Annotated in this window: 93 protein-coding genes, 2 pseudogenes and 2 riboswitches (2 of these 97 running past the window's edge); of the genes and pseudogenes, 44 read left to right on the top strand and 51 right to left on the bottom strand. The window is 67.7% G+C overall.

Annotated features, from left to right (window positions below; all coding sequences use genetic code 11):
- On the top strand, positions 1-412 hold the end of the coding sequence (locus C1926_RS01455) for a M2 family metallopeptidase (RefSeq protein ID WP_108758039.1). Its footprint begins 1553 nt before the window's first position; the window shows 412 of its 1965 coding nt (coding positions 1554-1965); its start codon lies beyond the left edge, outside the window; the stop codon is at positions 410-412.
- A 119-nt stretch (positions 413-531) separates the two neighbouring features.
- Here C1926_RS01455 and C1926_RS01450 read toward each other — a convergent pair whose 3' ends face one another.
- The 3 genes from C1926_RS01450 to C1926_RS01440 all read right to left on the bottom strand — a co-directional run bounded on the left by C1926_RS01450 (position 532) and on the right by C1926_RS01440 (position 3264).
- Positions 532-924, bottom strand: a complete 393-nt coding sequence (locus C1926_RS01450) for a hypothetical protein (protein ID WP_108758038.1) — start codon at positions 922-924, stop codon at positions 532-534.
- A gap of 80 nt (positions 925-1004) precedes the next feature.
- Positions 1005-1898, bottom strand: coding sequence for a siderophore-interacting protein (locus C1926_RS01445; RefSeq protein WP_108758037.1), 894 nt, complete (start codon positions 1896-1898; stop codon positions 1005-1007).
- Between the two features lie 139 nt (positions 1899-2037).
- Positions 2038-3264 carry a multidrug effflux MFS transporter gene (locus C1926_RS01440; RefSeq protein ID WP_108760604.1) on the bottom strand — a complete coding sequence of 409 codons (1227 nt, stop codon included), beginning with the start codon at positions 3262-3264 and terminating at the stop codon, positions 2038-2040.
- Between the two features lie 320 nt (positions 3265-3584).
- A riboswitch (glycine riboswitch) is annotated at positions 3585-3687 on the top strand.
- Between the two features lie 62 nt (positions 3688-3749).
- Between C1926_RS01440 and gcvP the strand changes: the two genes are divergently transcribed.
- A complete protein-coding gene (gcvP, locus tag C1926_RS01435; RefSeq protein ID WP_108758036.1) occupies positions 3750-6617 on the top strand; it encodes an aminomethyl-transferring glycine dehydrogenase in 2868 nt (955 codons plus the stop codon).
- Between the two features lie 58 nt (positions 6618-6675).
- Here the strand turns inward: gcvP and C1926_RS01430 are convergent, their stop codons facing one another.
- From C1926_RS01430 to C1926_RS01420, 3 genes are all read right to left on the bottom strand, one after another.
- Entirely contained in the window at positions 6676-7086 is a 411-nt protein-coding gene (locus tag C1926_RS01430) for a VOC family protein (protein WP_108758035.1), read from the bottom strand.
- A 140-nt stretch (positions 7087-7226) separates the two neighbouring features.
- Positions 7227-8588: an amino acid permease gene (locus tag C1926_RS01425; protein ID WP_108758034.1), complete on the bottom strand. Its 1362-nt coding sequence runs from the start codon at positions 8586-8588 to the stop codon at positions 7227-7229.
- Between the two features lie 81 nt (positions 8589-8669).
- The gene (locus tag C1926_RS01420; protein WP_079222773.1) at positions 8670-9392 is read right to left on the bottom strand and encodes an AraC family transcriptional regulator; all 723 of its coding nucleotides are present in this window, start codon (positions 9390-9392) and stop codon (positions 8670-8672) included.
- Between the two features lie 182 nt (positions 9393-9574).
- Between C1926_RS01420 and C1926_RS01415 the strand changes: the two are divergent.
- Both C1926_RS01415 and C1926_RS01410 read left to right on the top strand, forming a co-directional pair.
- Positions 9575-11608 (top strand): annotated as a pseudogene (locus C1926_RS01415) (catalase); the annotation flags it as partial.
- Between the two features lie 23 nt (positions 11609-11631).
- Positions 11632-11817 (top strand): annotated as a pseudogene (locus C1926_RS01410) (hypothetical protein); the annotation flags it as partial.
- Positions 11818-11832: 15 nt separating this feature from the next.
- Here the strand turns inward: C1926_RS01410 and C1926_RS01405 are convergent.
- The 4 genes from C1926_RS01405 to C1926_RS01390 form a co-directional block, all read right to left on the bottom strand.
- Complete coding sequence (locus tag C1926_RS01405; protein WP_108758032.1) at positions 11833-12537, bottom strand: alpha/beta hydrolase; 705 nt, start codon at positions 12535-12537, stop codon at positions 11833-11835.
- On the bottom strand, positions 12534-13328 hold the full coding sequence (locus C1926_RS01400) for a hypothetical protein (RefSeq protein WP_108758031.1): 795 nt from the start codon (positions 13326-13328) through the stop codon (positions 12534-12536). The genes C1926_RS01405 and C1926_RS01400 overlap by 4 nt, the downstream gene beginning before the upstream one ends.
- A gap of 98 nt (positions 13329-13426) precedes the next feature.
- Complete coding sequence (locus tag C1926_RS01395) at positions 13427-15553, bottom strand: methyl-accepting chemotaxis protein (RefSeq protein ID WP_108758030.1); 2127 nt, start codon at positions 15551-15553, stop codon at positions 13427-13429.
- A gap of 100 nt (positions 15554-15653) precedes the next feature.
- A complete protein-coding gene (locus C1926_RS01390; protein WP_108758029.1) occupies positions 15654-16019 on the bottom strand; it encodes a MerR family transcriptional regulator in 366 nt (121 codons plus the stop codon).
- A 79-nt stretch (positions 16020-16098) separates the two neighbouring features.
- Between C1926_RS01390 and C1926_RS01385 the strand changes: the two genes are divergently transcribed.
- The 3 genes from C1926_RS01385 (at position 16099) to C1926_RS01375 (ending at position 18203) form a co-directional block, all read left to right on the top strand.
- Complete coding sequence (locus C1926_RS01385; protein WP_108758028.1) at positions 16099-16503, top strand: hypothetical protein; 405 nt, start codon at positions 16099-16101, stop codon at positions 16501-16503.
- Between the two features lie 94 nt (positions 16504-16597).
- Positions 16598-17554 carry a L,D-transpeptidase gene (locus C1926_RS01380; protein ID WP_079222781.1) on the top strand — a complete coding sequence of 319 codons (957 nt, stop codon included), beginning with the start codon at positions 16598-16600 and terminating at the stop codon, positions 17552-17554.
- A gap of 4 nt (positions 17555-17558) precedes the next feature.
- Positions 17559-18203, top strand: coding sequence for a M23 family metallopeptidase (locus tag C1926_RS01375; RefSeq protein WP_108758027.1), 645 nt, complete (start codon positions 17559-17561; stop codon positions 18201-18203).
- A gap of 20 nt (positions 18204-18223) precedes the next feature.
- Here the strand turns inward: C1926_RS01375 and C1926_RS01370 are convergent, their stop codons facing one another.
- The 4 genes from C1926_RS01370 to C1926_RS01355 all read right to left on the bottom strand — a co-directional run bounded on the left by C1926_RS01370 (position 18224) and on the right by C1926_RS01355 (position 20467).
- Entirely contained in the window at positions 18224-18631 is a 408-nt protein-coding gene (locus tag C1926_RS01370) for a hypothetical protein (RefSeq protein ID WP_108758026.1), read from the bottom strand.
- Positions 18594-19238 carry a MarR family transcriptional regulator gene (locus C1926_RS01365; RefSeq protein WP_108758025.1) on the bottom strand — a complete coding sequence of 215 codons (645 nt, stop codon included), beginning with the start codon at positions 19236-19238 and terminating at the stop codon, positions 18594-18596. Before C1926_RS01365 ends, C1926_RS01370 begins: the two co-directional genes overlap by 38 nt.
- A 71-nt stretch (positions 19239-19309) precedes the next feature.
- On the bottom strand, positions 19310-19954 hold the full coding sequence (locus C1926_RS01360; protein WP_108760603.1) for a hypothetical protein: 645 nt from the start codon (positions 19952-19954) through the stop codon (positions 19310-19312).
- Positions 19955-20110: 156 nt separating this feature from the next.
- Entirely contained in the window at positions 20111-20467 is a 357-nt protein-coding gene (locus C1926_RS01355; RefSeq protein WP_108758024.1) for a hypothetical protein, read from the bottom strand.
- Positions 20468-21191: 724 nt separating this feature from the next.
- On the opposite strand from C1926_RS01355, the gene C1926_RS01350 reads away from it, so the two are divergent.
- Positions 21192-21629 (top strand): hypothetical protein, encoded by a 438-nt coding sequence (locus tag C1926_RS01350; protein WP_108758023.1) that lies wholly within the window; start codon positions 21192-21194, stop codon positions 21627-21629.
- A gap of 193 nt (positions 21630-21822) precedes the next feature.
- Here the strand turns inward: C1926_RS01350 and C1926_RS01345 are convergent, their stop codons facing one another.
- The 4 genes from C1926_RS01345 to hflK form a co-directional block, all read right to left on the bottom strand.
- The gene (locus C1926_RS01345; protein WP_108758022.1) at positions 21823-23115 is read right to left on the bottom strand and encodes an adenylosuccinate synthase; all 1293 of its coding nucleotides are present in this window, start codon (positions 23113-23115) and stop codon (positions 21823-21825) included.
- 288 nt (positions 23116-23403) lie between these two features.
- Entirely contained in the window at positions 23404-23589 is a 186-nt protein-coding gene (locus C1926_RS01340) for a DUF2065 family protein (protein ID WP_079222788.1), read from the bottom strand.
- 68 nt (positions 23590-23657) lie between these two features.
- A complete protein-coding gene (locus C1926_RS01335; RefSeq protein ID WP_108758021.1) occupies positions 23658-24521 on the bottom strand; it encodes a protease modulator HflC in 864 nt (287 codons plus the stop codon).
- On the bottom strand, positions 24518-25651 hold the full coding sequence (hflK, locus tag C1926_RS01330) for an FtsH protease activity modulator HflK (protein WP_108758020.1): 1134 nt from the start codon (positions 25649-25651) through the stop codon (positions 24518-24520). The genes C1926_RS01335 and hflK overlap by 4 nt, the downstream gene beginning before the upstream one ends.
- 152 nt (positions 25652-25803) lie before the next feature.
- Between hflK and C1926_RS01325 the strand changes: the two genes are divergently transcribed.
- Together C1926_RS01325 and pilH are read left to right on the top strand one after the other, a co-directional pair.
- A complete protein-coding gene (locus C1926_RS01325; RefSeq protein ID WP_108758019.1) occupies positions 25804-26799 on the top strand; it encodes a YhdH/YhfP family quinone oxidoreductase in 996 nt (331 codons plus the stop codon).
- A gap of 88 nt (positions 26800-26887) precedes the next feature.
- Positions 26888-27259, top strand: a complete 372-nt coding sequence (gene pilH / locus C1926_RS01320) for a twitching motility response regulator PilH (protein WP_005410644.1) — start codon at positions 26888-26890, stop codon at positions 27257-27259.
- A gap of 99 nt (positions 27260-27358) precedes the next feature.
- Here pilH and C1926_RS01315 read toward each other — a convergent pair whose 3' ends face one another.
- Entirely contained in the window at positions 27359-28252 is an 894-nt protein-coding gene (locus C1926_RS01315; RefSeq protein WP_108758018.1) for a DnaJ C-terminal domain-containing protein, read from the bottom strand.
- A gap of 228 nt (positions 28253-28480) precedes the next feature.
- Between C1926_RS01315 and C1926_RS01310 the strand changes: the two genes are divergently transcribed.
- Together C1926_RS01310 and C1926_RS01305 are read left to right on the top strand one after the other, a co-directional pair.
- Positions 28481-28963: a peroxiredoxin gene (locus C1926_RS01310; RefSeq protein WP_079222793.1), complete on the top strand. Its 483-nt coding sequence runs from the start codon at positions 28481-28483 to the stop codon at positions 28961-28963.
- Positions 28964-28992: 29 nt separating this feature from the next.
- A complete protein-coding gene (locus tag C1926_RS01305) occupies positions 28993-29592 on the top strand; it encodes a ferritin-like domain-containing protein (RefSeq protein ID WP_108758017.1) in 600 nt (199 codons plus the stop codon).
- A gap of 117 nt (positions 29593-29709) precedes the next feature.
- On the opposite strand, the gene pbpC is transcribed toward C1926_RS01305, so the two are convergent.
- The 8 genes from pbpC to prpB form a co-directional block, all read right to left on the bottom strand.
- On the bottom strand, positions 29710-32091 hold the full coding sequence (pbpC, locus tag C1926_RS01300) for a penicillin-binding protein 1C (protein WP_108758016.1): 2382 nt from the start codon (positions 32089-32091) through the stop codon (positions 29710-29712).
- A gap of 64 nt (positions 32092-32155) precedes the next feature.
- Complete coding sequence (locus C1926_RS01295) at positions 32156-37078, bottom strand: alpha-2-macroglobulin (RefSeq protein ID WP_108758015.1); 4923 nt, start codon at positions 37076-37078, stop codon at positions 32156-32158.
- Between the two features lie 157 nt (positions 37079-37235).
- Positions 37236-38696, bottom strand: coding sequence for a bifunctional 2-methylcitrate dehydratase/aconitate hydratase (locus C1926_RS01290; RefSeq protein WP_108760602.1), 1461 nt, complete (start codon positions 38694-38696; stop codon positions 37236-37238).
- A 71-nt stretch (positions 38697-38767) separates the two neighbouring features.
- Positions 38768-39946, bottom strand: a complete 1179-nt coding sequence (gene prpF, locus C1926_RS01285) for a 2-methylaconitate cis-trans isomerase PrpF (RefSeq protein WP_108758014.1) — start codon at positions 39944-39946, stop codon at positions 38768-38770.
- A gap of 31 nt (positions 39947-39977) precedes the next feature.
- On the bottom strand, positions 39978-40682 hold the full coding sequence (locus C1926_RS01280) for a hypothetical protein (protein ID WP_108758013.1): 705 nt from the start codon (positions 40680-40682) through the stop codon (positions 39978-39980).
- A 94-nt stretch (positions 40683-40776) separates the two neighbouring features.
- Complete coding sequence (gene acnD / locus C1926_RS01275; protein WP_108758012.1) at positions 40777-43395, bottom strand: Fe/S-dependent 2-methylisocitrate dehydratase AcnD; 2619 nt, start codon at positions 43393-43395, stop codon at positions 40777-40779.
- 97 nt (positions 43396-43492) lie between these two features.
- Positions 43493-44650: a 2-methylcitrate synthase gene (gene prpC, locus C1926_RS01270; RefSeq protein ID WP_108758011.1), complete on the bottom strand. Its 1158-nt coding sequence runs from the start codon at positions 44648-44650 to the stop codon at positions 43493-43495.
- Between the two features lie 36 nt (positions 44651-44686).
- On the bottom strand, positions 44687-45580 hold the full coding sequence (prpB, locus tag C1926_RS01265) for a methylisocitrate lyase (protein WP_079222803.1): 894 nt from the start codon (positions 45578-45580) through the stop codon (positions 44687-44689).
- 153 nt (positions 45581-45733) lie between these two features.
- Between prpB and prpR the strand changes: the two genes are divergently transcribed.
- On the top strand, positions 45734-47317 hold the full coding sequence (gene prpR / locus C1926_RS01260) for a propionate catabolism operon regulatory protein PrpR (protein ID WP_108758010.1): 1584 nt from the start codon (positions 45734-45736) through the stop codon (positions 47315-47317).
- Between the two features lie 47 nt (positions 47318-47364).
- Here the strand turns inward: prpR and C1926_RS01255 are convergent, their stop codons facing one another.
- The 3 genes from C1926_RS01255 to pdxH form a co-directional block, all read right to left on the bottom strand.
- The gene (locus C1926_RS01255; RefSeq protein WP_108758009.1) at positions 47365-47838 is read right to left on the bottom strand and encodes a DoxX family protein; all 474 of its coding nucleotides are present in this window, start codon (positions 47836-47838) and stop codon (positions 47365-47367) included.
- A 151-nt stretch (positions 47839-47989) separates the two neighbouring features.
- Positions 47990-48457, bottom strand: a complete 468-nt coding sequence (gene aacA / locus C1926_RS01250; protein WP_108758008.1) for an aminoglycoside 6'-N-acetyltransferase — start codon at positions 48455-48457, stop codon at positions 47990-47992.
- Entirely contained in the window at positions 48454-49053 is a 600-nt protein-coding gene (gene pdxH, locus C1926_RS01245) for a pyridoxamine 5'-phosphate oxidase (protein WP_079222807.1), read from the bottom strand. Before pdxH ends, aacA begins: the two co-directional genes overlap by 4 nt.
- A gap of 40 nt (positions 49054-49093) precedes the next feature.
- On the opposite strand from pdxH, the gene C1926_RS01240 reads away from it, so the two are divergent.
- The 6 genes from C1926_RS01240 (at position 49094) to mdtD (ending at position 54646) form a co-directional block, all read left to right on the top strand.
- Positions 49094-49921 carry a kinase gene (locus tag C1926_RS01240; protein ID WP_079222808.1) on the top strand — a complete coding sequence of 276 codons (828 nt, stop codon included), beginning with the start codon at positions 49094-49096 and terminating at the stop codon, positions 49919-49921.
- 84 nt (positions 49922-50005) lie between these two features.
- Positions 50006-50548: a shikimate kinase gene (locus C1926_RS01235; protein ID WP_108758007.1), complete on the top strand. Its 543-nt coding sequence runs from the start codon at positions 50006-50008 to the stop codon at positions 50546-50548.
- A complete protein-coding gene (gene aroB, locus C1926_RS01230) occupies positions 50545-51657 on the top strand; it encodes a 3-dehydroquinate synthase (protein ID WP_108758006.1) in 1113 nt (370 codons plus the stop codon). The genes C1926_RS01235 and aroB overlap by 4 nt, the downstream gene beginning before the upstream one ends.
- A 101-nt stretch (positions 51658-51758) precedes the next feature.
- A complete protein-coding gene (locus tag C1926_RS01225; protein ID WP_019336384.1) occupies positions 51759-51998 on the top strand; it encodes a WGR domain-containing protein in 240 nt (79 codons plus the stop codon).
- Between the two features lie 26 nt (positions 51999-52024).
- A complete protein-coding gene (gene hemE, locus C1926_RS01220) occupies positions 52025-53107 on the top strand; it encodes a uroporphyrinogen decarboxylase (RefSeq protein ID WP_108758005.1) in 1083 nt (360 codons plus the stop codon).
- Between the two features lie 90 nt (positions 53108-53197).
- A complete protein-coding gene (gene mdtD / locus C1926_RS01215; protein ID WP_108760601.1) occupies positions 53198-54646 on the top strand; it encodes a multidrug transporter subunit MdtD in 1449 nt (482 codons plus the stop codon).
- A gap of 832 nt (positions 54647-55478) precedes the next feature.
- Here mdtD and C1926_RS01210 read toward each other — a convergent pair.
- Positions 55479-59009, bottom strand: coding sequence for a hybrid sensor histidine kinase/response regulator (locus C1926_RS01210; protein ID WP_108758004.1), 3531 nt, complete (start codon positions 59007-59009; stop codon positions 55479-55481).
- Positions 59010-59107: 98 nt separating this feature from the next.
- The gene (locus C1926_RS01205; RefSeq protein WP_108758003.1) at positions 59108-62647 is read right to left on the bottom strand and encodes an ATP-binding protein; all 3540 of its coding nucleotides are present in this window, start codon (positions 62645-62647) and stop codon (positions 59108-59110) included.
- Between the two features lie 162 nt (positions 62648-62809).
- On the opposite strand from C1926_RS01205, the gene C1926_RS01200 reads away from it, so the two are divergent.
- The 3 genes from C1926_RS01200 to C1926_RS01190 are packed head-to-tail and all read left to right on the top strand — an operon-like array spanning position 62810 to position 64599.
- The gene (locus tag C1926_RS01200; RefSeq protein WP_079225342.1) at positions 62810-63454 is read left to right on the top strand and encodes a YceI family protein; all 645 of its coding nucleotides are present in this window, start codon (positions 62810-62812) and stop codon (positions 63452-63454) included.
- Positions 63451-64023 carry a cytochrome b gene (locus C1926_RS01195; protein ID WP_079222815.1) on the top strand — a complete coding sequence of 191 codons (573 nt, stop codon included), beginning with the start codon at positions 63451-63453 and terminating at the stop codon, positions 64021-64023. The genes C1926_RS01200 and C1926_RS01195 overlap by 4 nt, the downstream gene beginning before the upstream one ends.
- Before the next feature lie 3 nt (positions 64024-64026).
- Positions 64027-64599, top strand: coding sequence for a YceI family protein (locus C1926_RS01190; RefSeq protein ID WP_108758002.1), 573 nt, complete (start codon positions 64027-64029; stop codon positions 64597-64599).
- A 79-nt stretch (positions 64600-64678) separates the two neighbouring features.
- On the opposite strand, the gene C1926_RS01185 is transcribed toward C1926_RS01190, so the two are convergent.
- On the bottom strand, positions 64679-64906 hold the full coding sequence (locus tag C1926_RS01185; RefSeq protein ID WP_108758001.1) for a glutaredoxin family protein: 228 nt from the start codon (positions 64904-64906) through the stop codon (positions 64679-64681).
- A 99-nt stretch (positions 64907-65005) separates the two neighbouring features.
- Between C1926_RS01185 and C1926_RS01180 the strand changes: the two genes are divergently transcribed.
- Positions 65006-66388, top strand: a complete 1383-nt coding sequence (locus C1926_RS01180) for an L-serine ammonia-lyase (protein ID WP_010482751.1) — start codon at positions 65006-65008, stop codon at positions 66386-66388.
- Positions 66389-66521: 133 nt separating this feature from the next.
- A complete protein-coding gene (locus C1926_RS01175) occupies positions 66522-67517 on the top strand; it encodes an alpha/beta hydrolase (RefSeq protein WP_108758000.1) in 996 nt (331 codons plus the stop codon).
- Positions 67518-67596: 79 nt separating this feature from the next.
- On the opposite strand, the gene C1926_RS01170 is transcribed toward C1926_RS01175, so the two are convergent.
- The 3 genes from C1926_RS01170 to C1926_RS01160 are packed head-to-tail and all read right to left on the bottom strand — an operon-like array spanning position 67597 to position 70924.
- A complete protein-coding gene (locus tag C1926_RS01170; protein ID WP_108757999.1) occupies positions 67597-68664 on the bottom strand; it encodes a homoserine dehydrogenase in 1068 nt (355 codons plus the stop codon).
- Positions 68661-69896 carry an O-succinylhomoserine (thiol)-lyase gene (locus C1926_RS01165; RefSeq protein WP_108757998.1) on the bottom strand — a complete coding sequence of 412 codons (1236 nt, stop codon included), beginning with the start codon at positions 69894-69896 and terminating at the stop codon, positions 68661-68663. Before C1926_RS01165 ends, C1926_RS01170 begins: the two co-directional genes overlap by 4 nt.
- Positions 69893-70924: a homoserine O-succinyltransferase gene (locus C1926_RS01160; protein ID WP_108757997.1), complete on the bottom strand. Its 1032-nt coding sequence runs from the start codon at positions 70922-70924 to the stop codon at positions 69893-69895. Before C1926_RS01160 ends, C1926_RS01165 begins: the two co-directional genes overlap by 4 nt.
- Positions 70925-71001: 77 nt before the next feature.
- A riboswitch (SAM riboswitch) is annotated at positions 71002-71120 on the bottom strand.
- A gap of 148 nt (positions 71121-71268) precedes the next feature.
- Between C1926_RS01160 and C1926_RS01155 the strand changes: the two genes are divergently transcribed.
- The 4 genes from C1926_RS01155 to C1926_RS01135 all read left to right on the top strand — a co-directional run bounded on the left by C1926_RS01155 (position 71269) and on the right by C1926_RS01135 (position 76736).
- Positions 71269-72153, top strand: a complete 885-nt coding sequence (locus C1926_RS01155) for a M23 family metallopeptidase (protein ID WP_108757996.1) — start codon at positions 71269-71271, stop codon at positions 72151-72153.
- Positions 72154-72219: 66 nt separating this feature from the next.
- Positions 72220-73824, top strand: a complete 1605-nt coding sequence (locus C1926_RS01150) for a peptide chain release factor 3 (protein ID WP_108757995.1) — start codon at positions 72220-72222, stop codon at positions 73822-73824.
- A 218-nt stretch (positions 73825-74042) separates the two neighbouring features.
- The gene (locus tag C1926_RS01140; RefSeq protein ID WP_079222824.1) at positions 74043-74681 is read left to right on the top strand and encodes a hemolysin III family protein; all 639 of its coding nucleotides are present in this window, start codon (positions 74043-74045) and stop codon (positions 74679-74681) included.
- Positions 74682-74795: 114 nt separating this feature from the next.
- Positions 74796-76736: an AsmA family protein gene (locus tag C1926_RS01135; RefSeq protein WP_174214113.1), complete on the top strand. Its 1941-nt coding sequence runs from the start codon at positions 74796-74798 to the stop codon at positions 76734-76736.
- A 488-nt stretch (positions 76737-77224) separates the two neighbouring features.
- Here the strand turns inward: C1926_RS01135 and C1926_RS01130 are convergent, their stop codons facing one another.
- The 3 genes from C1926_RS01130 to mtgA form a co-directional block, all read right to left on the bottom strand.
- Entirely contained in the window at positions 77225-77656 is a 432-nt protein-coding gene (locus C1926_RS01130; RefSeq protein WP_079222826.1) for a CBS domain-containing protein, read from the bottom strand.
- Positions 77616-78635, bottom strand: coding sequence for a glycosyltransferase family 2 protein (locus C1926_RS01125; RefSeq protein WP_108757992.1), 1020 nt, complete (start codon positions 78633-78635; stop codon positions 77616-77618). The genes C1926_RS01130 and C1926_RS01125 overlap by 41 nt, the downstream gene beginning before the upstream one ends.
- A 489-nt stretch (positions 78636-79124) precedes the next feature.
- On the bottom strand, positions 79125-79880 hold the full coding sequence (mtgA, locus tag C1926_RS01120) for a monofunctional biosynthetic peptidoglycan transglycosylase (protein WP_108757991.1): 756 nt from the start codon (positions 79878-79880) through the stop codon (positions 79125-79127).
- A gap of 77 nt (positions 79881-79957) precedes the next feature.
- On the opposite strand from mtgA, the gene C1926_RS01115 reads away from it, so the two are divergent.
- The 3 genes from C1926_RS01115 to C1926_RS01105 all read left to right on the top strand — a co-directional run bounded on the left by C1926_RS01115 (position 79958) and on the right by C1926_RS01105 (position 85077).
- Entirely contained in the window at positions 79958-80851 is an 894-nt protein-coding gene (locus tag C1926_RS01115; RefSeq protein ID WP_108757990.1) for an Hsp33 family molecular chaperone HslO, read from the top strand.
- Between the two features lie 119 nt (positions 80852-80970).
- On the top strand, positions 80971-81828 hold the full coding sequence (locus C1926_RS01110; RefSeq protein ID WP_079222830.1) for a hypothetical protein: 858 nt from the start codon (positions 80971-80973) through the stop codon (positions 81826-81828).
- 378 nt (positions 81829-82206) lie between these two features.
- Entirely contained in the window at positions 82207-85077 is a 2871-nt protein-coding gene (locus C1926_RS01105) for a TonB-dependent receptor (RefSeq protein ID WP_108757989.1), read from the top strand.
- Between the two features lie 159 nt (positions 85078-85236).
- Here the strand turns inward: C1926_RS01105 and C1926_RS01100 are convergent, their stop codons facing one another.
- Positions 85237-85839 carry a TetR/AcrR family transcriptional regulator gene (locus C1926_RS01100; RefSeq protein ID WP_079222832.1) on the bottom strand — a complete coding sequence of 201 codons (603 nt, stop codon included), beginning with the start codon at positions 85837-85839 and terminating at the stop codon, positions 85237-85239.
- Positions 85840-85980: 141 nt separating this feature from the next.
- Here C1926_RS01100 and C1926_RS01095 point away from each other — a divergent pair, with 141 nt between their 5' ends.
- Both C1926_RS01095 and C1926_RS01090 read left to right on the top strand, forming a co-directional pair.
- A complete protein-coding gene (locus C1926_RS01095) occupies positions 85981-86898 on the top strand; it encodes an alpha/beta hydrolase (RefSeq protein ID WP_108757988.1) in 918 nt (305 codons plus the stop codon).
- Complete coding sequence (locus C1926_RS01090) at positions 86895-89372, top strand: acyl-CoA dehydrogenase (RefSeq protein ID WP_108757987.1); 2478 nt, start codon at positions 86895-86897, stop codon at positions 89370-89372. Before C1926_RS01095 ends, C1926_RS01090 begins: the two co-directional genes overlap by 4 nt.
- Positions 89373-89506: 134 nt before the next feature.
- Here C1926_RS01090 and C1926_RS01085 read toward each other — a convergent pair whose 3' ends face one another.
- On the bottom strand, positions 89507-89863 hold the full coding sequence (locus C1926_RS01085) for a DUF1304 domain-containing protein (protein ID WP_079222835.1): 357 nt from the start codon (positions 89861-89863) through the stop codon (positions 89507-89509).
- 71 nt (positions 89864-89934) lie between these two features.
- Positions 89935-91263 carry an MFS transporter gene (locus C1926_RS01080; protein ID WP_079222836.1) on the bottom strand — a complete coding sequence of 443 codons (1329 nt, stop codon included), beginning with the start codon at positions 91261-91263 and terminating at the stop codon, positions 89935-89937.
- A gap of 284 nt (positions 91264-91547) precedes the next feature.
- Between C1926_RS01080 and C1926_RS01075 the strand changes: the two genes are divergently transcribed.
- Positions 91548-92948: a serine hydrolase domain-containing protein gene (locus C1926_RS01075; RefSeq protein WP_108757986.1), complete on the top strand. Its 1401-nt coding sequence runs from the start codon at positions 91548-91550 to the stop codon at positions 92946-92948.
- Between the two features lie 155 nt (positions 92949-93103).
- On the opposite strand, the gene C1926_RS01070 is transcribed toward C1926_RS01075, so the two are convergent.
- Positions 93104-93862: an SDR family oxidoreductase gene (locus tag C1926_RS01070; protein ID WP_108757985.1), complete on the bottom strand. Its 759-nt coding sequence runs from the start codon at positions 93860-93862 to the stop codon at positions 93104-93106.
- 114 nt (positions 93863-93976) lie between these two features.
- On the opposite strand from C1926_RS01070, the gene C1926_RS01065 reads away from it, so the two are divergent.
- A complete protein-coding gene (locus tag C1926_RS01065) occupies positions 93977-94870 on the top strand; it encodes a LysR substrate-binding domain-containing protein (RefSeq protein ID WP_108757984.1) in 894 nt (297 codons plus the stop codon).
- 117 nt (positions 94871-94987) lie between these two features.
- On the opposite strand, the gene C1926_RS01060 is transcribed toward C1926_RS01065, so the two are convergent.
- Positions 94988-95515, bottom strand: a complete 528-nt coding sequence (locus C1926_RS01060; protein ID WP_079222840.1) for a histone — start codon at positions 95513-95515, stop codon at positions 94988-94990.
- A gap of 493 nt (positions 95516-96008) precedes the next feature.
- Between C1926_RS01060 and C1926_RS21400 the strand changes: the two genes are divergently transcribed.
- Positions 96009-96182 carry a hypothetical protein gene (locus C1926_RS21400; protein ID WP_159095021.1) on the top strand — a complete coding sequence of 58 codons (174 nt, stop codon included), beginning with the start codon at positions 96009-96011 and terminating at the stop codon, positions 96180-96182.
- A gap of 107 nt (positions 96183-96289) precedes the next feature.
- Here C1926_RS21400 and gcvH read toward each other — a convergent pair whose 3' ends face one another.
- From gcvH to C1926_RS01030, 6 genes are all read right to left on the bottom strand, one after another.
- Positions 96290-96685 carry a glycine cleavage system protein GcvH gene (gcvH, locus tag C1926_RS01055; protein ID WP_079222841.1) on the bottom strand — a complete coding sequence of 132 codons (396 nt, stop codon included), beginning with the start codon at positions 96683-96685 and terminating at the stop codon, positions 96290-96292.
- Between the two features lie 94 nt (positions 96686-96779).
- Positions 96780-97892, bottom strand: a complete 1113-nt coding sequence (gene gcvT, locus C1926_RS01050; protein ID WP_108757983.1) for a glycine cleavage system aminomethyltransferase GcvT — start codon at positions 97890-97892, stop codon at positions 96780-96782.
- Positions 97893-98516: 624 nt separating this feature from the next.
- On the bottom strand, positions 98517-98951 hold the full coding sequence (locus C1926_RS01045; protein WP_108757982.1) for an NfeD family protein: 435 nt from the start codon (positions 98949-98951) through the stop codon (positions 98517-98519).
- Position 98952: 1 nt separating this feature from the next.
- Positions 98953-99912 (bottom strand): SPFH domain-containing protein, encoded by a 960-nt coding sequence (locus C1926_RS01040; protein WP_079222844.1) that lies wholly within the window; start codon positions 99910-99912, stop codon positions 98953-98955.
- A gap of 85 nt (positions 99913-99997) precedes the next feature.
- The gene (locus C1926_RS01035) at positions 99998-100741 is read right to left on the bottom strand and encodes a FadR/GntR family transcriptional regulator (RefSeq protein ID WP_079222845.1); all 744 of its coding nucleotides are present in this window, start codon (positions 100739-100741) and stop codon (positions 99998-100000) included.
- A 102-nt stretch (positions 100742-100843) separates the two neighbouring features.
- Positions 100844-103735: a TonB-dependent receptor gene (locus tag C1926_RS01030; protein WP_108757981.1), complete on the bottom strand. Its 2892-nt coding sequence runs from the start codon at positions 103733-103735 to the stop codon at positions 100844-100846.
- A 241-nt stretch (positions 103736-103976) separates the two neighbouring features.
- Here C1926_RS01030 and C1926_RS01025 point away from each other — a divergent pair, with 241 nt between their 5' ends.
- The 6 genes from C1926_RS01025 (at position 103977) to C1926_RS01000 (ending at position 111380) form a co-directional block, all read left to right on the top strand.
- Entirely contained in the window at positions 103977-105416 is a 1440-nt protein-coding gene (locus C1926_RS01025; RefSeq protein ID WP_108757980.1) for a polysaccharide lyase 6 family protein, read from the top strand.
- Positions 105413-107641, top strand: coding sequence for an oligoalginate lyase (locus C1926_RS01020; protein WP_108757979.1), 2229 nt, complete (start codon positions 105413-105415; stop codon positions 107639-107641). The genes C1926_RS01025 and C1926_RS01020 overlap by 4 nt, the downstream gene beginning before the upstream one ends.
- Positions 107638-108942 (top strand): MFS transporter, encoded by a 1305-nt coding sequence (locus tag C1926_RS01015; protein ID WP_108747209.1) that lies wholly within the window; start codon positions 107638-107640, stop codon positions 108940-108942. Before C1926_RS01020 ends, C1926_RS01015 begins: the two co-directional genes overlap by 4 nt.
- Positions 108943-108988: 46 nt before the next feature.
- Positions 108989-109741, top strand: a complete 753-nt coding sequence (locus C1926_RS01010) for a glucose 1-dehydrogenase (protein ID WP_079222850.1) — start codon at positions 108989-108991, stop codon at positions 109739-109741.
- Positions 109742-109760: 19 nt separating this feature from the next.
- Complete coding sequence (locus tag C1926_RS01005; RefSeq protein ID WP_108757978.1) at positions 109761-110948, top strand: GDSL-type esterase/lipase family protein; 1188 nt, start codon at positions 109761-109763, stop codon at positions 110946-110948.
- 129 nt (positions 110949-111077) lie between these two features.
- The gene (locus tag C1926_RS01000) at positions 111078-111380 is read left to right on the top strand and encodes a DUF962 domain-containing protein (RefSeq protein WP_108757977.1); all 303 of its coding nucleotides are present in this window, start codon (positions 111078-111080) and stop codon (positions 111378-111380) included.
- Between the two features lie 373 nt (positions 111381-111753).
- Here C1926_RS01000 and C1926_RS00995 read toward each other — a convergent pair whose 3' ends face one another.
- Complete coding sequence (locus C1926_RS00995) at positions 111754-112917, bottom strand: acyl-CoA dehydrogenase family protein (protein ID WP_108757976.1); 1164 nt, start codon at positions 112915-112917, stop codon at positions 111754-111756.
- Positions 112918-113253: 336 nt separating this feature from the next.
- Here C1926_RS00995 and C1926_RS00990 point away from each other — a divergent pair, with 336 nt between their 5' ends.
- On the top strand, positions 113254-114930 hold the full coding sequence (locus C1926_RS00990; RefSeq protein WP_108757975.1) for an electron transfer flavoprotein-ubiquinone oxidoreductase: 1677 nt from the start codon (positions 113254-113256) through the stop codon (positions 114928-114930).
- A 65-nt stretch (positions 114931-114995) separates the two neighbouring features.
- On the top strand, positions 114996-115343 hold the 5' portion of the coding sequence (locus tag C1926_RS00985) for a c-type cytochrome (protein WP_108757974.1). The gene runs 66 nt beyond the window's last position; 348 of the gene's 414 nt are visible here — the first part of the coding sequence; the start codon lies at positions 114996-114998; its stop codon lies off the right edge, out of view.

Here is a 115343-nt window from a genome sequence, read left to right as displayed (position 1 = left end):
TCTGAAGGCCAAGTACCAGGGCGTGGCCCCGGCCAGCACCCGCGGCGAGGAATTCTTCGATCCGGGCGCGAAGTACCACGTGCCGGGCAACACGCCGTACACCCGCTACTTCCTGGCGCGCATCCTGCAGTTCCAGTTCTACAAGGGCCTGTGCGATGCGGCCGGCTACAAGGGCCCGCTGCATGAGTGCACCTTCTACGGCAACAAGGAAGCCGGGCAGAAGTACTGGGCGATGCTGAGCAAGGGCGCCAGCCAGCCGTGGCAGGCCACGCTGAAGGAGCTGACCGGCAGCGACAAGCTCGATGCCGGCCCGATGATCGAGTACTTCAGCCCGGTCAACGACTGGCTGAAGCAGCAGAACCAGGGCCAGATGTGCGGCTGGCAGGCCAGCGCGGCACCGGCGGCGAAATGAAAGAAGGGGCGGGTCCGCAAGGATCCGCCCCTTTTGTTCCGGTAGCGCCGGGCCGCGCCCGGCGGCTTTTCATCGCACCGCTGCGCTCGCCGGGCATGGCCCGGCGCTACCTGCTTCGGTCAGTTGTTCTTTTTCGCCGCCATTGCTGCGGCCAGTTCGGCCTTGTATTCCTCGAAGGTCTGGCCCTTCTCCCTGGCCTCGGCCTGCGCGGCGTCGCGCAGCGCATCGGAATACACCAGGCGCACCGGCGTGCCCTTGCGCTCGTGCAGTTCACCGGCCTGCATGATCAGCGCGAGCACCTGCGCGGCACTCTCGCTGTGGCCGGCGATGCGGCCATCCATGCCCAGCACCCATTCGCCATCGCGGCGCACGACGCCAGCCAGCAGCGTGCGCTGCGCATCGCGCAGTTCGGCATGCGGCTCGACAGGCGAGGCCTGGGCAGCGGCCTTGTTGGCAGCCTTTTCTTCCTGGCGGCGGCGCTGGTCGCGACGGGTCTTGGAGGTGGTGGACATGGGGCGGTACCGCGACGAGGGGGCGCAAGGATAACGCACCCCGGCCATGACGCCGCTTCACGGGCGCCTGTCGTGCAGGTTCAGTCCAGCACCCTGCCCTGCCGCCAGTAACCCATGAACGTCAGCGCACGGCGGTCCAGCCCGCAGTCGCGGACCAGGTGGCGGCGGATCGCCATCACGGCCCCGGCCTCGCCGGCCACCCAGGCGTAGAACGGCCCGGCCACGCCCGCGTCGGACTGCTCCCACAGGATCTGTGCGTCCACGTCGATCTCGTCCAGCGCGTCGCCCGCGACCGCTGGCGAGGCCGCCAACCGTGCCTGCACGGCCTGCACAAGCGCCTGGCCGTAAGCGGCCTGGCCGCGCGGCAGCCACACCAGTTCGGCGTTGGCCGGCGCCTTCAAAACGATGGCACCGCCCTCGCCCGCCACTTCCAGCAGGGCCAGCACGCGGGGTGGATCTACTTGGGCGGCCAGTTCCTCGAGGATGCCGGCCACCGCCGGCAGCGCCGTCTCGTCAGCCACCAGCAGCACCTGGCCGACCCCGGCCGGCGGCTTCCATTCCCAACCTTCGCTGCTCTCGGCGCACTCGGCATCCGGGGCCAGCAGCACCACACGGTCACCGGGCCGGGCATGCGTGGCCCAGCGCGAGGCCGGCCCGGTTTCACCATGCAGGACGAAATCCACGTCGACCTCGCCCTGCGCAGCGCGCAGCTGGCGAAGGGTGTAGGTGCGCATCGGCGGGCGCTGCTCGTCGGCCAGGGCGCGGTAGCGGGCGTACCAGTCCTCGCCGCTGGGTACGTCCGGGGCGTCCTGGCCGGGCAAGGGGAAAAACACCTTGATCCGCTGGTCCGGGCCCTCGGTCTTCATCCGCGCCACGTCGGCGCCGGTGAACACCAGGCGGTGCAGGGAGGGGGAAAGGACGCGGCGCTCCTTCAGCGCCACCTCGAACAGGCGGTAGGTCTGCTGCGCAGCCATGGGGTACCTCGCGACGGCTTCGGATCGGCTGGCCGTCATGCACCCGTGCAGTGGCTGGCTGGAACACCCAGCCTAGCCCGCCGCTGCAGCGGCGCAAGGGGCCGGGGGACGCTTGCGCCGCCCTGCCCCTGCGCGCTGCTCAAAGGCCGGTGGCCACTGCCTGCACTGAGCGCTCGCGGCGGTGTTCCCAGTACCAGAACACGAAGCCGCCCGCGAAGAAGGCGGCCTGGCCCAGGGCCAGATGCAGCGGGCTGGCGCTCAGCAGCGGCGACACCACGCCGGCCACCACGGTGCTGATCATCAGCTGGATGAACGCCTGCAGCGAGGAGGCCAGGCCGCGCTGGTGCGGGTACATGTCCAGCACCGCCAGCGCCAGGATCGGGAAAATCAGCGCCATGCCCATGCCGCCCAGGAAGATCGGCAGCACCGCCCACGGCAGTACGAACTCCGGCGCCAGGGACACATAGCCGACGTTGAGCAGCACCGACACCGCGCACAGGGTGAAACCGATGGCGACCTGGCGGGTGGGCGTGGTGCGCCCAGCCATGCGCCCGGACAGGAACGAGCCGGTGGTCATGCCGCCGATGGTCGGGATGAACAACCAGGCGAAGCCACCTTCGCCCAGGTGCAGGTGCTGCATGACGAACACCGGCGCCGAGGCGATGTACAGGAAGATGCCACCGAAACCGACGCTGCCGGCCAGGGCCAGGCGCAGGAAGCGCGGGTTGAAGCCGATGCGTACGTAGTCGCGCATCAGCACGCGCGGCGACAACGGCACGCGCGCCTCCACCGGGTGGGTCTCCGGCATGAAGCGGGCGGTGCACACCAGCAGCAGCAGCGAGAACGCCACCAGGAACCAGAAGATCAGCGGCCATCCGGCGCCACTGAGCAGGATCCAGCCGCCGATGATCGGCGCGATGGCCGGGGCGATGCCGAACAGCATCGATACCTGGCTCATCAGCCGCTGCGCATCGTGGCCGTGGTACAGATCGCGGATGACCGCGCGGCCGACGATCATGCCCACGCCGGCCGACAGGCCCTGCAGCGCGCGGAACACCAGCAGGGTGCTCAGGTCGGTGGACAGCGCGCAGCCGACCGAGGCGCCGATGAACACCACCAGGCCGCCGAGGATCACCCGCTTGCGGCCCCACGCATCGGACAGCGGTCCGTGCGCCAGGCTCATCAACGCGTAGAACAGCAGGTAGACGCTGATGGTCTGCTGCACCGCCACCTCATCCACAGCCAGGCGCTGGGCCAGCTGCGGGAAGGCCGGGAAGATGGTGTCGATCGAGAACGGGCCGAACATGGCCAGGCCGGCAAGCAGCAGGGCCATGCGTCGGGTGGAAGGGGCAACAGCGGGGGTCATCGGCAAAGCGTCCGGCAGGGCCATGCGCGGCACGCACGGCGGGCGCCGATCCCCTGCAGCAGGGACGGCGCCAGATGAATACGAGAGTTCGGCCATGATAGGCCCGGATTGCGGCCGATGCCATCGACCACTGCACGAAACGCATGGCCGGGCCATCGGCCATTCAGGCGCGCAGGCGCCCTGCCCCGGTTCCGGGCCCGTGTTCAGCGGCGGCAACCCGCTATGGCAACCCGTATAATGGGCGGGCAACATGGTGGGAGAAGCGGAACACCGCTGCCGAAGGCGCAACGCCCGTAATCGCTCAGGCCCGATACCACCCGTAACAGAACTCTGGAGAGACCGGTTCGATCCGGCGCCGAAGGGGCACGAAGCAGCGGCCAGCCGCGCTTTTAAACTCTCAGGCAAAAGGACAGAGGGGCGCCCCGCAGACCGCCAACCGGCGGCTTGTGCCCGTGCGTGTGCCCTTTCCTGACGGATCCTTCGCCATGTCCCAGAACACCCCCTCCCTGCGTGAGCTTGAGCATCATTCCGCGTTCGTCGAGCGCCACATCGGCCCCAACGATGCCGAGGTCGCGCAGATGCTCGATGTCCTCGGCCACGCCACGCTGGATGCGATGACCGATGCCATCGTGCCGGCCAGGATCAAGTCGCCCGCACCGCTGGCGCTGCCGGAATCGATGACCGAAGTGCAGGCGCTGGCGAAGATCCGTGCCATTGCCGACAAGAACACCGTGCTGCGCAGCTTCATCGGCCAGGGCTACTACGGTACCCACACGCCGAACGTGATCCTGCGCAACATCCTGGAAAACCCGGCCTGGTACACCGCCTACACCCCGTACCAGGCGGAAATCTCGCAGGGCCGCATGGAAGCGCTGATCAACTTCCAGACCCTGTGTGCCGACCTGACCGGCATGGAGATCGCCAACGCCTCGCTGCTGGACGAAGCCACCGCCGCCGCTGAAGCGATGACCCTGGCCAAGCGTTCGGCCAAGTCGAAGTCGGACACCTTCTTCGTACACGACGCCGTGCACCCGCAGACGCTGGAACTGCTGCGCACCCGCGCCGAGCCCATGGGCATCGTGCTGCGCGTGGGCACCCCGGCCGAAGCGCTGGAAGCGGAGGCCTTCGGCCTGCTGCTGCAGTACCCGGACACCTTCGGCCAGGTGGGCGACTACAAGGCACTGGTCGATGCCGTGCACGCGCGCGGCGGCCTGGTGGCCGTGGCCACCGACCTGCTGGCCCTGACCCTGCTGGCCGCCCCCGGCGAATGGGGCGCGGACATCGTGGTCGGCAACAGCCAGCGTTTCGGCGTGCCGTTCGGTTTCGGCGGCCCGCACGCCGCGTTCATGGCCTGCCGTGACGCCTACAAGCGCTCGATGCCGGGCCGCCTGATCGGTGTCTCCATCGATGCCGAAGGCAAGCCGGCCTACCGCCTGACCCTGCAGACCCGCGAGCAGCACATCCGCCGCGAGAAGGCCACCTCCAACATCTGCACCGCGCAGGTGCTGCTGGCGGTGATGGCCTCGATGTACGCGGTCTACCACGGCCCGGAAGGCCTGGCCCGCATCGCCCGTCGTACCCACCGCCTGGCCTCGATCCTGGCTGCATCGCTGCGCAATGCCGGCGTGCAGGTGGGTGGCGATTTCTTCGACACCCTGCATGTCACCGGCGTGCACGCCGATGAGATCCACGCCAAGGCCCGCGCCGCCGGTTACAACCTGCGCGCGATCGACAGCGACTCGGTCGGCATCAGCCTGGACGAGACCGCGACCCGCGCCGACATCGTCGCCCTGGCCGCCGTGTTCGGTGCGCAGGCCGACGTGGACGCACTGGATGCCAGCACCGCCGACGCACTGCCGGCGGCCCTGCTGCGCCAGTCGGAGTTCCTGACCCACCCGGTGTTCAACACCCACCACAGCGAGCACGAACTGCTGCGCTACCTGCGTTCGCTGGCCGACAAGGACCTGGCGATGGACCGCACGATGATCCCGCTGGGCTCGTGCACCATGAAGCTCAACGCCACCGCCGAAATGATCCCGGTGACCTGGCCGGAGTTCTCGCAGATCCATCCGCTGGTGCCGGCCGACCAGGCACTGGGCTACAAGGAGCTGATCGAAACGCTGGAAGCGATGCTGGTCGAGTGCACCGGCTATGACGCGGTCAGCCTGCAGCCGAACTCCGGCGCGCAGGGCGAGTACGCCGGCCTGCTGGCGATCCGCGCCTACCACCGCTCGCGCGGCGAAGATCATCGCGACATCTGCCTGATTCCGGATTCGGCGCACGGCACCAACCCGGCCTCGGCACAGATGTGCGGCATGAAGGTCGTGGTGACCAAGACCGATGCCAACGGCAACGTCGATGTCGAAGACATCCGCATCAACGCCGAGAAGTACAGCAGCCGCCTGGCCGCGATCATGATCACCTACCCCTCCACGCACGGTGTGTTCGAGGAAGAAGTGGTCGAGATCTGCGAGATCATCCACCAGCACGGCGGCCAGGTGTACACCGACGGCGCCAACATGAACGCCCTGGTCGGCGTGGCCAAGCCGGGCAAGTGGGGTTCGGACGTTTCCCACCTGAACCTGCACAAGACCTTCTGCATCCCGCACGGCGGCGGCGGCCCGGGCGTTGGCCCGTGTGCGGTGAAGGAACACCTGGCCCCGTTCCTGCCGGGCAAGCTGGGTGACAACGGCCCGGTCGGCATGGTCAGCGCGGCCAGCTTCGGCAGCGCCTCGATCCTGCCGATCAGCTGGATGTACATCGCCATGATGGGCAGCGAAGGCCTGCGCAAGGCCACCCAGGTCGCCCAGCTCAACGCCAACTACATCGCCAAGCGCCTGGCTCCGCACTTCAAGACCCTGTACACCGGCCGCAACGGCCTGGTGGCGCACGAATGCATCCTCGACGTGCGCCCGCTGGAGAAGACCAGCGGCATCGGCGCCGAGGACGTGGCCAAGCGCCTGATCGACTTCGGCTTCCATGCCCCGACCCTGAGCTTCCCGGTGGCCGGCACGCTGATGGTCGAGCCGACCGAGAGCGAATCGCTGCACGAGCTGGACCGTTTCATCGACGCGATGATCCAGATCCGCGAGGAAATCCGCGCGATCGAAGACGGCCGCCTGGACCGCGAGGACAACCCGCTGAAGAACGCCCCGCATACCGCCACGGCGGTGACCGCCAGCGAGTGGACCCACGCCTACCCGCGTGAGCTGGCAGCCTTCCCGCTGCCCAGCCTGAAGCTGCAGAAGTACTGGCCGCCGGTGGCCCGCGTCGACAACGTGTACGGCGACAAGAACGTGATGTGCGCCTGCATCCCGGTCGATGCCTACAAGGACGACGAAGTCGAGGCGTAAATTCCCGATGGATCGGTAAACGGAACGGCCCGCGCAAGCGGGCCGTTTTCGTTGTGCCTCACGGGTCCGGCATCTGCCCCAGGCTCAACTGCCACGACACGCCATAACGGTCCTGCACCCAGCCGTAGCGGTTGCTGAAATCGTAGTCCCCCACCGGCATCAGCCAGTGCCCGCCCTCGCCCAGCACCCGCGCCGCGCGCTCGAACTGCTCGCTGCCCGCGCATTCGACGAACAGCGAGATCGACGGACTGAACGTGAAGTCGTGCACGTCCAGGCTGTCGAAGCACAGGTAGTGGGTGCCACCCAGCAGGAAGATGGCCTGGCGCACCTGGCCGGGCACGCCGGCACCGGCACCTTCGGAGTGGTGTTGCAGGGCCAGCAGGCGGAAATCGGCGAACGCCTCGGCGTACAGGGCCATGGCGGCCTCGGCCTGGCCGGTGAACATCAGGAACGGGCGACTGCGCAGCATGCGGTACTCCTGTTCGACGGGCCGGTGACGGCCCACGCGATCAGGATGGCACGGCGGATGTATGCCTTCTGTAGAGCCGAGCCCATGCTCGGCTGGCCGCCGCGCGAACAGCAGCCGACCGTAGGGTCGGCTCTACAGAATTACGCCTCGCGCATGCGCCGCGCAATGGCACTGCCCGCGGCGATGGCCGCAGTCAGCGCCACCATCGACAGGAACTGCAGGCGCGTATGCGCCTCGCTCAGCAGCAGGCCGAAGATCAGCGCCAGGATGCCCAGCGCGCACACCGTCAGCCACGGGAAGCCGGCCATACGGAACGGCAGGCGGGTGCCCAGGCGATCGGCACGACGGCGCAGCACCAGCTGCGAAACCAGCGACAGCGTCCACACCAGCAGGCAGGTGGAGCCGACGATGTTGAGCAGCACCGGCAGCACCTTGTCCGGGAACAACAGCTCCATGATGGTGGCGGCGAAGCCGAACAGCACGCTGGCCAGTACGGCGATGACCGGTACCTGGCGCGGGTCGGTCCAGCCCAGCACGGCGGGGGCTTCGCGGCGCTGCGCCAGCGAATACATCATGCGCGAGGCACCGTAGAGGTTGGCATTGAGCGCCGACAGCAGCGCGATCACCGCGATCAGGGTGATGGCCGTGGCCGCGCCCGGAATGTTGGCGACCGCAAGCACGGCGGCAAACGGCGACTTCAGCGACTCGCTGGTCCACGGCACCACGGCGATGATCACACTGAGCGAGCCGATGTAGAACACCAGGATGCGCCAGGCCACGGTGCGGATGGCACGGGCGATGCTGCGCTCGGGGTCTTCGGTTTCGGCGGCGGCCACCGCCACGATCTCGGTGCCGCCAAAGGCGAACACCACCACCAGCAGGGCCGCGCCGATGCCAGCCAGGCCCTTCGGCGCGAAGCCGCCGTGCTGGGTGAAATTGCTCAGCCCCGGCGAGGCGACCTGCGGCAGCCAGCCCATCAACAGGGCGATGCCGATGGCGATGAAGGCCAGGATGGCGGCCACCTTGAGGATGGCGAACCAGAATTCGAACTCGCCGAAGTTCTTCACCCCGAGCAGGTTGATCGCAGTGAAGAACAGCATGAAGGCCAGCGCCGCCATCGGGACCGGTATCACCGGCCAGACCGTGGCCAGCAGGCCGGCCGCACCCACCGCCTCGGCGGCGATGACGATGACCAGCTGCACCCACCACAACCAGCCCACGGTGGCACCGGCGGTGGCGCCCATGGCATCGGCCGCATACACCGAGAACGCACCACTGGTCGGCTTGGCCGCGGCCATTTCGCCCAGGGCATTCATCACGATGATCACCAGCGCGCCGGCCACCAGGTAGGACACCAGCACGGCCGGGCCGGCCGCCTGCACGCCCACGCCGGAACCGAGGAACAGGCCGGCGCCGATCGCGCTGCCCAGGCCCATCATGATCAACTGGCGCGGCTTGAGCGAATGGCCAAGGCGGGAAGGCGTAACGGGGCTGGCGGGCATCGGCGGGACTGGCGGCGGCTACAGGGGCGTCACCTTACATTGTCCCCCACCCACGGGGATAGGCACAGTGCAGCAGACCGCTCAGGACAGCAGGGCCTCGCCGACATTCCCCCCGATACGGGCCCGATAGGCACGCGGCGAGAAACCGGTTTCAGCCTTGAATTTGCGGGTGAACGCACTCTGGTCACTGAAACCGCAGGCCTGGCCGATGCAGGCGATGCTGTCGTCGCCGTGCAGCAGGTGCATGGCCATCTGGATGCGCAGCCGGGTCAGCACCTGCTGCGGGGTCATCTGGAACACCTTGCGGAAGCTGCGCTCCAGCTTGGACAGCGAGAAACCGGTGATGTCCAGCAGGGTCTGCATGCGCACGTTCTCGGCGTAGTGCGCGTTGAGATGGGCCAGGGCCAGGCGCAGCTGCTCGTACTGGGTGCCCAGGCTGTCCTTCTGGCCCAGGTCGCGGGAGATGCCGATCAGCCCCTCGATGCTGCCATCCACCAGCAGCGGCCGCTTGCAGGTCAGGCACCAGCCCGGTTCGCGGTTGGCGAACAGGTGCAGCTCCATCAGGTTCTCGATCACTTCACCGGACAGCACGCGTGCGTCCTGGTCCACGTAATCCGCACTCAGGCCGGTCGGGTAGATCTCGGCAGCGGTGCGGCCGATGACATCCTTGCGCGCACGCAGGCCCAGCCGCCGCAGCATGGTCTGGTTGACGTGGGTGTAGCGGCCCTGGCGGTCCTTCATGAAGAACAGCACGTCCGGAATGGCGTCGAACAGGGCTTCGATGTCGGTGGGCTCGACTCGCATGCGGCAAGCATACCCGAGCCCGCTTTTGCCTGTACGTTCACCCGCGGCGGACCGTGGGTTAACGGCCCGGGGGCGACTGTCATGGCCTGCCCCCTCGTATCCCGGAGAACCCCCCGATGGCCGCCAGCAAGCCGACCGGCAAGCGCGCACCCGCCCCGTCCCAGAAGTCCCAGACCCAGCAGCGCGGCGAGGGTGACGAACTGCACCTGCAGGCCGGCGGCACGCATCCGGCGATGACCACCGCACAGGGCATTCCGGTGGCCGACAACCAGAACTCGCTGCGCGAGGGCCCGCGCGGCCCCACCCTGCTGGAGGACTTCATCCTCCGCGAGAAGATCACCCACTTCGACCACGAGCGCATTCCCGAACGCATCGTGCATGCGCGCGGCAGCGCCGCCCATGGTTATTTCGAACTGACCCGTTCGCTGGCGAAGTACACCCGCGCCCGCGTGCTCACCGAAGTGGGCACGAAAACGCCGGTGTTCACCCGCTTCTCCACCGTGGCCGGCGGCGCCGGTTCGGTCGACACCCCGCGTGACGTGCGCGGCTTCGCGGTCAAGTTCTACACGCCGGAAGGCAACTGGGACCTGGTCGGCAACAACATCCCGGTGTTCTTCATCCAGGATGCGATGAAGTTTCCCGACCTCGTGCATGCGGTGAAGATGGAGCCGGACCGTGCGTTCCCGCAGGCCGCCAGCGCGCATGACACGTTCTGGGATTTCATCTCGCTGATGCCCGAATCGATGCACATGATCATGTGGGCGATGAGCGACCGTGGCATCCCGCGTTCGCTGCGCATGATCGAGGGCTTCGGCGTGCACAGCTTCCGCCTGTTGAACGAGGACGGCGATTCCACGTTCGTCAAATTCCACTGGCGGCCGAAGCTGGGCATCCAGTCCACCGTGTGGGACGAAGCGCTGAAACTGCAGGCCGCCGACAACGACTTCCATCGCCGCGACCTGTTCGAGGCGATCCAGCGCGGCGACTTCCCCGAGTGGGAACTGGCGGTGCAGCTGTTCACCGAAGAAGAGGCTGAGGCGTTCCCGTTCGACCACCTCGACCCGACCAAGATCATTCCCGAATCGCTGGTGCCGCTGAAGGTGATCGGGCGCATGGTGCTGGACCGCTGGCCGGACAATTTCTTCGCCGAAACCGAGCAGGTGGCGTTCTGCCCCGCCAACGTGCCGCCCGGCATCGATTTCAGCAACGATCCGCTGCTGCAGGGCCGCCTGTTCTCCTACCTGGACACGCAGCTGATCCGCCTGGGTGGGCCGAACTTCCACCAGATTCCGGTCAATGCCCCCAAATGCCCCTTCGCCAACCACCAGCGCGATGGACACATGCAGATGCAGGTGCCGAAGGGCCGCGTGGCCTACGACCCCAGCTCGCTGGAGGACGACAGCCCGCGCGAAACCGCTGCTGGGTTCCGCAGCCATGCGACCGCCGATGATGGCCGCAAGGGCCGCACGCGTGCGGCGAGCTTCGCCGACCACTACAGCCAGGCGCGCGCGTTCTTCCGCAGCCTGGAAAAGCCGGAGCAGGCGCATCTCGCCTCGGCGCTGGTGTTCGAGCTGTCCAAGGTGGAAACGCTGAAGGTGCGCGTGCGTACCGTCAGCCACCTGCGCAACATCGACGAGACGTTGGCCAAGCGCGTGGCCGATGGCCTGGCCCTGGCGGACCTGCCCGATGCCGCGCCGACCGCAACGCCGGCACAGGACATGCCCGCCGTTCCCGAAGTACGCATCATCGGCCGCACGAAAGACACGCTGCAGGGGCGCTGCATCGGCATCCTGTTCGATGAGGGCTCCGATGCGGGGCTGATCGCCAGCCTGCGCAAGGCCGCGCAGAAGGCCGGTGCCGAAGTGAAACTGGTGGCGCCGAAAGTGGGTGGCGCCACCCTCAGCGACGGCAAGCGCCAGGCCGCCGATGGCCAGCTGGCGGGCACGCCCTCGGCGGTGTTCGATGCCGTGGCCGTGGTGCTCAGTGCGGACGGGGCCAAGGCGCTGGCCAAGGAAGCCGCTGCCGTCGAATTCGTCAGCCATGCGTGGGCGCACCTGAAGGCCATTGCCAGCGATGCCGGCGGCCAGGCGCTGTTGAAGGCCGCCCGTGTGGGCAACGACGCCGGCACCGTGGAAGCCGAGGACGCCAAGGGTTTCCTCGCTGCCGCGGCCACCCGCCAGTGGGCGCGCGAACCCAAGCTGCGCCTGCTGGCCTGATCGTTCCCTACAGGAGAAGCGACATGCCCCGTGGTGAGAAATCTGCCTACACCGACAAGCAGAAGCGCCAGGCCGAGCACATCGAGGAAAGCGAACGCGCGCGCGGCGCCAGTGAGAGTACCGCCGAACGCATCGCCTGGGCCACCGTCAACAAGCAGGACGGCGGTGGCAAGCGCAGCGGCAGCGGGCGCAAGGCAACGAAGAAGGCCGCCGACAGCTGACCGTCAGCCAGGCAGCCCGTTCACCCAGCGCGCCACCACTTCGGCCGCCTGTTCGGGCCGTGCCTGCAGCAGCAGGTGCGGCCCCTGCAGCGCGACGTGGCGTGCCTCCGGCAGCAGGGCCTGCAGCTCGGACACGCTGGGCGGCCACAGCAGCCGGTCCTGCCGCGCCTGCAGGTACAGCGTCGGAACTGCGATACGCGGCAGCAACGCACGCACGTCCACCCGCAGGGTGCTGGCGGCGCGTTGCCGCAGCACGCGGCTGGGCACTTCGGCCAGGGCCAGGCGCAATGCCTGCACGTTCTGCGACGTTCGCCACTGCCCCAGCAGCACCCGCGCCATCACCGGCAGCGGCGGCAACGGCCATGCTGCGGACAGCGCCACTGCGCTCGCCGCCGGCACGGGCAGCGGCCGTCGCGCGAAGGTGGTGCTGAGCACCAGCCCACGCAGGCCGGCGGGCGCCTGCGCAGCAATCTGTACCGCCAACGGACCGGCAAACGATTCGGCCAGCAGCACCCATGGCTGCAGGGGAAGCTGCGGCTGCAACCACGCGGCCAGGGTCGGATAATCCTGTGCCCCATGCACGGGCAGCGACAGCGCCTCCGCCTCCAGCCCGTGTGCACGCACGGCCTCCAGGAACGCGCCCGACATGCCCACGCCGCCGTCCAGGCCGGGCAGCATCAGCACACGGGGGCGCAGCGGCGGGTTCAACTGCCGGGCCCTGGCGCGGCGGCCGGCGCAGGCGCCGCCACGGTAACGGCCTGCAGCGTTCGCACCGCCGCGATCGGAATCGCCTCGGCACGCCGCTGTTGCGGCCACCAGACAAACAGGAACGCGCTGCTGGAACCCAGCAGGCGCGCAGTGCCCGGCAATGGCGCGCGATCACCATTCAACTGCAGGCGGATCACTTCGCCGCTGCCCGCGTTGCGGATCTGCTCACCGCGCACGGTCACGTAGTTCGCCGCGCCAAGCGCCATGAAGGCGGCCACGGCCAGGGTCATCGCTGTCAGCGGACGCAGGCCGACGCCCTCCCAGCTGGTCAGTGCCGAGCGCGCCAGCACTGCCCGCCAGGCCCAGTTGCGCGCGCGCAGCTGTTCCAGCTTGGCGGCATTGCGCATGCGCAGTGTTTCCGGCCAGCTCACCACCAGTACCAGCAGCACGCCTGCGGCCAGCAGCAGCACATACGCCGGATCGCGGATGCCGGCCACCAGGAAATCGCTGGGCTGCAGGTAATCCAGGATCGACAGCTTGAAGCCGCGGTAGAACCAGAAACTGCACCACAGGCCCAGCAGCGAGACCAGCAGGTAGGCCACTGTCACCAGCAGCGCCGGTTCGCGGCGCAAGCGGCGCAGCGCCTGCATCACCGCCGAATCATCATCCCCACGGGCCAGCGGCAGCATCGACCAGTCGGTCGGCACCTCGGGTGAAGGCATGGCGGGCGCAGCCATGCCCTGCACCCGTGGCACGTCGCCGTAGGCGCCTTCAGTCTCGTTGCTGTCCATGCCTCCTCCCCCGGCTCCAAGCGAGCACCCCAGCGAGCATCGCCGAAAAAGGGGCCGCGCGGTAGAGTCGAGCAAGCACGACTCTACCGGCGCAGCGGTCAGGCCGCGCGCGCCACCACGGCGCGGGCCGGGCCGCCCTGCTCGATCTGGAACACCGACACCGAGGTGGTCAGCGCGTTGGCCTGCTCTTCCAGCGCGCGGCTGGCCGCGGTGGCTTCTTCCACCAGGGCCGCGTTCTGCTGGGTCACCTGGTCCATCTGCACCACCACCTGGTTGACCTGCTCGATGCCGGCCGCCTGTTCCTTGCTGGCCGCAGCGATGTCGCTCATCAGCTGGTTGGTGCGCGAACTGGCGTGGGCCAGGCGGGCGATCGCCGCTTCGGACTGCACGGTTACGGCCAGGCCGCTCTGCACCTTGGCGGCCGCATCCTCGATCAGCTCCTTGATCTCCTTGGCGGCGACGCCGGCGCGCTGCGCCAGGGTGCGCACTTCGCTGGCGACCACCGCGAAACCACGGCCCTGCTCACCGGCACGTGCCGCTTCGACGGCGGCGTTCAGCGCCAGGATGTTGGTCTGGAACGCGATGCCATCGATGACCGTGGAGATCTCGGAGATGCGCGCCGAGGACTGGTCGATCTCGCCCATCACCGTTGCCATCTGCGCCATGGCCTGTTCGGTTTCGCGCACGGCAGCACCGGCCGCATGGGCTTCGCTGTCCGCCTGGCGGGCCAGCTCGGCGTTCTGGCGCACGGTGGAGGTCAGTTCCTCCATCGATGCCGCGGCCTCTTCCAGGTTCGCCGCCTGCTGTTCGGTACGGCGCGAGAGATCGCTGTTGCCCGCGGCCAGTTCCTGCGCCGCATTGTTGATGCTGTCGGCTGCCACCTGGATGCCGCGGACGATGCCGGTCAGCTGCGTGGTGGTGGTGTTGGCATCGTCGCGCATGCGGGCGAAGACACCTTCGTACTCACCGTCCATGCGCGCGGTCAGGTTGCCGTGCGAAATCGCGCGCAGCACGTCGGACACGTCGGCGATGCTGGCCTGCGAGCTGGCCATCATGGCGTTGAGGTGTTCGACCATCGCGCGGTACTGGAACTGGAACGCCTCGGCATCGCCGCGCACGCTGAAATCGCCCGCACCGGCGGCCCGGGCCAGCGTGTCGATCTGCGCGCTGATCGCCATCAGGCTCTGCTTCACGGCGGCCAGGGTGCGGGTGAACGCGCCCTTCTCGCCCGGGTACTGCGGCAGGTCGCGGCTGAGGTCGCCGATCGCGTAGCGCTGCATGACTTCAGCCATCAGCAGTTCCACCTGCACATGCGATTCCACCAGGCTGTTGGTGGCCTGCACCATGCGGCCGAAATCGCCGGGGAAGGCGCGGGCATCCATGCGGTAGCCGATGGCACCGGCCTCGTGCTGTTCGGCCATCTGCAGCTGCGCGCCGATGGCGGCCTGCACGCTCTGCCGCACGCTGCCCATGGCCTCGCCCAGCTGGGTCAGTTCATCGCGGCCACCCAAGTGGAAGGACTGGTCCAGCTCGCCCTTCGAGAGCTGCTGTGCCAGCTGCACCGCGCGTGCCAGCGGGCCGGTCATGCTGCGCCCGATCATCACCGAAGCGGCGATGCCGACCAGCAGCGCCACGCCACCCAGCACCAGCAGCTGCAGCAGGCTGCGCTCGCCGAGGCGGATCGCTTCGGCCGCCGCTTCGCGGCTCTCCTTCTCCTCGAACGCCACGCCATCAGCCAGCGCCTTGTTCCAGCCGTTGGCCGCCTCCTGCACCGGGCCCAGGGTCAGCGCGACCGCGCCGGGGAAATCCCCCTGTTCCATCAGTTCGCTGGTCTGCTTGTTGAGCGGGCGCGCAATGGCACGCTTGGCCGCGATCGCCTCGCCCATCGCCTTGCCCTCGGCATCGCCGGGCAGCGCCTGGTAGGCGGTCCAGCTCGCCTCGTAGCGCGCGACCAGGTCGGCGATGCGCTTCTCGTCGGCGTCGCGTGCGTCGCCCTGGCGGATCAGCATCTCGCGGCGCACGACCATCATCTGGTTGTTGGCATCGAGCATCTCCGACAGCAGCCGCACCTTGGCCACGCTGACGTCGACCACCTGCTGCATCGCGCGCTTCTGCACGGCGGTGGCGGTGGCGCCGGTGGCGACCACGGCAGCCACCAGCAGCAGCAACAGGCCAAAGCCAAGGCCAAGGCGCCAGGCAACCCTGACGTTCCTCAAGTAGTTCATGGGGGTATCCAAACGGGGGGGATGTGCCCTTATCGGCGCGCCGCCCGCTGGCCTTGACCGTGCAACCGTGAACGCTTCGGTGGGCGTTCACGTTGGCCGTTCAGCCGGATGCCTGTTGCGGTTGCAGCGGACAGGCGCTGGCCAGGCGGGTGGCCAGGTCCTGGCGCAATGCGCTGAGCGCGGCGATGCGGGCGTCGATGTCGGCCAGTTTTTCCTGCAGTGCGGCCGCCAGCAGCGGGCCGGCATCGGCCTGCTCCCACAGCCTGGGCAGGCGCTGGCCGATCTCGGCCAGGGTGAAACCGAGCTGCTGGGCCGTGCGGATGTAGTGCACCAGCATCGCGGTTTCGTCCGGGTAATCGCGGTAGCCATTGGCCAGGCGCCGCGCGCCGATCAGGCCCTGCTTCTCGTAGAAACGCAGGGCTTCGCGCGAGAGGCCGCAGGCCTGGGCCAGTTCTCCAATCTGCATGGGGGCTCCAGAAAACGCTTGACCCTGAAGTTTACTTCAGCCCTGACAGTGCGCCCTCTTTCTCCTGTTGAAGGCGTCCATGCTCATCTCCCGCTATCTCCGCATCGTCCGCGCCAGCGCCTTCTACGACCTGCTGGTCACCCTGCCCTTCGCCCTGCCCTGGACCTTCGCCCCGCTGCACGCGGCGATGGCTGCGCTTGCCGATGCCTGGCAGCTGCCTGGCCAGGTACCGGCGCTGGACCCGCTGCACATGCTGCTGGCCAACCTGCTCGGCTCGGTGGTGGTGATGTGGTCGCTGGCCCGCGTGCTTGCCCCCAGCGTGCTGCTGGGCCGGCTTGATGCCGCCGCACGCGGGCTGTTCGCGCTGTGGCAGGTGTATGCGGTGCTGCACGGTGCCAGTGCGATCCTGCTGCTGTTCACCGTCGCCGAGATCGTCTTCGGCGTGCTGCAGAGCTGGCGCCTCCAGGATCAATCCGCACGTTGAGCGCTCATCTGCCGCTCAGCAACACGCCCGTGTTTTCACGCGGGCTGGTCGCAGGGTGCAGGCATGGTGGGGGCACGTTCTGCAGGAGCTTCCCATGCGTTCACCCCGTGTTGCCGTGCTTGCGCTGTCGCTGCTGGTGTCCCCTGCATTCGCGCAGGCCCCGCCGGCCAACCTGCCCGCGCCCATCGCCGAGCGTGCAGGCCCGGACATCGCCGCACGCTCGCCGCTGCACGCGCAGGTACTGCTGGACCGCGCCAATTTCTCGCCCGGCCAGATCGATGGCGAGGTGGGCAGCAACCAGCGCCGCGCGGTGTCCGGCTTCCAGGCCGCACACGGGCTGACCGTCACCGGCGAGCTGGACGATGCAACCTGGAACGCGCTGCAGGCCGATGCCAACGCGCCGCTGGCCAGTTACACGCTGACCGCCGAGGACGTGGCCGGTCCGTTCCAGCCGGTTCCGAAGGGGCCGGCCGCGCAGGCCAAGCTGAAAGCGCTGGGCTACGGCAGCGTGGAAGAATCGCTGGGCGAGCGCTTCCATGCCTCGCCCGAGCTGCTGAAGGCACTCAATCCGGGCGTCGACCTGGGCAAGGCCGGCAGCCGCATCCAAGTGCCCAACATCGCCCCGGCACCGCTGCCGAAGGCGGCCAAGGTGGTGGTCGACAAATCCGATTCCACCCTGCAGCTGCTCGATGCGGCGGGCAAGGTCATCGCGCAGGTACCGGTGTCCTCGGGCAGCCAGCACGATCCGCTGCCGATCGGTGAATGGAAGATCCTCGGCGTGTACCGCGACCCGCCGTTCCACTACAACCCGAAGCTGTTCTGGGATGCGCGCAAGGGCGAGAAGAAGGCGACGCTGCCGCCGGGCCCGAACAACCCGGTCGGGCGCGTCTGGATCGACCTGTCCAAACCGCATTACGGCCTGCACGGCACGCCCGAACCCGGCCATGTCGGCAAGACCGAATCGCATGGCTGCGTGCGCATGACCAATTGGGATGCGCTGCGCGTGGCCGATGCGCTGGATACCTCAGTACCCGTGGTGATGCAGGAGTAAGCCGATGCGTCTTTCGCAGCTGATCGTACTGGGCGTGCTGCTGGGCCTGGGTGCAGGCTGGTGGCTGCGCCGCGATGCGGGTGAGCCGGTAGCGGTTGCCCTGCCTGCAGCGCCACCTGCAGCCGTGACGGCGGCGCCGGTGAATCCGCCTGCGCCCGCGCGCGTGGATGCTGCCGCTCCAGCACTCACGCTGGCCTCTCCCGGTGCTGATGTGCCCGCAGGCCTGCTGCTGCCCGTGCAGGGCATCCAGGCATCACAGCTGCGCGACACCTTCACCGATGCACGCAGCGAGGGGCGCGTGCACGATGCCATCGACATCATGGCCGACGCCGGGACGCCGGTGCTGGCGGTGGCCGATGGCACGGTGGAAAAGCTGTTCGACAGCGAACGCGGTGGCCTGACCATCTACCAGTTCGAGCCCAGCGGACGCTGGTGCTATTACTACGCGCACCTGCAGCGCTACGCCGATGGCCTGGCGGAAAAGCAGGTGATCAAGCGTGGTGAAGTGATCGGCTACGTCGGCAGCACCGGCAATGCCAGCGCCGAGGCCCCGCACCTGCATTTCGAGGTGCACGTGCTGGGCCCGGAGAAGCAATGGTGGAAGGGCGAATCGATCAACCCTTACCCGTTGCTGCAGGCGGGGCGCTGACGCGTCGGCACCCGCTTTGCTCAGAGGCCTGAGGCAACACGCACCGCTTCACAGGCGGCGATGAGGTCTTCCACCAGGCGCCCGCTGACATCCAGTTCGCCCTCGTACTCGGCGATGTTGCGCTGCTGGTGGCACTTGTCGAGCACGCGCCATACCTCCGGGCCCACGCCCAGCGTGTGCTTGAGCGACTGGAACACGATGTAGCGGTTGCTGGGCCGGAACCCCTGCGCACGAAGCGCGGCCAGGCTCAATGCGTGGGCGGCGTTGTAGGCCAGGTCGAAGCGGCTTTCCAGCGAAAGCGTCGCATTGCGTGCGTCACGCAACCGCGCCAGGCCCGAGCGCTGGAGGCCTTCGATCTCGCGCGGATCCGGCGGCTCGGCGCTGAGCGGTTTACCCGGCCCGACCAGGTTCTGCAATGGCGAGGTCATCCATTCCTCCAATCACCCACAGCTTGGGTTGTTCCAGTACACGCTGCAGGAAGGCATTGCCTTTGTGCAGGCGATCGTTCAATTCGTCGTGCGTGTACAGCGTCGGGTTCACCGGCCGTCCCAGGCGATCTTCCAGCGGATCGAGCACGGCCATCAGCTCAGCATAGCCCAGCGTATCGGAGACCAGCATCAGATCGATGTCGCTGTGCGCGCTGTCGGTGCGCTTGGCCACCGAGCCGAAGACGAAGGCCACGGCAATCTGGTCCTGCAGCGGCTGCAGCGCCTCGCGCAGCGGCTGTGCCAGGCCGATGGTCTTGTGCACCAGCGCCACCAGTTCGGCGTGGATCGGCGAGCCCGCAAACGCGCGATAGCGCTTCTGGTTGCCGACCTTGCGCTGCTCCACCAGGCCACTGGCGACCAGCTTGGCCACTTCGCGCTGCACGGCGCCGGAGCCGGCACCGCTGCCGCTGATCAGCTCGGAAATGCTGAAATCACGGCGGTCCTGCCCGAACAGCAGGGCCAGCACCCGTTGCTGGGTCTGGGTGAACAGCGCGTCGGCCAGCCCGATGGGGCCGGTGGACGACGATGTGGCGGCTTGGTTACCCATATTGGGCATTATTGTGCCCATATTGGGTATTTGGCAAGTGTGGGGCCTGCCCCGCCGCTCATGGCCCGGCGCTACCGGGTGCTGTTGCGCCGCTGCCAGCGCCGCAGCGCGATACTGGCGACCGCCAGCCCGCCAGCGGCAATCAGTAAAAGCAGCGCCACCGGCTGCCAGAAGAAGAACGGCCACAGCCAGAGGTAATCGAGGTCGGTCAACTTCAACACGTCCATCGGCGGCAGCAGCTCCACCGAGGCCGCTCGCCCGGCCAGCGCCGGGTCAACCTCCAGCACGGTCAGCCGCAGCCAGGAACGCCCGCGCGGCAGTGCGTCCCCACGCCCATAGCCGAAGTACGAAGCGGCGAACCTGCTGGGCCCCACCGACTCCAGCGCACGGGAAACATCCGGTCCGGGCGCAACCGAGCGTGTCTTCGCGCGGAACTCGTTGCGATCGGTCGGGGTGTCCGCGCGCAGGCGCAGCTCCGGATCGATCGACGGATCGGCGCCGTCATCGGCGTAGCGCAGGCGCAGCCGCAACGGATCGTCGATGAAACGGTAGACCGTGACCTCGGCCGTCGCGCCGGGCTGCAGCACCAGTGGCAGGGTCTGCGTGCGCGAGGCCAGGTGGTTGGCGGCCGCGCCCAGCACCAGCACGAAGCAGGCCAGCGCCCACAGGCTCCACAGCACCCACAGGGTCACCCGCGCGACCGTCTCGCCCTTCATGCCGAACTCCCGGTCATTGCGCTGCATCCGTGCTGGCGTTGGCCACAACGTAGCGCAGAACTGCACATGTCCATAGTGCCGGTGTTACGCAGCGCGTGAACCCACCCGGTACCTCGCCAGGTGGCGAGGCTGGGCATCGCACAGCTGGAAAGGAGGTCAGGCCGGCCTGACTTCCCGGCACACCAGCTCGGCCAGTTCGCGGCAGGCGAAGAACAAGCCTTCCACCACGCCCTCATCGAGGTGGCGGCGGGGCGTGGCCATGGTCTTGCAGCGGTTCGCGGCGTGCAGCATCTCCGCCGCCGTGAGGATGGCCACGGCCGCACGGTCGATCCGCGCCAGTGACTGGCGTCGGCCGTCGGACAGGTTTTCCTCCGGCCAGAGCATGCCATCGGAGCCTTCCCCATCCCGGATGCGGGTGAGGCAGCTCTGGAAGGTGCTGAGATCGGAGGTGGAGTCTTCATCGTCGTTGACGGCATCAACAACATGGAGTGGCGGGTTCTTGCGAGTGGTCATGGCGTCGGCTTCCGTGGCTGTACGTAACAGCGCCACCGCGCGGAAGCGGGGTGGCGGACGGTGCGGGTTGCAAACCGGTGCACATGCTAGGCCGGCGGGTCCGAAGACCCCCACGCACCGCCCGCCATAAAGGCCGACGGATTGCCAGCCGGCACCGTTTCAGGACGGTGCCGGCTGGCAAGCGCTTACTTCATGTGCAACGGGTTTGCATGCCCGGCCACCCTTTTTCGGTGGCGCGCCATGGTGTCTACGCCTGCACGTTCGATTCAATGAGAAAAATCCGAAAGGTCCGGCGGGAATCGAGCGTGCGGTGGGAAGTGTTGCATGCACGGGGAGCGTTGGATGCGACAGGAATAGGCGCGAATTTGCAGCTGCGCGGGCGAGAGCGACGCGCAGTGACGCAAACAACCCGCGCCAAACAATGGCGCGTGACGTTTATCGCTTACCAGAAGTTGTATGCGGGGATCGTGCGGGAAGTGCGAGTGGCGCGTGGCTTGGGGGAAATCTGACGTGGATGGCCGATTTGGAGTGCCGGAAGCGACATGCTGGTGGCTTCGCTTCTGCCAGCCATGGGCTGGCAATTTGGCGGGAGAGCTTGCCCCCCTCAAGGGCCGGGCGCCAGCAACGGTGACTGCTGGTTACAATGCAAAAACGGGTAAGTTGCAGCTCGCGCCTGTGGTGGAGCGCGGAAGGAAGCCAGATTCCAAAGAGATGAATTGTCGAAATGATCACAATACAGGCATATCCCGATGGCATCGACTGCACATGGTTGGGAATGGATCAACTTGGAACGGTTGCGGCCTTTGTTACTTCCGGCGAAGGTGAAATTCCAACAGCGCTGTTGATGCAGGCCAACGTTGATCTGCGCAATATCGAAACTCTTCTGATGGATCTTCCGGTAACGGGAGATGTCAAATTACGCGCAAATGTTGCACGGCCCGACGACTTTTTGGACATGGCCTGTCGCGGGCTTTACGTGTACGACTGGAATGGCAGTAAATACGTGCTTGTTGCAGAGCCAGAGATTGCGATTCAAATTTCCGATCTTGATGACGAATTGAAGGCCATTGCGAAACATGCAGTGTTTGATTCAATCGAGTTTCCCAAATGGGATGCCATTTCGGTTGGATCCATGATGGAAGCAGTGCAGCCTGGAATGTAGATTTCCGGAAATTTCATTGGATTGGGTCGAGTTGCGCCGTCGCAATTTGCTGGCAGCGATCCAGCACCTGGCCATGCGACGGAGACTGCTCCGGCCAAAAAAGAAGCGCCGCGACCCTCAGGGAGTCGCGGCGCTCTTTTTCAATTGCACAGCGTTACCACCACGCCGGGCATGGCCCGGCGCTACCGCCCACTCAGGCGAACGGATCCTGCAGGACCATGGTGTGGTCGCGGTCCGGGCCGGTGGAGACGATGCTGATCGGGCAACCGGCCAGCTCTTCCAGCGAACGCAGGTAGGCGCGTGCGGCCGGCGGCAGATCATCCCAGTTGGTGATGCCGTGGGTGTTCTCGCTCCAGCCCGGGAACTCCAGGTAGACCGGGGTGCAGTCTTCCCAGCCCTGCGCGTCCAGCGGCGCGTACTCGGTGCGCTTGCCGTTGTATTCGTAGGCGATGCAGACCTTCAGCTTTTCCATGCCGTCCAGCACGTCCAGCTTGGTGATGCACAGACCGCTGATGCCGTTGATGGCCACGGCGCGCTTCAGCGCGACGATGTCCATCCAGCCGCAACGACGCGGGCGGCCGGTCGAGGCACCGTACTCGGCGCCGCGGTCACGGATGCCCTGGCCGATTTCATCGTCCAGTTCGGTCGGGAACGGGCCGCCGCCGACGCGGGTCGCGTAGGCCTTGGCGATGCCCAGCACGTAGTCGATCGCATCGGCGCCGACGCCGGCACCGGCCAGCGCACCACCGACGGTGGTGTTGGAGCTGGTGACGTACGGGTAGGTGCCGTGGTCGATGTCCAGCAGTGCGCCCTGCGCGCCTTCGAACAGCACGCGCTTACCCTGCTTGCGCAGGTCGTGCAGGATGCCGGCCACGTCGGACTTCATCGGCTGCACGTACTCGCCGAAGGCCAGTGCTTCGTCGAAGGTCTTCTGGAAATCGACCGCATCAGTGTTCAGATACTTGGTCAGCACGAAGTTGTGGTAATCCAGCGCGGTGCGCAGCAGCTCTTCCAGCTGCTTGGGGTAATGCAGGTCGGCGATGCGGATGCCGCGGCGCGCCACCTTGTCTTCGTAGGCCGGGCCGATGCCGCGGCCGGTGGTGCCGATCGCCTTGCCGCCGGCAGCGCGTTCGCGCGCCTGGTCCAGGGCGATGTGGTACGGCATGATCAGCGGCGCGGCCGGGGAGATCTTCAGGCGCGAACGCACTTCGACGCCGGAGGCTTCCAGCTCGGCGATTTCCTTCTGCAGCGCGGCCGGCGAGATGACCACGCCGTTGCCGATCAGGCACAGCGCATCGTCACGCAGGATGCCCGACGGGATCAGGTGCAGGACGGTCTTCTTGCCATTGATGACCAGGGTGTGGCCGGCATTGTGGCCGCCCTGGAAGCGCACCACGGCGCCGATTTCCTCGGTGAGCAGATCGACGATCTTGCCCTTGCCTTCATCGCCCCACTGGGCACCCAACACTACGACAGACTGACCCATGACGGGCTCCTCGATTTGTTGCGGCCATCGGGGCCGCGGACGGGTAAACCGTGGCGGGGCTGGCCAGCACCTGGAAGGCGGCTCCAAACGGGGAGCGGCCGGCGATGGAAGGCCCAGACACGGAAAAAGCCGAACGGGGAGGCCCGTCCGGCTTTTGTGCATTATCCGGGTTTCCGGGGTCCGGTGCCACCTTTCCGACGGACGGCTTCACCGGCCGGTCAGGCGCCTCCCTTCCTGCGAACCGGGGTCGGAGCCGTTTCCTGCGGAAACGGATCCGACCCCGCCCTTTCAATGGCGTGCCCACCACAGCAGGCTCAGGCCGGCCAGCAGCACCAGCCCGCCGAAGCTGCGCAGGGCCGGGCTGGGCAGGTCCAGCAGGCGCTCGGCCATGCGCTTCCAGGCCAGCGGGGCCACGAACAGCAGCAGGCCTTCGAGCACGGCCACCAGGCAGACGGCCGCGAACAGATCTTTCATGTGGGGCACTCCGGAAAAAACACGGGGCCCGGCATCTGGCCGGGCCCCGTGGGATCTTGCCGAACGACTCAGCGGTCGCTCTTGAGGTACTGCAGGAACGGGTCGTTCTTGTCCAGCACGATAACGCCGTTGCCGTCGGTCATGGAGCCGCGGTAGGCCTCCAGGCTGCGATAGAACGCATAGAACGACGGGTCAGCCGAACCGGCCTTGCCGTAGATGCGGGCGGCATCGGCATCGCCTTCACCGCGCAGGCGCTGTGCATCGCGCTCGGCTTCGGCGATCAGCACGGTGCTGTCACGGTCGGCCTGGGCACGGATGGTCAGCGACTGCTCCTCGCCCTCGGCGCGCAGCTTGGCGGCTTCCTGCTTGCGCTGTGCGCGCATGCGCTCGTACACGTCATTGATCACCTGGCTGTCGGTGGGCAGGTCGACCTGCTTGATGCGCAGGTCGATCATCTGCATGCCCAGCCCGGACACTGCTTCGTTGATGTCCTTGAGCTGCGCGGCGATCAGCTCGCTGCGGTCGCCCGACACCAGCTGCTGCAGGGTGCGCGAGTTGATCTGGTTGCGCAGCGAATCGGTGATGATCGGCTGCAGGCGCGCGTTGGCCACGCGCGGGTCACCACCGGTGGCACGGAAGTAGTCGCCCACGTTGGAGATGTAGCCGACGGCGAAGAAGTCGACGCTGACGTCCTTCTGCTCGGCGGTGAAGTAACGCGCCGGCGCCGTGTCCAGCACCTGGAAGCGGCGGTCGAACACGCGCACGGTTTCCACCACCGGCACCTTGAAGTGCAGGCCCGGCTTGATGTCCGAACGCACCACCTTGCCCAGGTTCAGGACCATGGCGGTCTGGTCCTCGCGGACCACGTAGACCGAACCCAGCAGGGCCAGCAGGGCCGCCACGGCGACGGCAATCCAGATAGAACTTCTCATCGGCTGCCCTCCTCACGGCCGCTCGGACGCCCGGTCGGGCGGGTCACGGCCCGGCCCGGATCACGGGAAACTTCGGTTGCGGTACCCGGCAGCGACGGCATCACCACGTCCGGGTTCGGCACCGCGGCCGGCGCCGAGGCGCTGGGACGAGTGTCGCCGGTCATCGGCACGTAGATCAGCTGGCGACCATCGCCACCGATCACCTTGCGGTTCTCGCTCAGCACCTGCTGCACGGTTTCCAGCCACAGGCGCTTGCGGGTGACGTCCGGGGCGTCCTTGTACTGGGCCTGCAGCAGGCTGAAGCGCTGTGCGTCACCCTCGGCCTTGGACACCACGGCCTGCTTGTAGCCTTCGGCGGTGGTACGGGCACGCGAGGCCTGGCCTCGGGCTTCCGGCACGACCTTGGCGGCGTAGGCCTGGGCTTCGTTGATCAGGCGTTCCTTGACCTGCTGGGCACCGTTGACCTCGTCGAAGGCCGGCTTGACCTCCTCCGGCGGACGGGCGTCCTGCAGGGTCAGGCCGGTCACGGTCAGGCCGGTCTTGAACGCACCCAGCAGCGCCTGCAGGCGCTCCTCGGCAGCCACGGCCAGCGGGCCACGGTTGTTCAGCACCGAGTTGAGGTCGGCGCGGCCGACTTCCTCGCGCACCGCGCTCTGCGCGGACTGTTCCAGCACCTGGTCTGCATCGACGGTACCAAACAGGTACTGCTGCGGGTCATCGATGCGGTACTGCACGTTGAGCGAGACGTTCACGATGTTCTCGTCGCGGGTCAGCACCGGCACCTGGATCGAGAAGGTCTTGATCTCGGTGGCATTGACCTTGGTGACCGATTCGATCGGCCACGGCAGCTTGAAGTTCGGGCCCGGGGTCAGGATCCGCGAGAACTGGCCGAAGCGCAGCACCACGCCACGCTGCTGTTCGCCGATCAACTGGAAGCTGGAGAACAGCACCAGCAACACCGCCGCCGCCGCCACCCAACGCAGGATGCCGCCATCGAACAGGTCCTTCAGCGGCCCGGGCAGACCGCCCCAGCCACCACCATTGCCACCGCCGCGCGACCCGAACGGCCCGCGTCGATTGTCCTCGGGGCCTTGTCCGCCCTTGTTGCCGCCGGGTGTATTCCAGGCCATGCACGCTCCATCAATATGTGGGCTGCGGCGCGGGCCCTTCCCGCGGCGCCAGCCGTGAATCTTCACCGATCATACAAGATGGGGCGGACTGGCAGGTTTGAAAGGGCCCTGACCGGGTAATGTGGCGTTTTCCTCGAAGTCAGGCAGCGCCGATGGCCCCCACCACCCCGTTCACCGCCTTCCGGATCGAAAACGACGATGCCGGCTACCGCAGCGGCCTGGTCCAGCTGGGCGTGGACGACCTCAGCCCCGGCCAGGTGCTGGTCCGCGCCCACTGGTCCTCGGTCAACTACAAGGACGCCCTGGCCGGCACCGGCAAAGGGAAGATCCTGCGCCGCTTCCCGTTGGTGGGCGGCATCGACGTGGCCGGTACGGTGGTTGCCTCCAGCGACCCGGCCTGGCGCGAGGGCGATGCGGTGCTGGCGACCGGCTGCGGCCTCAGCGAAACCCGTGACGGAGGCTACAGCCAGTACGTACGGCTGGAATCGCGCGCCGTCATCGCCCAGCCGGCCGGGCTGAGCCCGCGCGAGGCGATGGTGCTGGGCACCGCCGGCTTCACCGCGGCCCTGGCCCTGCTGCGCCTGCAGGACAACCGGCAGACCCCGGGGCACGGGCCGCTGGCCGTGACCGGCGCCACCGGCGGCGTCGGCGCGCTGGCCGTGGACATCTTCAGCCGCGCCGGTTACGAGGTGCATGCGATCAGTGGCAAGCCGGAGCAGGCCGCCTTCCTGCGCGACATCGGCGCGAGCGAGGTGCTGCCGCGCGAGGCACTGGCCGATACCGCGCCCCTGCAGTCGGCCCGCTTCGGCGGCGGCCTGGACAATGCCGGCGGATCGATGCTGGCCAGCCTGCTGGCGCAGACGGTGCCCTATGGCAGCGTGGTCAGTGCCGGCCTGGCCGCGAGCGCGACGCTGGAGATGACGGTAATGCCATGCATCCTGCGTGGCGTCTCGCTGCTCGGCGTGTCCTCGGCCAGCGCGCCGCGTGATCTGCGCGAGCAGGTGTGGGCGCGCCTGGGCGGGGAATGGAAGCCGCAGCACCTGGAGCGCATCTGCACCGCGGAAGTAGGCCTGGCGGACCTGCCGGGCGTGTTCGAGCGGATGCTGGCCGGTGGTTCGCTGGGCCGCACGGTGGTGCGGATCGACTGAACGTCGCAGGCAGGCGACGGACGGCAGCTACCCTACTCCCACCAGCAATGTGCCCGCACTACACTGCGGGCATGACACGGGGAACAACATGGCACGCATTCTGATCGTCGACGATTCACCGTCGCAGCTGTTGGGGATACAGCGCATCGTCGAGAAACTCGGGCACCAGATCCTGACCGCCACCGATGGTGCGGCCGGGGTGGAGACGGCCAAGGCCGAACTGCCCGATCTGGTATTGATGGACGTGGTGATGCCGAACCTCAACGGGTTCCAGGCCACGCGCACGCTCGCCCGCGACGAGGCGACACGGCATATCCCGGTGATCCTGGTGACCACCAAGGACCAGGACACCGACCGCATGTGGGGCATGCGCCAGGGCGCGAAGGCCTACATCACCAAGCCGTTCTCGGAAGACGAGCTGTCCGAGGTGCTGGAGCGGGTGTTCGCCGGCCAGGGCTGAACCCGTTTTTGTAGCCATGCTCGACTGCTTTTGCTCGCGGCAGTCGAGCATGGCTCGACTCTACATGTAAAAGCCGCCGGGCGTGGCCCGGCGCTACCCTCAGATTGTTTCGCCGAAGGCCTTTGCCAGGTTCCGGTAGGCCTTCTTCTGCGCGTCATCGGTCGCCGCCGGCGCCACGATCTCCAGCTCAACGATCTGGTCGCCATCCGGACTGCCCGGCAGGCCTCGGCCCCGCAGGCGCAGTTTGCGGCCGGCATCGGAATCGGCCGGGATCTTCAACTCCACCGCGCCGCCCAGCGTCGGCACGCTGATGCTGGTGCCCAGCGCTGCCTGCCACGGCGTCACCGGCAACGTGTAGAGAATGTTGCGGCCATCCACTTCGAACTGCGGGTGGGCGGCATATTCCACTTCCAGCAGCAGGTTGCCACCGTGGGTGCCCTGCCCTGACAGGCGGATCACCTGGCCCGGGCGGATGCCCTTCGGTACGCGCACGTCCAGCTGCTTGCCGTTGACGGTGATGCGCAGGCTGTCACCGCTGTACGCCGCTTCCAGCGGCACCGACAGCTTGGCCCGGGTATCGCGGTTGGGCGCCTGGCCGTGGCTGCTGAAGCCCGGGCCGGGGCCCGCACCCTGCCCGCCGCGCTGGCGCGCGAACAGGCTTTCGAAGAAATCGCTGAAGCCGCCGCCGGCACCGCCGCCGCCGAACACTTCCTCGAAGTTGAAGCCGCCCGCACCGCCGTAGTTCGGCGGCACGTTGAACTCCTCGCCCGGGCGATAGCCCTGCGCGCGCAGCTGGTCATAGGCCGCGCGCTTTTCCGGATCGCGCAGCGCCTCGTAGGCCTCGTTGACCGCCTTGAACTTGTCCTCGGCGCCGGCCTCCTTGCTCACGTCCGGGTGGTACTTGCGCGCCAGCCGGCGGTAGGCAGTCTTGATCTCGGCCTCGCCCGCACTCGGTTCCACCCCCAGGGTGGCGTAGTAATCCTTGAATTCCATCCAGCTACCTCGATCTGCTTCGGCCGCGCCGGTGGCGCCGCCCCGGGCTCATTCTACGCGCCGGCATGCTACGCCGCTGCCCGTGCGGCGCCGGTGAGGCCGTTTGATCCGGCGCAATGCACCTGCCGCCGCCCTGGCCCCAGGATGGGGCGTGCACACCGGTTTTCCAATGTCTTGACGCGTTCCTCCCACCCGCCCGACTAGCCTGCCCACCAGCAAGGAGTTCCCATGACGATCCACGTTGGCGACCGCATCCCGGAAGTGACACTCAAGCGTATCCGCGAGGGCATCGAAACGCTGGACACCCAGGCGCTGTTCGAAGGACGCAAGGTCGTCCTGTTCGCCGTGCCCGGGGCCTTCACTCCCACCTGCTCGGCCCGTCACCTGCCTGGCTTCGTCGAGAGGTTCGCGGCGTTCCGCCAGCGTGGCATCGATGTGTACTGCCTGGCGGTCAACGACCCGTTCGTGATGAAGGCGTGGGCCGCCGACCAGCACGTGCCCGAGGGCCTGTTGATGCTCTCCGACGGCAACGCCGAACTGACCCGTGCGCTGGGCCTGGAGCTGGATGCCAGCGCCTCGGGCATGGGCATCCGTTCGCGCCGTTACGCCCTGTACGTCGATGACGGCGTGGTCCGCGCCGCTTGGATCGAGGAACCCGGCCAGTTCGAGGTGTCCTCGGCCGACTACGTGCTGGAGCACCTTCCCACCTGACACCCCACCGTATGAGGAACCGGCCAGCCATGTCCAACAAGCCAGCCAAAGCCACCAAGCCCGCCGCCAAGCCCGTCGCCAAGCCCAGCACCCAGGTGCCCGGCATCAGTGACCGCACGACCCTGCGCGAACGCGCGCGGCGCAACATCGAGGACGGTGCGATCACCGACAGCTACAGTGCCGACCGCAAGGTGGTGATCAAGCTGCTCAACGATGCCCTTGCCACCGAATACGTGTGCGTGCTGCGCTATTACCGGCACTACTTCATGGCCAAGGGCATGCTGGCCGATGCGGTCAAGGCCGAGTTCCTCGAACACGCGCAGCAGGAACAGGCCCATGCCGGCAAGCTGGCCGAGCGCATCGTGCAGCTCGGCGGCGAGCCGGATTTCAATCCTGACACCCTGACCGCGCGCTCGCATGCCGAGTACAAGGAAGGCAGCGACCTGCGCGACATGGTGCGCGAGAACCTGGTGGCCGAGCGCATCGCCATCGACAGCTACCGCGAGATGATCAACTTCATCGGCGACCGCGATACCACCACCAAGCGCATCCTGGAGGAAATCCTGGCGCAGGAGGAGGAACACGCCGACGAGTTTGCCGACCTGCTGGACGGGTGGATCGGGGAATGATCGGGTAGATGCCAACCTGGGTTGGCACTGCTCTGGTAGATGCCCACCTTGGTGGGCGGTTTCATGGGTGCCAACCAAGGTTGGCATCTACCAGGTCGAGGGCGGGTCCGCCCGGCGCTACCGCAGGACGGTAAACCTCACCTGCGTCCACGCGCCATCGGTCGCCAGCGCGGTCAGCGTATGCGCGCCCGGGTCGGCGAACTCGCGCTGCATCAGCTGCGCCCCCTGGGTGCGGGCGATCCAGCGGCCATCCAGCAGCCAGTCCACCGCCTGTTCACTGCCCAGCGCGCGCAGCTGCAGGCGCACGCCGTGCTGGGCGTTGGGTGCGCGCGCCAGCGCGGCGCCATCATTGAGGCCATCCACGTGCAGGGCCACGCTCGCTTCGCGGCCATCGTCGCGGCAGTCGGCGGCCAGTGGTGGCAACTGCGATGCATCGCGCGTGGCCTTGGGCAACCACGGCGACAACAGCGCCGGCCAGCGCGCGATCTCGCGTTCCACTTCCTGGTGCGGCGCACTGCAGTCGGCGGACAGCCGCTGGCCCGTGCGCGCATCGGCGATGTAGCGCTGCCGGCCCGGCTGCCAGCGCCGCGCCTCACGTTCGGGGAAGGTCGGCGGCACGCCACCGTCCAGCAGCCAGGCCGTCATGCGCCGCTGGCACAGCGTGGCCGGCAATGACCCGGCCAGTTCGCCGGTAGGCCAGCACACGTCGGCGCGGCTGACGCTGGCCGGCATCGGCGCAGCAGCGGCATCGCCGGGCTGGCGCGGCAGGCTGTCGACCACCTCGAACATCAGCGGCAACGCTGTCACCGCGCCGTACTGGCCCGGCAGCGGCGTGCCATCGGGCCGGCCCACCCACACGCCCACAGTGTAGTGGCGGGTGCTGCCGATCGCCCAGGCATCGCGGTAGCCGTAGCTGGTACCGGTCTTCCAGGCCACGCGCGGGCGTCCACCGATATCGAATGTGCCCACCCCATAGCCCGGGCGCGGGTTGGACTCGAGCATCTCGCGCACGATCCAGCTGGCCCCGGGCGAGGACAGGCGCCGCTCGATCATCGGATCGTCGTCGCTGTAGCGCACACGCCCGGCGATGCCGTTGCGGTTGAGCGCGGCGAAGGCGCCGACCAGATCCTCAAGCCGCGCACCGGTGCCGCCGAGGATGAGCGACAGGTTGGGCGAGCTGCCCGGCGGGAAGCGCAGCTGGATGCCCGCGTGCGAGAGGCGCGCGGCGAAGCGCGCCGACCCCACCCGCTGCAGCAGGTCCACCGCTGGCACGTTGAGCGACAGGCGCAGCGCGCTGGATGCACTGACGGGACCGTTGAATGCCTCGTCGAAGTTGCCCGGCCGATAGCTGCCGAAGCTCTGCGGCGCATCCACCAGCAGGCTTTCCGAATGGATCAGGCCATCGTCCAGCGCCATGGCGTACAGGAAGGGCTTGAGCGTGGAGCCGGGCGAGCGCCAGGCCTGCACCATGTCGACGTGGCCCAGGCGCTGGCGGTCACCGAAGGCCAGCGTGCCGACATACGCACGGGCCTGCAGGGTCTGGTTGTCGACTACCAGCAGCGCAGCCGAGGTGCGCTCGGGCAGCGTGGAGAAATAGCTGGCCACGCGCTCTTCCAGCGTGCGCTGCAGGTCCAGGTCGATGCTGCTCTGGATGCGCGCCTGGCCCGGGTGTGCCGAATGCAGCCGCTGCGCCAGCAGCGCCGCATGCATCGGCGGCCGCAGCGATCGCGCGACCACATTCTCGATGCGTGCATCGTCCACTTCTTCCGGCGTCCACACGCCCAGTTCGGCCATGCGCGCCAGCACCTTGTCGCGCGCTTTCTGCGCCGCTTCCGGGTGGCGGTCCGGGCGCAGCCGGCTGGGCGCCTGCGGCAGTACCGCCAGCAGCGCAGCCTCGGCGTGCGACAGTTGCGTGGCCGGCTTGCCCAGGTACGCCCAGCTGGCCGCTTCTACGCCCTCGATGGTGCCGCCGTAGGGCGCGCGTTCCAGGTACAGCGCGAGGATCTGCGCCTTGCTCAGGTGTGCTTCCAGCTGCACCGCGCGCAGCATCTGCTTGAGCTTGCCCCACGGCGTGCGCGAGTGCGGATCGAGGATGCGCGCGACCTGCATGGTGAGCGTTGAACCGCCCGACACGATGCGGCCGCCACGCAGCAGCTGGCCGCTGGCACGCAGGATCGCCAGCGGGTTGATGCCCGGGTGTTTCCAGAACCAGCGGTCTTCGTAGGTCAGCAGTGCCTGCAGGTACAACGGCGAAACGCTGTCGGCCGAGGCCGGGTAGCGCCACACGCCATCGCCATCGGCAAAGGCGCGCAGCGGGCTGCCGTCGGCGGCCACGACCAGGGTGCTGGTATCGCGCTGCCTGGGCAGCGGCGGCGGGAAAACGAAATCCAGGACCAGCAGCAGTACCAGCAGCCCTGTCGTGCCCCAGCGCAGCCAGGGCCACAGCGGTTGCAGCCGGCGGCGCAGGGCCGCCCGCCGGGTCGTCCACTCGATCTTCATTGCAGCGTGCCGGATGGGCGCGTGCCGGTGGGACGGGCCGCGCCGTCGCGGCCCGTCCGCGCGGTCACGGCTGGACCACCGTGATCGTGGTCGGGTTGCTGCGGCCCACGCCGCGCAGCTGCGGCCGGTACATGTCCTCCACCAGCGGCGGCGGCACCGAGTAGGTACCCGGGGTCACCGCACGCACCAGGTAGAAGACGTTCGCCTTGCCACCGCGCGAGAGTTTCAGCGCGGCCACGTAGCGGTCGTCGCGGAACTCCTCGTGCTTGGTATCGGCGGCCGAACTGCGGTCGCTGATGGTGATGCCATCGACCACCACGTCGGCCCACTGCTTGGCATCGCCCAGGTTGAAGTTCTCGATCTCCAGGCCGGCCGGCAACAGGTCCGTCAGCAGTGCATCGGGCATCTGCGTATCGGCACTGATGGTGATGCGCACGATCAGGGCTTCGCCTTCCTTCAGCGGTCGCGGCGTCCACGGCTTGCCATCGGTACCGAAGTAGCTGCGCTCGACACCCAGCACGCTGTTGTCCGGTGCCGGCGCGGTGCGCGGGATGCCGGCGACGTCGATGCTGGCAAACATCGGCGGCTCGCCCTGCGGGGTGAAGCGCACGCCACTGGCCAGCTCGCTGCCGGTGAAGTTGCGACCGAACAGCTTGCGCTCGCCGATGGCCTCGCTGTTGCCACCGATCACCAGTTCACCGGCCACCAGTGCCTTCTGGTTGGCGGCCAAGGCCTTGCCGAGGCGGGCGATGGCCACCTGCTCCTGGGTGCTCAGCCACATCCAGCCGGCATTGCGGCGGGCATCGAGGCCACGGCCCAGATCGACCGCACGCGCATCCCAGGCTGGCTTGGCCAGCTTGTTTTCGTGGGTCAGCGCGATCATCAGCGCGTCGTCACGGATGGCACTGCCGTAATCGCCGAAGTACGACGGGCGTTCGGTGCTGGACTTGGCAAACCCGGCGGCAATCGCCGCCTGGCCGCGCTTGGCGTCGCCCTGCAGGGACAGCGCCACGCCCAGGTGGACCAGCGACAGGCCGCCGACCGCCTTGCTGCGCTCGTTGTCGTACAGCGTGCGCAGCGTACCCAGCGGGGCACGGTTGACGCGGGCCAGCACGTAGCCGGAATACGCCTGGTTGGCGAACTTCAGCTTTTCGCGGTCATCCTGCCCGTAGAACTGGTTGCCACCGGACAGCAGGTCCTCGCTGAGGCGGTTGAGCGCCTTCTGCAGCACGTTGTCCGGCACGGCGAAACCGCCGTCCTTGGCATCGAGCAGGAACTCGGTGATGTACGGGGTCAGCCAGGGGTTCACGTAGCCATCGTCGCCCCACATGGAGAAGTTGCCGTTGGCCACCTGCATCGACGCCAGGCGACCGAACGCGCCTTCCATGCGCTCGCGCCGGGTCTTGGCGTCCAGTCCGTCGGTGCCGAGCATCGACGAAGTGGCCTGGTCCAGGATCAGCGCGGCGTAGCCCTTGCTGGTGGTCTGCTCGGCACAGCCGTAGGGATAGTTCAGCGCGCCCTGCAGGGCGCTGGCGAACGGGATCGGCGGCAGCGGGCTGACCAGCAGGCGGGCATTGACCGACTCGGCCATCAGGCCATCGGCCAGGCCGCCGTCCAGGCTGACCGCAGCCAGCGGATCGAGCGTGCGCACCTGCGAGCGGATCACCTGCGGCCACGCCGCACGCACCGGCAGCTCGTATCGGCGGTCGGCCTTGAAGCCGTTGCCATCCACGCGCACCCGTACCTTGGCCACGCTGTTGCCCTCGCGGGCCGACAACGGGAAGCTCAGCGTGGTCTTGGCATCTGCGTTGAGCTGCACGTTGCGGCTGCCCTCGCCCAGGCTCAGCGGGCCTTCGGTGTCCACCTGCACGTTGAACTGGCCGGGCTTGCCGGTGAAGTTCTGCACGTCCAGGGTGACGGTGCTGCGGTCGCCCGGGGCGAGCACGCGCGGCATGCTGGCCTCGGCCAGGATCGGCGCGCGCACGATGGTTTCCACATCGCGCTTGCCGTACTGGTCATCGCTGTAGACCAGCGCCGACACGCGCAGCGTGCCATTGAAGTCCGGCACCTTCAGGCGGATGCGCGCATTGCCCTTGGCATCAAGCTGCACCGGGCCGGAGAACAGGTCCACGGTCTGCACGCGTGCGGTCGGGCGCTTGGCCTGCGGCAGCGCCTGCAGGGCCATGTCGCCGCCGAACTTCAGCTTGCCGCTGCTGCCGTCGAAGCTCTCGATCACCCGGCTGTAGATGTCGTAGGCATCGATGCCGAGGCGACGCTGGGCGAAGAAGTGTGCGCCGGCATCGGGCACCGGGAAGCGGGTGATGTTGAGGATGCCCACGTCCACCGCCGAAACGGTGACGTGCGCGGTCTTGCCGGCCAGCTGCGGTGCGCTCACCGTCACCGGCAGGTCCTGTTCCGGGCGCATCTGCTTCGGTGCGACCAGGCCCACGGCCACGGTGCGTGCCTTGCGGTCCATGGGCACGTGCACCACGCCCACGGCGCGGGCCGGGGTGATCTTGCTGGGCGCACTGCCACCGCGGAACACCAGCGCGGTGATGTAGACGTCGTGACGCTCCCAGTCGGCGGTGACCGGGATCTTGTAGGTGGCACCCGGCTTGGCGTCGATCTCCTGCACGTACAGCATGCGGTCGGTCTCGACCATCAGCACGCCCTTGCCGGCGTGCGGCGGGGTCACCGTCACCTGCAGGGTATCGCCGGCCTTGTAGCCGGTCTTGTCCAGGCCCAGCTTGACCTTGTCCGGGCGTGCATCCAGGCCGCGGTTGTCATCGCCCCAGCTCCAGCCGGCGCGGAACGGGTAGCGGCTGGTCAGGCCGGTGGACGGATCGAACACGTCCACCCGGTACTCGCCCCACTCCACCGCGAAATCGAAGGCGACCGCACTGCTGCCGGCATCGACGGTGCGGGTGTCCTTGTTCTCGAAGCGGCGGGTGAAATCGTAGTCCCAGCGGTTGTCGTTGAAGGTCCAGTGGTAGTCGCGCAGCTCGCGCACCAGGGTCACCTTCAGGCCCTTGGCCGGCTGCGGCTTGCCGGCGGCATCCACGCGCATCAGTTCGAAGCGCGCGTTGCCGTTGGCATCGGCGCCGTCGTCCGGGTTGAACAGCGGGCGCACGCCGACCAGTGCATTGGCCGGCCACATCACCCGCTTCAGGGTGCGGGTAACGGTGCGGCCACCGGTTTCATACAGGCTGCCCGACAGCACCACGGCGATCGGGGCCTTGGCCTTGGCCGCCTCTTCCGGCAGCGCCACGTCTTCGCGCAGCTGGCCATTGGCCGGCAGCGTGGTATCGACCACATCCTTGGCTTCGCGCGGCAACTGCAGGGTCGGGTCACCAAAGAAATAGCCCGGCAGGCCTTCCACCGGCTTCTGCTCGGCGGCCACCGCCATGCGTGCGGTGAAGCGGTTGCCATCGGCCGGCGCGCCGTACAGATAGGCGCCGTTGGCCTGCAGGCGCAGGTCCTCGCCCGGCTTCAGCGTCTTCTGCGCGCTGTCCAGGTCCAGCTTCATGCGCTCGGGCAGGAACTCCTCGATGCGCAGGGTCATGCCCTGGATCGCTTCCTTGCTGGCAGGATCGGTACGGAACTCGACCTGCCAGCGCCCGGTCGGCGCCTCGGCGGGGATGGTCTGCTCGAAGTTGATGTAGCCCTGGTCACCGGGCTGCAGGCGGGTCTCGCGGAAGGTCTTGCCGTCGGGCTGCTTCAGGCGCAGGAATAGCGGCTGGACGCTTTTACCAGGCCCGCCGACCGGCTTGCCGTCGTTGTCACGCAGCAGGGCCGACAGGCGCACGGTTTCGCCCGGGCGGTACAGGTCGCGCCCGGACCAGGCGTAGACGTCGAACCAGGCGTTGTCACGGCCGGCCACGGCGAATTCGCTCAGGTCCAGCGCCGGCTGGTTGAACGGCAGGAAGCTGGTGTCCTTGCCGCTGCTGGCGACCAGCACGTGGGTGGCATCCAGGGTGTAGTTCAGCAGCGCATTGCCGTTGCCGTCGGTGCTGCCCTTGAGCACCACCTCGCCCTTGGCGTCGAGCACGCGCAGCTCGACGTTCTTCAGCGCCGCACCGTCCTTCAGTGCGGCGGTGTGGACGAACAGCTTGTCCTTGTAGGCGCGGGTATGCAGGCCGATATCGCTGACCGAGAAGAACGCGGTATCGAACTCGCCTTCGTAGTCACCGGTGCGCTTGAGCAGGGCGAAGTACAGGCCCGGCTCCTGCAGTTCCTTGATGTCCTGGGTCGGCAGGTAGGTCAGCACCCGCTCGTTCTGCTTGCCACCGAGAATGAAGCGGTTGACGTAGACCGGCTCGGCCAGCTGGTTGATCGGGCTGCGCTCGTAGTCGCTGCTCAGTTCCCAGCTGCCGCGGCGGCCGCCGCGCTGGTACTGGCTGAAGAAGGTCGGCAGGTCCTTCTCGCGCACGCGCAGGAACTCGACGTCGACCTCGGGCACGTTCACCGAGACCACCGGCAGGCCACGGCTGTCCTTGGCCGGCAGCACGCTGCCCTGCGAGGCGAAACCGGCCACCGGCTTCAGCTCACCACTGAACACCTTCTGCTTCAGTTCCTTGCCCAGGCGGCTGCCGTCGGCGGCCAGCAGGTCTTCGGAGACGACCAGGCTGTATTCCTTGCCGGCTTCAACGAAGGGGTAGCGCAGGGTCAGGCCGTCGTCGGACAGGGTCCAGCTGCTGTCGTCGTTGCCGACCTTCTCTTCGAAGCGCACCAGTTTGTCGAAGTCCTGGGTGCCGACCAGCGGGCGCGAGAACTCCAGCGCCAGCGACAGGCCCTCACTCTTCTGGTCCGGATAGGCGCGCAGCAGGGTGAAGTCCTTCACCTGCTCGGCCTTGGTGGCGATGGCTTCGCCGCTGGCCTTGGGCAGCTGCCCGTTGTCATTGCGACAGCCGGCCAGACCCAGCAACAGGCCTCCTGCCAGTACAGCCGCCGCCCAACCCCACCGCTTCCGCCGTGCCGGACCGCTCATGTCGTCACTCCTTGATCGAGGCGGACATTATAGGCGCGCCGCGTCAAGGTGTTGACGCCCCGGCGGTCGGAAACCCGGTCCCGACCGGAACCCGGTAGCCGCCAACCTTGGTTGGCGCTCGCCATGCCAACCAAGGTTGGCATCTACCAGAGCGGCGTCACCCCGGCAGGTACAGGTCCACGTAGTCCGTCACCGGCATCGCGGCCAGCGCCACCGGGTCCAGCGAGGCCGCCAGGATGCGCTGCTGCTGGGCGGTCGGGAACCGGTGCGCGAGGTGCCGGCGGAACTTGTCCATCAGCAGCGGGATGCCCTCCTGCCGGCGCCGCGCGTGGCCGAGCGGGTACTCCACCAGTACCTCCGGCAGTTCGTTACCATCGGTGAAGCGCACGCTCAGTCCGTTGGCGATGCTGCGCTTGCCGGGGTCCAGATAGTCCGCGCTGAGCTGCGGGTCTTCCCGGCAGGTCATCTTCGCCCGCAGCGCGTCGATGCGCGGATCAGCCGCCATGTCGTCCTCGTAATCCTCGGCCACCAGCCGCCCGTGCAGCAGCGCGATGGCCACCATGTACTGCACGCAGTGATCGCGGTCGGCCGGGTTATGCAGCGGCCCCTGCTTGTCGATGATGCGGATGCAGGCTTCCTGGGTGCGGATGTCGATGTGCGCGATGTCCTCGACCCGCCGCCCCGCTGCACGCAGCTGCTGGTGCAGCGTGATCGCCGCCTCCACGGCCGTCTGGCCGTGGAACTCGGCCGGGTAGCTGATCTTGAACAGCACGTTCTCCATCACATAGCTGCCCAGCGGTCGCCCCAGCGTCAGTGCCTGGCCGTGCATGGATACCGCCTCGAAACCCCAGACCGGTGCGCTGAGCGCGCTGGGGTAACCCATCTCGCCACTGGCCGCCATCAGCGCCAGGCGCACGCCACGGCTGGTGGCATCGCCGGCGGCCCAGCTTTTGCGCGAGCCGGTGTTGGGCGCATGCCGGTAGGTGCGCAGCGCCTGGCCGTCGACCCAGGCCAGCGACAGCGCATTGAGCATGCGCTCACGGTCCAGCCCGAGCAGGTGCGCGACCACTGCCGTGGTGGCCACCTTGACCAGCACCACATGGTCCAGCCCGACCCGGTTGAAGGAGTTCTGCAGCGCCAGCACGCCCTGGATCTCGTGCGCCTTGATCATCGCCTGCAGCACGACCTGCACGGTCGGCGGTGGCCGCCGCAGGGCCAGTGCGTTGCGCCCCAGCCAGTCGCAGACGGCGAGGATGCCGCCGAGGTTGTCCGAAGGATGGCCCCATTCGGCTGCCAGCCAGGTGTCGTTGAAATCGAGCCAGCGCACCATCGCGCCGATGTTGAAGGCCGCCTGCACCGGGTCCAGTTCGTAGTGCGTGCCCGGCACCCGCGCACCGTTGACCACATGGATGCCCGGCACCAGGGGGCCCAGCAGCTTGCTGCAGGCCGGGAAGGACAGCGCTTCCAGGCCACAACCCAGGGTGTCGAGCAGGCAGTGGTGCGCGGTCTGGAACGCGACGGGCGAGTCGATGCGGGCGTCGCGTACGTAATCGACGATGTCCACCAGCAGCGCATCCCACGCTGCACGCTCGTTGGAGGGGGTGTGGCTGTTGGACAGCGTCGATCTCCTCGTTGCGGTGCACGGTTGCCCGTGCACCATGCCAACCTTGGTTGGCGTTTACCGGGGCATTACTCGGCCGGTACCCGCACGCGGCCTTCCATCAACACGCGGGCACTGCGGCTCATGATGGCCTTGGTCACCGTCCACTGGCCGTCAACGCGCCCGGCCTGCGCACCCACGCGCAGCGTGCCGGACGGATGGCCGAAGGTTACTGCCTCGCGTTCGCCGCCACCGGCCGCGCGATTGACCAGCGTGCCCGGAATGGCCGCCGCGGTACCGATGGCCACCGCAGCGGTACCCATCATCGCGTGGTGCAGCTTGCCCATCGACAGCGCCCGTGCGTGCAGGTCGATGGCCGACGCCGGAATGGCCTTGCCACTGGACGACACGTAGTCCTGCGCCGGCGCAACGAACGCCACCTTCGGCGTGTGCTGGCGGGTGGCCGCATCCTCCAGCTTCGAGATCAGCCCCATGCGCAGCGCGCCGTGGGCGCGGATGGTCTCGAACTTCTGCAGCGCCGCCTTGTCCTCGTTGATGGCCGGCTGCAGCTCGGTGCCGGTGTAGCCCAGGTCGGCCGCATTGAGGAAGATGGTCGGGATGCCTGCGGTGATCATGGTCACTTCGAAGCTGCCCACGCCCGGTACGTCCAGGGTGTCGACCAGGTTGCCGGTGGGGAACATCGCACCGGCATCGCCATCGTCGGACGGATCGATGAACTCCAGCTGGATCTCGGCGGCCGGGAAGGTCACGCCGTCCAGCTCGAAATCACCGGTCTCCTGCACTTCGCCGTCGCGCATCGGCACGTGGGCGATGATGGTCTTGCCGATGTTGGCCTGCCAGATACGCACGGTGCAGAGGCCATCGCGCGGCACCCGGGCCGGATCCACCAGGCCGTTGGCAATCGCGAACGGGCCGACGGCGGTGCTGAGGTTGCCGCAGTTGCCGCTCCAGTCGACGAAGGCGGTATCGATCGACACCTGGCCGTACAGATAATCCACGTCGTGGTCGGGCACCGAGGCGGTGGAAATGATCACGCACTTGCTGGTGCTGGAGGTAGCGCCGCCCATGCCGTCGGTGTGCTTGCCATACGGATCGGGCGAGCCGATCACGCGCATCAGCAGTGCATCACGCGCGGCGCCCGGCACCTGCGCGGCTTCGGGCAGGTCCTGCCGGCGGAAGAACACGCCTTTGCTGGTGCCACCGCGCATGTAGGTGGCGGGAATACGGAGTTGGGGAAGGAAGGTCATGGAATTCTCGATTATGTGAGGAACACACGCATTACGCTGGTTGCACCTGCTGCCGACGGCGATCCGCGGCTGATGTCCCTTGCTGCCAACGGAACAGATACAGGATGGCCAGTTTGGTACTTCCACTCACCACGGCCAGCAGCAGCAACGGCCATCCCATCCGGAGGCCCATGGCGAAGGCAAATACGATCGTGGACAGGTCCATCAGCAGGATCAGTTGACTCATCCGCAGCGACACGGCACCGGTGTGGCCATTGCGCAGGATCAGCAGGATCTGGTGCGCGTAGCCCTGCGCCAGCAAGACAGTGATGACCACGATCATCGCGCTGGCCACTACCCTGCCCTCATCCACATGCCGGTCACCCCAGGCCAGGCCGGCCAGTGCGCAGAGCAACAGCAGGGCGGCTGTCAGCACGCTGGTCGTGGCGGAGCGACTCCGTCGGTCGCGCCAGATCTCCACCAGGATGACCATGACCAGCACCGACGCGAGCAAGCGCGGCCAGACAATGAAGTGATTGAACGGCGTGATGCTGTAGCCATAGACGAAGAAGGACAGGTAGGCCAGGAAACTGACCGTGAACTGGTTCAGCGAAAGCACCGCAGTGGCGCTGTCAGCCGCGCCCGCTCGCTCCCGGCGGCGGCGCACCAGCCGCAACTGCGCGCCCACACCCAACAGGCTCAGCAGGATGAAGGCGGTGTTGACCGTGCCTGCGATGTTGTAGAACGCCGTTCCCATGCAGATGGGGCTACGCCCCTCTCCTCCGTGACTACCGCCATGCGGGCCGGAGCCAGCATGGCGGCTACTCGACACAAGGCAGCTGCCTGCTGCCTTACGCCACCTTGGCCCCTTCCAGGAAGTCCTGGGCGAAGCGCTGCAGCACGCCGCCCGCCTCGTAGATCGCCACTTCCTCGTCGCTGTCCAGGCGGCAGGTAACCGGCACGATCACGTCCTGGCCGTCGCGGCGGTGGATGACCAGGGTCAGCTCGGCGCGCGGGGTGCGCTCACCGACCACGTCGAAGGTCTCGGTGCCGTCGATGCCCAGGGTCAGGCGGGTGGTGCCCGGCTTGAACTCCAGCGGCAGCACGCCCATGCCGATCAGGTTGGTGCGGTGGATGCGTTCAAAGCCTTCGGCCACGATCGCTTCCACGCCGGCCAGGCGCACGCCCTTGGCGGCCCAGTCGCGCGAGCTGCCCTGGCCGTAATCAGCGCCGGCGATGATGATCAGCGGCTGCTTGCGGTCCATGTAGGTTTCGATCGCTTCCCACATGCGCATCACCTTGCCTTCCGGCTCCACGCGCGCCAGCGAGCCCTGCTTCACGCTGCCGTCGTCGTTGCGCACCATCTCGTTGAACAGCTTCGGATTGGCGAACGTGGCGCGCTGCGCGGTCAGGTGGTCGCCGCGGTGGGTGGCGTAGGAATTGAAGTCTTCTTCCGGCAGGCCCATCTTCGCCAGGTATTCGCCGGCGGCGCTGGAGGCCATGATCGCGTTGGACGGCGACAGGTGGTCGGTGGTGATGTTGTCCGGCAGCACCGCCAGCGCGCGCATGCCGGCCAGCGTACGCTCACCGGCCAGTGCACCCTCCCAGTACGGCGGGCGGCGGATGTAGGTGCTCTGCGGGCGCCAGTCGTACAGCGGGCTGACCGCGGCGCCATGCTCCACGCGCACGTTGAACATCGGGTTGTAGACCTTGCGGAACTGCTCGGGCTTCACCGAAGCCTTCACCACCGCGTCGATCTCGGCGTCGCTCGGCCAGATGTCCTTCAGGCGCACCGCGTTGCCGTCGGCATCCACGCCCAGCACGTCCTTTTCGATATCGAAGCGGACGGTGCCGGCGATGGCATAGGCGATGACCAGCGGCGGCGAGGCCAGGAAGGCCTGCTTCGCGTACGGATGGATGCGGCCATCGAAGTTGCGGTTGCCCGACAGCACGGCCGTGGCGTACAGGTCACGGTCGATGATTTCCTGCTGGATCTTCGGGTCCAGCGCGCCGCTCATGCCGTTGCAGGTGGTGCAGGCGAAGGCGACGATGCCGAAGCCGAGCTGCTCCAGGTCCGGCAGCAGGCCGGATTCTTCCAGGTACAGCTGCACGGCCTTGGAGCCCGGCGCCAGCGAGGACTTCACCCACGGCTTGCGCTGCAGGCCACGCGCGTTGGCGTTGCGCGCCAGCAGTGCGGCGGCGATCACGTTGCGTGGGTTGGAGGTGTTGGTGCAGCTGGTGATGGCGGCGATGATCACCGCGCCATCGGGCATCAGGCCCTGCGCCTGCTCGGCCTTGCCCGCTTCCAGCTTGGCTTCGTCGGCAATGCCGCGCTCGGCCAGCTCGGCGGTGGCAACGCGCTTGTGCGGGTTGGACGGGCCGGCCATGTTGCGCACCACGCTGGACAGGTCGAAGCGCAGCACGCGCTCGTACTGCGCGGTGGCCAGGTCATCGGCCCACAGGCCGGTGGTGCGCGCGTAGTTCTCCACCAGCGCGACCTGCGATTCCTCGCGGCCGGTCAGGCGCAGGTAATCGATGGTCTGCCCGTCGATGTAGAACATCGCGGCAGTGGCGCCGTATTCGGGGCACATATTGGAGATGGTGGCGCGGTCACCGATGGTCAGCGCCGCCGCACCCTCGCCGAAGAATTCAAGCCATGCGCCGACCACGCGTTCCTTGCGCAGGAACTCGGTCAGCGCCAGCACCACGTCGGTAGCGGTGATGCCCGGCTGCGGGCGGCCGCTCAGTTCGACACCCACGGTATCGGGCAGGCGCATCCACGACGCGCGGCCCAGCATCACGTTCTCTGCTTCCAGGCCGCCAACACCAATGGCGATCACGCCCAGCGCATCCACGTGCGGGGTGTGGCTGTCGGTGCCCACGCAGGTATCGGGGAAGGCCACGCCGTCCTGCACGTAGACCACCGGCGACATCTTCTCCAGGTTGATCTGGTGCATGATGCCGTTGCCCGGCGGGATCACGTCGACGTTCTCGAACGCCAGCTTGGTCCAGTCGATGAAGTGGAAACGGTCTTCGTTGCGGCGATCCTCGATGGCGCGGTTCTTCTCGAACGCCTGCGGATCGAAACCACCGCACTCCACCGCCAGCGAGTGATCGACGATCAGCTGCACCGGCACCACCGGGTTGACCTTGGCCGGGTCGCCGCCCTTGTCGGCGATCGCATCGCGCAGGCCGGCAAGATCCACCAGCGCGGTCTGGCCGAGGATGTCATGGCACACCACGCGTGCCGGGAACCACGGGAAATCGAGGTCGCGACGGCGCTCGATCAGCTGCGTCAGCGAATCGCTGAGCGAGGCCGGGTCGCAGCGGCGCACCAGGTTCTCGGCCAGCACGCGCGAGGTGTACGGCAGGGTGGCGTAGGCGCCCGGCTGGATCGCATCGACGGCGGCGCGCGCATCGAAATAATCCAGCGTGCTGCCGGGGAGGTTCTTGCGGTAATCGGTATTCATGGGCTGGCGGAGTACTTGAGGCGGGCCGGGTGCCGTGTGAGCGGCAACGAAGGCATCCGGCCGGCGCGGTGCCGGCCGGATGGGTACAGCAGGTGGATCAGGCGCGCTTGTCGATGGCGACGAACGCGCGGTCTTCCGGGCCGGTGTAGTTGGCGCTCGGGCGGATGATCTTGCCGTCGATGCGCTGCTCGACGATGTGCGCGCTCCAGCCGGCGGTGCGGGCGATCACGAACAGGGGGGTGAACATGGCGGTCGGCACGCCCATCATGTGGTAGCTGACGGCGCTGAACCAGTCCAGGTTCGGGAACATCTTCTTGATGTCCCACATCACCGTTTCCAGGCGCTCGGCGATGTCGTACATCTTCATGCTGGACTGTTCTTCGGACAGCTCGCGGGCCACGTCCTTGATCACTTTGTTGCGCGGGTCAGACACGGTGTAGACCGGATGGCCGAAGCCGATGACCACTTCCTTGCGCTCGACGCGGGCCTTGATGTCTTCCTCGGCCTCATCGGGGTTGTCATAGCGCTTCTGCACTTCGAACGCCACTTCGTTGGCGCCGCCGTGCTTGGGGCCGCGCAGCGCACCGATGCCGCCGCAGATCGCGCTGTACATGTCGCTGCCGGTGCCGGCGATGACGCGGCAGGCGAAGGTCGAGGCGTTGAACTCGTGCTCGGCGTACAGGATCAGCGAGGTGTGCATCGCCTTCACCCACGAATCCTGCGGCTTGTCGCCGTGCAGCAGGTGCAGGAAGTGGCCGCCGATGGAATCGTCATCGGTTTCCACGTCGATGGCGCGGCCGTTGTGGCTCCAGTGGTACCAGTACAGCAGCATCGAGCCAAGGCAGGCCATCAGCTTGTCGGCGATGTCACGCGCGCCGGGATGGTTGTGGTCGTCCTTTTCCGGGGCGACGCAGCCGAGCACGGATACGCCGGTGCGCATCACGTCCATCGGGTGTGCCGACGGCGGCAGTTCTTCCAGGGCTGCCTTCACCGCAGCCGGAATGCCACGCAGCGACTTCAGCTTGGCCTTGTACGAAACCAGTTCGGCACGGGTCGGCAGCTTGCCGTGCACCAGCAGGTAGGCGATTTCCTCGAACTCACTGGTGTTGGCCAGGTCCAGGATGTCGTAGCCGCGGTAATGCAGGTCGTTGCCGCTGCGGCCGACGCTGCACAGCGCGGTGTTGCCGGCAGCGGTGCCGGACAGGGCGACGGACTTCTTCGGCTTGAAGGTCGGGGTTGCGGTCGTATCGTTCATGTTTTCCCTCCGAAAACTGATGGTGCAGGGTACTGCTTATTTCTTGGCGGCGAACAGGGCGTCGAGCTGCTGTTCGAAGGCGTGGTAACCGATGCGGTCATACAGCTCCTCGCGGGTCTGCATGTTCTCCACCACGCTGCGCTGGTGGCCGTCGCGGCGCACGGCCTGGTAGACGTTCTCGGCGGCCTTGTTGGCAGCGCGGAACGCGGACAGCGGGAACAGCTGGATGGCGACGCCGGCCGAGGCCAGCTCGTCGCGGCTGAACAGCGGGGTGGCACCGAATTCAGTGATGTTGGCCAGCACCGGCACCTTCACCGCATCGACGAAGCGGCGGTAGGTGTCCAGGTCGTAGGCGGCCTCGGCGAAGATGCCGTCGGCACCGGCCTCGACGCAGGCGATGGCGCGCTCGATGGCCTTGTCCACGCCGTCCACCTGGATGGCGTCGGTGCGGGCGATCAGGAAGAAGTCCGGATCGGTCTTGGCATCGGCGGCAGCCTTCACGCGGTCGACCATTTCACCCTGCGAGACGATCTCCTTGCCCGGGCGGTGACCGCAGCGCTTGGCGCCGACCTGGTCCTCGATGTGGCAGGCGGCCGCGCCGGCCTTGATCAGCGACTTCACGGTACGGGCGATGTTGAACGCGCTCGGGCCGAAGCCGGTATCGATGTCGACCATCAGCGGCAGGTCGCAGACATCGGTGATGCGGCGCACGTCGATCAGCACGTCTTCCAGGGTGTTGATGCCCAGGTCCGGCAGGCCCAGCGAACCTGCAGCGACACCGCCGCCGGACAGGTAGATGGCGCGGAAGCCGGCGCGCTTGGCCAGCAGGGCGTGGTTGGCGTTGATCGCGCCGATCACCTGCAGCGGCGATTCGGCAGCCAGTGCCTCACGGAAGCGGGCACCGGCGGAAGAAGGAGTGGAAGCGGTCATGCGGCAATCCAGGTTGGGAACGGGATAGAGGGCGCAAGCGCCATGCCAAGCTGCAAGCGGTTGATTTCAAAGGCATGACCGCATTGCAACGATGAAACAAATGAAACATTGAAACAGATGTATCATGAAACATCACTACCCATTGCTGCTCCCATGTACCTGCCCCGCTCGCCCCTGCGCCATGCCGATGCCGACCCCGGACGCCCGGTCATCTGGACCGTCAGCGTCTCGCGCCTGACCGGCCTGCTCGGCGATGTCATTCCCGAGTTCGACCGCCGCGCACGCATCGAACAGATCAACCTGGGCTTCGAGGAGGCGGTGGACGTGATCGGCCAGCGCCTGCGCCGCGAGCACTGCGACGTGGTCATCGCCGGCGGCTCCAATGCCGCGTGGCTGCGCGGGCGGCTTGAGCTGCCACTGGTGCCGATCCAGGCCAACGGCTTCGACCTGATGGAAGCCCTCGCCCGCGCCCGCCGCATCGCCCCGCGCATCGGCCTGGTCACCCACGCCAGCGACGTGCCGGTGTTCAGCAACTTCCAGCAGAGTTTCGGCCTGGACATCGAGCACCGCCGCTTCGTTACCCGCGAAGATGCACGTGACTGCATCGCCGACCTGCGCGCCAATGGCATCGAGGTGATCGTCGGCACCGGCATGGCCATCGACCATGCCGAACAGATGGGCCTGCCGGGCGTGCTGCTGTACTCGGCCGATTCGGTGCGCCACGCCTTCGAACATGCGCTGGAACTGACCCAGGCGCTGGCCCGCTCCGGTGGCAGCCGGCCGGCCGCGCGCCGGCGCCCCGCCCCGCGCAGTGATGCGCATGCCCTGCTCGGCGACAGCGATGCGATGGCGCAGGTACGCGCTCAGATCGCGCTCTATGCACCGCATGACAGCACCGTGCTGGTCACCGGCGAAACCGGCACCGGCAAGGAGCTGGTGGCGCGCCAGCTGCACGCAGCCAGCGGCCGTCGTGGCCGCTTCGTGGCGCTGAACTGCGGCGCGATCAGCGAATCGCTGCTGGAAGCCGAGCTGTTCGGCTACAGCGATGGTGCCTTTACCGGCGCACGCCGTGGTGGCCGCGTTGGCCTGGTCGAGGCAGCCGACGGTGGCACCCTGTTCCTGGATGAAATCGGCGAACTGCCGCTGCCGCTGCAGACGCGGCTGCTGCGGGTGCTGGAAGAACGCGAAGTGCTGCGCGTGGGTGCCACCGAACCCACGCCCGTGGATCTGCGCGTCGTCGCTGCCACGCTGCAGTCACTGGAGCAACGCGCCGCCGCCGGGAGTTTCCGCCGCGACCTGTATTACCGCCTGGCCGCGCTGCGCATCGCCCTGCCCGCACTGCGTGCGCGGCGTACGGACATCGCGCTGCTGGCCCGGCACTTCTTCCGCCAACTGCGCGGCATCGACGCGCCGCTGGATGACGAGGCTCTGGCGGTGCTTAGCGCTGCCGAATGGCCCGGCAACGTGCGCGAACTGCGCAACCTGGTGGATCGCCTGCGCATCCACTGGCAGCCAGGCGAAGGGCTCATTGATGCCGCGCGCCTGCTGCAGCTGGCGCCGGAGCTGGTGAACGAAGGCACGACGGCACTGCCACTGGAGAGCAACGGCAGGCGCCCGCCACGCGTGCAGCTGGAAGCGCTGCTGCAGGAGCACCGCAATGACCGCGAGGGCATGGCGCAGGCGCTGGGCGTGTCACGCACCACGCTGTGGCGCTGGCTGCGCGCAGAGGGTTTGTAGAGTCGAGCTTGCTCGACTGCTTTTCCCCAGTCGAGCATGGCTCGACTCTACAGATTGCGCGAACGCGCCCAGCGCGCCTCAATGGCGAACCGGCCGCTGCCCACTGCGGCAACCCACAGCAGCAACACCCCCAGCGGCACTTCACTCAGGTAGAAGAACCAGCTCAGCCAATCCGGCACGCTCAGGCCTGCGGGGATGCGTGCAATGCCATCGGTCAACGCCGCCACTGCACAGATCGCCGCCAGCAGCAGGGCCGAGGGTCGGCTGAGCAGGCCCAGCACCAGCAGACCACCCGCGATCCACTCTATCGCCCCAAGCACCGGCGCACTGAGCACAGGGAATGGGATGCCCGCATCGACCAGCGTATGCACCATCCGCTCGCGTCCTGCATCGGTGAACACCTTGTTCCAGCCGGACACACAGAACATCACCCCGGCGACGATGCGGGCGAGCAGCAACAGGACGGCTTCCACGCCGCGACGCGGGGGAGGCACGGCGAACAGGCAGCGCCAGGAGGGCATGGAAACTCCGGAAATCGAGGGCATCCGTCTGAGTGTGCCGGTTGCGGGCCTGCTCGCAGATGAAGCGAGCCGGTCCATTTGCGACAACCCGCTTTTGTAGAGTCGAGCTTGCTCGACTGCTGTAGCAAGAAGCAGTCGAGCAAGCTCGACTCTACAAAAGCGTTGCGGCATCCAGTGCCATGCGGAAATACACCACGCGCTCGGTTTCCTCGAAGCCGCAGGCGCGGTGCGCAGCGTGCGCGTGCACATCCTCCACGCGGCTGTCCGACGCAAGCTCACTGCAGCCCGCCGCACGCGTCCAGTCCTGCACTGCCACCAGCAAGGCACGGCCCACGGCATGGCCCTGCCACGGCGGCTGCACGTACCAGCCTTCCAGAAAGCCCACCGGCGAGGAGCCGGTGCCGTTCACATAGTCGTGCCGCAGGCGAACCTCGGCAAACCCCACGGCTTCGCCATCGGCCAGGCAGCTCAGGAACACCGCGCCTTCGGCATCGTCCAGCGACTGCGCCAGCGCCTCCAGCGGATCATCGGCATCGGGCCACAGGCCCAGCCGCAAACGCGCCCACACGGCCGCGTCGGCCGGCGTGGCCTGGCGGATCGTCGGCGCGGCGTCATTCACGGATACAGCAACCGCTTGCTCCAGCGCCCTTCCGCACCGGCCTCGTAGCACCAGCGCTCGTGCAGGCGGAACTGTGCGCCGTACCAGAACTCGATGCGGTCGGGCACCACGCGCAGGCCGCTCCAGCCATCCGGGCGCGGCACGTCCTTGCCTTCGAAACGGGCCTCGACCTCGGCCACGCGTGCGTCGAATTCCTCGCGCGTCGCCAGCGTCTTCGACTGCAGCGATGCCCAGGCGCCGATCTGGCTCATGCGCGGGCGGCTGGCGAAATACGCATCAGCCTCGGCATCGGCCACCTGCTCCACGCGCCCTTCGATGCGCACCTGGATGCCGGCCTCGCGCAGGCTGCGCCACAGGAACAGCAGCGCCGCCTGCGGATTGGCCTGCAGTTCGCGGCCCTTGTGGCTGTCCAGGTGGGTGTAGAACACGAAGCCGCGCTCATCGAACGCCTTCAGCAGCACGGTACGCGCCGACGGGCGGCCCTGCGTATCGGCGGTGGCCACGGTCATCGCGTTGGGCTCGACCTCGCGGCTCTGCTTCGCCTCGTCGAACAGGGCGGCAAAGGTGGACAGGGCTTCGGCGTAAAGGTCGGTCATGGTTCGCTTCTTCGTGCACGGATTGGGCTATTGTGGCGGCATGGTTGCTGCTGCGTACATGCCCCAGGTGAAAGGATTCCCCGAAGCGCTCGCCGAGCAGGCGCTGGATGATGCGCTGGCCAGCGGTGCAACGGTGCCAGTATTGGCCATCAGCGGCGTGCAGGGCAGCGGCAAATCGACGCTGGCCGCACAGGTGGTCGCCCGTGCACGGGCGCGCGGCCTGAACGCGGCGGCACTGTCCATCGATGATGTCTACCTGACCCGGGCGCAGCGGCAGCGCCTCGCCCGCCAGGTCCACCCGCTGCTGATCACCCGCGGCCCGCCCGGCACCCACGACCTGCCCCTGGCCCATGCCGTGCTCGATGCGGTGGCCGCACGCCGGCCACTGGCACTGCCGCGCTTCGACAAGCTGGCCGATGAGCGGCTGCCCGAAGCGCAGTGGGTGGCGCTGGAAGCGCCGCTGGACCTGCTGGTGTTCGAAGGCTGGTTCCTCGGCACGCCCGCACAGGACGATGCCGAGCTGGACAGCCCCTTGAACGCGCTGGAACGCGAGGCCGATGCCGATGGCCGCTGGCGGCGCTGGTGCAACCAAGCGCTGGCCCGCGACTATCCGGCACTGTGGCAGCGCTGTGACCGCCTGTGGTTCCTGCAGCCGCCGGATTTCTCGGTAGTGCCGCGCTGGCGCTGGCAGCAGGAACAGAACCTGCAGGCTGCCCAGCCGGGACGCCACGGCATGAGCCGCCCCCAGCTGGAGCGCTTCGTGCAGTACTACGAGCGGGTCAGCCGGCAGGCCCTGCGCGCCCTGCCCGACCACGCCGACCACGTGGTGGTGCTGGATGGCCAGCGCCAGGTGCAGGCGGTGCGCTGACACCCACCGCTGCGCCGCGGCGGATGCTTCCAACAGCAACCATCGTGCCAGGCCGGGGGTGCGGAAGTGGTAGGATCAAAGGGCATGAATCCTGCTCCGAACCTGATCCTGATCGGCCCGATGGGCGCCGGCAAAACCTGCATCGGCCGCCGCCTGGCCGAGCGCTTCACGCTGGACTTCGTCGATGTCGACCAGGCCATCGTCGATGCGGCCGGGGCCAGCATTCCCACGATCTTCGAACATTCCGGCGAAGCCGGCTTCCGCAGCCATGAACGCGAGGCCCTGGCCCGCGTGCTGGAAGGCCAGGGCCAGCTGGTCTCGACCGGCGGCGGCGCCGTGCTGGAAGCCAGCAACCGTACGCTCATCGCCCAGCGCGGCTTCGTGGTCTACCTGCGGGTAAGCGTGGCCGCGCAGCTGGAACGCCTGGCCCGCGACAAGGGCCGGCCGCTGCTGCAGCGCCCCGACCGCGAGCAGGTGCTGCACGATCTGGCCGCGCTGCGTGACCCGCTGTACCGCGAGCTGGCCGACCTCACCCTCGATACCGACCCGTTTACCGCCGCCGATGCCACCGCCCAGCTTGTCGTCAAGCTGGCCATGCAATGGCAGCGCCAGGACCTGAACGCATGACTTCCCCCGCCCTGCTGCAGGTCGCCGTTGGCGGCGACCGCCCCTATTCCATCACCATCGGCGCCGGTGCCCAGGCCGACGGCGCCGCGCTGGCCTCGCACGTGCGCGGCCGCCACGTGCTGCTGCTCAGCGACAGCGAGGTCGCCCCGCTTTATCTGGCAGCCGTCAGGCAGGCGCTGCTGGCCGCGCGCCCGGACCTGATCGTTGGCGAACACGTCCTGCAGGCCGGCGAAGCCTCCAAGACCCTGGCCGAGTTCGGCCGCGCCATCGAAGCATTGGCCGCGCTGGGTGCCACCCGCGATGCCTGCGTGTTCGCTCTCGGCGGCGGCGTGGTCGGCGATCTGGCCGGTTTCGCGGCGGCCTGCTGGATGCGCGGCGTGGACTGCGTGCAGCTGCCCACCACCCTGCTGGCCATGGTCGACTCCTCGGTCGGCGGCAAGACCGCCGTGGACATCCCCGCCGGCAAGAACCTGGTCGGCGCCTTCCATCCCCCGCGCGCGGTTATCGCCGATACCCGCGTGCTGGCGACCCTGCCGCCGCGCGAACTGCGTGCCGGCCTGGCCGAAGTGGTGAAGTACGGCGCGCTGGGCGATGCGGTGTTCTTCGAATGGCTGCAGCAGCACGCCGATGCGCTGCTCGCCGGTGAGGATGCCGCGCTGGCCGAGGCCATCGCGCGCAGCTGCCGGCACAAGGCCGTCATCGTCGAGCGCGACCCGTTCGAGAAGGGCGAGCGCGCCCTGCTCAACCTGGGCCATACCTTCGGCCACGCCATCGAGACCGAGCAGGGCTATTCGGCCCCGGGCCGCGATGCACTGAACCATGGCGAGGCCGTGGCGGTCGGCATGGTGCTGGCCGCCAAGCTGTCCACCGCGCTGGGCCTGGCCGACGATGCCGACCGCGTGCGCCTGCAGGCCCTGCTGGAACGGCTGCAGCTGCCGGTGGCGATCCCCGCCGGGCTGGACCCGCAGGCCCTGCTGGGGCGGATGCGGCTGGACAAGAAGAACGTGGCCGGCCGCCTGCGCCTGGTGCTGTGGCGTGGCATGGGCCGGGCCGAAGTGGTGCCGGACGTGGATGAAGCGGCGGTGCTGAAGGTGCTGTCGGCCCGGTAGTGCCGGCCGCTGGCCGGCTTCGCCGTTACCGGGGTTGCCGGCCAGCGGCCGGCACTACCACGTTGCGGCAGGGGTCACCCGTGCCCCGCTACAATCGGCCCATGCACGTCTACCTGCAACATCCCGATGCCGGTGCGCAGGCACCGCGCTTCCTGCGCCTGAGCCTGCAGCCGGACCTGTTCGGCGGTTGGGAGCTGCTGCGCGAGAGCGGCCGCGTCGGTGCGCGCTCGCAGCTGCGGCGCGAGCTGTTCCTGCAGGCCGACGAAGCCCGCCATGCCTTCGAGAAGGCCCGCGATGCCGAACTGCATCGCGGCTTCCAGATTCTTTCGCACGGCGACTGACGCCGCTGCCAACTTTCGCCCAAGGAATGCCCATCGTGACCAGCCCCCTCCGCAACGATCGCCTGCTGCGCGCCCTGCGCCGCGAACCGGTGGACTGCACCCCCGTCTGGCTGATGCGCCAGGCCGGCCGCTACCTGCCGGAATACCGCGCGACCCGGGCCAAGGCCGGCAGCTTCCTGGCCATGGCCAAGAACCCCGAGATCGCCTGCGAAGTCACCCTGCAGCCGCTGCGCCGCTTCCCGCTGGATGCGGCCATCCTGTTCTCGGACATCCTCACCATTCCCGATGCGATGGGCCTGGAGCTGTACTTCGTCGAAGGCGAAGGCCCGAAGTTCCGCCACCCGGTGCGCGATGAAGCCGCGATCGCCAGGCTGGCGGTGCCGGACATGGAGCAGGACCTGGGCTATGTGATGGACGCGGTGCGCCTGATCCGCCGCGAACTGGACGGCCAGGTGCCGCTGATCGGCTTCTCCGGCAGCCCGTGGACGCTGGCCTGCTACATGGTGGAAGGCGGTGGCAGCAAGGATTTCGCGCGCATCAAGGCGATGGCGCTGAACCACCCGCAGGCCCTGCACCGCCTGCTGGACGTCACCACGGAGGCGGTCATCGCCTACCTCGGCGCACAGCGTGCCGCCGGCGCGCAGGCCCTGCAGGTGTTCGACACCTGGGGCGGCGTGCTGTCGCCGGCGATGTACCGCGAGTTCTCGCTGCGTTACCTGCAGCGCATTGCCGAACGCCTGGAGCGCGGCGAAGGCAGCGAGCGCACGCCGCTGATCCTGTTCGGCAAGGGCACCGGCCTGCACCTGGAAGCACTGTCGCAGACCGGCGCCGATGCGCTGGGCCTGGACTGGACGCTGGACCTGGACGAGGCGCTGCGCCGCACCGGTGGCCGTGTTGCCCTGCAGGGCAACCTCGACCCGACCACGCTGTATGCCTCGCCCGACGCCATCGCCGCCGCCGCCGCGCGCGTGCTGGATACCTATGCCGCCGGCAACGGCGGTTCGCGCGAGGGCCACGTGTTCAACCTGGGCCACGGCATGTCGCCGGACATGGACCCGGCGCACGTGCAGGTGCTGGTCGACGCGGTGCACGCGCACAGCCAGCGCTGAACCCCGGCACAGGCCACGGCGCGGCATTGATCGCGCCGTGACCTGCATTGCGCGATCATGGCGGCCCCACGCTGCACCGGCCCCCACGCCATGTCCGAACCGTCGCCCGCAGGCGCGCCCGCACCCGACACCTCCGCATCGCCCGCCGAGTACGCCCGTTTCCGCCCCCTGCTGTGGCTGGTTTCGCTGGCCATCTTCATGCAGATGCTCGATTCGACCATCGTCAACACGGCACTGCCGGCGATGGCCAGGAGCCTGGGCGAAAGCCCGCTGCAGATGCAGTCGGTGGTGTTCAGCTACGCCCTGGCGGTCGCAACTTTCATCCCGGCCTCCGGTTGGATCGCTGACCGCTACGGCACCCGCCGTACCTTCCTGGTCGCGATCATCCTGTTCACCCTCGGCTCGCTGGCCTGTGCGCTGGCGCAGCACCTGCACCAGCTGGTCGGCGCCCGCGTACTGCAGGGCATCGGCGGCGCGATGCTGCTGCCGGTCGGCCGCCTGGCCGTGATGCGTTCGGTACCGCGCGAGGACTTCCTGCGCGCGATGAGCTTCATCGCCATTCCCGCACTGATCGGCCCGCTGGTCGGCCCGACGCTGGGCGGCTGGCTGGTGGAGATCGCCTCGTGGCACTGGGTGTTCCTGATCAACCTGCCGATCGGCGTGATCGGGTTCATCGCGGCGATGAAGATCATGCCCGACCACTACGCCAGCCACCGCACCCGCTTCGACCTGCGCGGCTACATCATGCTGGCCTTCGCGATGGTGGTGCTGTCACTGGCGCTGGACGGCATTTCCGGCCTGGGCACGCCGCATGCGCTGATCATGCTGATGACCGTGGGCGGCCTGGCCGCGCTGGTCGGCTACTGGCTGCACGCAGCCAATTCCACCGCACCGTTGTTCTCGCTGGCGCTGTTCCGCGTGCCCAGCTACCGCATCGGCATCCTCGGCAACCTGTTCTCGCGCATCGGCAGCAGTGCCATGCCGATGCTGATCCCGCTGCTGCTGCAGGTCGGCCTCGGCCTGGGGCCGATGCATGCAGGCCTGATGATGGTGCCGGTGGCGGCGGCGGGCATGGTGTCGAAGAAGCTGGCGGTGAGGCTGGTGGAGCAGTACGGCTACCGCCGCGTGCTGATGATCAACACGGTGCTGGTAGGCCTGGCGATGGCCAGCTTCATCCTGATGACCCCGGGCCAGCACCTGGCCTGGCGCCTGGTGCAGCTGGCGTTCTTCGGTGCGGTCAATTCGCTGCAGTTCACGGTGATGAACACCGTGACGCTGCGTGACCTGGACCGCGAATTCGCCAGTTCCGGCAACAGCCTGCTGTCGATGGTGATGATGCTCGCGGCCGGTTTCGGCGCAGCGGCGGCCGGCAGCCTGCTGGCCGCGTTCGGCACGCACCTGGAGGGCCATGGCGCGACGGCGGCGCTGCATGCGACGTTCATCTGCGTGGGGGCGATCACGCTGACCTCGACGATGATTTTCTGGCAATTGCCGGACACCCGGCCGGAACCGCGGCAGGTCGAGTCGGTCGCGGAGTAGGTTTTTCTCGGCAGGGCTGCGCCCTGCACCTGCGGTAGTGCCGGCCGCTGGCCGGCAACCTCAAGATCAAGAGCGGCATTCCGTGGGATGGCGGGGCGGTGCAGGTTCACGCGGCTGTTGGTGGGTGCCGACCGTTGGTCGGCACATCTGTCAGATATCGAATCAATTCATCCACGCATGGCGTGGATCTACTGTGTCGACCAAGGTCGACACCTACCCCTGCAGATCGCCATTCCGACAGACCCCGTGCCGACCAACGGTCGGCACCCACCAAAGCAGAACGCCGTTCCAGTAGATCCACGCCATGCGTGGATGAAATCCGTCAGATATCGATATTCAAAATTGGATCCGCCCCCGTGCCGACCAACGGTCGGCACCCACCAAAGCAGAACGCCGTTCCAGTAGATCCACGCCATGCGTGGATGAAATCCGTCAAGTATCGATACTCAAAATTGGATTCGACCCCGTGCCGACCAACGGTCGGCACCCACCAAAGCAGAACGCCGTTCCAGTAGATCCACGCCATGCGTGGATGAAATCCGTCAGAAATCGATATTCAAAATTGGATCCGCCCCCGTGCCGACCAACGGTCGGCACCCACCAAAGCAGAACACCGTTCCAACAGATCGCAGAAATCTGTCGAAGGCGGGGTGGGTCCGGTTGAGGGGGTGTGAGCGGCATGGATGCCGCGACCAAGCCCCCATGGATGGGTTTACGGCGTCCCCCTCAACCGGACCCACCCCGCCAACCCACGGAATGCAGGCTTTTGAAGTTGAAGTTGACGTCGCCCTGGCTTGAAGCAGGTGCAGGGCTGCAAGCCCTGCAAAAACACCTACCGCCCAAGTACCCGCGCAATCGCTTCGACCAGCAGCTCACCGGTCACCGGCTTGCGCAGGAACCCGCCGATCCCCGCCGCCTCCACCTGCTCCTGCAGGTCAGCATCGGTCCGCGCCGTCACCGCCAGCAGCGGCAGCATGTAGCCCTGGTTGCGCAGGTGCTGGGCCAGCTCGAAACCACTCAGGCCCGGCAGGTCTAGATCCAGCAGGCCAACATCGAAGTCGCCCGCACTGATCTCGCGCAGCGCCGCCAGCGCGTGGCCCGCATGCACCACCTGGTGCCCGCGTGCGGACAACAGGCCCACCACCACATCGGCCACGGTGGCATCGTCTTCCACCAGCAGGATGCGCAGCGCCGGCATGTTCGCCACTGCGCCCTCACCCAGCACCGCCTCACCCGCCTCGCCCACGCCATCCTGCTGCAGCGGCAGCGGCAGGCTCACTTCGAAGCGGGTGCCACTGCCCAGCTGGCTCTCCACCCGGATACGCCCCTGCATGGCCTGCGCCAGCTCGCGGCAGATGGCCAGGCCCAGGCCGCTGCCACCGTACTGCGCTGCCGTGCGGGCGCCGTCGGCCTGCTCGAAACGGCGGAACAGCCGCTGCTGCTGTTCCTGGCTGATGCCCGGGCCAGTGTCGTGCACCTCGAAGTGCAGGCCACGCGAGCCGTCCTCGCAGCGCGCGTGCAGGGTGATGGTGCCGCGACTGGTGAACTTCACCGCATTGGACAGCAGGTTCAACAGGATCTGCCGCACCCGGATCGCATCGCCGGTGGCCTGCAGGCCCGCCGGCAGCTGGTTGTCCAGCACGAAGCGCAGGCCCTTCTGGGCGGCCAGCGGGCCCATCAACGCGGCCAGGTCCTGCAGCAGGCCGTTCAACGCGAACGGTCGCGACTGCAGTTCCAGCCGCCCCGATTCGATCCGCGCCAGGTCCAGTGCATCATTCACCAGGTGCAGCAGGTGCTCGCCGGCATGGCGGATCGACTGCGTGTACCCGCGCTGCTGCGGGTCGAGCGACGAGGCCAGAAGCAGTTCGCTCATGCCCAGCACGCCGGTCATCGGCGTGCGGATTTCGTGGCCCAGGTTGGCCAGGAACCGGGTCTTGGCAGCCGAAGCCTGCTCGGCCAGTTCCTGCTTGTGCAGGGCCAACTGGTAGGCGTGCTTGCGCTGCAGGCGGCGCCGGTACAGCCAGGCGAACCAGCTGGTCAGCAGCAGCGCGATGGATGCCAGCACCAGCAGCCCGGACAGGCTGCGCCACCACGGCGGCTGCACGTGGAACTCCAGGGCTTCCACCCGCGACCAGACGTGGTCGGCCGAACGGGCCTGCACTTCCAGCCGGTACGCGCCCGGCGGCAGGCGCGAGAACAGGCGTTCGCCGCCTGGCCCGACTTCCACCCAGTCCGGGTCGTAGCCGGTCAGCCGGTAGCGGTAACTGTTGGACGCCGAATCGGCAAAGGACAGCAGGCGCGCGACGATGCGCAGGTCGCGGTCGCCATCGGCGATCTGCAGCGGCGTGTCGTGGGTCAGGTCCAGCACCTGTTCGTTGCGGCGCACCTCCACCCGCTCGATCACCAGCGGCGCGCGCCGGGTCGATGGGCGTACCAGCGTGGGATCGAACGCAACCACGCCGGCCGGCGTGCCGGCCACCAGCCGCCCGCTCGCGGTGGCGATCAGCGTGTGATCGCGGAATTCCTGGCTGGGCAGGCCGTCGTGGACACCGTACAGGCGCACGCTCTGGCCATCGTCCCCCACCCGCACCAGGCCGCGCGCACCGGTGGCCCAGGCCACGCCCTGCGCATCGACCACCAGGCCGGTCGCGGCAATGGCCGGGTAGCCCTGTTCGCTGCCGATCACTGCCTGCCGCTCCAGCCGCCCGTTGCGCCAGAGGTAGCGCGACAGGCGCCCGTCCTCGGACAACCACACCTGGCCATCGGCGCCCACGTCGATCGCATACACCGGCGTGGCCGGCGCCCCGGGAACCGGCTGGAAGCGCTGCGCATCGGGCTGCCACTGCAGCAGGCCGCGGCTGCTGGCCAGCCAGATCCGGTCCTGCGGCCCACATTCGACATCCATGTTGAGCTGGCCGGCCTGCAGGCCGTCACGCCCGTTTTCCAGCTGCCGGCGCAGGTGGCCGTCCAGGTCACGCTGCTGCAGGCCCGAGGGCAGCATCAGCCACAGGCTGTCGCCGTCGCAGGTCATCATCGCATCGATGTTGCCCTCCATCGTGGCATCGGCGCCGCTTTCCCCGTCCCAGCGCCGCAGCGCGCCACTGCGCGGGTCGTAGCGCAGCAGTGCGTCGGTGGAACCAACCCAGACCTGGCCGCGACGATCCTCGCGCACCGAGGTCAGCCAATGCATGCCATTGAGGAAGGTCCGATGCTGTTCGATGTCGCCACTGCGCGGATCGAAACGATCCAGCGCACCGTGGCTGCCAACCGTCCACACCCCGCCATTGGCCGAGGGGCTGGTGCCCAGCACGTAGGCATTGCGCAGCGACGATGGATCGTCCTCCAGCCGCGAGAACACCGAGAACTGCCACCAGCGCGGCAGCAGGTGCCACAGGCCGGCATTGGTGCTGGCCAGCCAGATGCCGCCTTCGCGGTCTTCGTAGGCCCCCGCCCAGTTCGGCCGCACCTGGCCGCGCGCCACCGCGCTGTACAGCGGCACGGTCTGGTACTGGCCATTCACCGCGCGGCCCAGGCCACTGCGGGTGTCCAGCCAGTGCCCGCCCTGCTCATCGCGCAGCATCATGCCGAGTATCTGGTCACCGGCTGGCAACCGCCACGGCGGCACCTCGAAGTGGCCGTCGGGCCGGCGCACGGTGGCACCGGCCATGGTGCTGATCCACAGGCTGCCATCGGGCTCGGCGGCCAGGCCGTTCACTGGCTGACTGGGCAGCACGCCCGCAGCTACGCGCTCGAAATCGGTACCGGTCCAGCGCGCGACGCCGTGCTTCGTGCCCACCCACAAGGTGCCATCGGGCAGGGTCGCCATGAAAGGGATAGAGGCGGCCGGCACGCTGCGCGGGTTGTCCTCTTCGGGCAGGAAGCGCTGCAGGCGGTCACCGCGATCCAGCCGGTACAGGCCACCGCCGTGGGTGCCGAACCAGATGGCGCCGTCCGGCGTCGAGGCCAGGCTCCACACCGTGTTGCTGGCCATCAACGGCTGGCTGCTGCGGTCGTAGAAGCGCAGCTGCCGGCGATCGGCCGACATCCGCACCACGCCCGCATTCTCGGTACCGATCCACAGCTCGTTCTGGGCATCGACCAGCACGGTCCAGATGCGGTTGTCGCGCAGCCCGTCCTCGGAACGCCAGACGCGGTAGTTGCGCCCGTCGTAGCGGGCGAGGCCGTCATTGGTGGCGATCCACAGGTAGCCGTAGCGGTCTTCGGCCATGCGGTTGACGGTGTTGGACGGCAGCCCGTCGAACACGGTCACCTGCCGCGGGGTCGGCGGCACCGGCTGCGCGGCCACGGGCGCCAGCACGCACAGGAGGATCAGCAGCAGCGTCGCTGCCCGCAGATACGCCACCGATTGCCTCCTCACGCTGCCTGTTGATGGACCCCGCGTTGTGCGGCGTCGGCATGGTAAACCGAAAGTCAGGGCATTCACGCCAGCGATTGTCCCGATCAGATGTCTATCTGGCGTTTCGACCGGGCCTGGAGGATGGCTGACACCAGCAGGTCACCGGTCACCGGCTTGCGCAGGAAACCATCGAAGCCGGCGGCAAGTACCTGGGTTTCCGCATAGGCATCGGAACGCGCGGTCACCGCCACCAGGGGCAGCTCGTAGCCCATCGCGCGCAGCTGGCGGGCGATGGCGGTGCCATCCAGCGCGGGCAGGTCCAGGTCGAGCAGGCCGACATCGAAGCCGTCGGTGGCGATCTCCGAAAGCGCACCCAGCCCATGCAGCACGTGCACCACCTCGTGCCCGCGCGCGCGCAGCAGCCCGGCGATGACCTCAGCCACGGTGACATCGTCCTCCACCAGCAGGATGCGCAGGGCGGGCAGCACCGGCACCGCGGCCACTTCGCTCTGCGGCGACGCCGCCTGGCGCGTCCACGGCAGCGGCACAGGCACGCGGAAACGCGCGCCCTTGCCCAGCTGGCTGTCCACGTCGATGTGCCCGCCCATCGCCACTGCCAGTTCCTGGCAGATCGCCAGCCCCAGCCCGCTGCCACCATAGCGCGAGGCCGTGCGCGGCCCGTCGGCCTGCTCGAAGCGGTGGAACAGCCGGCGCTGCTGCTCGGCATTGATGCCCGGGCCGCTGTCGCTGACCTCGAAAGTGACCGCGCCGCCCCCCTCCTGCAGGTGGGCGCCCAGCCCCACGTAGCCACGCTCGGTGAACTTGATCGCATTGCCCAGCAGGTTCAGCAGGATCTGCCGTATCCGCATTTCATCCCCGCTGACGCAGATCGGCCCGGGCAGCGCGTCCTCGCGCCGGAACGCCAGCTGCCGCTGCTGCGCCATCGGCTGCATCAGCGCCTGCACCTGGTCGAGCAGGCCGTTCAGATCGAACGGACGGATATCCAGCTCCAGCCGCCCGGCCTCGATGCGGGCCAGGTCCAGCGCGTCGTTCACCAGCCGCAGCAGATGGCTGCCGGCCTGCTGGATCGACCCGGCGTAGCTGCGCTGCACCGGGTCCAGTTCGGTGGCCAGCAACAGCTCGCTCATGCCCAGCACGCCGGTCATCGGCGTGCGTACCTCGTGGCCCAGCGTGGCCAGGAAGCGGCTCTTGGCCTGCGAGGCCTGCTCGGCCAGCTGCTGCTTGTGCACGGTCAGCTGCCACTGCTGGCGCCGCCGCAGGCGCCGGCGGATCGACCACACCGTCACCAGCAGCAACAGCGAACCCAGCATCAGGTAACCGAAGATGGCCATGCCACTGCGCCACCACGGTGGCAGCACTTTCACCTGCAGCCGCTGCGAGGCCGTCCACGGCCCGCTGGCGGTGGCGGCCTGCACTTCGATGGAATACAGCCCCGGCGGCAACCGCGACAGCGTGCGCTGGCCATCGCCGCCCTGCTCCACCCAGTTCTGGTCGTAGCCGTCGACGCGGAACCGGTAGCGGTTGCCCTGCGGGTTGGCATAGGACAGCAGGCGCGCGTCGATCTGCAGGTCGCGATCATCCGGGCCCAGCAGCAGCGTGCCGTCCGCCGGCAAGGGCTGCCAGCCACGCGCATCGTCGCGGCGCACGCGTACCTGCGCGATCACCAGCTGCGACGGCGGCAGCACGACATCGGCCGCGTCGGGATCGAAACCGACCAGGCCGGTCTGGGTCACCGCCAGCACGCGGCCGTCGGCGCCGATGGCCGGCGGCCGACCAGTGAACTCGGCATCCGGAAGGCCATCGCGTTCGTTGAACTGCTGCACGCGCCGCGTCTGCGGATCCCAGCGCACCAGGCCACGCGGCGTGGTGGCCCACACGCGTCCATCACGGGCCAGCGCCAGCCCGCCCATGCTGACCGGCGGCATGCCGTAGGTCGCGTCGACGCGCTGGATCAGGCGCAGGCCCAGGCCATCCCACTGGTAGCGTTCGAATGCGCCCTGCCTGGCCAGCCACAGCTGCTGCGGGTCGATCCAGACCAGGTCGTAGATCTGCCCCTGCGACACGCCGGGCACGGCCACGAAGCGCTCGGCCTGCTCGCGCCAGATTCCCATCGCGCCAACCAGCCAGGCCTGCCCGCGCGCATCGAAGCGGATCTGCTCCACCGGCGCATCGCCTTCGCCGCGCAGCGCCGCCAGCTCGAAGGTCCGCAGCACCCGGCCATCAGCCGCACGCTGCTGCAGGCCCATGTTCATCACCGATATCCAGACCGTGCCGTCCGGGGCCTGGCGCATCAGGTCGATGCGCTGGCGCAGGTCGGCGCCACCGGCGATGGGCCAGTCGCGCAGCGTGCGCCGGGCCGGGTTGTAGACGCTGAGGCGTCCGGCCCGGCCCAGCCACAGCTGGCCATCCGGGCGCGGCAGCACCGACCATACCGCGCCGCTGCCCAGTTCGCGGTCGCTGGCCAGCAGGCTCAGCGTGCCCTGTGCGTTGATCTGGTAGACGCCGTGGGCCGAGCCGACGAAGTAGTTGCGGCCATCGCTGGCCGCGCTCAGCAGGTACTGGCTGTCCAGCGGACGTCCATCCAGCTGGTACCACGTGGAAAAACGCCGCCAGTCCGGCGGCAGGTAGGCCAGGCCCTGGGTCAACAGCGCGACCCACATGCCCCCTTCATGATCCTGCAGCAGATCCAGCACGCCGCTGTGGCTGGTCAGGAAGCCACTGCCGCGGTCGCCCTCCAGCCGCCTCAGCTGGCTCGCATCACCGCGCAGCAGGCCGTCGGAAGTGCCGGCCCAGTAGCCCCCCTGGCGATCGGCCAGCACCATCGCCGACCGCAGCTGGGCGCTGTCGGCCCAGCGTGGCCGGCTCACCCGGTCCTGCGCATCGATCCGGTACAAGCCATCGTTCTGCGTGCCGATCCAGATCGCGCCCTCGGCATCACGGCTCAACCGCAGCACGCTCACCGCGCCCAGTTCGCGCGCGGCGACCGCCTCGAATGCCGTGCCGTTCCAGCGCGCCAGGCCCGCTTCGGTGCCCAGCCACAGGCGGCCCTGCGCGTCGACCAGGCTGCTGTAGATGGTGTCGCTGGGCAGGCCACCCGGTGCCTGCCGGAAGAACCGCAGGCTGCCGTCCTCGCCGAAACGGCAGACCCCGTGCGTGCTGCTGCCGACCCACAGTGCCTCTTCGGCATAGGCCAGCGTCCAGACCTGGCCCTGGCATTCGTTGTTGAGTGTGTCGAAGGAGGTGAAGCGCTCGCGGTCCGCATCCAGCCGGGCCACGCCCTTGCCGTTGATGCCGACCCAGACGCGGTCGAGCGGATCGACCAGCAACGTCTCGATCTCGTTGCCGGGCAGCGAGCCGGGCTGTTCCGGATCGTGCTGCCAGACCCGCAGGGTGCCGCCGTCATAGCGCGCCAGGCCACCATCGGTGGCGGCCCAGATGTGCCCGCTGCGGTCTTCGGCAAGGGCAAGGACCATGCGCGACGGCAAGCCTTCGGCCGCACCGAATCGGCGCAGGCGCGGTGTTTCACCTGCCATGTCGAAGGTCGCCGCCGAGGTGGCCAACGCCATCAGCAACAGACCTGCCCCCGCGATGCACCGCCAGTACCGGCGCCAGCCGCTCTTCATCCTGAACCCCCTGTCCTGCGCCGATTGTCACACAGGGCCGGGGTCATCGCTGCAACAGGCTGTTTCCAGCGGCATTGCCACCACGAACTGTTGCAGCCGTGCACACAGCGCAGTGCAGGGCCTGTGCGTATGATCGAGGCACCTTTCCGCCGAGCCCTGCCGATGCGTTCCTGCCTGGCCCTGCTGCCCCTGCTGCTTGCCGCCGCCCCGGCGTGGGCCGGCAACGATGCCTGGCGCATCGACCCGGTGCATACCCGGGTGTTGTTCGCCATCGACCATGCCGGCTATTCGCAGGCGATGGGCACGATTTCCGGCAGTGCGGGACAGCTGCGGTTCGATCCCGACAACTGGCGGGAGGCGACCCTCGACGTCGAGATCCCCGTGTCGAGATTGGACCTGGGTGATGCCAAGTGGAACCAGGCCACCCTCGCCCGCAGCCTGCTCGATGGCGAACGCTTCCCCACCGCGCGCTTCGTTTCCACCCACGTCGAGCCGGTCGACGAGAAGCATGCGCAGGTCGCCGGCACCCTGACCCTGCGCGGGGTCAGCCAGCCGGTGGTGCTCGATGTCACTCTCAACGCGGTCAAGCGCTATCCGCTGCCGCCGTTCCGCCGCACCGTCGGCTTTTCCGCCACCACCACATTGAGCCGGCGTGCCTTCGGCATCACCGCGTGGCCGGGCGTCATCGGCGATGCCGTACAGGTGAGGATCGAGGCCGAAGCCGCGTTCGACCGCAGCGATGCGCCGGGAACTCCCGCCCCTGATTCCCACTCCGACAGCACGACGGCCCCCAAGGACCCCCGATGACCGCCAAGAACACGCCCGCCGCCTGGGGCAGTGTCAGCCAGACCCTGCACTGGCTGATCGCCCTGCTGATCCTTGCCTTGGGCATCGTCGGCCTGACCATGGGTGAACTGCCCAAGACGCCGAAGTATTTCTGGGTCTATACCGCGCACAAGTCCATCGGCATCACCGTGCTGGCACTGGTGCTGTTCCGCCTCGGCTGGCGCCTGTATGCCGGTGCGCCGAAGCCGGTGCCGGGCGTGCCCAGCTGGCAGGAACGCATCGCCAGCGCTACCCACGTGCTGCTGTACGTGCTGATGTTCGCCATTCCGCTGTCCGGCTGGCTGTACGACTCGGCCAGCGGCCTGCGCCCGTTCCGCTGGTTCGGCCTGGTCGACGTGCCCAAGCTGAGCGGCCCCGACCCGCAGACCGTCGCGGTGTCCCATGCCATCCACGAGTACGGTTTCTGGCTGTTGATCGCGGTGGTGCTGGCCCATGCCGGTGCTGCCTTCTACCACCACCTGTTCCAGCGTGATGCCACCCTGTCGCGGATGTTGCCGCGCGGCTGGCTCGCCTCCCCCCAGAAGGACTGACCCATGACCCTGAAACTGACCACCCCGGCCGCCGTGGCCGCCGCCCTGGCCGGCATGCTGGCCACCGGCCCGGTGCTGGCCGCCGATTACGCCCAGGCCCCCGGCGCCGGCTCGATCCTGGTGTTCGCCACCAAGTACGACGGCGAAGTGTTCACCGGCAGCTTCCCGGGCTTTGCCACCAAGCTCAGCTTCGACCCGGCCAACCCGGCTGCTGGTTCGCTGGACGTGGTGATCCCGCTGGCCGGCGCCAAGAGCGGCAACAGCGACCGCGACTCGACCCTGCAGGGCGCCGATTTCTTCAATGTCGGCAAGTTCGCCACCGCGCACTACACCGCCAAGGGTTTCCGCGCCGTGGGCAACGACCAGTACGCCGCCGACGGCACGCTGGAACTGCGCGGCGTCAGCAAGCCGGTCACCCTCACCTTCACCTGGAAGCCGGGCACGCAGCCGGTGCTGACCGGCAAGGCAACGGTCAAGCGCCTGGACTTCGGCGTGGGCGGCGGCGACTGGGCCGACACCAAGACCATCCCGGACGAAACCTCGATCAGCACGATCGTCAAGTTCGACGCGAAATAAGACGAGCCTGCCGCCGGGCATGGCCCGGCGCTACCTTGGAACGTTGATGCCGGGTAGCGCCGGGCCATGCCCGGCGGATTCACCCCGCAGCCAGCCAGGCCTGCACGCCGGCCGCATCGAACGGCCAGTCCAGCTCGCGGTCGCCGGCCTCGTCGCGCAGCACCGGCACCCGCGCGCCATAGCGCGCCTCCAGCCCGGGCTGGTCGTCCAGGAACACCGAATCGAACTCCGGCGCCCTTGCCTTGGCCAGCTCGGCCAGGGCCATGTCGCAGAGGTGGCAATCATCACGCTGGAACAGGGTCAACACCGGTCCGGCCCCCTTGGCGGAAATGCTGCGCCGCAGCCATGGCGGGCGGCATGAACCGCTAGAATAGCGGTCTCTTCCGGTACCCGCAGTACGGCAACCATGGCTGTCAGCACGTTCGACGTTTTCAAGATCGGCATTGGCCCGAGCTCCTCGCACACCGTCGGGCCGATGAAGGCCGCCGAGCGCTTCATCCACCGCTGGCTGCTCGATCCGGGCCGGCTGCATGAAGTGGCGCGCATCCGCGCCGACGTCTACGGTTCGCTGGCCCTGACCGGCCGCGGCCACGGTACCGACAAGGCCATCCTGCTCGGCCTTGAGGGCCAGCGCCCGAACCTGATCGACCCGGACATCATCCCGGCCACCTTGGAACGCATCCGCAGCAGCAAGCGCATCCAGCTGATGGGCCAGCACGAGATCGCCTTCGACGAGAAGCGCGACCTCGGCATGAACAAGCGCCAGAAGCTGCCGTACCACACCAACGGCATGCGCTTCACCGCCTACAACGCCGAAGATGAAGTGATCGCCACCCGCGATTACTACTCGGTCGGTGGCGGCTTCGTGGTCAACCAGGACGATGCGGCCGATGACCGCATCGTGCCCGATGAAACCCCGCTGCCCTACCCGTTCAAGAGCGGCGATGAACTGCTGGCGCAGACCGCGCGCAGTGGCCTGAGCATCGCCCAGCTGATGTTCGAGAACGAAAAGTGCTGGCGCAGCGAGGACGAGATCCGCGCCCAGCTGCGCGAGATCTGGAGCGCGATGCAGTCGTGCGTGGCGCGCGGCATCCGCGAGGAAGGCGTGTTGCCGGGCGGCCTGAAGGTGGGCCGTCGTGCACCGGCGCTGTACCGCGAGCTGTCGTCCAAGCCCGAAGCGGCGATGCGCGACCCGCTGACCACGCTGGACTGGGTCAACCTGTACGCACTGGCGGTGAACGAGGAGAACGCTGCCGGTGGCCGCGTGGTCACCGCGCCGACCAACGGCGCGGCCGGCGTACTGCCGGCGGTGCTGCACTACTTCGACCGCTTCTGCCCGGGCGCGAACGAACAGCGCGTGTTCGACTTCCTGCTGACCTCGGCGGCGATCGGCATCCTGTACAAGGAAAACGCCTCGATTTCCGGCGCCGAAGTCGGCTGCCAGGGCGAAGTGGGCGTGGCCTGTTCGATGGCCGCCGGCGGCCTGGTCGCAGCGTTGGGCGGCAACCCCAGCCAGATCGAGAACGCCGCTGAGATCGGCATGGAACACAACCTGGGGCTGACCTGCGACCCGATCGGCGGGCTGGTGCAGATCCCCTGCATCGAGCGCAATGCAATGGGTGCGGTGAAGGCGATCAATGCCTCGCGCATGGCCATGCGTGGCGACGGCAAGCACAAGGTGTCGCTGGACAAGGTCATCAAGACCATGCGCGATACCGGCCGCGACATGCAGGACAAGTACAAGGAAACCAGCCGTGGTGGCCTGGCGGTGAACGTCATCGAGTGCTGAGGGCCGGCATCGATTGTAGAGCCGAGCCCATGCTCGGCTGACGGAAAAGCCGAGCGTGGGCTCGGCTCTACACAGGGCGACACCGTCACGGTGTTCCGGTTAGGCTCGGGGCTCCCCTGCCCCGGACTGTCCCATGCGCGTGATCGCCGCCGCCCTGCTTGCCTGCCTGCCCCTTTCCGCGCTGGCTGCGCCAACCTACGGCCCGCGCCTGGAAGGCTTCGATTACGGCTACCCGGTGAAGACCTTCGCCCTGCAATCGCAGGGCCAGCCGCTGGAAATGACTTACCTGGACGTCACCCCGAAACGGAAGGCGGTCGGCGTGGTGGTGCTGCTGCACGGCAAGAACTTCTGCGCGGCCACGTGGCAGCAGACCATCGCGCCGCTGGTGGCCGCCGGTTACCGGGTGATCGCTCCGGACCAGATCGGTTTCTGCAAGGCCAGCAAGCCCGAGCGTTACCAGTATTCGTTCGGCCAGCTGGCCGCCAACACCCATGCGCTGCTGCAGCAGCTGCAGCTGGACGACCAGCCGGTGCACGTGGTCGGCCATTCGATGGGCGGCATGCTCGCCATCCGCTACGCGCTGATGTACCCGCAGGACCTGCGCAGCCTGTCGCTGGTCAACCCGATCGGCCTGGAAGACTGGAAGGCACTGGGCGTGCCGTGGCGCAGCGTCGATGAGTGGTATGCCGGCGAACTGAAAACCAGCTATGACAGCATCCGCCGCTACCAGCTGGACGTGTACTACGACGGCCAGTGGAAGCCCGCCTACGAACAGTGGGCGCGCATGCAGTCGGGCATGTACGAAGGCGCCGGCAAGCAGGCGGTGGCCTGGAGCCAGGCGCTGACCTCGGACATGGTGTTCAACCAGCCCGTGGTCTACGAGCTGAAGCACCTGCAGGTGCCGACCGCGTTGTTCATCGGCCAGAAGGACCGCACCGCGATCGGCCGCGACCGCGCCTCACCCGAACTGAAAGCCACGCTGGGTGACTACCCTGCGCTGGGCAAGGCTGCGGCCGCTGCCATTCCCAACGCGACCCTGGTCGAATTCGCCGCGCTGGGGCATTCGCCGCAGGTGCAGGATCCCAAGCAGTTCAACGCGGCGCTGTTGAAGGTGTTGAAGACCCGTTGACATACCGATCCGCCGGGCAAGGTCCGGCGGACACGGAGGGTAGCGTCGGGCCACGCCCGGCGAGCGCAGCGGCCGGCCGTCAACCGGCAATGCGCAACACATCATCCAACAGTGCTGCGGCGGTCACTTCCGCACCCGCACCCGGGCCCTGGATCAGCAGCGGCTGCTGGCGATAGCGGTCGCTGTGGATGGCCACGCGGTTGTCGGTGCCGGCACCCTGCGCCAGTGGATGATCGGCAGGCAGTTCGCGCAGTCCGACCTGCGCCCCCTCGGCATCGACACGGCCGACGAAGCGCAGCACGCGGCCCTGGGCGTGCGCCTGCTGCCAACGCGCCTGCAGCGGCGCATCCAGCTGCTCCAGCGCGGCCAGCGCCTCACCCAGCGGCAATGCCGCCAGCGCCGCCGGCACCAGTGAATCCACCTGCACCTGCGCCGCATCCAGCGCCAGCCCGCTGCTGCGGGCCAGGATCAACAGCTTGCGCCGCACATCCTCGCCGGACAGGTCCACGCGCGGATCGGGCTCGGTGTAACCGGCATCCAGCGCTTCGCGCACTGCCACCGAGAACGGCGAACGGCCGTCGTAGCGATGGAACAGCCAGGCCAGCGACCCGGACAGCACGCCTTCGATGGCATGGATGTTGTCACCGCCGGCCACCAGCGCGCGCAGGCTGCTCAACAACGGCAGGCCGGCACCCACCGTGGCGCTGTCACCGTAGCGCGCACCGCTGTCGGCACAGCTTTCGGCGATGGCCTGTGCGCGTGCCAGCTGCGCGCCGCGGCCCAGCTTGTTGGCCGTCACCACGTGCACGCCGCGGGCCAGCCACTGCACGTGGCGTGCGGCCACGTCCTCGCTGGCGGTGGCATCCACCACCACGTCGCCGCGTTCCAGGCCCTCGGTGCTGGCCCACGGCGGCGAGCTCTGCCCATCGCGCGGGGCGCGCCGCGCCAGTTCCAGCGGCAGCGCGAGGTCACGGTCGATCGCCAGCGCCGTGCGCGAGTTGGCCAGCCACTGCACGCTGGGCAGGTCCAGCCCACGTGCCTGCAATGCCTGGTAACGCTGCACGAACGCCGTGCCCACCGTGCCGGTGCCGAGCAGGGCCAGGCGGCCACCGCCGAGCGCGGGAATGTCAGCGGCCAGCGCGCTCATGCATCCACCACCTGTTTGCGGCGCACCGCAGCGCCGATCACCGCTTCGGCGCGCTGCAGCGCGGCGTCGAGATCGGCCAGCAGGTCACGCTCGGCTTCGATGCCCACCGACAAGCGCAGCAGGCCTTCGCTGATGCCGGCGGCGGCACGTGCCTCGGCGGTCATCGCCGCATGGGTCATGGTGGCCGGGTGCGCGACCAGGCTTTCAACGCCGCCCAGCGATTCGGCCAGGGTGAAGTAGCGCAGGCCATCGACAAAGGCGCGCACCGCTGCATGCGGATCCTCACCTTCGCAGGCCGCCAGTTCGAAGGACAGCATGGCGCCGAAACCGCTCTGCTGGCGCGCGGCGATGGCGTGGCCGGGATGGTCGGGCAGGCCGGGGTAGTAGACGCGTGCCACGGCCGGATGCGCATCCAGCAGGGCCACGATCGACGCGGTGTTCTCCTGGTGCGCGCGCAGGCGTGCATCCAGCGTGCGCAGGCCGCGCAGGGTCAGGAAGGCATCGAACGGCGAACCGGTCAGGCCCAGCGCGTTGCCCCACCACACCAGCTGCTCGTGCACCGCCGGGTCGCGCGCGATCACCGCGCCGCCGACCACGTCACTGTGGCCGTTGATGTACTTGGTGGTCGAATGCAGCACCACGTCGGCACCGAACGACAGCGGCTGCTGCAGGGCGGGCGACAGGAAGGTGTTGTCCACCACGACAAGCGCACCGGCCTTGTGCGCGGCATCGATGACGAAGCGCAGGTCGGTGATGCGCAGCAGCGGGTTGGACGGCGTTTCTACAAGCACCAGCTTCGGCTGGCTGGCCAGCGCCTGCGCCAGCGCACGCGGGTCGGTCAGGTCGGCGGTGACCAGGGTGAAGTGGCCCTTTTTGGCCAGTGCATTGAACAGGCGCCAGCTGCCGCCGTACGCATCGTGCGGCACCACCAGGGTATCGCCCGGCTGCAGCAGTGCGTTCAGCACCAGGTTGATCGCGCCCATGCCGGTGGCGGTGATGACGCCGCCGGCGCCGCCTTCCAGTTCGGCCAGTGCTTCGCCCAGCAGGTCGCGGGTCGGGTTGCCGCTGCGCGTGTAGTCGTACTGCCGCTTGTTGCCGAAGCCATCGAAACTGAAGTTCGACGACAGCACGATCGGCGGGGTGACCGCACCGTGGGCGGTGTCGCGATCGATGCCGGCGCGGACAGCGGCAGTGGTGCGGCTACAGGACGGCTCGTTGGCGTACAGGCTCATGCGGACTCTCCAGAAGTGCGGAAGGCGGTAGCGAGGATCGCGTCGATGCGATCGGTTTCTTTGAGGAAGGCGTCGTGGCCGTAGGGCGAGCGCAGCACGCGCAGGCTGCCGCGCGGGCCCAGCCCTTCGACCAGGCCGACCAGGTCGGCCAGCGGCACCAGCCGGTCACCCTCCACCGCCACCACCACGGTGGGCGGCAGGATGGCGGCGGGGTCCACGCGGTGCAGGTCGATCGATTCGGACAGGCGCAGGTAGGCGGTCACCGGCGTGCGCGCGACGTACTGCGCGCCGGCGGCATCGAGGTAGTCTTCGGCGGCCACGCGCACGCGGCCGTTGACCACTTCCGGCGCCGCATCGAAGCGCTCGCCGAATTCTTCCGGGGTGCGGTAGCTGAGCATGGCGAACTGGCGGGCCAGCGCCAGGCCGTGGTCTTCGCCGCACTGCAGCTGGCCCAGCGAAACGGCGCGGCGTTGCAGGGCGCGCCAGGCGGCGGCATACGGATGCGGGCGGTGCGCGCCGCTGGCCAGGACCAGCTGGCGCACGCGGCGGCGGTGGCGGATCGCGAACTGCTGGCCGACCAGCGCGCCATAGGAGTAGCCAACGAAGGCCTTCAGCACGCCGATGCCGAGATGATCGAGCAGCAGCGCCAGCGCGTCGGCCTGGTCGGCGGTGTCGATCGGCACGTCCAGCGCGCCATCTGCACCGATGAAATCGAAGGCCAGCACGCGCAGCTGCTGCGGATCCAGCGCGCGGCCGCTGCCGACCAGGCCTTCGGCCCAGCCCTTTTCGCTGAACTGTGCATTGGAGGCGACATGGCGGTGGGCGGAAATGCCGCCGGCCAGCACCACCACCGGCGCGTTGGCCGGCCCCACCCACTCGTAGCGCAGGCGCACCGGGCTGGCCCCGGCATGGCGCATCGACAGCACGGCAGCGAACTCGCCGCGCTCGGCGTGCACGCGGTCATCGACCGGCACGCTGACAGGGACAAAGGATTCGGGGCGGGCGGCAGTGCTGGGGGCGAAGCTCATGGCGGGATCCGTGTGGGAATTCGGCCATCGAGCCTTCGCGGGGCTCGCGTTCGAGATGCACGTGCGGTGCATGGTTCGAACCATCTTTCGGTGGACGCCACGGTCCCCGCAGGATTTGGCACCTACGCGGACGCTTTCGCGCCTGCGGGCTGCCCCGGCTTCAAAGGGCCTGTCCCTCTGCCGGTCTCGATGGTGGAGCCACGATGCCAGCCCTTTCCGGGCCTGTCAATCCCTTCATGCGGATAAAGCGATGGAATAAATGAACCGCCGTTCCGGGAACTGCGCCCGATCCCCGTGTTCAGGATCCGCTACAGTCGCCAGCGCCCTTCCCGCTGGATCCGTCGATGCCCCGCCTGCCCCTGTCCTGCCTGCTGCTGTGCCTGCTGGCCAGCGCAACCGTCCACGCCAGCGACTGGCGCCAGGGCTGGGGACTGGTGCCGAAGGCCGGTGCGGCCGCGGCCGGCGACGATGCCCCGCAGGCCGCGCCGACCACCCGGCTGCAGTTGCAGGCGATGGGCGGGCAATGGCAGGCGCGTATCGACAACCCGCTGGCAGGCCCGGTGCAGATCGAGCTGCGGCCGGCGCCCGGTGGCGCCATCGACGGCCTGCCGCTGCGTTCGCTGGTACAGGGCGGTGGCAGCCTGGTGGTTGGCCACCTGCCGGCCCCGGCCGATGGCCGCAGCCTGGAGGTGCGCCTGCAGTCGGTGCCGGGCAACCCCGCCGCACGGGCCGAGGACGTGGCCTACCGGCTGCCCTTCGAGGCGCCACGGCTGCGCGTGGACCAGGCCCCGAACGGACGCTTCAGCCACCAAGACGAAGAGAACCGCGACGCGGTGGATTTCGCCCTGCCCGAGGCCACTTTGGTGATGGCCGCGCGCGAGGGCACGGTGATGCAGGTGCAGGATGGCTTCAAGGCCAACGGCCAGGACCGCGAGCGCGATGCCGGCCGTGCCAATTTCATCCGCATCCTGCACAGCGATGGCAGCATGGCGCTGTACGGCCACCTGCAGGCGGGCGGCATGCGCGTGCGGCCCGGCCAGGCGGTGCAGGCCGGGCAGCCGATCGGCTTGTCCGGCAACAGTGGCTACAGCACCGCGCCGCACCTGCACTTCGTGGTCCAGGTCAACCGCGGCATGGGCCTGCGCTCGGTGCCGGTGCGTATTTTCACCGCGCAGGGCCAGCTGCAGTTCGCCCGCCAGGGCGAGGCCGACGGCGGCACCGGGCGCTGACCGGCCCCGGCCGGTATAATCGGGCGCTTATCTCTTTGAAAAGCGCCCCGGGCGGGCGCCACTGCCATGTCCGAAGTCGCCAACGAAGCGTCGCGTCGCCGCACCTTCGCCATCATTTCCCACCCTGACGCCGGCAAGACCACGCTGACCGAAAAGCTGCTGCTGTTCGGAGGCGCGATCCAGATGGCCGGTTCGGTGAAGGGCCGCAAGGCCGCCCGCCATGCGACGTCCGACTGGATGGCGCTGGAAAAGGAGCGCGGCATCTCCGTCACCTCGTCGGTGATGCAGTTCCCGTACGAAGGCAAGATCGTCAACCTGCTCGACACCCCCGGCCACGCCGACTTCGGCGAGGACACCTACCGCGTGCTGACTGCGGTGGACTCGGCGCTGATGGTGATCGACGTGGCCAAGGGCGTGGAAGAGCGCACCATCAAGCTGATGGAAGTGTGCCGCCTGCGTGACACCCCGATCATGACCTTCATCAACAAGCTCGACCGCGAGGGCAAGGACCCGATCGAGCTGCTGGATGAAGTGGAGACCGTGCTGGGCATCCAGTGCGCTCCGGTCACCTGGCCGATCGGCATGGGCCAGCGCCTGAAGGGCGTGGTGCACCTGCTGACCGGCGAAGTGCACCTGTACGAACCGGGCCGCAACTTCACCCGCCAGGATTCGACCATCTTCCCGTCCATCGATGCGCCCGGCCTGGCCGAGAAGATCGGTGCACAGATGCTGGCCGACCTGCGCGATGAACTGGAACTGGTGCAGGGCGCCAGCCACCCGTTCGACCTGGACGCTTACCGTGCCGGCAAGCAGACCCCGGTGTTCTTCGGCTCGGGCGTGAACAACTTCGGCGTGCAGCCGCTGCTGGACTTCTTCGTCGAGCACGCCCCGCCGCCGCAGGCGCGCACCACCACCGGCCGGATCATCGCGCCGGAAGAAAACAAGCTGAGCGGCTTCGTGTTCAAGATCCAGGCCAACATGGATCCGCAGCACCGCGACCGCGTGGCGTTCATGCGCATCTGCTCGGGCCGCTTCAGCGCCGGCATGAAGACCTTCCACGTGCGTACCGGCAAGGACATGAAGCTGGCCAACGCGCTGACCTTCATGGCCAGCGACCGCGAGATCGCCGCCGAAGCCTGGCCGGGCGATGTCATCGGCATCCACAACCACGGCACCATCTCCATCGGCGATACCTTCACCGAGGGCGAAGCGGTCACCTTCACCGGCATCCCCAACTTCGCCCCGGAACTGTTCCGCCGCGCGCGCCTGCGCGATCCGCTCAAGCTCAAGCAGCTGCAGAAGGGCCTGGCCCAGCTGTCGGAAGAAGGCGCGACCCAGTTCTTCCGCCCGCTCACCAGCAACGACCTGATCCTGGGTGCGGTGGGTGTGCTGCAGTTCGACGTGGCCGCCTACCGCCTGAAGGACGAGTACGGCGTGGAAGCCACCTTCGAGCAGGTCAGCGTGACCACCGCGCGCTGGGTCCACTGCAGCAACGAGAAGAAGCTGGAAGAGTTCCGCGAGAAGAACGCGCTGAACCTGGCCCTGGATGCGGCCGGCCACCTGGTCTACCTGGCCCCGACCCGGGTGAACCTGCAGCTGGCCCAGGAACGCGCGCCGGACGTGCGCTTCTCGGCCACCCGCGAAGCAGCGCATACCGTCCCGGCGGGTTGACGCCCCGGGGTCAGAGCCCTTTCCTGGCGGAAAGGGGTCTGACCCCGTACACGTGAAAGCCTGGGGTCGGATCCCTTTCCGCCAGGAAAGGGCTCTGACCCCGTTGCGTGAGGAGGGTCGGATTCATCGACCATACGGTGGCGGGGGTGCAAGCGCCCGCCATCGCGGCGATGATAGGGGAGCTGCGGGTCCCCCTCCCCGCGAAATCCGTCCTTGCCATGTCCTCCACGACTGTTGCTTCCATCCGTGAAGAAATCGCCAGCGCCCTGACCCACGGGCTCGGCGCCGTGTTCGCGCTGGCCGCCAGCGCCGTACTGATCACCCTGGCCGCCATCTACGGCGACGGCTGGCAGCTTGCCAGCGCCATCGTGTTCGGTATCGCCCTGCTGCTGCTGTACACCGCTTCCACGCTGTACCACGCCATCCAGCACCCTACGGCAAAGGGCCGCCTGAAGGTCTTCGACCACTGCGCGATCTACGTGCTGATTGCCGGTACCTACACGCCATTCACCCTGATCGGCCTGCGCGGGCCATGGGGCTGGGGCCTGTTCACCGCCATCTGGGCCCTGGCCCTGGGCGGCGTGGTGTTCAAGCTGTTCTATACCGGCCGTTTCAAGGCGCTTTCCACCGGCATCTACATCGCCATGGGCTGGCTGGTGATCGTGGCGATCAAGCCGATGTGGGCCTCCATTGACGGCGGCACGCTGGCCTGGCTGTTCGCCGGCGGCCTGTCCTACACGCTGGGCACCTACTTCTACCACCGCGAATCGATCCCCTATTCGCACGCGATCTGGCACCTGTTCGTGATCGGCGGCAGCGTCTGCCACTTCGTCGCGGTGACCATGCAGGTGCTGTAGCGCGGCCGTTCGGCGCCATGTGCACGCCATGCACATGAGCGCTTCGCGCCCCGTCCACCCGGATGGGGCAACCATGGCAGCGTGAATGCTGCCCCTTCCCCTGCTGCGCCGCGCATGTCGCGCTGGCGCCTCCGCCGCCCCGGCCCGCGTGGCCAGCGCTGGCTGGCCGTGCTGGTGTTCCTGCTGGCCGCACTGCTGATCCTCATCGCACTGTGGGACTGGAACTGGTTCAAGGGCCCGGTGGAACGCGCGGTCCAGGCCCGTACCGGCCGCGCCCTGCACATCGGCCATCTGGACGTCGACCTCGGCCGTACCAGCACCATCCGCGCCGATGCGATCACCTTTGCCAATGCCACGTGGTCCAAACAGGCCAACATGGCCAACGCGGATCGCGTGGAAATCGACATCCGGGTCTGGCCGCTGCTGCGCGGCAGCATCCAGTTGCCCGAAGTGCGCCTGACCCGGCCCGACGTCCTGCTGGAAACCTCCCCGCGCAAGGGCGAGCCCGGCAACTGGGATTTCCTGCCGGCCAGCGATGGCAAGAGCTCGCTGCAACTGAAGGGCCTGCGTATCGACGACGGGCGCCTGCAGTTCCTCGATCCGCTGGGCCGCACCGACATCCGTGTCGGCGTGCGCAGTGGCGAACCGAAACAGGCCGACGCCGCCCCGCCCCTGCTGGTGAAAGGCCAGGGCCGCTGGCAGGGCAATCCGTTCACCCTCAGTGGCGGCACTGAATCGCCGCTGCAGCTGACCGACAGCGAGCATCCGTTCCGCATCCACCTGGACGGTCGCGCCGGCGGCACCCACGCCGTGGCAACCGGCACGCTGACCAATCCGTTCGCGCTGCAGGTGTTCGACCTTCAGTTCGCGCTGAATGGCCAGGACCTGGCCGACCTCTACCCGCTGCTCGGCATCGCCATACCGCCCTCGCCGCCGTATGCGCTCGATGGCCGGCTCAAGCGCGACCACAACGTGTGGCGTTACGAAGGGTTCACCGGCAAGGTCGGCGACAGCGACCTGGGCGGCACCCTGCAGTTCGAAGTGGGCCGTGAGCGTCCGCGCCTGACCGCCACCCTGGAATCGCGCCGGCTCGATTTCGACGACCTCGCCGGCTTCGTCGGTGCCCCGCCGAAGACCGGCGGCGGCGAGACCGCCAACGCCGAACAGAAGGCACAGGCTGCCCAGGTTGCCGCCAGCCCGCGCGTGCTGCCCGACACCCCGTACAACCTGGGCAAGCTGCGCGCGATGGATGCCGACGTGCGCTGGAAGGCCCACCGCATCAATGCGCCGTCGCTGCCGCTGGACGACATGGACGCGCACCTGCTGCTGGACGACGGCGTGCTGCGCCTGGATCCGCTCAACTTCGGCGTGGCCGGCGGTGACATCCGCAGCACCATCCGCATGGACGCGCGCCAGCCGCAGATTGCCACGGCCCTGAAGGCCAGCGTGCGCGGCGTGCAGCTGGGCCAGTTGTTCCCGGATGCGAAGCTGGCCGAACAGGCCAAGGGTGGCATCAGCGGCCAGATCGACCTGGCCGGCCGCGGCAACTCCATCGCCGCGATGCTCGGCAGCAGCAGCGGCGATGTCGGCGTGGCAATGGGCCGCGGCCATGTTGGCAACCTGGTGATGGAACTGGCCGGCCTGGACATCACCGAATCGCTGAAATTCCTGTTCACCGGTGACCGGCAGATTCCCCTGCGCTGCGCCTTCGCCGATTTCGGCGTACGCGACGGCCTGATGACCAGCCGCGCACTGGCGGTGGACACCACCGATACCATCATCATCGGCGATGGCACCGTGAGCCTGCGCGACGAGCAGATGGACCTGCTGCTGAAGCCGCGGCCGAAGGACAAGAGCATCCTGGTGCTGCGTTCACCGCTGCGCATCGGCGGCACGTTCAAGGATCCCTCATTCCGCCCGGACTTCAAGGCACTGGGCCTGCGCGGTGCGGTTGCGCTGGCCCTGGGGACGATCGCCCCGCCGGCAGCGCTGCTGGCCACGATCGAAACGGGGCCGGGCAAGGATGCCAACTGCGGTGGGCAGTACGCGAAGTAAAAGCGTTTGTTCGCGGCGCCCTCCGGTTCATGGGATGAGTGGGACGGGTGGGCCAGTCAGGACACGCCGTAAACCCGTCCATGGGGGCTCGATGGCGCCATCCATGGCGCCAACGGTCCTGCCTGGCCCACCCGCCCCACTCCTGACAATTTCCTGTGCGCGCGGAACGAGAGCGGGAATTCAAAGTCAAAAGAAAGAGCAGAATCAAAAGCTGTGCCAACCAAGGTTGGCAGCTACCAGGAGCGGATGATCGGCAGTCAAACGCACCGCGCTCGCGGGAACGTGTCTGGAGGCGGAGGGCATGGCCGTGCAGGACCGTTGGCGCCATGGATGGCGCCATCGAGCCCCCATGGATGGGTTTACGGCGTGTCCTGCACGGCCATGCCCTCCGCCTCCCCACGCATCAGGAAGGCGCTGCTCTTGAGCTCTGGCTCTGGCTCTGGCTTCAGAAAGCGGGCCGGCGGGCTGCAAGCCCGCCAGCGAAAAACTCACCCCGCCACGATGTACTGCTGCAGCTGGTCCAACTCCCGCCGCTGCGCGTCGATCACCGCCTTCACCAGGTCGCCGATCGAAATCACCCCCAGCACCGATCCGCCCTCCACCACCGGCAGGTGACGGATGCGGTAGTCGGTCACCAGCTGCAGGCAGTGCTCCACCTGCTCGCCCGGCGACACCGTCACCACCTTCGCCGTCATGATTTCGGACACCGCCGTATCGCGCGAGGAACGATCGTGCAGCACGATCTTGCGCGCGTAATCGCGCTCGGAAAGGATCCCGACCAGTCGCGGCCCGTCCATCACCAGCACCGCACCAATGCCCTTCTGCGCCATCAGCCGGATCGCATCGATCACCGCCGCGCCGGGCGCGACCGCATGCACTTCAGGGGACTTGCCGTCCAACAGTTGCCGTACCGACGTCATCTGCCTGCCCTCCCAGGGTGGGTTGCAGGCCCGAGTCTGCCACGGAAGGTGCTAGCCACGCGTCAACCAGGTACAGCGGCCGCTGCTTGGACTCCTCGTACAGGCGGCCCAGGTACTCACCGATCAGCCCCAGGGCGATCAGCTGCACGCCGCCGAGGAACAGGATCACCGCCATCATCGTCGGCCAGCCCGCCACACGGTCGCCGTACAGGGCGGCCTTGACGATCACCCACACGCCAAACACGAACGCCGCCGCGGCGGTCGCCAGGCCCAGGTAGGTCGCTGCCCGCAACGGGACGGTGGAAAACCCGGTGATGCCTTCCAGGGCGAAGTTCCACAGGTTCCAGAGGCTGAACTTGCTGTTGCCGGCCAGCCGCGCATGGCGGTGGTAGGGCACGGCCACGCGGCGGAAGCCCACCCAGCTGAAGAGGCCTTTCATGAAGCGATGGCGCTCGCGCATCTCGCGCAGCGCGCTCAGCGCGCGCGCCGAAAGCAGGCGGAAGTCGCCGGTATCGGCGGGAATCGGCGTGCGCGAGAGACGGCCGATCACGCGGTAGAACAGGGCCGCCGTGGTGCGCTTGCTCCAGCTTTCGCCGTCGCGCACCCGGCGCGTGCCGTAGACGTTGTCGTAGCCTTGCTGCCAGTACGCGACGAAGGTCGGCACCAGTTCCGGCGGATCCTGGCCATCGGCATCGAGGATCATCGCCGCCCCTTCGCGCACCTGGTCCAGGCCGGCGGTCAGCGCGGCCTCCTTGCCGAAGTTGCGCGACAGCCGCAATGCCGAGACGCGCGGATCGGGATGGGCCAGGTGTTCGATCACTGCCCAGGTGGCGTCGGTGCTGCCGTCATCGACGTACAGGATGTGGCCGTCGACATCGTCCAGCGCGTCGAGTACCGCGCACAGGCGCGGGTGCAGCTGGGGCAGCGCCAGTTCCTCGTTATGGGCGGCGATGACGAAGGTCAGGCGTTGGCGGCTCATGCCTGGATTGTACGTCGCTGGCGGGCTTGCAGCCGCCGGCCCGCCAACAGCAAGTGCAGAAGCAGGAGCAGCGCCTTCCTGATACTTGCGTGAGTCGGAGGGCATGGCCGTGCAGGACACGCGGTAAATACGTCCATGTAGCTCGTAGGCGCCGTCCATGGCGCCTACGGTCCTGCACGGCCATGCCCTCCGCCTCTGGACACGTTCCCGCGAGCGCGGTGCATTCCAGTGCCGATCACCCGCTTCTGGCAGCTGCCAACCTTGGTTGGCACAGCTTTTGATCCTGCTTCTTCTTTTGATTTTGAATTCCCGCTCTCGTTCCGCGCGCGCAGGAAACTGTCCGGCGGGGGAAGGGCGGCCCAGGCAGGACCGTTGGCGCCATGGATGGCGCCATCGAGCCCCCATGGACGGGTTTACGGCGTGTCCTGCCTGGGCCGCCCTTCCCTCGCAACCCGACAGAAAAACGAGGCGCCGCGAAACGATCAACCGTTACTCCTCCAGATACCCCGCCCCGCCCAGCTGCCGGGCCTGCCGCTGTATCCACGCCGCCCGCCGCTGCACGTACGGCCCCGGCTTGGCCGCGTTGTACCGCCGCGGCGCCGGCAGCACCGCCGCCAGTCGGGCGCTTTCACCCGGTGCCAGCCGCGCCGCGTCCTTGCCCCAGAACGTCCGCGCCGCTGCCTGCGCGCCATACACGCCATCACCGAACTCGGCGATGTTGGCGTACATCTCCAGGATGCGCTCCTTCGGCCAGAACGCCTCGATCAATACCGTGTACCAGACCTCCAGGCCCTTGCGGATCCAGCTGCGGCCCTGCCACAGGAACAGGTTCTTGGCCACCTGCTGGCTGATCGTGCTGGCCCCGCGCAGGCGCCCGCCCTTGGCGTTGTGGTCACGCGCCTTCTCGATGGCCTGCAGGTCGAAACCGTTGTGGTCGGGGAAGCGCTGGTCCTCGGCCGCCACCAGCGAGATCGGCAGGCTCGGGGCCATCTGGTCCAGGTCGCGCCACTGGTAATGCAGCCGGTAGGACCAGTCACCCTCGCCCAGCGCTTCGCCGTAGCGCCACAGCATCACCGTGGACACCGGCGGGTCGATGAAGCGCAGCACCAGCACCTGCAGGCAACTGAAGCCCACGAACAGCACCGGCAGCCACAGCAACCGCTTCCACCGCCAGCGTCGGCGCGCCGGCGTGGTCGCTGCGGCCCCTGCGGCCTCCACCTTGTCCTGCTCTCCCCCTGCCCCCATTACTGGTGCATCCTTCTCATGCCTGGTTGTCGGCGCATTATCCGGCAACCGCCCCTGTTTACGCGCGATGTGAGCCGATGACCGCCCAACCCGATTCCCTGATCCGCTTCCTGCTGCCCGACGCCGGCGTCCGTGGCGTGCACGTGCAACTGCAGGCCACCTGGCAGGAAATCCTGTCCCACGCCGTCTACCCGGACAACGCCGCCGAGCTGCTCGGCGAGGCCTGCGTGGCCTCGGCCCTGTTCACCGGCCACACCAAGGTGGACGGCCGACTGTCCATCCAGCTGCGCAGCAACACCGGCCTGCGTACCCTGTTTGCCGAGTGCACCGCCGCCGGCACCCTGCGCGGCATCGCCCAGCTGGCCGACGGCGCCGATGCGCCGCGCGACCTGTCCAGCCTGGGCAGCGATGCCCTGCTGGCGATCACCATCGAGAACCCGGGCCTGGACCCGCGCGAACCGCAGCGCTACCAGAGCCTGGTGGCACTGACCGCGCCGGCGCTGGATGAGGCCTTCGAGGACTACTTCCGCCAGTCCGAGCAGCTGCCGACCCGTCTGCTGCTGGCCGCCGACCTCAACGGCGCCGTGGGCCTGCTGCTGCAGAAACTCCCCGGCGACGAAGGCGACGACGACGGCTGGGCCCGCGCCAGCGCCCTGTTCGACACCCTGGGCAAGGCCGAACTGCTGGCCACCCCGGCCAAGCAGATGCTGCACCGCCTGTTCCACGAGGAGAAGCCGGAACTGATGGGCAGCAGGCCGCTGGCCTTCGGCTGCTCCTGCTCGCACGAGCGGGTGGCCTCGATGCTGGTCTCGCTGGGTGAGGAAGAGGCCCGCGCGGCCGCCGAAGACACCGGTTCGGTGGACGTGCGCTGCGAATTCTGCGGACGGGAGTATCACTTTCCTTTGACGGAGTTCGGCATACTGTTCCACGGTGCCGAGGGGACTGTACCGGCACCTGAACGACTTCAATGAATGAGCAGGTCTTGTGTTCTGGGGAGGATCAAGGCTTGTTAAGATTTCATAAACACCCTAGGATCGAGTTTCCGCCCCAGCGGGAACTTCCGCTGGTCATCCCTGTCTGAACTGGTCCGATGCGTACCTTCCTGCGTCTACCGCTGGCCCTGCTGATCGCCCTTGGCGCGATCACGGGCGCGCATGCGCAGAGCAAGGACACCCGCACCGTGCTGCCGGTCTGGAACAAGGGCAGCGGCAAGGTCGAGGCCCTGCTGTATCTGGAACCGACCGGTGAACAGGCCGCCGGTGCCCGCTGGCACTTCGGCCGCAACTCGCTGGACGCCGCCTTCGGCCTGTCCTCGGGCGATTCGCTGGGCCTGCTGTGTAACAGCAGCAGCGGCACCAGCATCAGCGGCCTGGCCAGCCAGTGCATGCTGGCCAGCCTCGGCGATGACGATGACGGCATCGGCCCGAACTCCCGTCGCCTGACCGGCACCGCTGCGTTGAACCGGGGCGTCAACCGCCTGGGCATCACCGCCGGTACCAGCCGCGAGACGCTGCCGGCCTGGCTGGCCTCGCCGAACAAGACCCCGTCCCTGCGCGCCGAGCAGAACGACCTGACCGTGTTCGCCCAGCGCAACATCGGCCGCGAAGGCTTCGTCTCCATCGCCGGTACCTACGCCAAGGCGCGGCTGGTGCCGATTTCCGATGCATCGCCGGCGCTGGTCGACCGTTGGGACAGCAAGAGCCTGAGCCTGGGTGCCGGCTACGGCAACTTCACCGGCAGCATCATCGGCCGCGTGGTTGACGTTCCCGGCAAGCCGGGCAAGTGGGAGGGCCTGGGCATCGGCCTGACCTGGCGTACCCCGTGGTCGGGGCAACTGACCGTCGGCGCCGAGAACGTGATCAGCCGCGGCAAGAATCCGTTCTCCCCGCGCAACGAAAGCAACGACGACGGCACCGTGCCGTACGTCCGCTACGAGCAGGACCTGTAAGCGGTCCAAGCGCGTGATACATCGACGGATGGAACAGAGGGCGCCTGGGGGCGCCCTTCTTGTTTCCGCGCGTAACGACGCGGCTGATGCCCGCTCCGCCTGATACATGGCGAAACATCACGACATATATCAACAGAAACTTTTTTCCTGACAAAACGATACTCAGCGCCCGGTTGTGTCTCAGTCATGTACCACAAGTCATTGAATCGAAAAGATTCCGTAGGCCTGAATTGAGGCCTCCGGCGCGCTGTTAACGCAGCTTTAATTTTTCGGAAGCCGCCGTTACTATCGATTCAGCCTCGCGTTTTTTGGAGCGGCCTTTTTCGCCCCGCACGCAGGCAATAACCCAGCCAAGATTTCCTTGGAGAGAGAGAGCCAATGAATTTCAAGTCCAACAAGCTGCGCGATGCGGTTGTCATCGCGCTGGTCGCCGGTTCATCCGTCGCGACCGCCCAGGCCCAGGAGGCCACCTCGGGTGCGACCAACCTGGATCGCATCCAGGTCACCGGTTCGCGCATCCGCTCGGTTGACGTCGAAACCGCCCAGCCGATCTTCACGGTGTCCTCTGAGGACATCAAGAAGTCCGGCCTGGTCAGCGTCGGCGACATCCTGCAGAACCTCACCGTCTCCGGCACCCAGACCTTCAGCAAGGCCGCCGTGCTGACCTCCAACCCGGAACAGGGCGGCCAGTACGTCAACCTGTACAACCTGGGCGAGCAGCGCACCCTGGTGCTGGTCAACGGCAAGCGTTGGACGTCCAGCCTGGCTGGCTTCACCGACATGTCGACCATCCCGGCCTCGCTCATCGAGCGCATCGAAGTGCTGAAGGACGGCGCCTCGGCGATCTACGGCTCCGACGCCATCGCCGGCGTGGTCAACATCATCCTGCGCACCAGCTTCGAAGGCGCGGAAGTCTCGGCCCTGATCGGCCAGAACGGTCGTGGCGACGGCCAGAAGGAAGCCTACTCCTTCACCCTGGGCGCCACCGGTGACCGCTCCTCGATCCTGTTCGGCGCCAGCTACACCAAGGAAGACCCGGTCTTCTCGAAGGACCGTGCGCTGACCCGCACCACCTACGGTCCGGATCACCCGCTGGATGCGCTCAGCGCCACCGGCCCGTGGGGCCGCTTCACGTTCGGTGGCAACACCTACATCCTGAACCACACCGGCTCGTATGACGGCCAGGGCGTGGGCGCTGATTCGCGCGATCTTGCGAACTACCACAACGCCGTGACGGTCGACGACCGTTTCAACTCCACCCAGCAGATGATGCTGGCGCAGGAGACCGAAACGAAGTCGATCTTCACCGCCGGCAGCTTCGAGATCAATGACTACGTGACCTTCAAGTCCACGGTCATGTACTCCGAGCGCAACTCCGAGCGCCAGGTCGCCGGCTACCCGATGAGCGCCAACGCGCAGCCGACCTATCCGGTCTACATCAGCGGCCAAAGCTACTACAACCCGGTCGGCCAGGACATCACCAACTGGTTCCGCCGCACAGTCGAAATCCCGCGCATCTCGCGCAACGACGTGAAGAGCTACCACTTCGATGCCGCCCTGGAAGGCGCGTTTGATGTGGGCACCCACGGCTGGAACTGGGATGCGGGCATCAACTACAACAAGTTCGATGTCACCCAGATCAGCACCGGCAACCTCAACCTGCTGGCACTGGAAAAGGCCCTGGGCCCGTCGTTCCTCAATGCACAGGGCGTGGTCCAGTGCGGTACCGCTGCCAACCCGATCGCGCTGGGCACCAGCCTGTCGGCCGGCCAGTGCACCCCGTTCGACGTGCTGGGCGGCCCGTCGGCCTCCACCGCCGACGCGCTGAAGTACATCAACACGCTCGGCCAGGCAACCCAGCAGAGCGTCAGCAAGCAGTACTTCGCCAACATCACCGGTGGTCTGTTCGACATGCCGGGCGACGCAGGCGAGCTGGCCTTCGCAGCAGGCGTCGAGCACCGTGAAGTGTCCGGTTACGACAACCCGGACCAGCTGTCCAGCGCTGGCTACACCACCGATCTGGCTGCAGGCGCCACGTCCGGCAAGTACAAGACCGACGAGGTGTACCTGGAGCTGATGATCCCGCTGCTGAAGGACGTTCCGTTCGCCAAGGAGCTGTCGTTCGACATCGCGTCGCGCTACTCGGACTACGACCGTTTCGGCGACACCACCAACAGCAAGTTCAGCCTGACCTGGAAGCCGGTTGAAGACCTGCTGGTCCGTGCCACCTACGGCAAGGGCTTCCGTGCCCCGACCCTGGACGACACCTTCGGTGGCGGCTCGCAGACCTTCGATGACCTGACCGATCCGTGCGATGCCCGCTTTGGGCAGCTGGACAACCCGGTTGCTGCTGCCCGCTGCGCCGGCGAAGGCCTGGCACCGACCTTCCGCCAGACCGACAACGCTGGCGTGCCGGTTGCCGCGCGTGAAACCCAGGGCAATGCGCCGTTCCAGGCGGGCGTCGGCAACGCCGACCTCGAGCCGGAATACAGCAAGACCCGTACCGTGGGCCTGGTCTTCAGCCCGCGCTGGGTGCAGGGCCTGGACTTCTCGCTGGACTGGTACAAGATCAGCATCTCCAACGTGATCACTGCGGTCAGCGCGACCTACGTGCTGAACCAGTGCTACAACGGCGTGACCTCGTTCTGTAACTACAGCCGTGATGCCACCACCGGCCAGATCGTGACCCTGAGCCGCGGCAACGCGAACCTGGGCGCCCTGGAAACCGAAGGCTACAACTTCGTCGCCAACTACCGCCTGCCGGAGTTCGCAGCCGGCCAGTTCTCGCTCCGCCTGGACAGCAACTACCTGGTCTCGCTGCGCCAGCAGTCCGACAACGGCGCACCGTGGGATGAATACGCCGGCTACTGGAACTCGCCGCGCGTGCGCGCCACCTTCGGCGTCAACTGGGCCAAGGGCGACCTGTCGGCCAGCTGGAACCTGCGCTACTACGGCGGCTACCGCGACTTCTGCTACGACGATGACTCGTGCAACGACCCGGATTACCGCACCCCGAACAACGGTTGGGGCGGTGGCGTGGGCGCCAACAAGAAGGGCTCGATCAGCTACCAGGACGTTTCTGTGACCTGGGCTGCCCCCTGGAATGGTTCGGTCACCGTTGGTGCCCGCAACATCTGGAACAAGCAGCCGCCGATTACCTACTCGTTGACCAACAACAGCTCGTCGTCGATCGACCCGATGCTGGACTACGACCGTTACCTGTTCATGCAGTACACCCAGCGCTTCTGATCAAGGCCGGGCAAGCGTAGTAAAACACCAGGACGGGGCCCTTCGGGGCCCCGTTTCTGTTGGGGCGCCCCGGCCACGCAGGACACGTGGCAGAAACGACAGGCACGAAAAAGGCCGCAGCGGAACTGCGGCCTCGTGCAGATACCCGGCGCGGCCGACTCAGCCGTTCGGGATCAGCGTCTCGATCAGGTGCTCGACGTAGGCCTCGAAATCCTCGCGTGCCTGCTTGGGCTGCTGCAGCTGCAGCGACAGCTGCAGGAAGCCGACGTAGGCCGCGTAGGCCAGGCGCGCGCGGTGGCGTGCATCGGTCGAACTGAGCCCGGCCTGGCGGAACGAGGCCACCAGGTAATCCAGGCGGCGCTGCGAAACGCGATCAATCACCGGACGCACCATCGGGTGGTCCAGCGCCTTCAGCAGCTCGCTGTAGATGATGTGCGGCTGCACTTCGTGGGCCACCATCTGGAACAGCTGGCGCAGGCGCGCGCGCGGATCGGGGACATCTTCCAGGCTGCCGAACACCTGCTCCTGTTCGAACAGTTCCCAGCGTTCCAGCGCGGCCTGCAGCAGCGCATCGCGCGAGGGGAAGTGCCAGTAGAAGCTGCCCTTGGTCACGCCCAGGCGGCGCGCCAGCGGCTCCACCGCGACGGCGCCCACACCTTGTTCAGCGATCAGGTCGAGGGCCGCCTGTGCCCAGTCTTCGGCACTGAGGCGGCTGTTGCGGCCGGCACGCGGTTCGCCGGCAGAAGCGTCAGGTTGATTCATGGGGTGATTTAACCATACGGCGGGGTTCGTTGCAGTACGCCGTTGCGGCCGAAACCGTCGCGGCACGGGGGATGGCACCTTCCGCAGCGCACCATACTGCATGGTATTGACTTCCATCACCAGCCATCCATACTAGCGAGTATGGTTACGTCCCCTACTCCCGCTGCGTTCCATGACCTGCGCCTGGAGGCGGCCCATGGCGCCGGCCTGGCGGCCACCGCCAGCGACCACGGTCGCCGCGGCCGCGTGCTGTTCGCGCATGGCTTCGGCCAGACCCGCCACGCGTGGAATGCCACCGCACGGGCATTGTCCGCCGCCGGCCTGCAGACGCTGGCCTACGACGCGCGCGGCCACGGCGATTCGGACTGGAACGCCGCCGACCTGCCCTACCACGGTGAACAGTTCGCTGATGACCTGATCGTGCTGGCCGGCGAGCAGCCGCGCCCGCCGGTGCTGGTGGCCGCCTCGATGGGGGGGCTGTTCGGCCTGCTCGCCGAATCGCGCTGGCCCGGCCTGTTCTCGGCGATGGTGCTGGTGGACATCACCCCGCGCTGGGACACCGCCGGCGTCGAGCGCATCCTCGCCTTCATGACCGCCCACCCCGATGGCTTCGCCTCGCTGGCCCAGGCCGCCGATGTCATCTCGGCGTACATGCCGCACCGGCCGCGCAAATCCGAGCAGTCGCTGCGTGCGCTGCTGCGCGAGGATGGCCACGGCCGCTGGCGCTGGCACTGGGATCCGCGCCTGGTGGCCGAACTGGCCCGCGACAGCGAGCAGCACCAGGACGCGCTGGCCGAGGCCGCACGCCAGGTGAAGTGCCCGCTGCTGCTGGTCAGCGGTGGCCGCAGCGACCTGGTCACGCCGCAGACCGTCGCCGAATTCCTGGCATTGGCGCCGCATGCGCGCCACGTACAGTTGCCGCAGGCCACGCACATGGTCGCCGGTGATGACAACGACGCCTTTACCGCTACTGTGTTGGACTATCTGGACGTGTTGCCCGCAGCGGATGCTGCAGCTTCGTCCGCCACAAACGAGCACGTCACCGGAGCACGCTCATGAGCATCGTTCTTCCCTTCCTCGCCCTGCTGCTGGCAGGCGCGTTCGTCGCCTACCACCGCATGCGCCTGCTGACCTGGACGCTGATCAGCCTAGCCCTGCTGGCCGTCTGCTGGTTCGTGCCCTACGTCAACCAGACCGCCACGATCGTCGCTGCGGCCGTGCTGGCCGTCATCGCCGTGCCGCTGCTGCTGCCGTTCATCCGCAAGCCGCTGCTGACCGGCCCGATGATGAAGGTGTTCCGCAAGGTGCTGCCGCCGCTGTCGCAGACCGAGCGCATCGCGCTGGAAACCGGCTCGGTCGGTTTCGAAGGCGAGCTGTTCACCGGTGATCCGGACTGGAACATCCTGCTGAACTACCCCAAGCCGCAGCTGACCGCCGAAGAGCAGGCCTTCCTCGATGGCCCGGTCGAAGAGCTGTGCACCATGGTCAACGACTGGGAAATCACCCACGTCCATGCCGACCTGCCGCCGGAACTGTGGGCCTTCATCAAGAAGAACAAGTTCTTCGGCATGATCATCCCGAAGGAATACGGCGGCCTGGGCTTCTCCGCGCTGGCCCACCACAAGGTCATCCAGAAGCTGGCGTCGGTTTCTTCGGTGGTCAGCTCCACCGTCGGCGTGCCGAACTCGCTGGGCCCGGGTGAACTGCTGGTGCATTACGGCACCCAGGAACAGAAGGACGAGTACCTGCCGCGCCTGGCCGATGGCCGCGAGGTTCCGTGCTTCGGCCTGACCGGTCCGTTCGCCGGCTCCGACGCCACCTCGATTCCCGACTACGGCATCGTCTGCAAGGGCGAGTGGAACGGCGAGCAGGTGCTCGGCGTCAAGCTGACCTTCGACAAGCGCTACATCACCCTGGCCCCGGTCGCTTCGCTGATCGGCCTGGCCTTCCGCATGTACGACCCCGATGGCCTGATCGGCGAAACCCGCGACATCGGCATCACCCTGGGCCTGCTGCCGCGCGATACCGCCGGCGTGGAGATCGGCCGTCGCCACTTCCCGCTGAACTCGACCTTCCAGAACGGCCCGATCAAGGGCAAGGACGTGTTCATCCCGCTGACCCAGCTGATCGGCGGTGCCGCCATGGCCGGCAAGGGCTGGAACATGCTCAACGAGTGCCTGGCCGTGGGCCGCTCGATCACCCTGCCCTCCACCGCCAGTGGCGGTGCCAAGGCCGGCGCAGCCGTCACCGGCGCCTACGCACGCATCCGCAAGCAGTTCGGCCTGTCGGTCGGCCGCTTCGAGGGCGTGGAAGAAGCGCTGGCCCGCATCGGCGGCAAGGCCTACAAGATCAGCGCGCTGTCGCAGGCCACCGCCGCTGCGGTCGACCGTGGCGACGTGCCGTCGGTGCCGTCGGCGATCGCCAAGTACCACTGCACCAGCATGAGCCGTGAAGTGATCTCGGACATGATGGACGTCATCGGCGGCAAGGGCATCATCCTCGGGCCGCGCAACTTCGCCGGCCGCAGCTGGCAGGCCGCGCCGATCGCGATCACCGTGGAAGGCGCCAACATCATGACCCGCAGCCTGCTGATCTTCGGCCAGGGTGCGATCCTCTGCCACCCGTGGGTGCTGAAGGAAATGAAGGCCGCGCAGGATCCGGACACCCGTGCCGGCCTGCAGGACTTCGACCGCAGCCTGTTTGGCCACATCCGCTATGGCATCTCCAATGCCGTGCGTTCGTTCTGGTTCGGCCTGACCGGTGCCCGCTTCGGCGCCGCCCCGGGCGACGCCTACACCCGCCGCTACTTCCGCAAGCTGGACCGTTACTCGGCCAACCTGGCGCTGATGGCCGACATCTCGATGATGACCCTCGGCGGCAAGCTGAAGTTCAAGGAATCGCTGTCCGGCCGCCTGGGCGACGTGCTGAGCCATGTCTACATGACCAGCGCCATGCTCAAGCGCTACCACGACGAAGGCGCACCGCAGGCCGACCAGCCGCTGCTGGCCTGGGCCTTCCATGACAGCGTGCACAAGATCGAAGAGTCGCTGTCGGCGGCCCTGCGCAACTTCCCGATCCGTCCGATCGGCTGGCTGATGTGGGCGCTGATCTTCCCGCTGGGCCGTCGTGCCGAAGCCCCGGGCGACCGCCTGAGCCGCCGCGTTGCTGCCCTGCTGATGGCCCCGAACGAGGCGCGCGACCGCCTGGCCAGTGGCGTGTTCCTGACCCCGTGCGAGAACAACCCGGGCGGCCGCATCAACAGCTACCTGAGCAAGGCGATCATGGCCGAGCCGGTGGAGCGCAAGTTCCTGAAGGCGCTGAAGAGCAAGGGCATCGAGGCGCTGGACTTCAAGGCGCAGCTGGACGAAGCCGTGGCCGAAGGCGTGATCACCCAGGACGAGCGCAGCCTGCTGGAAGAACTGCGCACGCTGACCCTGGACACCATCACCGTGGACGACTTCGACACCCACGAACTGCGTGCGGCCAGCTACTACGACCGCCAGCACAAGGACCCGCATTCGCAGGCAGCCTGATCGCCTGCGTCATGCGCATACGGAAACGGCGGGCTTCGGCCCGCCGTTTCTGTTTGTGCACCGCAACCGTAGAGTCGAGCTTGCTCGACTGGGGCCCGAAAAAGCAGTCGAGCAAGCTCGACTCTACAAAGCGATTACGCCGGCACGAACCACCAGGCCACCGCCGCCAGCAGCGCCGGCACGGCCTGGATGAAGAAGATGCGCTTGTTGACGCTCCACGCGCCGTAGCAGCCGGCCACGATCACGCAGCCCAGCGAGAAATTCACCAGCATCGGCAGGTGGTCGAACAGGCCCCAGAACAGGCCTGCGGCGAGGAAGCCGTTGTACAGGCCCTGGTTGGCCGCCAGCACGCGGGTGATCTCCGCCTTCTCCGGGGTGTTGCGGAACGTCTTCAGGCCCAGCGGGCGGGTCCACAGGAACATCTCCAGCACCAGGAAGTAGACGTGCAGCAGTGCGACCAGCAGGGTCAGGGCGAGTGCGATCCAGTACATGGAGGATTCCTTGGATGGGTTGATGGGGTGATGGGGTCAGCGCCCTCTCCGTGGGAGAGGGATCCGACCCCTCAGCGGTCGCGCGGCAGCTTCTTCTCTTCGCGCAGCACGCCGAACGCGGCCAGGGTCATGCACGCCGCCACCAGCATGCCGCCAGCGAACACCACATGCGAGCCGAACAGCGACAGCGCCTTGTGCACCCAGGTGAAGCTCAGGTCGGCACCGCGGTAGACCACGGTGTCGATGGCCGCGCCGGCCTTGTAGCGCCACTGGCGGTCCACGCGGGTGTAGATGGTCTCGCGGGCGGGCTTGAACAGCGAGAACTCACTGGCCCGGGTCAGCACCTGCACCACCGCCACCATCATCGGCAACGGCGAGGCGGCCAGCACCGAGAAGCCGATCAGGATGGCAAAGGCGGGAATCAGCAGCGCCGGTGCGATGCCATGGCGCGACAGCAGCCAGCGGGTCAGGCTGAGCTGCAGCAGCAGGGTCAGCGCATTGACCGCCAGGTCGATGCGCGAAAAGAACGCGGTGCTGGCCGCCGGGTCGCTGAAGGCCGCGCGCACGATGCTGGCCTGCTGGTTGTACAGCAGGGTGCCCACGCCCACGCCGAACACCACCAGGACCGCCAGCCAGCGCAGCAGCGGCTCGCGCACGATCAGCTTGAGGCCATCGAGCACGCTGCCACCCATCGGCTTTTCGCCCGACACCAGCTGCTGCTCGCGCTCGCGCAGCACCGCCCAGTGCCGCAGCCGCCAGATGCAGAACAGGCACACGACCAGGAAGCCGGCCGATACCAGCATCAGGTTGGCGATGCCCACGCGCTGCACCAGCGCGCTGGTGAGGATCGGGCCGAGGAAGGCACCGACGGTGCCGGCCGCGCCGATGTAGCCGTACCAGGCGCGTGCCTGCACGTTGGAGAACACGTCGGCCATGAAGCTCCAGAACACGGCCACCGCGAACAGGTTGAAGACCATGACCCAGAGGAAGAAGGCCATGCCCCGCCCCGGCACGCCGCTGTCGAACAGCACGTAGAACACCAGCAGCGTGGCGATGAAGAAGCCATAGACCGCCGGCAGGAACACCCGCCGCGGGAAGCGGCTGACCAGCCACCCGTAGACCGGCTGCAGCACCAGCATGATCAGGAACACGCAGGTGAACAGGAACTGCAGGACAAAATCCTTCAGGGCGATGCCATGGCTGGCGAACCAGCCGATCAGCAGCGGCGGGAACACCGTCTCCAGATCGGACGACGCTGCCATCGCCTCGCGCACCGGGCGCAGCACGTAGTAGCCACTGAGCAGGCAGAAGAAGTACAGGAACGACCACCACAGCGCTGGCGATTCACGCAGCGCCGCCACAAGCCCGCGCAACGGCCCCTTGCCCGCGGCCGCGCTCACGCGGTTGCCCTGGCCGGGACGCGGCGATTGGATGGCGGCATGTCGGGCTCCGGGGGCGGTGAAGCGCGTACGTTAGACAATGCACTGCAACATCGCCAGCGCGCCGTGCGCAGACGCGGCTGCAGGGTCGCTGCACGGGTGCGCTGCAGGTGTGTCCGGAGGCCGTCACCGAGCGTCAAAAATCCAACTTTTTCAAATAGATGCGCATTCATCTTCGCTTTGTTTGTGCATAGGCGAAAAGCGGCGCTAGAATCACAAACAGCAGTCGCGCACGGGTCCAACCGATGAAAATGAACAACCTGCGTCGCCCGGTCCGGGTGGCGACCACCGGTTTGCTGGGCATGTTGATGCCCGTGGCCTTGTCCACCACCGCGCAGACACCGCCGGCCCTGCCGCCGATGCCGACCAACATTGAAACCGCCGCGGGCCCGGGCATCGCCCACACCCAGCCGGCGGCGTACCGCACCGGGCTGGTACCGCAGGTACAGCTGCCTGCCGCAGGCTTCAATGTCGCCCACATCGAATCGATGGCGCAGCAGCTCACCTATGGCGAGCGCGTGCCGGGCATGGCCGTGGCCATCGTGCAGGGCGGCCGCGTGCTCAGCGCGCGCGGTTACGGCGTCACCGACGTCAACAATCCGCTGCCGGTCGACGCGCATACCGTGTTCCGCCTGGCCTCGCTGTCCAAGGCCTTCGCCGGCACCATGGCCGGCTTGCTGGTCAACGACGGCACGCTGCGCTGGGACAGCAAGGTCACCGACTACGTGCCGGGCTTCCGCCTCAATTCGCCCGAAGCCACCGACCGCCTGACCGTGGCCGATGTGCTCAGCCACCGCGTCGGCCTGCCCTACAACGCCTACGACCGCGACATCGAAGGCAACGCCGAGTACTACTCGCTGACCCAGAAGCTGGCCAACACCAGCCTGAAGTGCCTGCCGGGCGACTGCTACGCCTACCAGAACGTGGCCTTCAGCCTGATCGGCGACGTGGTCTATGCCGCCTCGGGCAGCTTCTACGAACAATCGGTCGAGCGCCGCATCTTCAAGCCGCTGGGCATGAACGATGCCAGCCTCGGCCTGGCCGGCATCCAGGCCAGCTCGCGCTGGGCGCGCCCGCACGTGCGCAGCCGCAATGGCTGGGTATCGCTGACGCCGAAGCCGACCTACTACCGCGTCGCCCCGGCCGCCGGCGTCAACGCCAGTGCCAGCGACATGGCGCAGTGGCTGCTGGCACACACCGGGCATCGCCCCGACGTGCTGCCGGCACCGCTGCTGGCCACCCTGCATTCGAGCCTGATCAACACCCCGGGCGAGATGCGCTCGGGCTGGCGCCGCGAGCGCCTGCATTCGGCCGGCTACGCGCTGGGCTGGCGCACCTTCGATTACGCCGGCCACGACGTGGTCTTCCATGCCGGTGCGGTGCAGGGCTACCGCGGCCTGGTCGCACTGGTGCCGGAGCGTGACCTCGGCATCGCCATCCTGTGGAACGGCGAGAGCGGCCTGCCCAGCGGCCTGCTGCCGACCGTGCTCGATTCGGCGCTGGGCCTGCCGGCACAGCGCTGGCTGGACGTGGACACCGATTTCGGCAGCGACAGCCTGATGGCCGAGGGCGCAAGCCCGGCACAGCAGGACAAGCGCAAGGGCAAGGGCGCCTCGGGCAACCGCGCGGTGGCCTCGCCGCGCTGATCGCGGTCGCCTTGCCGGTGATGGGTAGAGTCGACTGTCAGTCGACTCCCGCGGTGCCGGATCGAAAAGCAGTCGAGCATGGCTCGACTCTACAAGAGCGGTGAAGCAGTCGACTGACAGTCGACTCTACCCACGGCGGTGAAGCAGACGCAGGGTCAGTGCGCGAAGTAGTGCATGCCGCCATCCACCGGGATGACCGCGCCGGTGATGTAGCCGGCCAGCGGCGACGCCAGGAACGCCACCAGTGGCGCCACCTCCTCCGGTTCGCCGAAGCGGCCGATGGGAATGTTGCGGTCGATGAACGCTCGCCGGCTTTCCTCGGTGGGATGCAAGCGGCCGAGGATCTGCGCGCTGTTGATGCGGCCGGGCGCGAGGGTGTTCACCGTGATGCCCTGCGCAGCCACCTCCGATGACAGGCCCTTGCTCCACAGGTGCAGCGCGGCCTTCGCCGCCGTAGCGGCATTCACCGCACGCGGCTCCATCGAGCCACTGAAGTTGATCACCCGCCCCCAGCCCTGCGCCTGCATGCCGGGCAACAGCGCCTGGGTCAGCCGACGCGCGGCGGAAAAGTTCAGCGCCATCGCTTCCTCCCATACGTCATCGGCGGCGTCGACAGACGTCGGCCGCGCACCGCCGGCCGCATTGACCAGGATGTCCACGCGCTGCATCTCTGCCTGGGCCCCGGCAGCGATGCGCGCCAGCTGCGCGGCGTCGGTGAGGTCACCCGGCAGGATCAGTGGCGCGGCTGCACCGCCAGCGGCGATCTCCGACGCCAGCGCCTGCAGCGGCTCCTGCCGTCGCGCGGTGATCGCGATGCGTACGCCGAGCGCCGCCAGCTGCCGCGCAACCGCAGCGCCGATGCCGCTGCCTGCGCCGGTCACCAGCGCGGTCCGTCCTTCAAGCTTCAGATCCATGGTGTTCTCCCATCTGCATCGCCGGTACATCCGGCCCATGCAGCGCATGCTCTTCGATCACCCCTGATTGATAAACTCCGCGCAGGTTTCAGCATTCAACACCCGGGGTGTCAGATGAACCTGCTGGAAAGCATGCAGGTCTACGTGCTGATCGTGGACAGGGGCAGTCTCAGTGCAGCGGCGGCGGCCTTGGACATCTCGGCGACCATGGCCGGCAAGCACCTGCGTGCACTGGAAACGCGGCTGGGCATGCAGCTGCTCAGCCGCACCACGCGCCGCCAGCACATGACGCCCTTCGGCGAGGACTACTACGCGCGCTGCAGGGACATCCTGAGGCTGGTCGAGGAGACCGATGCGCAGGCCGCGCACCAGCAGTTGGCACCGGCCGGTACACTGCGCATCAGCGCACCGGTGATCTTCGGCACGCATGCGCTGGTGCCTGCCCTGGCCGAGTACATGCAGCGCCATCCGCACGTGCGGGTAGAGGCGACGTTGAGCGACCGCGTGGTCGACCTGGCCGAGGAAGGCGTCGAGGCCGCGCTGCGCATCGGTACCCTGGCCGACAGCAGCATGCTGGTCGCCCGCCCGCTGACGCCCTACCGGCTGATGATGTGCGCCTCGCCCGCCTACCTCGCCCGCCACGGTACGCCGCGCACGCTTGCCGACCTGGCAGCGCACCAGTGCCTGTCATTCAGTCCCAGCGCGCTGGCGCAGTGGCTGGAGGGCGATGCTGGCGGGCTGGAGCATATCGCCGCTGCGCGCCTGCAGATCAACAACGGCGAGGCGCTGCGTGCGGCGGCGCTGCATGGGCTGGGCATCGTGCTGCAGTCGAACCAGCTGATGTCCGCCGACGTCGCCGCTGGACGCCTGGTGCAGTTGTTCCCGGAACATGGCCGGACCGGCCGGCCGATGCACGTGGTCTATTCCCACGACCGCTACCCATCCACCCGCCTGCGCAGCTTCGTCGACTTCCTGGTGGAGCGCTTTCCTCCGGCGCCGCACACGTAGAGAAAAGCAGTCGAGCATGGCTCGACTACAGTCCGGCCTGCGGTCGCCCATAAAAAAACCCCCTCCCCGCTGGGCAGCCAGGGAAGGGGGTTTCAGGGTACGGCTATCGGGAAGTACTTAGATCAGCGGCGCCGGGGTTGCCGGCAGAGCGACCGGAGCGGCCTTCTTCTTGCGGGCGGCCGGCTTGCGCTTGGCAACCTTCTTGGCAGCCTTCTTCGGGGCAGCCTTCTTGGTGGCCTTCTTCGCAGTCGCCTTCTTGGCAGTCTTCTTCACTGCCTTCTTGGCGACCTTCTTTACGGCCTTCTTCGCGGTCTTCTTTGCCGGCTTCTTGGCAACCTTCTTCGCCGCCTTCTTCACTGCCTTCTTCGCAGTGGTCTTCTTGGCGACCTTCTTGGCTACCTTCTTGACGGCCTTCTTCGCGGTCTTCTTTGCCGGCTTCTTGGCGACCTTCTTCGCCGCCTTCTTCACTGCCTTCTTCGCAGTGGTCTTCTTGGCGACCTTCTTGGCGACCTTCTTCACGGCCTTCTTGGCGGTCGCCTTCTTCGCGACCTTCTTCACTGCCTTCTTGGCAGCGGCCTTCTTAGCGACCTTCTTCACCGCTTTCTTGGCGGCGGGCTTTTTCTTCGCAGCTTTCTTGGTTGCCATGGGATGGCTCCTCGTCAGTGATAGGGAGTTGAAACGCCCAGGTGGATCAAACCCGCGGTTGCTGCGTGCGGGGACCGCCGGCGCGTCAGGCGCGCCGTTACGGATGCGGCAATGCCCGCCTCGATCGGCGGAGCGGGCATCGGAACGGGAGATGCCTTGCATTTCTCCGGGGGAAGCGGGGCCATGTCCACCGTCTGCGGGATCGCGGTGGTCTTGAAGGGGCTGCTTCGCATCGGACGATTGATTCTGCGCACTCGGTTTGGCAGGCAAGGTCTGCTGAGGCGAAACCTAATCACGGTTTTTTTTACTGTCAACAACCCCCGCGAAAAAATTTCACATCCGCGTCCATCCAAGTGCCGCCTACGGCGCCGCCGCGCGGCGTCCTGCCAGCCCTGCATCGCGCACCGGCAATGCCACACAGCGCAACACCTGATCGCGCGTGCTGAATAAAAAACGCTTGAAATAAGCACTCTGCGTTGATAGGCAGCATTGCATGCCGCGCATCGCGCATCGTCGTTCGACACGCGCCCGCGCACTCGCCCGCCGCACCACAACGGGTCTGCAACGGGGGGTAAAAGTTTTCACATCCGAACGCGCCAGCGCGGGGCTGAAACGCGGATTTGCGCAAAACTGCGCGCGCCTGATCGCGCCGTTCAATGCCGCCTGATGCCACGCCGCAGGTGTGCTGCGAACCCGATGGCATGAGTCGGTTACGGTGGCCGGAACGAAAACGGCCACCCGAAGGTGGCCGTTCTGGAACCCGGAAACGAGGACTCAGTGGTCTTCGTTTTCCAGGGCTTCGGCGTAGGCGTCCGGATCCAGCAGCTCGTTGAGCTCTTCGGCGTTGGTCAGCTCGACCACGTACATCCAGCCTTCGCCGTAGGCATCTTCGTTGATGGTTTCCGGCTTGTCCGACAGCGCCGAGTTGACCTCGACGATCGTGCCGCTGACCGGGCTGTAGACGTCCGAGGCGGCCTTGACCGACTCGACGACGGCGATCTGCTCGCCCGCCTTGGCGTCGGCACCGACTTCGGGCAGCTCGACGTAGACCAGGTCACCCAGCAGGCCCTGGGCATGGTCGGAAATGCCGACGGTGACGCGGCCGTTGCCTTCGACGCGGGCCCACTCGTGGGACTTGAGGAACTTGAGGTCGCCGGGGATCTCGCTCATGGGAACTGCTCCAGGTTTTGCAGGGGGTGGAAAAATCGGGGCTAGTGTAACCAACCGGCCGCCACTGCTGTCAGTGACGACCGGCACGTTCGGATCAGGCGTCGGCCAGCACGCCGGGCTGGGCCTGGCCTTCGCGGACGAACGGGAACTTGACCACGCGCACCGGCACCTGCCGGCCACGGATGTCGACGGTGACCTGGCCGAGCTCGCCAGCCGGAACGCGGGCGAAGGCGATGCCCTTGGCCAGCGTCGGCGAGAACGTGCCGGACAGGATTTCGCCCTGGCCGCCAGCGGTGGTCACCGCCTGGCCGTGGCGCAGCACGCCCTTCTCGTCCATCACCAGGCCGATCATCTGGCGCGCATTGCCGGCGGCCTTCTGCGCCTCCAGCACGTCGCGGCCGATGAAATCGCGGCCTTCGTCCAGCGACACGGTCCAGGCCAGCGCCGCTTCGTACGGGCTGATCGCTTCGTCCATGTCCTGGCCATACAGGTTCATGCCGGCTTCCAGGCGCAGGGTGTCACGCGCGCCGAGACCGGCCGGCTTCACGCCCGCCGCCAGCAGGCGGTTCCAGAACGCGACCACGGCGTCCTGCGGCAGCAGGATCTCGAAGCCGTCTTCGCCGGTGTAGCCGGTGCGGGCGACGAACAGTTCGACGCCGTCGTCCGCCTTGACCTGCAGGGCGGCGAAACGGCCGAGCTTGGCCAGCGCATCGCGGTCGGCGCCGCCGACCAGGCCGACGACGCTGTCGCGTGCCTGCGGGCCCTGCACGGCGAGGATGGCCAGGTCCGGGCGCTGCTCGACGCTGACGCCGAACGGCGCGGCCTGTTCGCGCAGCCAGGCCAGGTCCTTCTCGCGGGTGGAGGCGTTGACGACCATGCGGAAGAAGTCATCGGCCAGGTAGTAGACGATCAGGTCGTCGATGACGCCGCCGGCCGGATTCAGCATGCACGAGTACAGCGCCTTGCCCGGCACCTTCAGCTTGTCGATGGAGTTGGCGAGCAGGCGGCGCAGGAACGGCTTGACCTGCTCGCCGCGCAGGTCGACCACGGTCATGTGGCTGACGTCGAAGACACCGGCTTCGCGGCGCACCAGGTGGTGTTCGTCCAGCTGCGAGCCGTAGTGGATGGGCATGTCCCAACCCCCGAAATCGACCATCTTGGCGCCGAGGGCGCGGTGGGTATCGTTGAGCAGCGTCTTCTGGGTCATGACCGGTCCGGCAGCAGGGTAAACAAGAACGGCCATTATCCCAGATCGGTCGGCGGCAGGCGTGCCGCAGCGCAGCGGGAGTTGTGTTTGGCCGGCCTGCGGCCGGCAGCGCTTTCTACAAGCCAGAGCCTGGGTTCGTCGGCTCTGGGTTGTCTGGGTTTGGGCGGGGCGGTGTGGGGCTGCGGGACACGCCGTGAACCCATCCATGGGGGCTCGTAGGCGCCATCCATGGCGCCTGCGGTCCCGCACCCCCACACCGCCCTACCCCTGCCAGGCTCCGTGGTGACGGATGGCAAGTGCCAGAGCAGAGCAAAGGCAAGAGCAGATGTGGATGTCGATACATATATAGAGAGGGGTCGGAGCCCTTTCCTGCGGAAAGGGATCCGACCCCGCGAGCGCAGCGACCGGCTTTTGCTTCTGCTCTTTATTTCTTTTCCGTGGGCTGGACGCGCACGGAAACTGTCGGGGGTCGGGCGGGCTGTGCAGGGGCGTGAGCCGCATGGATGCGGCGACCGAGCTTACATGGACGTACTTGCAGCGCCCCCTGCACAGCCCACCCGCCCGACCCAAACACATGAATCACCCGCGACCACCCACGAGGGGCTGCGCCGTTGGCTGGAAATCCTACGCCGCAGACTCGACCAGCAGCACGCTGCCCTGCACCGCCACCACCCTCACCCGCGTACCCGCCGGCAGGTCCGGCCCGCTCACCTGCCACGACGCATCATCGATGCTGACCCGGCCCTGCCCGTCGATGATGGCCTGCGGCAACGTCACCACCCGGCCGACCAGCTGCTCGGCGCGGCGGTTCAGCAGCGGCTTGTCGCTGGCCCGCGCGTGCGGCTTGCCCCAGCGCCGGTAGCACTGGATCGACAGCACGCTCAGCACCACGAACGCGACCACCTGCCACAGCATCGGAATGTCGGCGAACACCGCCACCAGTACGAACACCGCCGCGGCACCGATGCCGATCCACAGCATGAACGCGCCCGGGGCCAGCGCCTCGGCGGCGAACAGCAGCAGGGCCAGCGCGCCCCACGCAACCACGTCCCAGCGCATGTCAGCCTCCGAACGGCGGCGGGCCCTTGCGGGCCGGCTTGTTTTCCTGGTTCGCCAGGGCCTGCTTGGCCAGCTCGGCGACGCCGGCAATGGAGCCGATCACGCCACTGGCTTCCATCGGCATCAGCACCAGCTTCTGGTTCGGCGAGCTCGCCAGTTCCTTGAAGGCCTCGACGTACTTCTGCGCGACGAAATAGTTGATCGCCTGCACGTCACCCTCGGCAATCGCCGCGGAAACCACCTGGGTGGCCTTCGCCTCGGCCTCGGCCAGGCGTTCGCGCGCCTCGGCATCGCGGAACGCGGCTTCGCGGCGGCCCTCGGCTTCCAGCACGGTGGCCTGCTTCTCGCCTTCGGCGCGCAGGATCTCCGACTGCCGCGAACCTTCCGCTTCCAGGATCTGCGCACGCTTCTCGCGCTCGGCCTTCATCTGCCGCGCCATCGCATCCAGCAGGTCGCGCGGCGGCTGGATGTCGCGGATCTCGATGCGGTTGACCTTCACCCCCCACGGGTTGGTGGCATGGTCGACCACGCTCAGCAGCTTGGCGTTGATCACCTCGCGCTGGCTGAGCGATTCATCCAGATCCATCGAGCCGATGACGGTACGGATGTTGGTCTGCACCAGGGCGATCATCGCCACTTCCAGCACCGCCACCTCGTAGGCGGCCTTGGCCGCGTCCAGCACCTGGAAGAACACCACGCCATCGACGCGCACGGCGGCGTTGTCCTTGGTGATCACTTCCTGGCCCGGCACATCCAGCACCTGCTCCATCATGTTCACCTTGCGCCCCACCCCGTACACGATGGGAATGAGGAAGTGCAGGCCGGGCGACATCGTGTGGGTGTAGCGGCCGAACCGCTCAACGGTCCATTCGTAGCCCTGCGGCACCATGCGCACGGCCTTGAACAGGATGATGACGGCCACCACGGCCAGCACCATGGTGAAAAACACAGTCGGGAACATCACGCTTTCCTTATCTCAGACGTCCAGCCGCCAGCATAGCGCGCGCACGCTGTTGCAGTGCGGCAGAGCAGCGCGTGGCGCTGGGTCAGATACGCGTGGTGGCCAGGAAGCGCTCGCGGTCCTGCTGGGTGCGCCGCCGGATCTCTTCCAGGGCCTGGCTCTCGGTCGCTTCCAGCATCGCCTCGAACAGGCGCTGGAAGTGGTAGCGCATCGCGTTGCGCGCGGCCACCGGATCACGGCTGCGCAGTGCCTCGAAGATCGCCATGTGCTCGTCGGCACGGCTGGCGCCATCGTCGTGGCAGACCCGCGCGTAGACCTCGGCCACGCGCGGCAGGTCGCTGCGCATGCGCCAGATCTGCTGGATGAAGTACTCCACCACCGGATTGCCGGACAGGCGGGCGATGGTCAGGTGGAAGCGGCGGTCGAAGTCGCCGGCTTCTTCGTCGGTCAGGTCGCGCCGGCACAGCGCCTGCGCCAGCACCTGCAGTTCGGCGATGCCGGCGTCGTCGATGTTGCTGGCCGCCAGCGCCGCGGCCTCGGCCTCGAACACCGCGCGGGCGGCGGTCAGGTCGAAGGCGCTGACATCGGGCAGGCCACCGGAGGCCTGCGCCGGGCGTGGCTTCACGTACACCCCCGAACCAATGCGGATGGCGATCCAGCCCTGGGCTTCCAGGGCGATCTCGGCTTCGCGCACGGTCACCCGGCTGACGCCGAAACGTTCGGCCAGCTCACGCTCGCCCGGCAGGCGCGAGCCCGGCGGAAATTCGCCGTCCTCGATCAGCTTGCGGAGCTTGGCGGCGATGGTCTGGTAGAGGCGGTTGGCGGACATGCGGCTGACCCTTGGCGGTTCCCTCCGGGCCCGTCCCGGGCCACCGTGCGCGGTGCGGGTCCGGATGGAGCGACGGCGCGACCACTGGCCGCGCCGCCCTGTTCAGAACTTGTATCGTACACCGAAATACGCACGCCGCCCGTAGGTCACCACTTCACGGAAATTGCCGTAAAGCGGCTGGTACGCCACGCGCGGTTCGTTGGTCAGGTTCATCAGCTCCAGCGACAGCGACAGCTGCTTGTTGACCTTGTAGCGCATGCGCAGGTCGACGCTGGTGTTGTCGTCGTAGTAGCGGTTCTGCTGCGCGGTGTTGCCGGTGAAGTCCTGGTAGTAGTGCGAGCGGAACTTGCCGATGGCCTGGATGTTGAAGCGGCCCACGTCCCAGTAGATCGAGCCGGACAGCACGTGCCGCGAGAAACCGCTCAGGCCGGCCGGCGGGACGATGGCCGGGATGACGGTGCCATCGGCGGCCAGCTGTTCGCCCAACCGCGAATCCTGGGTGGTGTAGTCGGCATCGGCATAGTTGTAGCTGATCTTGAAGCCCAGCCCGTCGAACGGCTTGGGCAGGTAGGACAGGCGGTGGGTCGCGCTCAGCTCCAGGCCGGTCAGGGTGCTGTCCTCGTCGGTGGTCACCTGCTGGCGCACCGGCACGGTCACCGTCTGCCCGTTGATGGTGTAGGTTTCCGGCACCAGCGCCGTGGCGGTACCGCCGTTGAACTGCTTCCAGTACACCGCGCCGGCCAGCAGGGTGTCCGGGTTCGGGTACCACTCCAGCGACAGGTCGCCGTTCCAGGACATCAGCGGCTGCGCGGCCGGGTTGCCGCTGGCGCTGATGTCGTCCAGTGCATCGGCCAGGTCGCCGTAGGTGGCGTCGCTGCTGACATTGATGGTGCGGCCGGCACCGAGCGCGGAGATGTCCGGGCGCGACATGGCACGGTAGGCACCCACGCGCAGCAGCACGTCCGGGCGCAGCTCGAAGGCCGCGTTCAGGCTGGGCAGCAGCTTGTCATTGCCGGCCTTGAACACCTGGGTGGTGTAGTTGCCGGTCGGCTGCAGGCGGATCGTGCCATCGCCGTTGTCCTCGATCTGCAGGTCGGTGCGCACGCCTTCCGAACGCACATCGGTCTTGACCCAGCGCAGGCCGACGTTGCCGGTGACCGGCAGGCCGAACAGGCTGCTGCTGAATTCACCCAGCAGGTACAGCGCGCGCGTCTTCTCGGTGATGTCGACGTTGTTGGGATCCTGGAAGTCCGGATCGAGGCCGCTGTCGAGGCTGCCACGGAAGGACTGGTACAGGCAGTCAGGATCGAAGTAGGCCCACGAGGAGATCGTGTTGCCGCTGGCCGCATCCATGAAATCGTCCTGCGGGAATGGAGCGCGGCAGGCCTGGTTGGCGGCGATGATCTTCGCCTTGTCGGCGGCGACGCGCTGGTCGTAGTCGGTCACCAGGGTGTTGTCGCGCAGGCGGTAGTCGGCCTGGCTGGCGCGCACGCCGCCCTTGATGCGGGTGAAGAAGCCCGACTCGGGCATAAAGCTGGCGTCGAAGCGGCCGGCCTTGATCTTGTGGTCGTTCTCGGTGGCGCTGGAGGTGACGCGGGCCGCACCGGAGTACGCATCCCAGTTCTGCACGTCGAAGTTGGGCGCCAGGGCCACGCTGGGCACCTCGCCATGCCAGTCCCAGTCGTAGTCGACATAGCCGGTGGTGCCGCTGCTGATGCCCGGCACGATGGCATTGTTGATGTCGCGCTGGTTGGCACGCAGGCGGGTCATCCGCTCGCTGTCCAGGCGGTTGGTATGCGAGTAGGACAGATCGGTGGACAGTTCCCAGGCCGGGCTCGGGCGCACGATCAGGTTCAGGCCGCCGCCGGTGTATTCCTCGCCACGCCAGTAGCGGTTGGAGGTGGAATCAATCGAAGTGCTGCCGTGCAGGTGGCGGACGATGCCGTCCTCGTCCACCTCGCGCTGGGTGATGCCACGGCGCGCGTTGGACAGGCTGAGGTCGCTGCGGTTTTCGTACCAGTTCCGCTGGGTGTGCTCGAAGTCGACGTTCACTTCGACCACGTCGTTGGGCCGCCACTGCACCGCTGCAAACTCGCTCTGGCGGTCGTTGCGTTCCTGTTTCAGGCGGTAGATGCGGCTGCTGGGCACCAGGTAGTACGGTGCGCCATTGGCGATGGCCTGCGCGCCCACTTCGGAACAGTTGGCATTGGCCACGTTCTGGTTGCCGTCGCAGGCGTACCAGGTGGAACCGCTGGTGATGCTCTCTTCCGGGTCGGTGCCGTCCAGGCGCTGGAAGCCCAGCGAGATGCCCAGCTTCTGGCCGTCGCCGAACTCGAACTGGTCGATGTAGCTGGCGGTGCCGCGGTAGCCGATGCCATCGTCATCGCGGTACTTCTTGTCGTATTCGGCCCAGCTGCCGCGCAGGTCGAACTGCATCGAGCGCTTGCCGTATTCCAGCGGCTTGACCGTTTCCAGGCCGATGGTGCCGGCCACGCCGCCTTCGATGATGTCGGCGCGCTGGGTCTTGTAGATGGCCACCGTGTTGATCAGTTCGGCCGGGAACATGTTGAAGTTGACCGAGCGGTCGCCGCTGCCGTTGGTGATCTCGCGGCCGTTGAAGTTGGTGCTGCTGAGGAAGGCGCCGAGGCCGCGGATGGAAATCTCCGAAGCGCCGGTCTTGTCGCGGGTCGAGGCGGCGCCGGTCAGCGTTTCGATCGCATCGGCCAGCGACGGCGCCGGCAGGTCGCCGATGTCGTCAGCCGAGAGCACGTCGGCGATGACCGTGTCGTCGCGCTTCTTGTTGATCGAACTCTGCATCGACTCGCGGATGCCGGTGACCTGCACCTGGTCCAGCGTGGTGGCGTCCTGCCCGGTGGTGCCGCTGGTCGACTGCGCCTGTGCCAGCGGGGCGGCGGCCAGCGCGGCAAGCAGGGCCACGATCAGGGGCGTGGGGGACAGCGTGATGGTGCGTACAGCTCCGGCAGATTGCCGCATGGTTTCCTCCTCCCAAAGGATCGCCTGGACGGCAGGCGTGGGACGCAGCTTCGACACGCTGACATGCAAATGTCAACCAACTGGACTGGATTTTTCTTAATACCTTTGTTTCATACCACTTGGCCGTCATTAAATGTGCTGATGCAGCATGACTTTGCGCGAAAGCTGGCTTACAACAGACCCCGCAAGTGGTATGCACACTCACCCGTAACGACGGCCCGGCCGTCCCTGGAAGGACTTCATGCGCACCGAATCGACTTCGTACCGCCCGTCCAACCGGCTATCCGGATCTCTGTTCGCAACTGGTCTGGCACTTTGCCTGACCACTTCCACGGCACAGGCCGCCAGCTGGCTGGTCCACGATGCAACCGAGTTCAGTACCGCCGCGGCCGCGCTGCTGCCCGGCGACGAAATCGTGCTGGCCGACGGCACCTGGACTGACACCCGCCTGCTGTTGAAAGGCCAGGGCACGGCCGCCGCGCCGATCACCCTGCGTGCGCAGACGCCGGGCAAGGTGATCCTCAGCGGGCGCTCGGACCTGCGCCTGGCAGGCAGCTACCTGCAGGTCTCCAACCTGGTGTTCCGCGATGGCTACACGCCCGGCGATGCCGTGGTCGCGTTCCGCGAATCGAGCAAGGCCGTGGCCAGCCACAGCCGGGTGACCGGCCTGGTCATCGACGACTACACCAACCCCGATGGCAGTGACCAGGACTACTGGGTGTCGCTGTATGGCAGCCACAACCGGCTGGACCACAGCCAGCTGCGCGGCAAGACCAACGCCGGCCCCACCGTGGTGGTGGTGCGCGATGCCACCCAGGGCCTGGACAACCAGCACCGCATCGACCACAACTGGTTCGGTCCGCGCCCGCTGCTGGGCGTCAACGGCGGCGAGACGATCCGCGTCGGCACCAGCGATACCTCGCTGAGCGACTCCAACAGCACCGTGGAAAACAACTGGTTCGAGGGCTGCGACGGCGAGACCGAGATCGTCTCCAACAAGTCCGGCGGCAACACCTACCGCGGCAATGTCTTCTACCGCTCGGCCGGGGCACTGACCCTGCGCCACGGCAACGGCAACCGGGTGATCGACAACGTCTTCCTCGGCGATGACAAGGCCGGCACCGGCGGCGTGCGCATCATCAATGCCGACCAGACCGTCAGCAACAACTACTTCGAGCGCCTGGCCGGTTCCAGCAACCGCTCGGCGCTGGCGGTGATGGATGCACAGGCCAGCCCGCCGCTGTCCGGCTATGCGCCGGTGGTCAACGCGACCATCAGCCGCAACACCTTCGTAGACGTGGCGAAGATCAGCTTCGGCGTCGGCCATGACACTGCCAACGGCATCGACGTGGCCGCCAGCAACAGCCGCTTCAGCGCCAACCTGATGGTCAACCGCAACAACAAGAACCCGCCCAACGCCGCGAGTTCGCTGGCCGGCATCGCCTTCAGCGGCAACGTGCAGTCGCCGCAGGCAAGCACGGTATTTCCCAGCGGCGTCGAAAGCCGCAGCGTGACCCTGCAGCAGGCCGCCAGCGGCCTGTGGACGCCCACCCCTGCCCTGCCCGCCACTGGCGCCGATCCGGCGCTGGCGATGACCGCACGCGAGGCCACGGGGGTGGACTGGTATCCCAAGGTGGGCGAGGTTGCCCTGTCCCGCACCAGCACCGGAGTTGATCGATGAGGTTGCAGCCGCTGTTCGTTTCCCTGGCCCTGGCCGTCCCCTTTGCCCTGCTGCCAGCCGCGCCGTTGCTGGCGGCCCCGGCCGCTGCCGCGCGCCAGGCCGACACCGCGCCCGTGCTGGTGACCACCGCGCAGTGGCAGCAGATGGCCAGCGAAGGCAGCCGCTACCCGTGGTTCGCCAAGGAGCAGGCACGCACCGAAGCATCGCTGAAGAAGATGATGAAGGCCGGCATCGACGTGCCGGTGCCCAAGGACAAGGGCGGCGGCCGTACCCATGAACAGCACAAACGCAACTACCAGGCACTGCTGGCGGCCGGCACGCTGTACCGACTGACCGGCGACAAGGCCTACGTCGATTATTCGCGCGACATGCTGCTGCAGTACGCCCAGCTGTACCCCACGCTGGGCCCGCACCCGGAAGGCCGTGGGCAGATTCCCGGCCGCGTGTTCTGGCAGGTGCTCAACGATTCGGTGTGGCTGGTCAATGCCATCCAGGGCTATGACGCGGTGCGCGACGCGCTGTCCGCGCAGGACCGGCAGACGATCGAATCGAAACTGTTCCGGCCGATGGCCGAGTTCCTGGTCAGCGAGCCGAAGAACTACGACCAGATCCACAACCACGCCACCTGGGCGGTGGCCGCCACCGGCATGACCGGCTATGTGCTGCGTGACCAGGAGCTGGTGGAGAAATCGCTGCGCGGCAGCCAGAAGGACGACCAGTTCGGCTTCCTGCGGCAGATCGACCTGCTGTTCTCGCCCGATGGTTACTACGAGGAAGGCCCGTACTACCAGCGCTACGCACTGGCGCCGTTCCTGCTGTTTGCCAACGCCATCGAACGCAATGAGCCGCAGCGGAAGATCTTCGCGCGCCGCGACGGCGTGCTGCTGAAGGCCGTGGATGTGCTGGTGCAGACCAGCTACGACGGCCTGTTCTTCCCCATCAACGATGCGATCCTGGACAAGGGCATCGACACGGAAGAACTGGTGGCGGGCATCGGCATCGCCTATGCGCGTACCGGCGATGACCGCCTGCTGTCGGTGGCCCAGCAGCAGAAACGCCTGCTGCTCTCGCCCGAAGGCCTGCAGGTGGCGCAGGCGCTGGCGGCCAACAAGGCCAAACCTTTCGATTACAGACCGATGCTGCTGCGCGATGGCCCCGACGGCGACCGCGGTGGCCTGGCGATCCTGCGCATGAACGGCGAGGACGGCCAGGCGCTGGTGCAGAAGGACACCATGCAGGGCATGGGCCACGGCCACTTCGACAAGCTCAACTGGCTGTTCTACGACAACGGCAAGGCCGTGGTGACCGACTACGGCGCAGCGCGCTTCCTCAACGTGGAAGCCAAGCGCGGCGGTATCTACCTGGCCGAGAACCGCAGCTGGGCCAAGCAGACCGTGGCCCACAACACGCTGGTGGTGGACGAGCAGAGCCACTTCAAGGGTGACTGGAAGCGCGGCGAGGAGCATGCACCGCAGGTGCGCTTCTTCCAGGCCGACGCCGATACCCAGATCGCCTCGGCGACCATGCGCGATGCCTACCCCGGCGTGGTGTTCACCCGCACCCAGGCGCTGCTGCGCCATCCCGAATTGGGCCTGCCAGTGGTGCTGGACCTGCTGCAGGTGCACGGCGACAAGGCCGCGCGCTACGACCTGCCGCTGCATTTCAACGGCCACATCGTCACCACCGGTTTCGAGGCCGAACACTTCACCAGCCAGCGCCCGGTGCTGGGCAAGGACAACGGCTACCAGCACCTGTGGCTGGACGCACGCAGCAAGTCCGGCAGCGAGCCACGCACGCTGGCCTGGCTGCTGGACGGCCGCTTCTACACCTACCGCTTCGGCAGCAGCGCACCCGCGCAGGCGCTGCTGGTGGAAAGCGGTGCCAACGATCCCGAATTCAACCTGCGCCGCGAGCCGGCCCTGCTGCAGCGCGTGGAAGGCCAGAAGGACGTGACCTTCTTCAGCGTGCTCGAGCCGCATGGCGAGTACAACGGCACCGCCGAGTACGTGCACGGCGCCGACAGCCGCATCAAGGAGATCGTGCGCACCCGCGGCAGCGATGCCGAGGTGATCGAGCTGCGCCTGGCCAGTGGCGCCCGCATCGCGCTGGGCGTGGCCGATGACAGCAGCGCCAAGGGCGAGCACAGCGTGACCGTCGATGGCCACGCCTACCGCTGGAGCGGCAGCCACGCGCGCATGGACCGCAGCAAGGGTGACGTGCGATGAACGGCCCTTCGGCGGTGTCCAGCCTGCGCAAGGTGCCGGTGCGTTCGGCGGTGCGCTGGCTGATCGTCGGCCTGATCGCCGTGGCCACGGTCATCAACTACATCGACCGCAATGCACTGGCGGTGATGTGGCCGGAAATCGCCAAGGAAGTGGGCGCGACCAAGGATGACTACGCGCTGCTGGTGACGGTGTTCATGCTGTTCTACGCCGCCGGCCAGTTCCTGTTCGGCCGCCTGTTCGACATGATCGGCACGCGCCTGGGTTTTGCCCTGTCGATCAGCGTGTGGTCGATCTCCATCGCCCTGCATTCGATCACCCATTCGATGCTGTCTTTCAGCCTGGTGCGGGCGATGCTCGGCATCAGCGAAGCCGGGGCGTGGCCGGGCGCGGTGAAAGCGAACGCCGAGTGGTTCCCGGCGCGCGAACGCGCACTGGCGCAGGGCGTGTTCAACGCCGGTGCGTCGATCGGCGCGATCGTCTCCGCACCGGCCATCGCCGGCCTTTACCTGTGGCTGGGCTGGCGCGGCACCTTCGTGCTGGTCGGTGCCATCGGCTTCCTGTGGCTGCTGCCATGGCTGTTCGTCTACCGTGCCGGGCCGGACAAGCACCCCTGGGTGAGCGATGCCGAGCGCCGCTTGATCATGGAAGACCAGGCCGGGCAGCGCGACGCCACCGCACCGAAGGTGAGCGTGCGTTCGCTGCTGGCCCACCGGCAGAGCTGGGGCATGCTCGCCTGCCGCTTCCTGCTGGACCCGATCTGGTGGCTGTTCGTGTCCTGGCTGCCGATCTACCTGGCCGAGACCTTCGGCTTCGACATCAAGCAGATCGGCCTGTTCGCCTGGGTGCCATTCGTGGGCGCGATGCTGGGCAGCCTCAGCGGCGGCTGGTTGTCCGGGCGCCTGATCCGCGCCGGCCAGAGCGTGGACCGCGCACGCAAGCTGTCCATCACCCTGGGCTGCGTGATCATGGCCCCTGCCCTGCTGGGCGCGGTGCTGGCCAACCAGCCGTTGTTTGCCGTGCTGGCGATTGCCGCCGTGCTGTTCGGCTTCCAGGTGGCCATCGGCAACATCCAGACGCTGCCGGGCGACCTGTTCGACGGCCGTTCGGTCGGCACGCTGGCCGGCCTGGGCGGCCTGGCTGCGGTGGCCGGCACGCTGATCACCACCTGGCTGGTGCCGGTGCTGACCCGCCATTCCTACGCCCCGATCTTCATCCTCGTCGCCGCACTGGTGCCGCTGTCGCTGGCCGCGCTGTGGTGGTGGACCGGCCCCATCCACAAGCTCGACCGCCGTGGCGGCTGAGCCTGTTTTTTCCCTTCATTCCCCCGCAAACCAAGGAGTTTCCCGCATGTCGTTCCAGGACAAGGTGGCCATCGTCACCGGTGGTGGCCGTGATATCGGCCGTGCCGTCTCGATCAAGCTGGCCGCGGCCGGCGCACGCGTCTGCATCAACTACGCCAACGATGAAGCCAGCGCCAACGAGACACTGGCGCAGATCCAGGCCGCCGGTGGCCAGGCCATCGTGCATCGCGCCGACGTGACCGATGCTGCCGCCGTGGCTGGCCTCGTCGCTGCCACCCAGGCCGCCTTCGGCGAGCGCATCGACCTGCTGGTGAACGTGGCCGGCGGCATGGTGCAGCGCCGTCCGCTGGCCGAGATCGACCCCGCGTTCTTCCACACGGTGATGGACCTCAACCTGACGTCCACCTACCTGACCACCCACGCGGTCGTGCCGCACATGGGCGAAGGCGCAGCCATCGTCAATTTCGCCTCGCAGGCCGGCCGCGATGGCGGTGGCCCGGGCGCGTCGATCTACGCCACCGCCAAGGCCGCCGTGATGACCTTCACCCGCGCCATGGCCAAGGAACTGGGGCCGAAGGGCATCCGCGTGAATGCGCTGTGCTGCGGCATGATCGCCACCCGCTTCCATGATGAATTCACCAAGCCGGAAGTGCGCACCGCGGTGGCCGGCAACACCCCGCTGCGCCGCCAGGGCGTGCCGGACGAAGCGGCCGATGCCGCGGTGTTCCTGGCCTCCGACGCAGCGGCGTTCATCACCGGTGCGAACCTGGACGTCAACGGCGGCACCTACTTCTCCTGACCTGAGCGGACACCTGCCCATGCAGCGCTGGATCACCCTGCTTTCGCTGGCCATCGGCACTGCCGTGGCCGCCCCTGCGGCCCTGGCCGCACCGGTCTGGGTCACTGCCTGGACCGCCTCGCCGGCACCGGACCGCAAGGACGGAACGCCGGCGGCACCGGTGCAGTTCGCTGCGCAGACGGTGCGCCAGGACATCCGCGTCGGCAGCCGTGGCGAGGCGTTGCGCCTGCGCATCAGCAACGAGCTGGGTGATGCACCGCTGCGCGTGGAGGACATCCACGTGCGGCTGAAGGATGGCAGGGCGGCGGCCCTGCCGGTCACCGTCGATGGCCGCCGCGCCATCGACGTGCCGGTGGGTGCGGCGCTGCTGAGCGATCCGCTGGCGTTGCCGGTGGCGGCGCTGCAGGAGATCGGCGTGACCGCGTATTTCCCGCAGCCGACCCGGCCCGCGGTGCGACGCACCGTGGTGCGCGTAGTCGATGGCAAACAGGAAGCGGTGGCCGACACGGTCCGCGTCAGCTACCAGCAGAATGTGTTTTCGGCGGTACTGGTGCAACGTGAGCAGCGGCCGTCGGTGATTGTCGCCCTGGGCGATTCGATCACCGAGGGCGCGACGGCCACGCGCGGCTCCTTCAACCAGTGGCCCGAGCGCCTGGCGCAGCGCCTGCAGCAGGCCTGCCCGGACCGCTTCGTGGTGCTCAACCAGGGCATCAGCGGCAACAAGCTGCTGGACCATGGCCGCAGCCACAGCGCGCTGTCACGCCTGGACCGCGACGTGATCGCAGTGGCCGACGCCGACCAGGTCATCCTGTTCGAAGGCATCAATGACATCCGCCACGGCGGCGGGGCGCAGCCGCTGCCCGGGCGCAACGCCCCGGACATGCTGCTGGGCTACCAGCAGGTGGCCGCGCGCCTGCACGCGCATGGCATCCGCGCCTACCTGGGCACGCTGACGCCGTTCGGTGGCTCGGAGCGCTATGAACCGGTTTCCGCCACCACCCGTGCCTCGATCAACCAGTGGGCGCGCGGCAAGGACAGCGGCTTCGATGGCGTGGTCGATTTCGATGCCGCCCTGCGCGACCCGAAGCAGCCGGAATCGCTGCCGGCCAACATCACCCGCGACCACCTGCACCCGAACGATGAAGGCTACCGCCGCATGGCCGAAGCGATCGACCTGGAGATGCTGGGGTGCAAGGCCCCGCGCTGACGTGGGTTGGTAGAGTCGAGCTTGCTCGACTCTACGGAAAGTCAAAAGCAGCCGGGCATGGCTCGGCTCTACAACGGCCGAACACGGCAAGGCGCATGATGTAGTCGGTCATCGCCCCGGAGCACGTGCATGTCCCGCTTCGCCAGCTTCCGCGAGTTCTACCCGTTCTACCTGGACGAACACCGCCATCCGGTCTCGCGACGCCTGCACTTCATCGGCAGTTGTGGCGTACTGCTGCTGGTGGCCGCAGCGCTGCTGCGCGGCCAGCCGATGCTGCTGCTCGCGGCACTGGCATGCGGCTATGGGTTCGCCTGGGTCGGCCATTTCTTCTTCGAGAAGAATCGCCCGGCTACCTTCCGCCACCCGCTGTACTCGTTCGTCGGCGACTGGGTGATGTTTGCCGACATCCTGCGCGGCCGGATCAGGTGGTGACCCGTTTTGTAGAGTCGAGCCATGCTCGACTGCTTTTGGCAGAGGCAGCCGAGCATGGCTCGGCTCTTATCTCTTCCGAGTCTGGCACCTTAGGTGCCGAGAGCCCGGCGCGGACGACCGTTCGGCTCTAGGTCTTTTCGATCGCTCTGTAGCAAGGATCTCCGCGCCGGTTTCTCCCTGATCGCTCGATCAACTGTTCGGGCGGATCAGGGAGAAACCGGCGCGGAGATCCTTGCTACAGAGCGATCGAAAAGACCTAGAGCCGAACGGTCGTCCGCGCCGGGCTCTCGGCACCTAAGGTGCCAGACTCGGAAGAGATAAGAGCCGAGCCCGCGCTCGGCTCCCCGGTATCACGTCCGGAAACCGGATACCTTCAGAACGCGCTGATCCCGGTCAGCTCGCGGCCGATCACCAGCTGGTGCACGGTCTCGGTGCCTTCATAGGTGATCACCGATTCCAGGTTCAACGCATGCCGGATCGCCACGTGTTCGGTGGTGATGCCGGCGCCGCCGAGCAGGTCACGGCATTCGCGGGCGATATCAATGGCCATGCGGCAGTTGTTCCACTTGGCCAGGCTGACCTGCTGCGGCTGCAGCTGCCCCGCTTCCTTCAACCGGCCCAGCTGCAGCGCCAGCAGCTGCGCGGTGGTGATCCGGCGGGCCATTTCGGCCAGCTTGATCTGCGCACTCTGGGTGGCGGCCAGCGGGCGGCCGAACAGCACGCGCTCCTTGGCATAGCCCAGTGCTTCATCCAGGCAGGCGATGGCCGAACCGATCGGCCCCCAGCTGATGCCGAAGCGGGCCTGGGTCAGGCAGCCCAGCGGCCCCTTCAGCCCCTTCACGTTCGGCAGGCGGTGGCTGTCGGGCACGCGCACGTCGTCGAAGTACAGCGCACCGGTGAGCGAGGCGCGCAGGCTCATCTTGTGCTTGATCTCCTGCGTGGTGAAACCGGCCATGCCCTTTTCCAGCACGAAGCCCTGGATGCCGTCCTCGGTCTGCGCCCAGACGATGGCCAGGTCGGCCACCGGGCCGCTGGTGATCCACATCTTGCTGCCGGTGATGCGCCAGTCGCTGCCGTCGCGCACCGCGCGGGTCTTCATGCTGGCCGGGTCGGAGCCGCCGTGCGCCTCGGTCAGGCCGAAGCAGCCGATCAGTTCGCCGCGCGCCATCGCCGGCAGCCATTGGCGGCGCTGTTCCTCGCTGCCGTAGGCGTAGATGGGGTGCATGCACAGCGAGCTCTGCACCGACACGAAGCTGCGCAGGCCGGAATCGCCGCGCTCAAGCTCCTGGCAGATCAGGCCATAGCTGACCGCGCCGAGGTCGCCGCCGCCGTACTCGGCCGGCAGCGTCGCGCCGAGCAGGCCCAGCGCCGCCACTTCCGGCACCAGCTCCTCGGGGAAGCGGGCCTGGTCGAAGGCATCGCCGATGATGGGCAGCACGCGCTCGTTGGTGAAGCGGGCCACGCTGTCCTGCACCGCGCGCTCTTCCTCGCTGAGCAGGGAACGGACATCGAACAGATCGTACGGATGCAAAGCCATGGCACTCACGCGCAGTCAGGACCCGGCCATTGTCGGTCATCCGGGCAGGGTTGGTGCGCCGGTAGGGGCCGACCTTGGTCGGCGCTGGCGCTTCTGCTCGCGCCAACCAAGGTTGGCGACTACCAGAACCATCGTTCGCTGCAGGGTGGTCGGCTGCCGAAGCCATCGTTCGCTGCAATGCAGCAATCGCGACGTGAATATCTGCGATCTAGCTCGATCACGCGCGTCCCGGTACCCTGACACATTCAAACAACCGTTTCGCTCGTGGCCGCACGCGCGATTCCCAGGCACCGCCGGTGGCCCCGATGCCGGCCCTACCCACGAGTCATGCAATCGATGAGCGCTGAAGCCAACGCCCTGCCCCCGCGTGAAGTAATGGAATTCGACGTGGTGATCGTCGGTGCCGGCCCGGCCGGCCTGGCCACCGCGATCCGCCTGCGCCAGCGCGCGGTGGAAGCCGGCCGCGAGCTGTCGGTGTGCGTGCTGGAAAAGGGCTCCGAGCCGGGCGCGCACGTGCTGTCCGGTGCGGTGATGGACCCGCGCGCGCTGACCGAGCTGTTCCCCGACTGGGCCGAGCGCGGTGCGCCGCTGAAGCAGAAGGTCACCCGTGACGAATTCCTGTTCCTCAGCGAGACCGGCGCGCGCAGCACGCCGCATGCACTGCTGCCGGAGTGCTTCCACAACGACGGCAACTACATCATCAGCCTGGGCGAAGTGACCCGCTGGCTGGCGCAGCAGGCCGAGGCGCTGGAAGTGGCGATCTTCCCCGGCTTCGCCGCCGCCGAAGTGCTGTATGGCGACAACGGCGAAGTGATCGGCGTGGCCACCGGCGACATGGGCATCGAGAAGGACGGCACCATCGGTCCGGCCTTTGAACGCGGCATGGCCCTGCATGCGAAGTACACGATCTTCGGCGAAGGCGCGCGCGGCCACCTCGGCCGCCAGCTGATTGCCCGCTACAAGCTCGATGAAGGCAAGGACCCGCAGGCCTACGGCATCGGCATCAAGGAGCTGTGGCAGATCGACCCGGCCAAGCATGAGCCGGGCCTGGTGGTGCATGCCGCCGGCTGGCCGCTGGACAACGACACCTATGGCGGCGCATTCCTGTACCACGCCGACGGCGGCAAGGTCGCCATCGGCTACGTGGTCGGCCTGGACTACCGGAACCCGTGGCTGAGCCCGTTCGAGGAATTCCAGCGCTTCAAGACCCACCCGTCCATCCGCAAGCACCTGGAAGGCGGCACCCGCATCGGCTACGGCGCACGTGCCATCACCGCCGGCGGCCTGATGTCGTTGCCGAAGACGGTGTTCCCCGGTGGCGCGCTGGTCGGCTGCGAGGCCGGCTACCTCAACGTCAGCCGCATCAAGGGCAGCCACGCCGCGATCAAGACCGGCATGCTGTGCGCCGATGCGGCCTTCGATGCCCTGGCCGCCGACCGCCAGCACGATGAACTGGATGCCTACCCGAAGGCCTTCGAAGCAAGTTGGCTGCACGCCGAGCTGCAGCAGGCCAAGAACTTCAAGCAGTGGTTCAAGAAGGGCCAGACCGTGGCCACGCTGATGACCGGCATCGAGCAGTGGCTGCTGCCCAAGCTGGGCGTGCGCAACCCGCCGTGGACCCTGCGCCACAGCACCCCGGACCACGCCTGCCTGGAACCGGCGGCCAGGCACGCGCGCATCGCCTACCCCAAGCCCGATGGCGTGCTGACCTTCGATCGCCTCAGCTCGGTGTTCCTGAGCAGCACCAACCACGACGAGAACCAGCCCAGCCACCTGACGCTGAAGGACGCCAGCATCCCGGTGAAGGTGAACCTGGCCGAGTATGCCGGCCCGGAAGCGCGCTACTGCCCGGCCGGTGTCTACGAGTTCGTCGGCGAAGGCGACAGCGCGCGGCTGCAGATCAACGCGCAGAACTGCGTGCACTGCAAGACCTGCGACATCAAGGACCCCACCCAGAACATCGTCTGGGTGACCCCGCAGGGCGGCGGCGGCCCGAACTACTCGGGCATGTGAGGCTGCCGGGCTGCGACCGCATGTCGCAGCCCGCTGTCGCGGGCACACCGTTATCCTGCCCGCCCATGCGCGCCTGCCTGCCCCTGCTGCTGACCCTCGCCCTGGCCACCACGGCCTGCCAGCGCACGCCGTCGGCACCGCTGACGCCCGAACAGGTGCGCCTGCAGGCCCAGCAGCAGGCCTTCGAGATCTGTGCGGGCTGCCACACGGTCAACGCCGGCGGCATCCACCGCTTCGGCCCCAACCTGCACGGGGTCATCGGCCGCCGCGCCGGCAGCCTGCCCGATTACGCCTATTCCGATGGCATGCGCCGCGCCGGTTTCATGTGGAGCGCGCAGACGCTGGATACCTTCCTGCAGTCGCCCACCCACGTGGTGCCGGGCACGCGCATGTACAACGCCTTCCCCAGCCCC

The sequence above is a fragment of the Stenotrophomonas sp. ZAC14A_NAIMI4_1 genome (genome assembly GCF_003086915.1).
In the GTDB taxonomy this organism is placed as follows: Bacteria; Pseudomonadota; Gammaproteobacteria; order Xanthomonadales; family Xanthomonadaceae; genus Stenotrophomonas.
Note: the sequence above shows the minus strand (reverse complement) of the source record. Positions and strands in the feature narration are given on the sequence as shown.

Excerpts from the sequence above, each read along its gene's own strand:
- C1926_RS01450 (WP_108758038.1), bottom strand. The coding sequence starts at position 924 with ATGTCCACCACCTCCAAGACCCGTCGCGACCAGCGCCGCCGCCAGGAA.
- C1926_RS01445 (WP_108758037.1), bottom strand. The coding sequence starts at position 1,898 with ATGGCTGCGCAGCAGACCTACCGCCTGTTCGAGGTGGCGCTGAAGGAG.
- C1926_RS01440 (WP_108760604.1), bottom strand. The coding sequence starts at position 3,264 with ATGACCCCCGCTGTTGCCCCTTCCACCCGACGCATGGCCCTGCTGCTT.
- gcvP (WP_108758036.1), top strand. The coding sequence starts at position 3,750 with ATGTCCCAGAACACCCCCTCCCTGCGTGAGCTTGAGCATCATTCCGCG.
- C1926_RS01430 (WP_108758035.1), bottom strand. The coding sequence starts at position 7,086 with ATGCTGCGCAGTCGCCCGTTCCTGATGTTCACCGGCCAGGCCGAGGCC.
- C1926_RS01425 (WP_108758034.1), bottom strand. The coding sequence starts at position 8,588 with ATGCCCGCCAGCCCCGTTACGCCTTCCCGCCTTGGCCATTCGCTCAAG.
- C1926_RS01420 (WP_079222773.1), bottom strand. The coding sequence starts at position 9,392 with ATGCGAGTCGAGCCCACCGACATCGAAGCCCTGTTCGACGCCATTCCG.
- C1926_RS01400 (WP_108758031.1), bottom strand. The coding sequence starts at position 13,328 with ATGGACAGCAACGAGACTGAAGGCGCCTACGGCGACGTGCCACGGGTG.
- C1926_RS01395 (WP_108758030.1), bottom strand. The coding sequence starts at position 15,553 with ATGAACTACTTGAGGAACGTCAGGGTTGCCTGGCGCCTTGGCCTTGGC.
- C1926_RS01390 (WP_108758029.1), bottom strand. The coding sequence starts at position 16,019 with ATGCAGATTGGAGAACTGGCCCAGGCCTGCGGCCTCTCGCGCGAAGCC.
- C1926_RS01385 (WP_108758028.1), top strand. The coding sequence starts at position 16,099 with ATGCTCATCTCCCGCTATCTCCGCATCGTCCGCGCCAGCGCCTTCTAC.
- C1926_RS01380 (WP_079222781.1), top strand. The coding sequence starts at position 16,598 with ATGCGTTCACCCCGTGTTGCCGTGCTTGCGCTGTCGCTGCTGGTGTCC.
- C1926_RS01375 (WP_108758027.1), top strand. The coding sequence starts at position 17,559 with ATGCGTCTTTCGCAGCTGATCGTACTGGGCGTGCTGCTGGGCCTGGGT.
- C1926_RS01370 (WP_108758026.1), bottom strand. The coding sequence starts at position 18,631 with ATGACCTCGCCATTGCAGAACCTGGTCGGGCCGGGTAAACCGCTCAGC.
- C1926_RS01365 (WP_108758025.1), bottom strand. The coding sequence starts at position 19,238 with ATGGGTAACCAAGCCGCCACATCGTCGTCCACCGGCCCCATCGGGCTG.
- C1926_RS01360 (WP_108760603.1), bottom strand. The coding sequence starts at position 19,954 with ATGAAGGGCGAGACGGTCGCGCGGGTGACCCTGTGGGTGCTGTGGAGC.
- C1926_RS01355 (WP_108758024.1), bottom strand. The coding sequence starts at position 20,467 with ATGACCACTCGCAAGAACCCGCCACTCCATGTTGTTGATGCCGTCAAC.
- C1926_RS01350 (WP_108758023.1), top strand. The coding sequence starts at position 21,192 with ATGATCACAATACAGGCATATCCCGATGGCATCGACTGCACATGGTTG.
- C1926_RS01345 (WP_108758022.1), bottom strand. The coding sequence starts at position 23,115 with ATGGGTCAGTCTGTCGTAGTGTTGGGTGCCCAGTGGGGCGATGAAGGC.
- C1926_RS01340 (WP_079222788.1), bottom strand. The coding sequence starts at position 23,589 with ATGAAAGATCTGTTCGCGGCCGTCTGCCTGGTGGCCGTGCTCGAAGGC.
- C1926_RS01335 (WP_108758021.1), bottom strand. The coding sequence starts at position 24,521 with ATGAGAAGTTCTATCTGGATTGCCGTCGCCGTGGCGGCCCTGCTGGCC.
- hflK (WP_108758020.1), bottom strand. The coding sequence starts at position 25,651 with ATGGCCTGGAATACACCCGGCGGCAACAAGGGCGGACAAGGCCCCGAG.
- C1926_RS01325 (WP_108758019.1), top strand. The coding sequence starts at position 25,804 with ATGGCCCCCACCACCCCGTTCACCGCCTTCCGGATCGAAAACGACGAT.
- pilH (WP_005410644.1), top strand. The coding sequence starts at position 26,888 with ATGGCACGCATTCTGATCGTCGACGATTCACCGTCGCAGCTGTTGGGG.
- C1926_RS01315 (WP_108758018.1), bottom strand. The coding sequence starts at position 28,252 with ATGGAATTCAAGGATTACTACGCCACCCTGGGGGTGGAACCGAGTGCG.
- C1926_RS01310 (WP_079222793.1), top strand. The coding sequence starts at position 28,481 with ATGACGATCCACGTTGGCGACCGCATCCCGGAAGTGACACTCAAGCGT.
- C1926_RS01305 (WP_108758017.1), top strand. The coding sequence starts at position 28,993 with ATGTCCAACAAGCCAGCCAAAGCCACCAAGCCCGCCGCCAAGCCCGTC.
- pbpC (WP_108758016.1), bottom strand. The coding sequence starts at position 32,091 with ATGAAGATCGAGTGGACGACCCGGCGGGCGGCCCTGCGCCGCCGGCTG.
- C1926_RS01295 (WP_108758015.1), bottom strand. The coding sequence starts at position 37,078 with ATGAGCGGTCCGGCACGGCGGAAGCGGTGGGGTTGGGCGGCGGCTGTA.
- prpF (WP_108758014.1), bottom strand. The coding sequence starts at position 39,946 with ATGACCTTCCTTCCCCAACTCCGTATTCCCGCCACCTACATGCGCGGT.
- C1926_RS01280 (WP_108758013.1), bottom strand. The coding sequence starts at position 40,682 with ATGGGAACGGCGTTCTACAACATCGCAGGCACGGTCAACACCGCCTTC.
- acnD (WP_108758012.1), bottom strand. The coding sequence starts at position 43,395 with ATGAATACCGATTACCGCAAGAACCTCCCCGGCAGCACGCTGGATTAT.
- prpC (WP_108758011.1), bottom strand. The coding sequence starts at position 44,650 with ATGAACGATACGACCGCAACCCCGACCTTCAAGCCGAAGAAGTCCGTC.
- prpB (WP_079222803.1), bottom strand. The coding sequence starts at position 45,580 with ATGACCGCTTCCACTCCTTCTTCCGCCGGTGCCCGCTTCCGTGAGGCA.
- prpR (WP_108758010.1), top strand. The coding sequence starts at position 45,734 with ATGTACCTGCCCCGCTCGCCCCTGCGCCATGCCGATGCCGACCCCGGA.
- C1926_RS01255 (WP_108758009.1), bottom strand. The coding sequence starts at position 47,838 with ATGCCCTCCTGGCGCTGCCTGTTCGCCGTGCCTCCCCCGCGTCGCGGC.
- pdxH (WP_079222807.1), bottom strand. The coding sequence starts at position 49,053 with ATGACCGACCTTTACGCCGAAGCCCTGTCCACCTTTGCCGCCCTGTTC.
- C1926_RS01240 (WP_079222808.1), top strand. The coding sequence starts at position 49,094 with ATGGTTGCTGCTGCGTACATGCCCCAGGTGAAAGGATTCCCCGAAGCG.
- C1926_RS01235 (WP_108758007.1), top strand. The coding sequence starts at position 50,006 with ATGAATCCTGCTCCGAACCTGATCCTGATCGGCCCGATGGGCGCCGGC.
- aroB (WP_108758006.1), top strand. The coding sequence starts at position 50,545 with ATGACTTCCCCCGCCCTGCTGCAGGTCGCCGTTGGCGGCGACCGCCCC.
- C1926_RS01225 (WP_019336384.1), top strand. The coding sequence starts at position 51,759 with ATGCACGTCTACCTGCAACATCCCGATGCCGGTGCGCAGGCACCGCGC.
- hemE (WP_108758005.1), top strand. The coding sequence starts at position 52,025 with ATGCCCATCGTGACCAGCCCCCTCCGCAACGATCGCCTGCTGCGCGCC.
- mdtD (WP_108760601.1), top strand. The coding sequence starts at position 53,198 with ATGTCCGAACCGTCGCCCGCAGGCGCGCCCGCACCCGACACCTCCGCA.
- C1926_RS01205 (WP_108758003.1), bottom strand. The coding sequence starts at position 62,647 with ATGAAGAGCGGCTGGCGCCGGTACTGGCGGTGCATCGCGGGGGCAGGT.
- C1926_RS01200 (WP_079225342.1), top strand. The coding sequence starts at position 62,810 with ATGCGTTCCTGCCTGGCCCTGCTGCCCCTGCTGCTTGCCGCCGCCCCG.
- C1926_RS01195 (WP_079222815.1), top strand. The coding sequence starts at position 63,451 with ATGACCGCCAAGAACACGCCCGCCGCCTGGGGCAGTGTCAGCCAGACC.
- C1926_RS01190 (WP_108758002.1), top strand. The coding sequence starts at position 64,027 with ATGACCCTGAAACTGACCACCCCGGCCGCCGTGGCCGCCGCCCTGGCC.
- C1926_RS01180 (WP_010482751.1), top strand. The coding sequence starts at position 65,006 with ATGGCTGTCAGCACGTTCGACGTTTTCAAGATCGGCATTGGCCCGAGC.
- C1926_RS01175 (WP_108758000.1), top strand. The coding sequence starts at position 66,522 with ATGCGCGTGATCGCCGCCGCCCTGCTTGCCTGCCTGCCCCTTTCCGCG.
- C1926_RS01170 (WP_108757999.1), bottom strand. The coding sequence starts at position 68,664 with ATGAGCGCGCTGGCCGCTGACATTCCCGCGCTCGGCGGTGGCCGCCTG.
- C1926_RS01165 (WP_108757998.1), bottom strand. The coding sequence starts at position 69,896 with ATGAGCCTGTACGCCAACGAGCCGTCCTGTAGCCGCACCACTGCCGCT.
- C1926_RS01160 (WP_108757997.1), bottom strand. The coding sequence starts at position 70,924 with ATGAGCTTCGCCCCCAGCACTGCCGCCCGCCCCGAATCCTTTGTCCCT.
- C1926_RS01155 (WP_108757996.1), top strand. The coding sequence starts at position 71,269 with ATGCCCCGCCTGCCCCTGTCCTGCCTGCTGCTGTGCCTGCTGGCCAGC.
- C1926_RS01150 (WP_108757995.1), top strand. The coding sequence starts at position 72,220 with ATGTCCGAAGTCGCCAACGAAGCGTCGCGTCGCCGCACCTTCGCCATC.
- C1926_RS01140 (WP_079222824.1), top strand. The coding sequence starts at position 74,043 with ATGTCCTCCACGACTGTTGCTTCCATCCGTGAAGAAATCGCCAGCGCC.
- C1926_RS01135 (WP_174214113.1), top strand. The coding sequence starts at position 74,796 with ATGTCGCGCTGGCGCCTCCGCCGCCCCGGCCCGCGTGGCCAGCGCTGG.
- C1926_RS01130 (WP_079222826.1), bottom strand. The coding sequence starts at position 77,656 with ATGACGTCGGTACGGCAACTGTTGGACGGCAAGTCCCCTGAAGTGCAT.
- C1926_RS01125 (WP_108757992.1), bottom strand. The coding sequence starts at position 78,635 with ATGAGCCGCCAACGCCTGACCTTCGTCATCGCCGCCCATAACGAGGAA.
- mtgA (WP_108757991.1), bottom strand. The coding sequence starts at position 79,880 with ATGGGGGCAGGGGGAGAGCAGGACAAGGTGGAGGCCGCAGGGGCCGCA.
- C1926_RS01115 (WP_108757990.1), top strand. The coding sequence starts at position 79,958 with ATGACCGCCCAACCCGATTCCCTGATCCGCTTCCTGCTGCCCGACGCC.
- C1926_RS01110 (WP_079222830.1), top strand. The coding sequence starts at position 80,971 with ATGCGTACCTTCCTGCGTCTACCGCTGGCCCTGCTGATCGCCCTTGGC.
- C1926_RS01105 (WP_108757989.1), top strand. The coding sequence starts at position 82,207 with ATGAATTTCAAGTCCAACAAGCTGCGCGATGCGGTTGTCATCGCGCTG.
- C1926_RS01100 (WP_079222832.1), bottom strand. The coding sequence starts at position 85,839 with ATGAATCAACCTGACGCTTCTGCCGGCGAACCGCGTGCCGGCCGCAAC.
- C1926_RS01095 (WP_108757988.1), top strand. The coding sequence starts at position 85,981 with ATGGTTACGTCCCCTACTCCCGCTGCGTTCCATGACCTGCGCCTGGAG.
- C1926_RS01090 (WP_108757987.1), top strand. The coding sequence starts at position 86,895 with ATGAGCATCGTTCTTCCCTTCCTCGCCCTGCTGCTGGCAGGCGCGTTC.
- C1926_RS01085 (WP_079222835.1), bottom strand. The coding sequence starts at position 89,863 with ATGTACTGGATCGCACTCGCCCTGACCCTGCTGGTCGCACTGCTGCAC.
- C1926_RS01075 (WP_108757986.1), top strand. The coding sequence starts at position 91,548 with ATGAAAATGAACAACCTGCGTCGCCCGGTCCGGGTGGCGACCACCGGT.
- C1926_RS01070 (WP_108757985.1), bottom strand. The coding sequence starts at position 93,862 with ATGGATCTGAAGCTTGAAGGACGGACCGCGCTGGTGACCGGCGCAGGC.
- C1926_RS01065 (WP_108757984.1), top strand. The coding sequence starts at position 93,977 with ATGAACCTGCTGGAAAGCATGCAGGTCTACGTGCTGATCGTGGACAGG.
- C1926_RS01060 (WP_079222840.1), bottom strand. The coding sequence starts at position 95,515 with ATGGCAACCAAGAAAGCTGCGAAGAAAAAGCCCGCCGCCAAGAAAGCG.
- C1926_RS21400 (WP_159095021.1), top strand. The coding sequence starts at position 96,009 with ATGCCGCGCATCGCGCATCGTCGTTCGACACGCGCCCGCGCACTCGCC.
- gcvH (WP_079222841.1), bottom strand. The coding sequence starts at position 96,685 with ATGAGCGAGATCCCCGGCGACCTCAAGTTCCTCAAGTCCCACGAGTGG.
- gcvT (WP_108757983.1), bottom strand. The coding sequence starts at position 97,892 with ATGACCCAGAAGACGCTGCTCAACGATACCCACCGCGCCCTCGGCGCC.
- C1926_RS01045 (WP_108757982.1), bottom strand. The coding sequence starts at position 98,951 with ATGCGCTGGGACGTGGTTGCGTGGGGCGCGCTGGCCCTGCTGCTGTTC.
- C1926_RS01040 (WP_079222844.1), bottom strand. The coding sequence starts at position 99,912 with ATGTTCCCGACTGTGTTTTTCACCATGGTGCTGGCCGTGGTGGCCGTC.
- C1926_RS01035 (WP_079222845.1), bottom strand. The coding sequence starts at position 100,741 with ATGTCCGCCAACCGCCTCTACCAGACCATCGCCGCCAAGCTCCGCAAG.
- C1926_RS01030 (WP_108757981.1), bottom strand. The coding sequence starts at position 103,735 with ATGCGGCAATCTGCCGGAGCTGTACGCACCATCACGCTGTCCCCCACG.
- C1926_RS01025 (WP_108757980.1), top strand. The coding sequence starts at position 103,977 with ATGCGCACCGAATCGACTTCGTACCGCCCGTCCAACCGGCTATCCGGA.
- C1926_RS01020 (WP_108757979.1), top strand. The coding sequence starts at position 105,413 with ATGAGGTTGCAGCCGCTGTTCGTTTCCCTGGCCCTGGCCGTCCCCTTT.
- C1926_RS01015 (WP_108747209.1), top strand. The coding sequence starts at position 107,638 with ATGAACGGCCCTTCGGCGGTGTCCAGCCTGCGCAAGGTGCCGGTGCGT.
- C1926_RS01010 (WP_079222850.1), top strand. The coding sequence starts at position 108,989 with ATGTCGTTCCAGGACAAGGTGGCCATCGTCACCGGTGGTGGCCGTGAT.
- C1926_RS01005 (WP_108757978.1), top strand. The coding sequence starts at position 109,761 with ATGCAGCGCTGGATCACCCTGCTTTCGCTGGCCATCGGCACTGCCGTG.
- C1926_RS01000 (WP_108757977.1), top strand. The coding sequence starts at position 111,078 with ATGTCCCGCTTCGCCAGCTTCCGCGAGTTCTACCCGTTCTACCTGGAC.
- C1926_RS00995 (WP_108757976.1), bottom strand. The coding sequence starts at position 112,917 with ATGGCTTTGCATCCGTACGATCTGTTCGATGTCCGTTCCCTGCTCAGC.
- C1926_RS00990 (WP_108757975.1), top strand. The coding sequence starts at position 113,254 with ATGAGCGCTGAAGCCAACGCCCTGCCCCCGCGTGAAGTAATGGAATTC.